Raw genomic sequence first — 112,165 nt, 5'->3', positions numbered from 1 at the left:
GATCTTGCCGGGACAGGGCCATATGGTGCAGATGGAGGCGGCGGAGCGGGTCAACCACTTAATTGGCACTTTCCTGAAATAGCGCCCGCAGTCAGGCGTGACGCTTCAGGGTCTCGCTGGGCAACTCCTTGAACAGGGCGCGGTAGCTGTTGGAGAACCTTCCCAGGTGCCAGAACGACCAATTCATCGCCACTTCAGCGACGGTGGTCTCACGGGTCTGCAACAACTCCCGCCGCGCCCCATTCAACCGGCGCAGCCGCAACCACTGCGCCGGGCTCATCCCGGTGTAGGTCTTGAACCCCTGTTGCAACTGACGCAATGGCACGCCGGCAATCCGCGCCAGTTCCAACACGTTGACGATCTCATCCGGAGCATCCGCCGCCCATTCGCCGATGCGCGCCATCAGTCGCCGTTCTTCGCTGCGCCGCTGCAACGAGTGGCGGTCCAGGCATACGCAGGCGTTGTCGAGGATGAACAGGCAGTCTTCCAGCAATTGCTGGGTGAGGGCATCGCGGCTGGCGGGGTCGATTGCTGTGGACAGGCGGGTGAGGGTGCCACTCAGCCAACGGCTGAACAGTCCATTCTGCTGGCAGGTCAGCGGCGCCATGAACAGGCCTTCAAGTTTCGCCACATCCAGCCCATGGCGTTGCACGAATTGCGGCCCGAACACCACCGCCACTTCACGGTAGTTTTCCGGGGTGATCCAGGTGTTGTGGCTTTCACCGTTCAGCAGGTACAGCGCGTTGTCACTGCCGTCGAAACAGAAGGCCAGCGAGCCTGGCGGTGCGTTGAAATGCTGCTCCACGCGGGTGTTCATGCACTCTTCGTACACCTGCACACCTTGCAGGTCCAGGTAGCGGATTCGCCCGGCGAAATGCCCTGGGGACATCTGCTGGTACTGCTGCACCCAACCGGGTGTCGCACTGCATTGAGCAGCCACATCACCGGTGGTGAAGGCCTGTACGCGCAAAGCTGTTGCCTGTGTCATGGGTAACCTGGGCGCACTCTATTGGTGCGTTGTGGTTCGTGCAAAGTGGATAGATGCCGCAGGGGCGGCGGCATCAAGATAGACCTCAATGCGCCAGGAGTACAAGCCGGCGCATGCACCCAACCCATGACGAGGTCCTTATGAACGCCCCCTTCGATCAGCTGTCCGCCTGGCTGAAAGAACACAAGATTACCGAAGTCGAATGCGTGATCAGTGATTTGACTGGCATCGCACGCGGCAAGATTGCGCCCACCAACAAGTTCCTGCATGAGCGAGGCATGCGCCTGCCGGAAAGTGTGTTGCTGCAAACGGTAACCGGGGACTTTGTCGACGACGATGTCTACTACGACCTGCTCGACCCGGCTGACATCGACATGATCTGCCGTCCGGTGTCCCACGCCACCTATGTGGTGCCGTGGGCCATCGAGCCTACCGCGATCGTCATCCACGACACCTTCGACAAACAGGGCAACCCCATCGAACTGTCGCCGCGCAACGTGCTGAAGAAAGTCCTGCAGCTCTACACCGACCAGGGTTGGCAGCCGATCGTCGCGCCGGAAATGGAGTTCTACCTGACCCAGCGCTGCGAAGACCCGGACCTGCCGCTGAAAACCCCGATTGGCCGCTCCGGTCGCGCCGAGACCGGTCGCCAGTCGTTTTCCATCGACGCCGCCAACGAATTCGACCCACTGTTCGAAGACGTCTACGACTGGTGCGAAGCCCAGGGCCTGGACCTCGACACGCTGATCCACGAAGACGGCCCGGCGCAGATGGAAATCAACTTCCGCCACGGCGACGCCCTCGACCTGGCCGACCAAATCACCGTGTTCAAGCGCACCCTGCGCGAGGCCGCGCTCAAGCACAACGTGGCCGCCACGTTCATGGCCAAGCCGGTGGCCGACGAGCCTGGCAGCGCCATGCACCTGCACCAGAGCGTGGTCGACATCGCCACCGGCAAACCGGTGTTCGTCGATGCCGACGGCAAGATGAGCCAGCTTTTCCTGCACCACATCGGCGGCTTGCAGAAGTACATCCCCAAGCTGTTGCCGATGTTTGCGCCCAACGTGAACTCGTTCCGCCGCTTCCTGCCGGACACCTCGGCGCCGGTCAATGTCGAATGGGGCGAAGAAAACCGCACCGTTGGCCTGCGTGTGCCCACCTCCAGTCCCGACGCCATGCGCGTGGAAAACCGCTTGCCCGGCGCCGATGCCAATCCCTACCTGGCGATAGCGGCTAGTCTGCTGTGTGGCTACCTCGGGATGATCGAACAGATCGAGCCCAGCGCGCCGGTGGAGGGCCGCGCCTACGAGCGCCGTAACCTGCGCCTGCCGTTCACCCTCGAAGATGCGCTGGCACGCATGGAGGATTGCGCCACGGTCAAGCAGTACCTGGGCGACAAGTTCGTGCGCGGCTACGTCGCGGTCAAGCGCGCCGAGCACGAGAATTTCAAACGGGTGATCAGTTCCTGGGAGCGCGAGTTCCTGCTGTTGAGCGTCTAAAAAAACCAAAAAAGGGGTGTCGATATGCGTCTTGTGAAACAGCTTTTTCCGCTGGCCCTGGTGGCTGCGTTCAGCAGCGCCAGCCAGGCGGCGCCGACGGTCAGCGTCTACAACTGGACCGACTATATCGGTGAGACCACCCTGGCCGACTTCCAGGCCAAGACTGGGATCAAGCCGATCTACGACGTGTTCGACTCCAACGAAACCCTGGAGGGCAAGTTGCTGGCGGGACGCACCGGCTATGACGTGGTGGTGCCGTCCAACCACTTCCTGGCGCGCCAGGTGAAGGCCGGTGCGTTCCTCAAGCTGGACCGCGCGCAACTGCCCAACTTCAAGAACCTCGACCCCAAGTTGCTAAAGCTGTTGGAAAAGAATGACCCAGGCAACGCGCACTCGGTGCCGTACCTGTGGGGTACCAATGGCATCGGCTACAACGTCGACAAGGTCAAAGAGGTGCTGGGCATCGACGCTATCGATTCATGGGCGGTGCTGTTCGAGCCCGAGAACATCAAGAAGCTCAACCAGTGCGGCGTGGCTTTCCTCGATTCGGCGGACGAGCTGTTCCCGGCGATCCTCAATTACATGGGCAAGGACCCGCGCAGCGAGAATCCCGAGGACTACAAGCAGGCCGAGGCCAAGCTGCTGACGCTGCGGCCGTACATCACCTATTTCCATTCTTCCAAGTACATTTCGGACCTGGCCAACGGTAATATCTGCGTGGCCTTCGGTTATTCCGGCGACGTGTTCCAGGCGGCCAACCGTGCCAAGGAAGCCAAGAATGGTGTGAAGATCGCCTATTCGATTCCCAAGGAAGGCTCCAACCTGTGGTTCGACCTGCTGGCGATTCCCGCCGACGCGAGTCACCCGAAAGAAGCCCACGCGTTCATCAACTACCTGCTCGACCCTCAAGTGATCGCCAAGGTCAGCGCCTCGGTGGGGTATGCCAACGCCAACCCGGCGGCCAAGGCGTTCATGGACCCGGAACTGGTGAATAATCCTGAGGTGTACCCGTCCCAGGACGTGCTCGACAAACTCTATATTTCCACCACGCCGACCCCGGCAACCATGCGCCTGATGACCCGCGCCTGGAGCAAAGTGAAGACCAACAAATGATTCAGTCGACTGACCACGCCCGGTCCTACTACCGGGCTACGGCCAACGCTTTGACGGAGCGACCCGCATTGGGCACTGACCTGACCGCCGACGTGTGCGTGATCGGCGGCGGTTTCACCGGCGTTAACACCGCCATCGAACTGGCCCAGCGCGGGCTCTCGGTGGTCCTGCTGGAAGCCCGCCGTATTGGCTGGGGTGCCAGCGGGCGCAACGGCGGGCAGTTGATTCGCGGTATCGGCCATGACGTGTCGGGATTCGGCAAGTACGTGGGCGAGGAGGGCGTGCGTTACCTGGAGCGCGCCGGCATCGACTCGGTGGCCTTGGTGGGCGAGCGTATCCGAACGCACCGCATCGACTGCGACTTGCGCTGGGGCTTTTGCGAATTGGCCAACACCCCGGCGCAATTCGCGGCGTTCAAGGGCGAGCAGGCGCACCTGGCGGCGCTGGGTTACGCCCACGAAACGCGTCTGGTGGGGCCGCAGGATATACAGCAAGTAGTCGGCTCGCCGGTGTATGCCGGCGGCCTGGTGGACATGGGCTCCGGGCATCTTCACCCGTTGAATCTGGTTTTGGGTGAGGCTCGGTTGGCCGAATCCCTCGGGGTCCGGATTTTCGAGCACACCGAAGTACTCGAACTGATCCACGGCGACACGGTGCACGTGCGCTGCGCCGGCGGCACGGTGCGCGCCGCTAGCCTGGTGCTGGCGTGCAATGCGCATCTGGAGGAGCTGGAACCGCGCCTGAGTGGCAAGGTACTCCCGGCCGGCAGCTACATCATCGCCACCGAGCCGTTATCGGCGGATCTGGCCAACCAACTGATCCCGCAGAACCTGGCGCTGTGCGACCAGAAGGTCGGCCTGGATTATTACCGGTTGTCCGCAGACCGGCGCCTGTTGTTCGGCGGCGCCTGCCATTACTCCGGCCGCGACCCGGCGGACATCGCCGCTTACATGCAGCCGAAAATGCTCAAGGTGTTCCCGCAGCTCGCCAATACGGCCATCGAGTTCCAGTGGGGCGGCAAGATCGGCATTACCGCCAATCGCTTCCCGCAGGTCGGTCGCTTGAAGCAGTACCCCAACGTGTTTTACGCCCAGGGGTATTCCGGACATGGGCTGAACGTGACGCATTGGTGCGCGAGGCTGTTGGCCGAGGCTATCCAGGCCGGTCACAGCACCGGGCTGGATATTTTCAGCCAGGTACCGCACATGACGTTTCCCGGTGGCAAGGCGCTGCGGTCGCCGCTGCTGGCGTTGGGGATGCTGTGGTATCGCCTGCGGGAATTGATTTAACTGACGCCCCCCACCTGTGGAGCTCCATCAATGCTCAGATTCGGTGAGCACCTTGCGAAAGGTTTCTACCAGCGGCCGCAGGTTGACGCGGTGCCACGCCGCCCACAGCGGGGTGGTGTAGTTCAACCACGGCAGTTCACGCAACACCACGCCGGGCGGGGCATTGCGGCTCAGGCCCTTTTGCACCATGGCCACGCCCAGGCCCGAAGCGACCAGGCCCAGCGCGGTAAACGGCTCCCCGGCTTCCATGGGGATCTGCGGGGTGAAACCGGCGCGGATGCAGGCGGCGACGAAGTCGTCGGCGGGGTTGGCGCCGGGTTTGCGCTGCACGCCGATCCACTCCTGGTCCGCCAGGTGCTCGGGCAACAACTCGCTCTGACGGGCCAATGGATGATGCTCGGGCAAGGCCAGCAGCATGGGGTCATCCAGCACTTGCCGCGCGATAAGGTCCGGGTCGTCGGCGGCGGGTGGTTCGCCGACCAGGGCAATGTCCAGGCTGCGCTGGCGCAGGCCTTCGAGTTGTTCCGGCGACGGCAGGTTATACAGCTTGATATGCACGGTAGGCCGGTCGTCGCGCAACACGCGCAAGGCATTGGGCAGTACCCCGGCATGCATGGCGTTCTCGATATAGCCGATGCACAGGCCGCCTTCCTCACCTCGGCCCAGGCGCCTGCCCAAGGATTCCAGGCGGTTGGCGTGGGTCAGCAAGGCCTTGGTCTCGGCGAGGAAGGTCTGGCCGTCACGGGTCAGGCGGATGCGTTGCTGACTGCGTTCGAACAGGGTCAGTCCCAGGCGCTCTTCCAGCTGGGCTATCTGTCGGCTCAGCGGTGACTGGGAGATGTGCAAGCGCTCGGCAGCACGGCCGACGTGCTCTTCCTCGGCGACGACTTCGAAGTAGCGCAATTGGCGCAGGTCGATCATGTTAGACCTCTAGGGACTCAAGTTGGTCGCAGTATGTCTTGGACGGTCCGATCTGCGCAATCTAGGATCTGCTCAACGGTCACAGCGACCCCTGAACCCATTGAGGATCTACCATGAGCTTGAAAGACAAACTCCCAGGCCAGCTCGGCTTCGGCACCGCGCCGCTGGGCAACATGTTCCGCGCTATTCCAGAAGACGAAGCCCAGGCCACTGTCGAGGCTGCCTGGAATGCCGGCGTGCGCTACTTCGACACCGCGCCGTTCTACGGCTCGGGCCTCTCGGAAATCCGCCTGGGCCACGCCCTGTCGCAGTACAACCGCGATGATTTCGTGCTCAGCACCAAGGTCGGCCGGGTGATCCTCGACGAAATAGAAGACAGCGCCCGCGACCTCGGCGAAAAAAGCGGCGTGTTCGAACACGGCCGCCCGAACAAGATGCTCAACGACTACAGCGCCGACGCCACCCTGCGCTCCATCGAAGACAGCCTGACCCGCCTGAACACTGATCGCCTGGACATCGTGTGGATTCACGACATCGCCCAGGACTTCTATGGCGACCAATGGCTGGAGTACTTCAACCAGGCCCGCACCGGTGCCTTCAAAGTGCTGACCCGCCTGCGTGAAGAGGGCGTGATCAAGGCCTGGGGCCTGGGCGTAAACCGCGTCGAGCCGTGCGAACTGACCCTGGACCTGACCGAAGCGCAGCCCGACGGCTTTTTGCTGGCCGGCCGCTACACACTGTTGGACCATGATCGTGCCCTGCAGCGCCTGATGGACGCGGCCCTGGCGCAGAACGTCGAGATCGTCGTCGGTGGCCCCTACAGCTCCGGCATCCTCGCGGGCGGCGCGCACTTCGAGTACCAGCAAGCCAGCCCGGCAATCATCCGCAAGGTCGAGCAAATCAGGGCGATTGCCCAGGCGTTTGGCGTCAGCGTGAAAGCGGCGGCGCTGCAATTCTCCCTGGCCCACCCGGCCGTGGCGGCAGTGATTCCAGGCGCCAGTCGTCCGGGGCGGATTGCCGAAGACGTTGCGGCGTTGTCAGAGACTATTCCGGCAGCCTTCTGGCAGTCCCTGCGCGAGGCCCGATTGATTTCGGACCGTGCACCACTGCCGCTTTAACTTCAGGAGTTCAACCGATGAAAATTGATGTGAGCGGTAAAGTAGCCATCGTCAGCGGGAGCACGGCCGGCATTGGCCTGGGCATCAGCCAGGCGCTTGCAGCATCCGGCGCCACCGTGGTGGTGATCGGGCGTGAAGCGGGCAAGGTGGATGACGCCTTGGCGAGCATCCGCCAGGCCGTCCCCGGCGCGGACCTGCGCGGGCTGGTGGCAGACCTCGGCACGGCCGAAGGTGCAGAAAAACTGTTCGCCGCCGAACCGCGCGCCGACATCCTGGTCAACAACCTGGGTATCTTCAACGATGTGGATTTCTTCGAGGCCCCGGACAGCGAATGGGCACGCTTCTATGAAGTCAACGTGATCTCCGGTGTGCGCCTGGCGCGGCATTACGTGCCGGGCATGGTCGGGCAGGGCTGAGGGCGAGTGATCTTCCTGTCGTCGGAGTCCGGCGTGGCTACCCCGGCGGACATGATCAACTACGGCGTGACCAAGAGCGCCAACCTGGCGGTGTCGCATGGTTTGGCCAAGCGCCTGGCGGGTACCGGCGTGACGGTTAACGCGGTTTTGCCTGGCCCGACCTTTACCGACGGCCTGGAGCAGATGCTCAAGGACGCCACCGCAAAATCCGGGCGCAGTGCGCGGGACGAGGCGGATGTGTTTGTGCGAAACGCACGGCCAACCTCGATCATCCAGCGCGCAGCAAATGTGGATGAAGTCGCCAACCTGGTGGCGTACATTGCTTCACCCCTGTCTTCTGCCACCACCGGTGCCGCGTTGCGGGTCGACGGCGGTGTGGTCGACAGCATGGCCATCTGAATGGTTTTCTATTTTCTGGAGTAATTAACGTGGCAACAGCGTCTTCTGTGATTGAAATCCCTGTATCGGCCGATCAGGTCTGGCAATTGATCGGCGGCTTCAACAGCCTGCCGGACTGGTTGCCGTTTATCGTCAAAAGCGAGGCCCTTGATGGCGGTCGCGTGCGTCATCTGCAAACCGCCGATGGCGGGGTGGTGGTGGAGCGTTTGCAGAGCTTTGATAACGTCGGCCGTACTTACAGCTACACCATTGAACAGTCGCCATTTCCGGTGAGTGCATACCTGGCAACGGTGCAGGTCGAGGCGTTGGGTGAAGCGTCGGCGAAAGTGACCTGGTCCGGTGTGTTCACGCCGGCGGCAGGCACCACGGATGCGGCGGCGGAAGAGTTGTTTGCGGGTGTTTACAGCGGTGGGCTGGAGGCGTTGCGGGCCAATTTCCCAGGCTGACCCGCGTCCCCTGTAGGAGCCGGCAAGCCGGCTCCTACAGGGTGTTGTGATGCATGCGTTATTCGGGCATGAGTTGTTGGCGGCACTCCAGAACCAGGCGTGCACCGCCTCGCTCACTCGTACCCACTTCGAGCCTGAACCCATGCAGGTTGATGATCGCCGCCACAATCGACAAGCCCAATCCAAAGCCGCCTTGCTGGTCGCTCTCATCCACGCGATAGAAGCGCTGGAACACCGCGTCACGTTCTGCTGCGGGTATGCCGGGGCCGGAGTCGTGCACTTCAAGGCGCGTGCTGCCGGCGTCGTTGACCCCACGCAGAATCACCTCGCCGCCCGGTGGGGAGAACTTGATCGAGTTGCTCAGCAGGTTGGCGAGGGCTTCGAACAGCAATGCGCGGTCGCCGGTGATCCATGGCAGGGACTCTGGCGTTTCGAGCCGCAATTGCAGTTCGCCTTCTTCGGCCAGGGGCAGGTAGAAGTCGTGCAACTCGCGCAACAGTGGCAGCGGATCCATGACCAAAAAGCCTGAGCGACGCTGGTGGTCTTCCAGTTCGGAGATACGCAACAGCCCTCGAAAGCGCGCCATCAGGGTGTCGGTTTCGGCAATCGCGTCATCCAGTTTCACCGCGTAGTCCGACTCCGCCTCGGCCTCCTGCTTGATGCGGTACAGCTGCGCACGCAGGCGCGTGAGCGGGGTGCGCAGGTCGTGGGCGATGTTGTCGCACACGCCCTTGACCTCGTTCATCAGCTTCTCGATGCGATCAAGCATGGCGTTGACGATGGCCGCGAGCATGTCCAGTTCGTCGCGCCGATTCGACAGCGGCAGACGGTGGGTCAGGTCGCCGGCGACGATGGCTTCGGCGCTGGCCTGGATCCCGCGAATCCGCCGCAACGGGCGACGACGCAACAAATGCCAGCCCGCAGCGCCAGGGATAATCGTCAGGGAAAGCGCCCACAGCAGGGCATGCCAGATGATACGGGTCACGCCGAACAGCGAGCCGTTGGCGCGTACCAGTACCAGCCAGCGGCCGTCATCGGTATGGGTGGCGACGGCGTCGCAGCTGTCCTTGGGCAACTTGGGGTCGTCGGAGTCGACGCAGTTGGTCAGGGCGTGGATCTTGCCGTCCAGGGGCAAGTCGGGCGGCACCGCGCGGATCGGTCCATTGAGAGGGCGGAACTGCTCATCGAACAAGCCGTAGGCGTCCACGCCCTTCATGTCGAAGGTCATGCTGGTGGTCAGGGCTTCCACCAGTTCCTCGCCGTCAAAGCGCTGGAACAGGTGCTGGCGCTGCATCAGCGAATGGCGCGACAGGTCGCCCAGATAGCCCGACACCTCGTAGTACAGCACCCCCATGAGGATGCAGCTCCAGGCCACGAACAACGAACTGTACAGCGCCAGCAAGCGGCTGCTGGAAGAGCGCCAGCCCTTAGAGGGGTTCAGCAATGACATAACCGGAACCTCGTACCGTGCGGATCAGCGGCGTGAGGCCCGGTGGGTCGATCTTCTTGCGCAGACGGCCGATGTGCACGTCGATCAAGTTGGTGCCGGGGTCGAAGTGATAGCCCCAGACTTCCTCGAAAATCATCATCCGCGACAGGATCTGCCCAGTGTTGCGCATCAGGAACTCCAGCAACTTGTATTCGGTGGGCAACAGGCTCAGGGGCTGATCGGCACGACTGGCTTCACGGCTGATCAGGTTCAGCTCCAGGTCGGCCACGCGCAGGGCGGTTTCGAATTCCTGGACGGTGCTTTTGCGCCGCAGCAGCACTTCAACGCGAGCGGCCATTTCATCCGAGGCGAACGGTTTGGTGAGGTAGTCATCACCGCCGGCACGCAGGCCGCGCACACGTTCGTCCACATCGGAGAGGGCGCTGATCATCAGGATCGGCGTCGACACACCGATAGTGCGCAGCGTGGTGACGATGGCCAGGCCATCGAGTTCCGGCAGCATGCGGTCGAGGGTGATCAGGTCGTAGTCGCCACTCACGGCGCGGACCAGGCCTTCGCGGCCGTTGTCTACCCAATCTACATCCAGTCCATGGCTACTCAGCTCGGCGACGATCTCGCGGGCCGTTACGGCGTCATCCTCGATAGTCAAAATACGGGTCATGGTATTACCTGGTGATCGATTCACACGGGAAGACCGCAATCGCCAGCAAGCCGGCGCCTACGGAAGTGCGGGCATTTTGCCAAGAAATCGCTGAACGCTTCCTAAATAAAACTTCATATTGGCAAAACTGACACATCTTTCATGACCGGCTAACGGGAATGCATAACGCCCGCCCGCAACGGCCCTTTCTTGCAAGTTGCATGGTTCGAGTAAGTTCAATTTACTTAACTCCATGATTTGTAACGCTTTTAAATTTTTTGCTGCCTGGCATGGTGCCTGCACTGTCCCTTTTGAGACTTGTAACACTATTTTTCTGCCTTGGAGCACAACAACAATGATCACATCCTCATCCACGCTGCAAGAATCGAGCACGCTCTCCGGGGTTTCCTGGGGGGCGATTTTTGCCGGGGCGGCCGCTGCGGCCGCATTGTCCCTGATCCTCGTGCTGCTGGGCTTCGGCCTGGGCTTTTCGGCGGTGTCGCCGTGGGCTGACAGTGGCATCAGCGCCAAGGGGCTTGGCATTTCCACGATTGTCTGGCTGGCGTTTACCCAGATCGTCGCATCCGGGCTGGGCGGCTATATTGCCGGTCGGTTGCGGGTGAAATGGGCGAATATGCACGGCGATGAGGTGTACTTCCGCGACACGGCCCATGGGTTCCTGGCCTGGGCTGTGGCCACGTTGATTACTGCAGTACTGGTGGTCGGTTCGGTGAGCAGTGTCGTCAGCGGCGGCGTGAAAGCCGGTGCCAGTGTTGCAGCCGGCGCGGCCAGCGGCATTACGCAAGCCGCCGGCAGTGCCGCCAAAGGTGTCAATGGCGGCGACTTCGACTACTACGTCGACAGCCTGTTCCGCGACGACCGCCCGGTAGCCGTCAGCGATGACGCCGCCCACGGCGTGGTTGCCCGCATCTTCACCCGCACCCTGAGCAATGACGGCCAATTGGCCGCTGAAGACCGTGCCTACCTGGCCCAGTTGATCAGCCAGCGCACCAACCTCAGCCAGGCGGATGCCGAAGCGCGTATCGACAAGGTCTATGGCGATGCCCGCAAAGCAGTGGAAGACGCCAAGCTCAAAGCCAAACAAGCCGCTGACACCGCCGCCAAGGTCGCTGCCTACACGTCGCTGTGGACCTTTGTTGCTCTGTTGATCGGCGCGTTCTTCGCCAGTTTCGCAGCCACCTTTGGCGGTCGCCGTCGCGATGCCGTGGTGTATGTGGAAACCGAACACTTCGTCCGTTAATTCATTCAAGGCCCGTTCTTTCAAGGAGAGCATCATGCGTTCACTACTGCTTTGGTTCCTCGGTGTGCCTATTCCTGTGATCATCCTGATCGCGATCTTCATGCACTGATTACCGTTTCATCCAAGCCGCGCCTGAGTAACAGGCGCGGCTTTTTGCTGCAAGGCCAGCCAGCTGGTCACCAGTAACACACTCGCGACCGATGTCATGATCACCAATGGCGCAGAGGTGCCATCGGACAACAACCCGGTCGCCCAACTGCTCACCGCCGTCAGCAACATCTGGGTGAAAAAGAACAGCCCGGATGCCGTTCCCGCGATTGCGCCATAAGGCTGCAGCACCGACAGCTGACAGGCCGGAATCGTCATACCCACCGATACCATGATCAGTACCATTGGCAACACAATCGCCAGCCATTCCCCTGGCAGTGCCGTTGTGGCCAGTGCAAGAGTGACGCTGCCCAGCAGATTCAGGCCTATCCCCACGGCGATCAAGCGGTCCGGGTCAAAGCGCCTGACCAGGCGCCGGAACAGGTTCGCGCCCAGCATGTAGCCGCTGATCGTGGCGGCGAACACCAGGGCATACGCCGTGGCGGACAGATGGAAGCCGCGTTGCAGCAGCGCCGATGACTCACTGATAAACGGAAAGTAGGTGCTGTACACGCAACCGATGGCCAAGGCGTAACGCAGAAAATAACGATCGCGCAGCAACTGGCCGTAGAGGCGCAGCAGTCCCTGCGGCGGGGCGGCGGCGACTTCCGGCGGGCGGGTTTCGGGCAGGCGGCGATACACCACCCCGCACAGCACAGCTCCGATCCCCCCCAGCAGCACGAACAGCCCGCGCCAGTTGATGAACGGCAGCATCAGGCTGCCCAGTACCGGCGCGGCCATGGGTGAGATGGCCATGGCCATGGAGATCAGGCCGAGCAGGCGTGCCTGTTCGTCGCGGTCGAAGTAGTCACGCACCATCACGCGGCCGATCACGGTGGTGCAGCAGCCGCCCAAGGCCTGGAACAGGCGCGCGATGATCAACACGGCGAGGTTGTCCGCCAGGGCGCACGCTGCCGTGGCGAGGACATACAGGAACAACCCGACCAGCAATACCGGACGGCGGCCGAAGCGGTCGGTGAGTGGCCCACTGACCAGCAGCGAAATCGCCGAGCCGAGGGCGTACAGCGTGAGGGTCAGTTGCAACTGGCTGTCGCTGGTGTGGAAATAGTCAGCCATGGCGGGTAGGGCCGGCAGGTGCATGTCCAGGGTGACGCGTGGCAAGGCGATGAGCGCGGTCAGCAGCATCAGCCAGAACCCAGTGGAGAGGGCGCGTTGAGTCATGGGGCGTCTCGAAGCAAGGAGTAGAGCCCGGACTCTAGCTGTATTGTGGTTTAATCCTGAGGACCACTTATGCCTTGTTTGATAGGACCACTATGAGCCGAGGAAAAACCGCATCCGTGCTCGACCTGCCGCGTCCCGACACGCTGGGCGCGGGCAAGCAGCAGGGCGCCTACGAAGCCTTGCGCGGGGCGATCCTCAACCGGCAATTGCCGGCGGGCAGCCGCTTGCCCTCCACGCGCAGCCTGGCCGAGCGCTGGTGGGTGTCACGTGGCACGCTGGAAGCCGTGTTCGACCGCCTGCACAGCGAAGGCTACGTAAAACGCGTCGCCGGGTCTGGCACGCGGGTGTGTGCGGTAATCCCGGAGCAGTTCATCGCCGCGCCGTTGGCCAAGGACATACCTCGTCGCCCTGCGGAGCCTGATCCGCCGGATGTCGGTGTGCAGAGCCATGTGCCCTTTGTCGCACGCCGCCCGGATGCCAGTCTGTTTGACCTGAAGACCTGGGCCCGCTGCATCTCCCGTGGGTTGCTGGCAGCAGGGCCGGGCGTGCTGGAAGCATCGCACCCGGCCGGCCTGCCTGAATTGCGCGCACAGATCGCCGACTACCTGCGCAGCTATCGCGGCCTGCACTGCGAGGCCGATGAAGTGATCGTCACCACCGGCATCCGTCATGCCCTCGACTTGATTGCGCGCAGTGTGCTCAAGACGGGCGAGACGGCCTGTGTCGAAGACCCCGGCTACCTGCCGGCGCGGCGTCTGTTCGCCCTGGCAGGCGCCAATGTGCAGGGTATTCCCGTCACTGCCGAGGGCCTCGACACTGGCCAACTCCCTGAGAGGGCGCGCTTGGCCTATGTCACACCGGCGCACCAGGCGCCGCTGGGCATGACCCTGTCGGTATCCCGTCGCCTGGCGTTGCTGGACTGGGCCGCTCGCGCCGACGCCTGGGTGGTCGAAGACGATTACGACAGCGAGTACAACTACAACACCGCGCCGCTGGCGGCGCTCAAATCCCTGGACTCGGCCGACCGCGTGATCTATTGCGGCAGCTTCAACAAGAACCTGTTCCCCGGCTTGCGCGTAGGCTTCATGGTGGTGCCCAAGGTGTTGCGCCGCGGACTGTTGCGCACCTTGCAACTCACCGGGCATTCGGTGGGGGCCACTGATCAATTGGGGCTGGTGGAGTTCTTGCGCAGCGGCGCCTTCGTACGTCATTTGCGTGCCTCGCGCCAGGCGTACCAGGCCCGACGCGATACGTTGCTGGAGTGCCTGGGCGGGCATTGCGCGGTCAGCGGCCAGCAGGCCGGATTGCATTTTGTGATGTGGCTGCCGGCGGGTGTCGAAGAGGTCGATTTCTGCAACCGCGCTGCTGAAGCAGGCTTGACGCTGCAGCCGCTTGGCAAGTTCTGTCACGGGGTGACCTTGCCGCCGGCGGTGATCATTGGCTACACCGCGCTAACCCTGGCGCAGATCCGCTACCACGGCCGCGCGTTGGCGCAGTTGTGGTAGGCGTCGTCAGTCGTCGAACCCGACTTGCTCGTGAATCTCATCCACCTTCAACTCCAACCGGTACGCCACCGCAATAAACAACGCCTGGCACAGGCACAGGGTGGCGCTCAACGAGCGGAAGGCAAACGACGAACCTTCATTCACCAACAGCACCGCGTTCGCCCGCTTGGCCAGGGGCGACAGGTTGCTGTCGGTGATGATCAGGGTCTTGGCCTGATGATGCTGGGCGATGCGCAGGCAATGCTGCGTCTCTTTGCCGTAGGGCGTGAAGCTGATGGCGATCACCAGGTCATTGGCGCGCACGCTGCGCATCTGTTCGCGGTAGCTGCCGCCCAGGCCTGAGATCAGATGGATGCGTTTGTTGGTGTGCTGCAGGTTGTAGACCAGGTAGTCCGCCACCGCGAAGGAGCGGCGCACGCCGACCACGTAGATATTGTCGGCATTCACCACCAGGTCCACGGCTTTGTCGAAAGCGACATCATCCAACTCCAGCCCCAGGCGCTCGATGCCGGACAGGGTCGCGTTGACGCACTCGCGCGCCAGGTCGCCGCCGCTGGCTTTCTGCGACTTGTTGGCGATCATGCTGCGGATGCGCTGCTGATAGTTCTGCACCGGCGTGGTCTTGTGGGTGTAGGCCTCGCGGAACAGCGCCTGCATCTCACTGAACCCACTGAACCCGAAGCGCTGCGAGAAGCGCACGATGGCCGACGGGTGCACTTCGCACTCGCGGGCGATGTCGCTGATGCGGTCGACCATGATCCGGTCGCTCTGCTGGCTCATGTAGCTGGCGATACGCTTGAGTTGGCGCGGCAGGCTCTCGTATTCGTCGGTGATAAGTTGCAACAGGCGCTCTGCATTGATCGGAGGGCTGGCGATGATGTCTTCCAGGGTGGTCTCGGGATCGGTGCGGGACATGGGTAATCCTTCTGGCGTTTTTGTCTGTTGCGCTGATGGGTAGCGCAAGTCTACAGGGTAGGCGCAAAAAAATACCTTGGCATCACGGCCGGCGTGTCCTGCTGAAACGATGCACTGTGGTGGAAGCGCCCCTGTACGAGCTTAATGGAAAAAATATTCCAATGAAAAAATATCTGGAATAAATATTGATTGGCGTCGCCGGACGTTCTAGTCTGCTCCCACCAAGAGCGTTTGCCGTCGCCACGTCGGTACAACGCAGGCTGATAAAAATAACAGGAGCCAGCATGGGCCAGACTCGTTTTGCCAGTGGGCGTCAATTGGATCTGATTTGCCTCGGGCGCCTGGGCGTCGACCTTTATGCGCAGCAAGTGGGTGCGCGGCTTGAGGACGTGTCCAGCTTTGCCAAGTACCTCGGCGGTTCCTCCGCCAACATCGCGTTCGGCACCGCCAGGCTGGGCCTCAGGTCGGCGATGTTGAGCCGGGTCGGCGATGACCATATGGGGCGCTTCCTGGTGGAGTCCCTGGCCCGCGAAGGCTGTGATGTCAGCGGCATCAAGGTCGATCCGGAACGCCTCACCGCGCTGGTCCTGCTTGGTCTCAAGGACCGCGAAACCTTTCCCCTGGTGTTCTACCGCGAAAACTGCGCCGACATGGCCCTGCGCGCCGAAGACATCAGCGAAGCCTTTATCGCCTCCAGCAAGGCGTTGTTGATCACCGGCACGCATTTCTCCACCGACGGCGTGTACAAGGCCAGCATCCAGGCGCTGGATTACGCGGCCAAGCACAACGTCCAGCGCGTGCTGGATATCGACTACCGCCCGGTGCTGTGGGGCCTGGCGGGCAAGGCCGATGGTGAAACCCGTTTTGTCGCCGACCAGAATGTCAGCCAGCATGTACAGAAGATCCTGCCGCGCTTTGATCTGATCGTCGGCACTGAAGAAGAATTCCTCATCGCGGGGGGCAGTGAAGACTTGCTCACTGCGCTGCGCAAGGTGCGCGAACTGACCCCGGCGACCCTGGTGGTCAAGCTCGGCCCGCAGGGTTGCACAGTGATCCACGGCGCCATCCCCGCACGTCTTGAAGACGGCGCCATCTACCCCGGTGTGCGTGTGGAAGTGCTCAATGTGCTCGGTGCCGGCGATGCGTTCATGTCGGGCTTCCTTAGCGGCTGGATCAACGATGCGAGTGACGAGCGTTGCAGCCAGTTGGCCAATGCCTGTGGCGGCCTGGTCGTCTCACGCCACGCCTGCGCCCCGGCCATGCCCACGCCGGCGGAGCTGGAATACCTGTTCAACAGCCCGGTACCGATTACCCGACCGGACCAGGACCTGACCCTGCAACGTCTGCACCGTGTGACGGTGCCGCGCAAGGCCTGGAAACAACTGTTCGTGTTTGCCTTCGATCATCGCTGGCAGCTGGTGGACCTGGCGCAGAAAGGCGGCCAGGACCTGGCGCGCATCAGTGACGCCAAGCAACTGTTCATCCAGGCCATCGAACGCGTGGAGAAAAAACTCGCAGAGCAAGGCGTCGAGGCCGACGTCGGCCTGCTCGCTGACCAGCGCTTCGGCCAGGATGCGCTCAACGCCGCCAGCGGTCGCGGCTGGTGGATTGCGCGTCCGGTGGAAGTGCAGAACTCGCGTCCCCTGGCGTTCGAACACGGACGCTCGGTGGGCAGCAACCTGATTGCCTGGCCCCAGGAGCAGATCATCAAGTGCCTGGTGCAATTCCATCCCGACGACGAGCCGCTGCTGCGCCTGGAACAGGAAGCGCAACTCAAGGCGGTGTACGAAGCGTCGATTGTCAGCGGCCATGAACTGCTGCTGGAAGTCATCCCGCCCAAGGATCACCCGTCGACTTACCCCGACGTGCTCTACCGCAGTCTCAAGCGTCTGTACAACCTGGGTATCTACCCGGCGTGGTGGAAGATCGAGGCGCAGTCGGCCGAGGACTGGAAGAAGCTCGACGAACTGATCCAGGAGCGCGACCCGTACTGCCGTGGCGTGGTGCTGCTGGGCCTGAATGCGTCGGCCGAGTTTCTCGCCGACGGCTTCCAGCAGGCCAGCCAGAGCACGACCTGCCGAGGGTTTGCCGTTGGCCGCACGATCTTCCAGGAGCCGAGCCGGGCGTGGATGGCGGGGGAGATTGATGATGAAGTTTTGATTCAGCAAGTCCAGGCCACCTTTGAACAACTCATAAACGCCTGGCGCAGTGCCCGAAATTAAACACGGTCAAATGTGGGAGCGGGCTTGCTCGCGAACGCGGTGGGTCAGTTAAAGAATTGCGATCTGATAGACCGCATTCGCGAGCAAGCCCGCTCCCACATAACGCAAATCTCACCAGGCTCAAGTCAGATAAAAACAAAAGGTGCAGCCATGCCCGCAATCCGAATTGGCATCAACCCGATCTCCTGGAGCAACGATGACCTCCCCGCCCTGGGCGGCGAAACGCCTCTGAGCACCGCCCTGAGCGAAGGCAAGGACATCGGCTACGAAGGCTTCGAACTCAACGGTAAATTCCCCAAGGACGCCAAGGGCGTCGGCGATGTGTTGCGCCCTTATGACCTGGCGCTGGTCTCCGGCTGGTACTCCAGCCGCCTGGCCCGGCGCTCGGTGGCTGAAGAAATCGAGGCCATCGTCGGGCATGTCGAGTTGCTGAAACGCAATGGCGCTACGGTGCTGGTGTACGGCGAGGTGGCCGATTCAATCCAGGGCTCGCGCATCCGCCTGATCGAACGCCCGCGCTTTCACAGCGAACAAGCCTGGCAGGACTACGCCGACAAACTCACCGAACTGGCGCGTTTCACCCTGTCCCAAGGCGTGCGCCTGGCGTACCACCACCATATGGGCGCTTATGTTGAATCTCCGGAAGACATTGACCAACTGATGCGCCGTACCGGCCCGGAAGTCGGCCTGCTGTTCGATTCGGGCCACTGCTACATGGGCGGCGGCGAGCCCATTGAGGTGCTGCGCAAACACATCGACCGCGTCTGCCACGTGCATTTCAAGGACGTGCGCAAGGCGGTGGTGCAACTGGCGCGCAACCAGATGTGGAGCTTCCCCGACTGCATCGTCAACGGCACCTTCACCGTGCCCGGCGATGGCGATATCGACTTCGCCGAATTGCTCGATGTGCTGCTGGCCGCCCAATACGAAGGTTGGCTGGTGGTGGAAGCCGAACAGGACCCGGCGGTCGCACCCAGCTATATCTATGCAAAAAAAGGCTATGACACCTTGCGTGCGCTTCTCAACGAGAGGACTTGAGTGATGAGTTTGTTGGTCAAAAGCAGCAAACGCGGCCAGACCATGGTCGCCCTGGAAGCCGGACGCCTGGAGTATGTGGGCTTTTGCGCGTACCGCCTGAGCCTGGGGGAAACCCTGCCGGTCAGTGCCGGTGATAAAGAACTGTGCCTGGTGCTGCTCAGCGGCCGGGTGAACATCGAAGGCGAAGGCTTCAACTGGCAGAACCTGGGCGATCGACAATCGGTGTTTGAAGACAAATCCCCGTTCGCCGCCTACCTGCCGCCGGGCACTGATGCCCTGGTCACCGCGTTGAGCGACGTACAGATTGCCGTATGCGCCGCACCGGGCACCGTGGGCTACGAGCCGCGTCTGATCCGCCCGGAAAATTGCAAGCGCAGCGTACGCGGCAAGGGCGCCAACACCCGCTACGTCTGCGACATCCTGCCCGACAGCGAGCCGGCCCATTCCCTGCTGGTGGTGGAAGTACGTACGCCGTCCGGGCATTCGTCGAGTTACCCGCCGCACAAGCACGACACCGATGACCTGCCGCACCAGAGCTTCCTGGAAGAAACCTACTACCACCAGATCAACCCGCCCCAGGGCTTCGTGTTCCAGCGCGTTTACACCGACGACCGCAGCATCGACCAGGCCATGGCCGTGGAAAACAGCGACCTGGTGGTGGTGCCCAAGGGGTATCACCCGGTTAGCGTGCCCTATGGCTACGAGTCTTATTACCTGAACGTGATGGCCGGCCCCAAGCGCGCCTGGCATTTCCATAACGACCCGCAGCACAGTTGGCTGCTGGACCTTTAATCAGCGGTTTGGACGGAGAACAACAAGAATGAAGTCGCCTCTACGTTTCGCCCTTAACCGTATGGTCGCGCCCAACCTGTCCCTGCCGGATTTCATCCAACTGGCCGTGGCCTTGAAATGCGATGCCATCGAGATTCGCAACGACCTCAAGGATCGTCAGATCGAATACGGCACCCCGGCCAGCCGCGTGCGTGAATTGTGTGCGGCCCAGGGCATCACGGTGCTGTCGATCAACGCGCTGTACCCCTTCGATGTGTGGAATGACGAGCGCCGCGCCCAGGCGATAGCGCTCGCCACGTATGCTCGCGAATGCGGTGCGCAGGGCTTGGTGATGTGTCCGTTCAATGAACCCGGCGACACCCGCAACGAAGCCCAGCGTGCCGCCGGTTTGCGCACTGCGTTGAGCGAGCTGGCGCCGATCCTGCGCGAGTACGGGATTCTCGGGTTTATCGAGCCCCTGGGCTTCGAAGAATGCGCCATGCGCCGTAAGCGCGTGGCGGTGAACGCGATCCAGTCCATCGGCGGCCTGGATGTGTTTCGCCTGGTGCACGACACCTTCCATCATCACCTGGCCGGCGAACATGAGTTTTTTCCGGAGTTGACCGGGCTGGTGCATATCTCCGGTGTGGAAGATGCCGAGGCGCCGCTCCAATCGATTCGCGACGGTCACCGGGTGCTGGTGGGCGAGGGCGATATCCTCGGCAACGCCGCGCAGATCGACACCTTGCTCAGCAGCGGTTACAGCGGCTACCTGTCGTTCGAACCGTTTGCGACAAGCGTGCACGAGCTGGCGGATATCCAGCAAGCGTTGGGCGCGAGCATTGCCCATCTGAACAAATCCCGGAACTGACAGCGGATAACTTGTGGGAGCGGGCGAGCTCGCGAAGGCGGTGTGTCAGTCACCGGATTGACTTACTGACCCATCGCTTTCGCGAGCAAGCCCGCTCCCACATGGGATCACTGTTGATCGACAGATTTGCATTCATACAAGGTGCGAACATGACCACAACAAGATTGACCATGGCCCAGGCCCTGGTGAAGTTCCTGGATAACCAATACATCGAAGTCGACGGCGTACAAAGCAAGTTCGTCGCCGGCGTGTTCACCATTTTCGGCCACGGCAATGTGCTGGGCCTGGGCCAGGCCCTTGAACAGGACGCCGGCGACCTGGTGGTGCACCAGGGCCGCAACGAGCAGGGCATGGCGCATGCCGCGATTGGTTTCGCCAAGCAGCACCTGCGCCGCAAGATCTACGCCTGCACCGCCTCCGTCGGCCCGGGTGCTGCGAATATGCTTACCGCGGCGGCGACCGCCACCGCCAACCGTATCCCGTTGCTGTTGCTGCCCGGCGATGTCTACGCCAGCCGCCAGCCCGACCCGGTGTTGCAGCAGATCGAGCAGTTCCACGACTTGAGCATCAGCACCAACGATGCGTTCCGTTCCGTCAGCAAGTACTGGGACCGCATCAACCGGCCTGAGCAGCTGATGACGGCGGCGATTCACGCCATGCGCGTGCTCACCGATCCTGCCGAAACCGGCGCGGTGACCCTGGCGCTGCCCCAGGATGTGCAGGGCGAGGCTTGGGATTACCCGGACTACTTCCTGCAAAAACGTGTGCACCGTATCGACCGCCGCCCGGCTACCGCCGCGATGATCGGCGATGCGTTGGCGGCGTTCCGGGGCAAGCGCAAGCCGCTGATCATCTGCGGTGGCGGCGTGAAGTACTCCGGCGCCAATGCCGCGCTGCAAGCCTTTGCCGAACGGTTTGATATTCCTTTCGCGGAAACCCAGGCGGGCAAGAGCGCCGTGGTTTCCAGTCATCCGCTGAACGTCGGCGGGATTGGTGAAACCGGCTGCCTGGCGGCGAATCTGCTGGCGCCCGAAGCGGACCTGATCATTGGTATCGGCACGCGCTACACCGACTTCACCACCTCGTCAAAATCGCTGTTCAAGCATGCCGAGGTGAAGTTTCTCAACCTCAATATCAGCCCCTGCGATGCCCTGAAACTCGACGGCGTACAGGTGTTGGCCGACGCGCACGTCGCCCTCAAAGCGCTGGCCGATGCCCTGGGCGATTACCGTTCCGGCTGGGGCGGGCAGATCGCTGAGGCCAAGGCGCAGTTGGAGGCTGAAGTGGACCGCGTGCATCAGGTGGAGTATGCCGGCGACGGTTTCGTGCCTGAGGTCGACGACCACTTGGACCGCGCGGTGCTGCGTGAATTTATCGAGCTGACCGGCTCGTGTCTGACCCAAAGCCGCGTGCTGGGTGTATTGAATGAGGCCCTGGCCGACGACGCGATCATCGTCGCCGCCGCCGGCAGCCTGCCCGGCGATTTGCAGCGTGCCTGGCGCAGCAAGGGCGTCAACACCTACCACGTCGAGTACGGCTATTCGTGCATGGGGTACGAGATCAACGCGGCCCTGGGCGTGAAACTCGCGGAGCCGACCAAAGAGGTCTACGCCTTGGTCGGCGATGGGTCCTACATGATGCTGCACTCGGAACTGGCGACCTCGATCCAGGAGCGGCGCAAGATCAACGTGGTGCTGCTCGACAATATGGCGTTCGGCTGCATCAACAACCTGCAGATCGGCAACGGTATGGACAGCTTCGGCACCGAATTCCGCTACCGCAACCCCGAGAGCGGCAAGCTTGACGGTGGCCTTGTACCGGTGGATTTCGCCATGAGCGCAGCGGCCTATGGCTGCAAGACCTACAAGGTCAGCAGCGTGGAACAGCTCGAAGCGGCACTGGCCGATGCACGTAAGCAGACGGTTTCCACGCTGATCGATATCAAGGTGCTGCCCAAGACCATGATCCACGGCTACCTGTCGTGGTGGCGGGTGGGCGTGGCGCAGGTCTCCACCAGCGAACGCACGAATGCCGCCGCGAAAAAACTCAATGAACACCTGGCGAAGGCCCGGCAGTACTAATAACAAGAGGAGTGTTTGTATGTCTTTGAAACTGGGTGTGATCGGTACAGGCGCTATCGGCCGGGACCATATCCGTCGCTGCAGTCAGACCTTGCTCAACAGCCAAGTGGTGGCGGTGACTGACATCAACCTGGAGCAAGCCGCCAAGGTGGTGGCTGACTTGAACATCAGCGCCGAGGTGTACGCCGACGGCCATGCGCTGATCCATTCACCCGAGGTCGAAGCGGTCCTCGTCACCTCCTGGGGCCCGAGCCACGAAGAATTCGTGCTGGCCGCCATCGCCGCCGGCAAACCGGTGTTCTGCGAAAAACCCTTGGCGGTCACCGCCGAAGGCTGCCGCAAGATCGTCGATGCCGAAGTAGCTTTCGGCAAACGCCTGGTGCAGGTCGGCTTCATGCGCCCTTACGATGAAGGCTATCGCGCCCTCAAAGCCGTGATCGACAGCGGCCAGATCGGCGAGCCGCTGATGCTGCACTGCGCGCATCGCAACCCGACGGTGGGCGAGAACTACAAGACCGACATGGCGATCACCGACACCCTGATCCACGAACTGGATGTGCTGCGGTGGTTGCTCAACGATGACTACGTCTCGGTGCAAGTGGTGTTTCCGCGCAAATCCAGCAAGGCGCTCGCCCATCTGCGCGACCCGCAGATCGTGCTGTTGGAGACCGCCAAAGGCACGCGCATTGATGTGGAAGTGTTCGTGAACTGCCAGTACGGCTATGACATCCAGTGCGAAGTGGTGGGGGAGACCGGCATCGCCAAGCTGCCGGAGCCGTCCCAGGTGCAACTGCGCAGCGGCGCGAAGCTGTCCAACGCAATCCTGATGGATTGGAAAGATCGGTTTATCGGCGCATACGACGTGGAGTTGCAGGCGTTCATCGACAGCGTGCGTGCGGGACAGGTCGGTGGACCGTCGGCGTGGGATGGCTTTGCGGCGGCGGTGGCGGCGGATGCGTGTATTGAGGCGCAGAACAGTGAGCAGATTGTGAAAGTGAGCTTGCCGGACCGCCCACACTTCTACGGCTGACCGCGATCCCACAGATGGAAAGCAGTCAGTGTGGGAGCGGGCTTGCTCGCGAATGCGATGTGTCAGTTAAAGAATGTGTATCTGACACACCGCATTCGCGAGCAAGCCCGCTCCCACATTTTGATTGGGTTTCCCCTTCATTAAGGAGTCTATGCATGCGCATCGGTCTAGTCGGCTACGGCCACGGAGGGCGCTTTTTTCATGCGCCGCTGATTGCAACCCTGCCAGGTGCGACGTTTGTCGGCGTGGTGACTCGCTCACCTGAACGCCGCCAGCAACTGGCAACCGACCACCCCAGTGTCAGAGCTTTTGACAACATCGGCCAGATCGTTGAAGTCGGCGTCGACGCTCTGGTCGTCTCCACCACCCTCAAAGGCCGCCCAGCCCTGGTGCTGGAAGCCATCGAACACGGCGTTGCCGTCGTCAGCGACAAACCCTTCGCCGCCAACGCTGAACAGGCCCAGGCGCTGATCACCGCCGCCGAGCGCCAGGGCACGCTGCTCAGCGTGTACCAGAACCGACGCTGGGACTCGGACTACCTGACCCTGCGCAAGCTCATTGATGCCGGCGCCCTGGGCAAGATCACCCGCTTTGAATCCCGTGTGGAGCGCTACAGCCCGCAAGCCGTGGGCAACGCCAGCGGTGGCGGCTGGCTGCGCGACCTGGGCAGCCATTTGGTCGACCAGGCGTCGCAACTGTTTGGCCCGGTTGATCGTGTATTCGCCCAACTGCACTACACCGTCGAACACCCCACGGTAGATCACGGCTTCTTTGTCTCGCTGACCCATGCCAACGGCGTGATCTCCCACCTGTGGGGCAGCGCGTTGCAAAACAGCCAGGCGCCGCGCTTTCGGGTCAGTGGCAGCGCAGGCTGTTACACCGTCGAAGGCCTCGACGGCCAGGAAGAAGCCTTGATGGCCGGCAAGTCGCCGAAAACCGAAGGCGAGCATTGGGGCGCCGAAGAGCATCGACGTTGGGGATGGTTCGAACAAGGCCCGGAGCGCGAGCGGGTACCGTCGGAGAAGGGCTGCTGGACGCAGTTCTATCGACAGTTGCAACTGGCCGTACACGGGCAGGGACCGCTGCCGGTGGATGCCTATGACGCTCTGGAAACCACCCGTATATTGGACGCCGCACGCCTGAGCGCCGAGCGCCAGCAGGTGGTTTCAACAAAAATAGAATAAAATTCTAAAACAGGTTGATATGGAAATTATTTTCCAATAAAGTCTTTTCCAGGTTGCATAAAGTACGTTCGGCTTGATCCGCGCGACTCAACAAAAACAAGATCAAAACAACCAGGTACCGTCAGATGAAAATCTTCAACGCTGTACTGCGAGTTTTACGCCCCGCTCTTGCGCCACGCGGTCTGCCCCGCGCCCGGCCGTTCTACTTCTCCTTCCTTAATGTGCTGTGCGTCGAAAACAAAGGTGCGCTGGTGTGCTGTATTCCGGGTGCCCCCGTCGTCCGGCTGCCTGCAGAGCTCTGATAAACGCAACGTCCAAAAAACCAACAAGAAAGTGGAGACAGACCGTTCATGAAGACCCCGATCCGTTTTACCGCGCTGGCCCTGTCCATGCTGCTCGCCAGCGGTGTTGCCTCTGCCGCCGATCTGAAGATAGGCGTGAGCATGTCCGCCTTTGATGACACCTTTCTCACCTACCTGCGCGAAGACATGGACAAGCAAGCCAAGTCCTATCCCAAGGGTGATGGCGTGCAATTGCAGTTCGAAGACGCCCGTGCCGACGTGGTCAAGCAACTGAGCCAGGTCGAGAACTTTATCAGCCAGAAAGTCGACGCGATCATCGTCAACCCGGTGGATACCGCGTCGACGGCCAATATCATCAAGGCCGCCACCGCTGCGAAAATTCCGCTGGTGTTCGTCAACCGTCGTCCTGACAGCCCAACATTGGCCCCCGGTGTTGCGGCGGTGACGTCCGATGACGTCGAGGCCGGGAAGCTGCAGATGCAGTACATCGCCGAAAAGCTCGGCGGCAAAGGCAATATCGTGATTCTGCTGGGTGACCTGGCGAACAACTCCACCACCAACCGTACCAAAGGTGTGAAGGAGGTCCTGACCAAGTACCCAGGCATCAAGATCGAGCAGGAACAGACCGGTATCTGGCTGCGTGACAGGGGCATGACCCTGGTCAACGACTGGCTGACCCAGGGCCGTGACTTCCAGGCGGTGCTGTCGAACAACGATGAGATGGCGATCGGTGCCGCCATGGCCCTGAAATCGGCGGGCAAGAAAGGCGTGTTGATCGCCGGTGTCGACGGCACGCCGGATGGCCTGAATGCGATCACCAAGGGTGACATGACGGTGTCGGCCTTCCAGGATGCAAAGGGCCAGGCCGACAAGTCGGTGGAGACGGCGCGCAAGATGGCCAAGAACGAGCCTATCGAGCAGAACGTGGTGATCCCGTTCCAACTGATCACCCCGGACAACGTCAAAGACTTCAAGTAGCCCCTGGATAACAACAATAAGCCGGCAGGGCGGTTTCGGTCGCCCTGCAGATGGAGTACCTCCTTATGCTCGCTCAAGCGACTGTCTCGCAGCCTCCCAGTCTTCAGCCTCAGACGCTGGAAGAACCCTACCTGCTGGAAATCGTCAACATCAGCAAAGGCTTTCCCGGCGTCGTGGCCCTGGCCGACGTGCAACTGCGGGTGCGCCCTGGCACCGTGCTGGCGCTGATGGGCGAGAACGGTGCGGGCAAGTCGACGTTGATGAAAATCATCGCCGGCATCTACCAGCCCGACGCCGGGGAAATCCGCCTGCGTGGCAAGCCGATCGTGTTTGAAACGCCCCTGGCGGCCCAGAAGGCCGGGATCGCGATGATCCACCAGGAACTCAACCTGATGCCGCACATGAGCATCGCCGAGAATATCTGGATCGGCCGCGAGCAGCTCAACAGCCTGCACATGGTCAACCACCGCGAAATGCACCGCTGCACCGCCGAACTGCTGGCGCGCCTGCGTATCAACCTGGACCCCGAGGAACAGGTGGGCAACCTGAGCATCGCCGAGCGGCAGATGGTCGAGATTGCCAAGGCCGTGTCCTACGACTCCGACATCCTGATCATGGATGAACCGACATCGGCCATTACCGAGAAGGAAGTGGCCCACCTGTTTTCGATCATTGCCGACCTCAAGTCCCAGGGCAAAGGCATCGTTTACATCACCCATAAAATGAACGAAGTGTTCGCCATCGCCGATGAAGTGGCGGTGTTCCGTGACGGGCACTACATCGGCCTGCAACGCGCCGACAGCATGAACAGCGACAGTCTGATTTCGATGATGGTCGGTCGTGAGCTGAGCCAGTTGTTCCCGCTACGCGAGACGCCCATCGGCGACCTGTTGCTGACGGTGCGCGACCTGACGCTGGACGGCGTATTCAAGGATGTGTCGTTCGACCTGCACGCCGGTGAAATCCTCGGTATTGCCGGCTTGATGGGCTCGGGCCGTACCAATGTGGCGGAAACCATTTTTGGTATCACCCCCAGCAGCAGCGGCCAGATCACCCTGGATGGCAAGGCGGTGCGCATTAGCGACCCGCACATGGCCATCGAGAAAGGCTTTGCGCTGTTGACCGAGGACCGCAAGCTCAGCGGCCTGTTCCCCTGCCTGTCGGTGCTGGAAAACATGGAAATGGCGGTATTGCCGCACTACACCGGCAACGGCTTTATCCAGCAGAAAGCCCTGCGTGCGCTGTGCGAAGACATGTGCAAGAAGCTGCGGGTGAAAACCCCGTCCCTTGAGCAGTGCATCGACACCTTGTCCGGCGGCAACCAGCAGAAGGCTTTGCTGGCGCGCTGGCTGATGACCAACCCGCGTCTGCTGATCCTCGATGAACCCACCCGTGGCATCGACGTGGGCGCCAAGGCCGAGATCTACCGATTGATCGCTTTCCTCGCCAGCGAAGGCATGGCCGTGATCATGATTTCCTCCGAATTGCCCGAAGTGCTGGGCATGAGCGATCGGGTCATGGTGATGCACGAAGGCGAGTTGATGGGCACCTTGGACCGCAGCGAAGCGACCCAGGAAAAAGTCATGCAGTTGGCCTCCGGGATGACGGCAGTCCACTGACGTACAGAATAAGAAGGTGAAGGGCTATGAACGCAATAACAGATAACAAACCCGCGACGGTACCCACCAAGAGTCGTCGACGCCTGCCCACCGAGCTGAGCATCTTCCTGGTGCTGATCGGCATCGGCCTGGTCTTCGAGCTGTTCGGCTGGATCGTGCGTGACCAGAGCTTCCTGATGAACTCCCAGCGCCTGGTGCTGATGATCCTGCAAGTGTCGATCATCGGCCTGCTGGCGATCGGCGTGACTCAAGTCATCATCACCACGGGTATTGATCTGTCCTCCGGCTCGGTGTTGGCGCTGTCGGCGATGATCGCGGCGAGTTTGGCACAGACTTCCGACTTTTCCCGTGCGGTGTTCCCGAGCCTGACCGACTTGCCGGTGTGGATCCCCGTAGCGATGGGGCTGGGTGTGGGACTGCTGGCGGGTGCGATCAACGGCAGCATCATCGCCGTCACCGGTATTCCGCCGTTCATTGCCACCCTCGGCATGATGGTCTCGGCCCGTGGCCTGGCGCGTTACTACACTGAAGGCCAGCCGGTGAGCATGCTTTCGGACTCGTACACGGCCATCGGCCATGGCGCGATGCCGGTGATCATCTTCCTGGTGGTGGCGGTGATCTTCCATATTGCGCTGCGTTACACCAAGTACGGCAAGTACACCTATGCGATTGGCGGCAACATGCAGGCCGCGCGTACCTCGGGGATCAACGTCAAGCGCCACCTGATCATCGTGTACAGCATCGCCGGTCTCCTGGCTGGTCTGGCGGGTGTGGTGGCCTCGGCACGTGCCGCGACCGGCCAGGCCGGCATGGGCATGTCTTATGAGCTGGATGCGATTGCTGCGGCAGTGATCGGCGGTACCAGCCTGGCGGGCGGGGTAGGGCGCATCACCGGCACCGTGATTGGCGCGCTGATCCTTGGGGTGATGGCCAGCGGGTTTACCTTTGTCGGCGTGGACGCGTACATCCAGGACATCATCAAGGGCCTGATCATTGTGGTGGCGGTGGTGATCGACCAATACCGCAACAAGCGCAAACTCAAACGCTGACTGAATTTCCTGTCTGACGCGAGACAAGGTGTGGGAGCGGGCTTGCTCGCGAATGCGGTGTATCAGTACCGGATGTGCTGACTGATACTCAGCATTCGCGAGCAAACCCGCTCCCACATGGGATCCCCCGTCGGTCAGTTCTAACCGTTTGTCTTCTATATAGCTCCACAACACTGAATTTCTTGCTATAAACGCACTCCGATGACCATTCGCCGAGCCCGTCCTGGTGCTTTTGGGGGTTATCTCGGAAAAATTGCCTGTCTTTTCAGTTGCTGCGCCCTCAAGTCGGCCTTAGACTGCCGCCCCTCGTAAATTGAGTGCCGGGTGGCGCTTGAAATGGATGGCGCCCTTCCGAGACCTGCAAAGGTCGGCCGGAACGCTCCCTTATTCGCCTTAATGCACGTATTTTTTATAGAGAAATCAATGACAAAGGAAAAGTTGCTGGCCATGCCGGCGGATGACTACATGAATGCCGAACAGCACGCTTTTTTCGAGAAGTTGCTGCAAGACATGAAAGTGGAACACCACGAGCGCATTGAACAGAACCGTATCGCCATTGAAAGCCTGGACACCCCGGCCGACCCGGCCGACGCCGCTTCCGTTGAAGAAGAGCGTACCTGGCTGGTCAACGCCATCGACCGCGACCAGCGCATGCTGCCGCAACTTGAGCGCGCACTGGAGCGTATCAAGGAAGATTCCTTCGGCTGGTGCGATGACAGCGGCGAGCCTATCGGCCTCAAGCGCCTGCTGATCAGCCCGACCACCAAGTACTGCATCGAAGCGCAAGAGCGCCACGAGCAGATCGACAAGCATCAGCGCCAAGCCTGATGCGGTGAAGCGGGGGGCCGTCCTGCGGCTCCCCGGGAAAGACCCGTTACACCCCGTCTATTGATCTGCTGCAAGCTACCCCACTAAAGGCCCATGGATAATGGCCCGATAGTGGCGTTTAATGCAGCGACAATAATGACAAACAGTGGGGTAACGAAGATGGCTGGAGACGGATCTCTGATGGGCGCAGCAGTGTCACCGCAAGCGGTGGCGCGCGGGCTGCCCGGCTGGCTGACGCCACTGTTGCAGAGCGCCGCCCTGGTGTTGGTCCTGCTTGGCTTGGCGCTCGCCAGCCTGCCGCTCTACCTTTGCCTGCCACTGGCCCTGCTGGTGATCTGGCTGCCTCGCCTGAAAAGTCGCGCGCCTGCCAGCGCGCCTTCTGAGGTCGGCGATGGGATGGGCGAGTTGACTCGCGACCTGTCCTACACCACCAGCCATAACGCCCTGTCCGCAGCCGCGGTAGCCTATTCGGTCAAGCAACTGGCGGCTCGCCTGCAGTCGCAATTGGGCGCGGCCAAGCAGATTGTCAGCAGTGCCGAAGTAATGATCGGCACCGAAAAGCTCACCTCTCAACTCAGCCGCGACGCGCTGGGTGCCGCCAGCCAGGCCCATCAACGCAGCACTGAAGGCCGCGAAGTGCTGACCCAATCGATCACCCGCATGCATCAGCTCAGCCAGCGTGCCAACGCCAGTCGTGAGCTGATCGAAGCCTTGAGCCTGCGCAGCGAGGAAATCCAGCGGGTGACCCTGGTGATCCAGTCCATCGCCAGCCAGACCAACCTTTTGGCGCTTAACGCCGCGATCGAAGCGGCGCGGGCCGGTGAGCATGGGCGTGGGTTTGCGGTCGTCGCGGATGAGGTGCGCGGGTTGGCAGGGCGTACGGCTACGGCCACCGATGAAGTCGGCGTGATGGTCGCGGATATCCAGCAACGCACCGTCCAGGTGGTGGAGCAGATTCGTCAGCTCTCGACCGACTTGCAGACTGGCGTTGAACAGGTAGAGCACGCCGGCGAGCAGCTGCAAAACATCGCCAGGTTGTCCGCAGATGTGGAAGGCCAGGTGAATGAGATCGCCCAGGGCACTGACACCAATCGCACCCAGCTCGACAGCTTGTTCCATGCTGTTGAGCAGATGCGCAGCGACCTGGCCGTCAGCGACCAGCAAACCCGTCAGTTGGCCGATGCCGCCGTGCAGATGGAAGGGCAGGCCGAAACCATCAGCGAGCGTCTGGCGGAAGTAGGGCTGGATGATTATCACCAGCGCATCTATGACCTGGCCCGTGAAGGCGCCAGCCAGATTGCCGCGCAGTTCGAAGCCGATGTGCAGCAGAACCGCATCAGCCTGGATGATCTGTTTGACCGCAGCTACACGCTGATTGCCAATACCAGCCCGAGCAAATACCACACCCGGTTCGACGGCTACACCGACCAGGTGTTGCCGGCGATCCAGGAAGCGCTGTTGCCACGGCATGAAGGCTTGGTCTTCGCCATTGCCTGCACGCCGCAGGGCTATGTGCCGACGCACAACAAGGCGTTTTCCCATGCGCTGACCGGCGATGTTCAGGTGGATGCCGTGCAGAACCGCACCAAGCGCAAATTCGAAGACCGCACCGGGATCCGTTGTGGAAGCCACCAGCAGGCAGTCTTGCTGCAAACCTATACCCGCGATACCGGAGAGCTGATGCACGACCTGTCGGTGCCGATCATGGTCAAGGGTCGGCATTGGGGCGGCTTGCGGCTGGGCTATAAGCCCGAAGAGATGAAAGGCGGGCGCTAAGGATTATTGCTGTTTATGCAATGGAGCTATTCCGGGGATAGCTTTTTCCAACGCGAGGAAAACCGTAGCATGGCCAACATTGTTAGCCAGCTAACTAATGCTGCGGAGAAGCTCCATGCAAAACAAAGTCGATGTCGCCGTGATGATTGGCAGTGGCGTACCCCAAACCCTGCGTGCGCTGGGCCAGAAGGCTTGCTGGGTGGTGTTGCTCAACGGTGAGCAGCGCGGCACCGCCTTCGCCAGTCGTGATGAAGCTGAAGAGTGCAGGGCCGCCTGGCAGGCGCTGTTGCGCCTGGAGCAGTCGGACAGCCTGCATTGATTCGGCTTACTGTGATTGATGCAGGCGTTGATTCAGTTCATCCACGGGAATCGCCCATTCAGCGTCGTCGCGCAGCTCTTCCTTTAGAAAGGCAGCTTGCTGATCGGACCAGAACGGTGCATCGATCAGTTTCACGTCCTCAGGCAAAGGGTGCGCGACGATAAAGGCGTCGATGGCTTCCGGGGTTGAGTCCAGGCCCAATTGTTCAAACAGGGTTTCCAGGGTAGGGATTGGCGCGTCCATTTCGTTCTCCATGCAGGGTGGTCGTTATGCATGGGAGGGTTGTGGTGCAGCAGAGTTCTATCGGATTATCAGGAATTGAGTGCCCCGGAATCCACGGCGGCCTTCAGGGCCTTGGCGGATTCTTTTGCGGCGGTGGCCGCCGCGTCGACGGTTTTGAACCAACGGTCTTTTTCCACCTGGTGGGTGGTGACGGTGGTCAGCGGTGGCTTGGCCCGCATGATGATCACTGCTTGGAACTCTCCGTCTACTTCCCTCGCGTCGCCATGGATGAAAAATTCGCCGATATCAAATTCCGTCACGTAGAGCCTTCCCTTGGAGATAACTGCACTGGAGAAACCTGGGCCCGCAGGGCACAAACTTCAGTGGACGGGCCAGTATGGCAGTTGTTGCGGGTCGGCGGCGCAGTTAAGTTATCGGGCGGACGAAACGACCGCTCCATGAGGTGCTTGCAACTGGGCTTCAAGTTTCTTGGCCAGTTCGCAGGCCTTGACATGGCCGCTGCGAAAGCCTTTTATTCGGCCGCTGAGCACTTCACGGATGTGGAAGAAGTTTTTGCCGGCAGGTACGACTTGGAAAAGAACCGAATCCGAGTACCCCTCGAAGCCGCCCAAGCAGTAGTATTGAGCCTCGCCCTGAGATGATGGACGGGTGTGCGAAGACATTGCATTGTAGGTTGATCGTTGCATGGCCTGCTCCTTTCGATCGATCCGGTTGACTTGATTGCAACGTTTTGGGTGGTTTTGATCGGTGCTGCTGTTTTAGTATTGTCGTCGGCGATCTGCGCCCGGTTCCATGACAGCGTGTTTATTTGTGTTTGCTTGTCGGAAAACTGCATTTTTAATTGGGTTATTCTCTGAAGTTGGTCGGCCCGTATTCTCGGGCCGTTGAACCTGTGATCTCCTGTGGTGCCTGATGACCTTGCACAAGGTCCATCGCGTACGTCCGTACTAGTCTTGCGGCGCGACAGTGGGTTCTTCTTCAGTTTTTTAAAGAATGAGTGATGGGATCGTGCCGTAATGGCCGTTTTTTTGTGCTGCCCGCTCTGGCGGGCGGCGCTCTTTTTGATGTGGGGGCGTTTCCTTGGCAGTCAGTAATCTGGATATGCACGCGTTGTTCGTGCTGGGTGATTTGCGCGCAAAGTTGGTCAAGCAGTTTCAATCCCGTTTCGTTTACATCACAGAGCAGACGCCGGAAGGTATCTACATCGCCGAGATCGATACCGAGGCAGCGATGGTCGTGGATGACAAGCCGCGTCTGGAGCTCAAAGTGGGCGATCACTTCCGCGCAGCGGTATTGCCCAGCCGTGAAGGTGGCAAGTTCGAACTGAAGTTCCGCGACATCAAGTTGACCGTCTACGGCCTGGGCGACTACGCCTTTGTGTCGTCGGCCGAAGGCCATGGCATCGTGTTCAAGGAAGGCCACAGCGTGATGCTGGTGTTTGCCGCCAACGAGCAGCTGCAAGAAGGCCTGACCAAGACCCTCAAAGCCGTGACCGGCAAAGCCGCCAAATGGCGCAAGGGTGAACTGGTGACGTTCAAGGCCAGCGAATAAGCATAAAATTCCGCGAACACCCGCTATCTCCCGGAACCTCTACTACAGTTGAGTTGACTTAACTATTCAGAGGCTTCGCGCTTACGTAGCAAAGCCGTCCGCTGTCTGCTGCGATATCGCGAGGTGCAAGGGCATGAAAGGATTGAAAACACTGTTGGCGGCCTCCCTGACGACGCTGGGGCTGTCAGTGGCGGCATTGCCGGTGTCGGCCGCCGAGGCCCCGGTGCATTTTGCCGACCTGAACTGGGAAAGCGGCAGCCTGATCACCGAAGTGCTGCGGGTGATCGTCGAGAAAGGATACGACCTGCCCACCGATACATTGCCGGGTACCACCATCACCCTGGAAACCGCCCTGGCGAAGAACGACATCCAAGTGATCGGTGAAGAATGGGCGGGCCGCAGCCCGGTGTGGGTCAAGGCCGAAGCCGAAGGCAAAGTGGTCGGCCTGGGCGATACGGTCAAAGGCGCAACCGAAGGCTGGTGGGTCCCGGAATACGTGGTCAAGGGCGACCCTGCCAAGGGCATCAAGCCCCTCGCGCCGGAGCTCAAGAGCGTGAAGGACTTGGCGCGCTACAAGGATGTGTTCAAGGACCCGGAATCTCCAGGCAAGGGGCGCTTTCTCAACAGCCCCATCGGCTGGACCTCGGAAGTGGTCAACAAACAGAAGCTCAAGGCCTACGGTTTGGACGACAGCTATGTGAACTTCCGCAGCGGCTCGGGCGCGGCACTGGACGCCGAGATCGCCTCATCGATCCGCCGGGGCAAGCCCGTGTTGTTTTACTACTGGTCGCCGACGCCGCTGATGGGGCGCTACAAGTTGATCCAGTTGGAAGAGCCGCCGTTTGATGCCGAGGCGTGGAAGACCCTGACGGATGCGGATAACCCGAATCCAAAACCTACGCGGTCGTTGGCCTCCAAGCTGAGCATCGGCGTCTCGACGCCGTTCCAGAAGGAACACCCGCAGATTGCCCAGTTCTTCGAGAAGGTCGAGTTTCCGATTGAGCCGCTGAACAAAGCCTTGGCGACCATGAGTGAAAATCACACGGCGCCACGGGAAGTGGCCCAGATGTTTCTGAAGGAACATCCGCAGGTGTGGAAGGCTTGGTTGACAGAAGATGTGGCACAGAAGGTTGAAGCCAGCCTGAAATAACACTGCGCATGTACTGTAGGAGCCCGGCTTGCCGGCGATGGCGTTCTATCGGACGCCATCGTCGGCAAGCCGGGCTCCTGCGTTCAAGTGTTTAGAACCTGGTTTGTACTGCCAGCTCGAATGTCCTTGGCGCACCAAGGTAGTAAGCCGGCGACACATGGGCAAACTCGGCATACACCTCATTCGTCAAATTGCGTACCCGGCCCGTCACCGAGGTGTGCGAGTCCACTTTATAGCGCAGGAACGTGCCGAACAGCGTGTAGGCCGGCACCGTCTGGGTGTTGGCATTATCTGCATACACCTCGGCCACATAACGCGCATCCACGCCCCCTTGCCAATCTTCGGCAAAATCATAGGTCAGCCACAGGTTGCCCACGCGCTTGGGCACGTTGGTTGGCGTATTGCCTTTGCGCGAGACCACCGCGCCACTGGCGATTTTCTCGTTGAAATCGTCGTACTCGGCGTCGACCCACGCGAAGTTACCCTCCGCCAGCAACCTTGGCGTGATGCGTAACGAACTGGCCAACTCGATGCCTTTGGATGACTGCGCGCCGACCGGAATACTGTTGGTCGGGTCCTGCGGGTCGGTCACGGCAAAATCCTTACGCTCGATCTTGTAAGCGGCCACGGTGGCCGAGCCTCGGCCGTTCAGGTAGTCGAATTTGCTGCCCACTTCCCACTGTTTGCCCGTCGAGACATCAAACACCTGCGTGGTGGTGTTCGGCTGCTCGGCGGCCGTGCTGTATTGCACATACACGTTGGCCGATGGGATGAACTGGTAAGTCAGGCCGACGCGACCGGTCACCGGTTCCCAGCTGCGCTTGAAGTGGCGGGGATTGGTGGCGGTGATCGCACGGTGGTTGGTGACATCCAGGTCGATAGCGTCGTAACGCAGGCCGGTGAGCAGCGAGAGTTTATCCGTGAGCCCCAGCCGGTTCTCCACGAATAACGCCTGGGTGGTGACCTCGTTGGTCTTGTCCTTGCCGAACTTCTCACGGGTTCGCGGGATGTCGTAGAAGTGCCCGGGGTTGTAGTTGTTCGGGTCCACGCTGCTGTTGCCCGGCACATTCAGCGGGGTGTTGGTGGTGCTATTGACCTTGTACTCGAAACCACCGGACCAGGTGGTCGACAGGCCGAAAAGGCTGTTGTCGTGGCGCAGCTCGAACTGGTTGCCGTTCTGTTCGCCCTGATGGCGCACTTGATAGGCCGTCGAACGGTTCACCGCACTGTTGTCGGCGTTGTACTGGTAGGTTTCCAGGTTGCGGTAGTCGCGCTGGCTGTCCAAGTGGTAGAGGGTGTTTTTCAGGGTGGTGCTGTCGTTGACGCGGTAGTCGATGATCGAACGCGCCCAGATCGTGCGCTGCTCATAGCGACCGTCGGAAACGTTGTAGTTGTTGAAACGGTTGTGTTTGTCGATCTTCAGCTCGCCCACTTTGGGGTTGAGCACCGGTGTGCTCCAGTAAGGGCTGTCTTCATGCTCATCCTGGTATTCCAGCGCCAGGGTATGCGACAGGTTGGGCGTGAGGTCACTGAGCAGGGAGAACGCCAGGCTCCAGGCCTCGCGTTGGTCGCGGTCGATGTAGCTATGATTAGTGTTGCGGCTCACGTCCAGGCGCGCGTAGTGCTGCACATCGGCGCCGGGTTCGGTCAGGGCGTGATTGACGCCAAACGCCATGCCGGCGGTGTCATAGCTGCCATAGGTGAGCTGGCCTTCGGCCGCCTGCTCTTCGCGGGTGGCCAGTTTGGTCACGTAGTTGAGCGAACCGCCCACGGAACCGGCACCGTTGATCAAGGAGGAGGGGCCGCCTACCAGCTCTACCCGGTCGTAGATCCACGCATCCACTGGCCGGGCCAGGCCGGTCGCGACATTGATTCCGTTGAACATCTGGGTGATCTGGCTGCTGGTAAAGCCGCGGTAGGAGACAAAACCGCCAAATCCTGGCGGGGCGCTGGCATTCACGCCAGGCAAGGTGTTGGCTGCGTCGCGGAAGGTCTTGGCGCCGTGGCGTTCGATGTCATTGCGGTTGGCGATAGCCACCGACGCCGGGGTTTCGCGCACACTCAAGCCCAAGCGCGAGGCCATGCCACTGGATTGGTCCAAGGCCAGGCCAGGCTCGGCGGTTTGTTCGCCATCAATGGTGGTCGGGGCCAACTCAAGGGCCCAGGCACAGACAGGCAGGCAGCCGAACAGGCCCGCCAACAGGGGTAAATGTTTCATGGTTGAATCCTGAAAAACTTGGCTTGAAAACAACGCACAGCCGCCCGTACATCCTTGCGGAAACGGTGGTCAGTGCAGATTGGAAAGCGAAGGGATCAGGCGAAAGCAGGCGGTGCGCGCGGATTAGCCGCAGGCCAGGTGAAGCGGGCAGGGATGTCAGCAGACAGGACAATGGCCGGCGGTGGTGCATGGGGCTGTGGCAACACCGCCACATTCAGGCTGGAACTCAGCGCCGGGCCCATGCCTCCGGTGGAACACAGCGGGCAACCAAAGGCCTTGGACAGCGTCGGCAGGTTCTCTTCAGTCGAGTTGGACGGCTTGGGCGCCTGAGTACGCGGGTCCACCGTACAAAACTGACCGCCGATGCCATTGAGCTGCATCCCGACCATCTGCCCGTGACCGATACTGCAGGCGAACACATTGAACAGGACGCAGCAATAGAGCATCCAGGCAATGAGCGAGCGGTCGGCACGGGCGATTTTCATGGGGCGGCACTTTACCATCAGCCGCCGACGAAATGCCTGCAAAAAATCTCAGGACGACTATCCTGTTTCGCACCTTTTCAGGGAGAGCCAGCCATGAGCTTCGTTGTCGCACGATGGATTGTCGGGGTGTTTACCTGCATCAGCATGGTCCACCTGTACTGGGCCGCCGGCGGCAAACTCGGCAGCCTCGCCGCCATCCCCCAACTGCCCGGCGAATTCGCCAGCGGCCCAAAACCGGCCTTCAAACCCTCGGCGCTGGGGACGTTCCTGGTGGCGATGGGGCTGGTGGCCATTGCGCTGCTGGTGTGCCTGCGGGCCGGATTGTACTTCTCGGCGGTGTCCCATGGGGCGTTGCAGTGGGGCATCAGCGCAATTGCGGTGGTGATGTTCGCCAGGGCGATTGGGGATTCGGAGTTGGTGGGGTTTTTCAAGAAGGTCGGTGGGTCGCGGTTTGCGAGGTTGGATACGTATTTTTATTCGCCGTTGTGTTTGGTGTTGGGGGCAGGGTTGTTGGTGGTGGCGTGGGGGTGAAGGGCTGATTGCTCGTCAGGATGGGCAGTCCTTATTAAAGGTTGAATGAAGTACAAGTTGGACATCGAATCGGGCATTTTCTTGGCTTTTCCTCGTTTCAGGTACGCGCCGAATTCATGCGCCACGTACTCTTTTCGGTATGTTTTTTTTGCGGTAGCTCACAGGCGTCAATATATAATCGCCAAAGGTCAAATTCGTCGACCTTATCGCCAGGGCTTTAATCAAAGTTGATACATAGGTGCAGACAGGCAAACCCAACAACGAATGCCATGCAATTCGTAGGTCACGTCATTGGCGACAGCGCCTCGCCGCGAAATGTTCTTGGGGCACCATAACCCACGCATTTTTTTGGTTTCGAACGATCGCTTGAGGCATTCCGTTGCTTTCCCTACTTGCCCAGACATTCCGATATAAGAGTTTCTAGTGTGTAGATTTGGATTGTGCGAGACCTTCCAGTCTTAGGCATTGTCTTCATTTGGAGCAGTGAGCATCTAACTAAAGATCGCTAGGGTATGTTCTGACTCATTGTTTCTACCATTAGGTCATGTTTGGTTTTTGTTAAGCAGTGATTTTCGTATTGATTTTTTAAAGTCTTCAATTGTCCCGTCGTCAAGGTGGCTCATTTTTTTGCAAACCTTTTAGTTAACGTAATCAGCATTTTTTTGTTTCCTTCAAAATGTAAAACGGGGACCATTTTCTTTAGGAAGAGCGGTTAATACATTCAGAAAGGGCTGACTGAACACGGGGAAAAACCACTAAAAACCAACCCAAAGGCTACACAAAAAAGCGACAAAACTGATTGCAGCGCGGCAGAGCAAATAAAAATCGCTCTCATCCTTGCCCGATTTTCCGACCTGGCCGTCATGGTTAATAGAACCTCCCTTACGCAGGATTTCCCATGTCGCGCCTTGCTCGTCCCTTGCACCCACTGGCCTTGTCAGTGGCGATGGCTTTTGCCGCCGTGCCGTTGCTGACCGTCCAGTCCACCCATGCCGAAGAGAGCAGCAGCGCTGTGGGCCGCTTCTCGATTCCAGCCGGTGATTTGAGCCAGGCACTCAATAGCCTGGCCGAGCAGGCGGGCCTGGTGCTGGCGTTTGATGCAAGCCTGACGCGTGGCAAACGCAGCCAGGGGCTAAGTGGGCAATACGACACCGACGTGGCGCTGACCCAATTGCTTTCCGGCAGCGGCTTGCAAGCCTTGAAGCTCTCCGCCGACCGCTACCGCCTGGAATCCATCCCGGATAACGGCGGGGCCATGGAGCTGCAGGCCACCACCATCAGCGGCGCGTACCAGGCTGAGAGCCCGACCGGGCCGGTGTCCGGTTATGTGGCCACGCGCAGTTTGTCGGGCACCAAGACCGACACCGCGTTGATCGAAACGCCGCAGTCGATCTCCATCGTCACCAAAGACCAGATGCGCGCGCAAAACGCCGAGAGCCTCAACCAGATCCTGCGCTATAGCGCTGCCGTTATCCCGGAGACCCGTGGCGCCACCGCATCGCGCCTGGACCAGTTGACCATCCGGGGGTTCTCGCCGGCGACCTACCTCGACGGCCTGCGCATGCCCTCAAGCCGTGATGCCTTGCCGCAGAAAGACGCCTTTGACCTGGAGCGCGTGGAAGTGCTGCGCGGCCCGGCGTCGGTGCTGTACGGGCAGGGTACGCCGAGCGGCGTGATCAACATGGTCAGCAAGCGTCCTTTGGATACGCCGTTTCATGAAGTGGGTGTGGAGTACGGCACCTTCAACAAGAAGCGTACGACCTTCGACTTGAGTGGCCCAATGGACGACCAGGGCGTGTACTCCTACCGCGTGGCCGGGCTTTTCGACGACGCCGATGGTCAGGTCGAGCACACTGAGACGCGCCGACAGTCACTGTCCAGCGCCCTCACCTGGCGCCCGGACGACGCAACCTCGTTGACCCTGCTCGGGCATTTCCAGAAGGATCCCAAAGGTGCGTCCTACGGCTCGGTGCCGGCCTGGGGGTCGGTGCTGCACAGCCCGACCGGGCGCAGTATCGATGTGGATTTCTACGACGGTGAAAAAAACTTCGAGAAAAGTGACCGCGAGTACTACAGCATCGGCTGGGCGTTCGAGCATCACTTCGATGACGTGTGGACCGTGCGCCAGAATGCGCGTTACCTGCGCAGCGAAGGCCAGTACCGCAGCCTCTACAGCAACTACCTGATGGCGGATTACCGCACCATCCGCCGCTCGACCATCGCCAGCGATGTCGACCTGGATGCCTATACCCTCGACAACCAGGTGCAGGCCAAATTCGACACCGGCCCGTTGCAGCACACCCTGCTGATGGGGCTCGATTACCAGAACACCAGCACCGACACCCTGTCCGGTTCTGGTGTATACACAGCGGGCCCGACCCTGGATATTTTCAATCCGGTCTATGGCGCGGCCGTGCCGGTGCCGGCCTACACCACCGACGGCACCTCGCGCAGCGAGCAGACCGGCGTGTACCTGCAAGAACAGATGAAGTGGGACAAATGGGTATTGCTGCTGGGCGGTCGCTACGACTGGGCCAGTACCGATAACAGCACCCAGACCCTCAGCAGCGGGGCAAAGAGCAAATCCTCTCTGGACAGCAAAGCCTTCACCGGTCGCATCGGCCTGGTCTACCTCTTCGACAATGGCCTGGCACCGTATGCCAGCTACGCGGAGTCGTTCAACCCGCAGTCAGGTACCGGCTACGGCGGTTCGGTGTTCAAGCCGACCGAAGGCAAGCAGTATGAAATCGGCATCAAGTACCAACCACCAGGCAGCAACAGCTTTATCACTGCGGCGATCTTCGACCTACGCCAGACCAATGTGCTGACCACCGACCCAGACCCGACTCACCTGTGCGGCACCGGACGCTGCCAGAGCCAGGACGGCGAAGTGCAATCCCGAGGCTTTGAACTGGAGGGCAAAGCCAGCCTCAACGACAACCTGGACATCACCGCGGCCTATGCTTATCTGGATAACCGCATCAGCAAGTCCAACAACACCGTGCGGTATGCACCCATCAGCGACATCGGCGTAGGCCCGGCCATCGCCGCCGAAGGCACCACCACCTACGGCGTGCCGCGTCACACTGCCTCGGCGTGGGCTGACTACACCGTCCACGATGGCAAACTCAAGGGCTTCGGCGTCGGTGCGGGGGCGCGGTATGTCGGCTCGTCCTGGGGGGATACCGCCAACACCCTGAAGGTCCCGGGCTACACCCTGTTCGATGCGGCGGTGCACTACGACATTCCGAACATCGCCCGCCTGAAGGACAACCTGCGCCTGGCGCTCAATGCCACCAACCTGGCGAATAAAGAGTATGTCGCGTCCTGCTACTCCTATTCGTGGTGCTGGTATGGTTCGCAGCGCACCGTGCAGGCGAGCGCGACCTACCAATGGTGAAGTGAGGGCTGTTCAACGGCCTGGCTGCCCGCTGCGGCAGCTAGCTGAAACATTGCGCAATAAGGCAATTTAATGGCCCCTTTGTAACAAAATCCTCGCCAGAATCGCTTTTATTTTCAGGTGGTTAGGTGAGGATGCAAATGCGCACTGTTGGATTCATGCTGATCGCCTGTTCCCTGGCCGGCGGCGCGGCTGCCGTGCAGGCTCGGGAGCTGCGCGAGGGGGACAAGTACATGTGCAGCTGGGGCGCCGGCACCGCCGCCAGGGCCCAGGAGCTCAAGCTGTCGGGCGTGTCGCTTTACGCGGCGCGGCAGAAGATCCAGACCATGAAATTCAACAAATCCTGGATGCGCATGATGGCCATGGGCATCACCGAACAAACCTACGACAGCCGTTCACGGCTTAAGCCCGAAGCGATTCGGCAGGGCTTCTACCAGGATTGCGTGCGCTACAAAGTCGCACGCAAATGACGGCTTAATGTGACAGCGGCGAGCTGGCATCAGGGCGAGGCCCTGTAGGCCGTTTTACAAATCCACGACATTCACTGCGTTTCTATTTGCCTACAATTGCGTCCTCTATTAGGGAGGCCAGTATGCAAACGCTAATCCGCGTAGCGACGCAGGACGATGTCGACACGGTCTTCACCATTCGCACCTCGGTGGTGCAAAACCATTTGAGTACCGAGCAAATGGCCGATCTGGGTATCACGCCGCAGGTGCTGGCCGACAGCATCCGCGCGGCGCCCTGCGTCTGGATCGCCGAGGTGGATGGTCAGCCCGCCGCCTTTGCCATGGTCGACCTGGCCGAAGGCGAGGTGTTCGCAATGTTCGTGCACCCGACTTACGAGAATCTGGGCCTGGGCCGTCAACTGATGGCGGTGGCCGAGGCTGCGTTATTTGAACGCCACGACCGCTTGTTCCTGATCACCGACGGCCGCGACGGCATCCGTGCCAACGGGTTTTATCAGCGGTTAGGCTGGAGCGTGGTCGGCCCAGTGGACGGCGATGATGTGCGTTATGAGAAGAGCAGGGCGCAGTAACGTCATGAACGCACCAGAGCCGGCATCGTCCAACAGCTTTCGCTACTTTGTGCTCGGCGTGCTCTGCGCCGCGGTGTTGCTGGGAATCTATTTTGTGCGGCTCAACGCCGAGGTTGACCGCGAAAGGGAAGCGGCCAATGAACGCTTGGCACTGTGCCGGCAAGTGCAAAGTGTGGGGCGTTCGGTAATGCCAGGCAGCCCCGAACCGCAGGAAGTTTGCAAGTCGTTGAATGGCACGCCGTGATAATCGAATAGCCCTTTTTTATAAGTGGAAATAGGGTGGGTAGTTGCACCAAAAAGTGGCACTTATAGACCTCGCTACCTTAAAAAATGTGTGGTTATTGAATGACTTACAGCGTTTTTAATCCGACGAAAGGATTAAAATAATCTTGTTGCGGCTTTTTACAATCGTTACTATAGTCGGGCGTTCACCTCCCACGGTTTATGCATTTTTAAATCCCAAGTTTCCATCAGCTACTTGGGATTTTTTTTGCCTGCAATTTGACCTTCGCGTCAGACTTCACTGTCAGCGAACTCCGCGCGCATCCGCCCATTGCGTTTGGCCTGGTACAACAACTTGTCGACCTCTTCGACAAATCCCAGCATCGGGCTGTCGGGTTTCACGATGCACGTGCCGACGCCCAGACTCAGGGTCAGCAGGTTCGACACCGCCGAAAAACCATGCTCGATCTGCTGCTGGCGAATCAGGTGCAAGCAACGCTGCGCCACCTGCCGGGCGGATTGCGCATCGGTTTCCGGCAGCAGCCACACAAACTCTTCACCACCGATACGCGCAATGAAATCCCGTGGCCGGTTAGCCGCCTGGGACAGGGTATGTGCAACCTGGCGCAGGCATTCGTCGCCTTTGATATGGCCGTAGTGGTCGTTGTACTGCTTGAAAAAATCGATATCCAGAATGATTAACGACAGCGGTAGCTGGCTGCGCTGGGCGCTGGTCCATTCGCGCTCCAACACGGTGTCGAACATGCGCCGATTGCCAATGCCGGTCAGGCCGTCCTGGTAGGAATATTCTTCCAGTTGTTTTTGCAGGCGCAGCAGGTGCTCTTCGGTCTTCTTGCGTTCGCTGATATCGAACATGAACCCGATCAGCGCTTCGACTTCGCCGTCCTTGCGCACCACGTGCACCACATCGCGAATCCACACGTAGTCGCCATTCACCGTCAGCGCGCGATAATCCGCCTCGTGGTCCACGCCTGCGCGGGATTGCGACACACAGAAATTCACCACGTATTCACGATCATCCGGGTGCATGCGCTCGACCCAGTCGTCCACGCTGACCCAACTCTGCGGGGGCCAGCCCAGCAGGGTTTCGATCTGCGGGCCGATATAGTTGAAGGTCATGGTCTGCCAATCGATGCGCCAGGGAATGGCCTTGGTCGACTCCAGCAAGGTCTTGTACACATCGCTGTCGGGCTGGCTCGGCGGGTCGATGCTCATGGTGGTTTTGCTCAAAGTGATGGCCAAAGGCCAACAGCGTCTTGTGATCGACGCGCCGAGTCAAGCGCTCGCCGGAGCAGCAGACGAGAGGTCGAAAAGACGGGTTTTCTGGCGTCAGTGATTCGGCGTTTTCAGGGCGAAATGAGGCCCGGCTAACACTTTTGCATGGATGCTTTCATGCCCTGCAGAACCTCATCTACGCTGTCTCTATCTCAATGACCGGGTGAGGCCCGGGGGATGGGGACTTGTCATGATTTCATTCGTTGAATTCAACCGCATCATGGCTTCGGGTTTCCTGCCGCTGGCGTGCGATTGCACCTTGAACAGCGACGGCTCGTTGCGCATCAGCATCTTCGAGCCAGTGTCGGGCCGGGTTGATTTGCTGCTGACCGGCGTGTCCCCTGACGGTTTGGACAGCATCCGTTCCATCTCAAACCTGATTGGTGAGTTGCGCACCGAGATCAAGGCCGGGCGCCGTGGTTTTGCGGCGGTTGGCTAGCCGTTGACGCTGTGGGTCGGCGTATCGAGTGCGCCGTAATAGCGCCAGCAGCAATGGCGGTGTTCCGGCACGATCACGCAGCCGCTGAGGCTGACGATCAGCAATGCGGCAATCAGCAGGTAAAGTCGGCGGGACATGGTGTTTCCTCTTCGGTTGATCAGCGTTAATCCTTCAACGTCGCCATCTGCGTAAATCCGTCGCGAAGCTTTCAAACATTTCATCAAGCCCCTTCATCCCCTGGGCAATACTGCCTGCGTAAATAATCCGCGCGTCCTGCGACGGATTTTTCGACTTGCCCCGTTCAACCCATCAGCAACCGGCACTTTCGCTCGTTGCATGAAGGAGTTGCCATGAGACCCCTGGCCACAGTGCGCTTTGCCTTGCTTGCTCCGCTGACACTCGCCGCGTTTGTCAGCACCTCGGTGTTTGCCCAGACCGAAATCATCATCCGCCAGGCGCCGCCACCGGAGCGTGTGGAAATGGTTCCCGTGGAGCGACCGGGCTACGCCTGGGACCGTGGCCATTGGCGCTGGGAAGGGCGCGGCTATGGCTGGGTGCCAGGCCACTGGCAGCCGGTGATGCGCAATGCGCGTTGGGCGCCCGGCCATTGGGAGGCCCACGGTCCGAACTGGTACTGGCGCGAAGGGCATTGGATCCGCTGACCGAGAATTGCCCGATTGAAAGACTCTGATCCGGACGTTGAACTGCTCGTACGTATCGGCAACAACGACCCTGCGGCCGTCAACGAAATGGTGACGCGCAAACTGCCGCGTCTGCTGGCGCTCGCCAGCCGGATCCTGGGGGATGCCGACGAAGCCAAGGACGTGGCCCAGGAAAGCTTCCTGCGCATCTGGCGCCAGGCGGCGAGTTGGCGCAGTGGCGAGGCGCGTTTCGACACCTGGCTGCATCGGGTGGCGCTCAACCTGTGCCATGACCGATTGCGTCGGCGCAAGCAACGTCCTTTGTCCGAGGAGGAGGTGCTGGAGCTGGCGGACAGCGCAGCGCCTCTGGATGAGCAATTGGAAAGCGCCGACCGCAGCGCACGCATGGCCGCCGCCTTGGCCGCTTTGCCCGAGCGCCAGCGCGAGGCGATTGTGTTGCAGTACTACCAGGAGCTGTCGAACATCGACGCCGCGGCCCTGATGAACATCAGCGTCGAGGCACTGGAGAGCCTGCTGTCGCGGGCCCGACGCCAGTTGCGCAGCCAACTTGCCGATACATCCGGGCTTGCCCGCCCAGGAAGGGGAACATCATGACACCTGAACGATTTGCTTATCTGGCCGACGCCTATGGGGCCGACCTACAGCGTTGGCCTGTGGCTGAACGCGGCGCCGCCCAGGAGCTGCTCGACAGCGCTAACGCCAGTGCCCGTGAAGCGTTGAATCAGGCCGGTTGGCTCGACGCCGAACTGGACAGCCATCAACTGGCCTTGACCGACCCGGCGCTGGCTCGGCAGATCCGTCAGTCGGTGCCGCGTCGCGCGTCGTTCTGGTCGCGCTACGCCGGTTGGTTGTCACCGGCAGGGCTGGTGGGCGCCGGCATTGCGGGTGTTGTCACCGGCATGCTGGTGGCGTCCATGAGCGTGCCATTGCCATGGGTGTCCGCCGAGGTGTTGCCCAGTGTGTTTGACCAGGGCGATGCGCAAGTCATCTTTACCGTCAACGCCGAGGAAGCCGAGCAATGAGCGCCCAATCCCTGAAACCGTGGCTGCTGGTCTCGGTATTGCTCAATGTGTTCTTGATCGGCGGGCTGGCTGGTGGTCTTTACCACTGGATAGCCAGCACCCAACCTGCCGAAGTGGTGGTCAACCAGCATGGGTTGCGTCAGGCCATGGTCAAGTTATCGCCGGAGCGGCGCAGGGAATTGCGCCAACTGTTGCGTCATAACACCGCCGATAGCCAGCCGCTGATCATGGCCGGGCGTGCGGCGCGCCTGGGGGTAATCAAGCAGATGGAAGCGCCGACGCTGGATCGGGGAGCGTTGACGACCGAACTGGCCCAGGCCCGCGAAGCCGACATGGCGCTTCGTGCATTGGTGGATAGCACGCTGGCGCAGTTTGCCAGCATCTTGGCGCAGGACGAGCGGCAAAAGCTGGTGGAGGCGTTGTACCAGCGTGGGCAGGGGAGGCCCAAAGGCAAGCTCAACGCGCCAACAATGGAATCAAAGTAGCAGGCAAAAAAATCCCGCCTGGAGAGGCGGGATCGGGCTTCAGGCGTGCCCGTGCATCACGCCGGGAACAGCTCGCTCAGTTTCATGGCCAGCATCATGTCGCCTTCGGTGCGCAGCTTGCCGCCCATGAAGGCCTGCATGCCGTCGGTCTCGCCGCTGACGATACCTTTCATGGTTTCAGCGTCCATCACCAGGGTGACCTGGGCGTCTGGGTTTTCGCCTTCCAGCAATTCGCAGGTGTTGTTTTTCACCACCAGCGAGAAGTTCTGGGTGTCGTCGATACGGAAACCGAACACCAGGTCCAGGCCGTCAGCGGCGGCTGGGTTGAATTTGGCTTTCATTGCTTCTACAGCTTTGGCTACGTCAGTCATGGTTTCGATCCTTTAGGGTAGAGTCCAGTGACCTTGGGGTCACGGTTGGCCGCAGTTCATCGGAACGTGATGAGCTGCGGCGCCTTCAACAGTTGCAAGTGGGTATGACTGTTGAAGGAAGCCAGTGCCACCTCGCGACCGCGGAATTTCAGCTGGTTGAGCGAGGTGTTAACAATTTGCCAGTTCAGTTCGAAGGCCTGGGCGGCAGGCATTCGGGTAATCAGGTGGAGCAGGGCGGTGATGGTGCCGCCGGAGGTGAACACGGCGATCTTCTGCGCGTTGTCCGCCGCCTCGAGCATCCGTTGCAGGCCTCCCTGCACACGCTCCACGAAACCCAGCCAGCTTTCCAGCCCCGGTGGGTCATAGGTGCCGGCCAGCCAGCGCTCGATGATCAGGGCGAAGATACGCTGGAACTCGCTGCGGTTCTGCGCGGCATTGCGCAGAATTTCCAGGGCTTCAGGTTCGGTGGTCAGCAGGTCGGGGAGCAGGGCGCGGATGATTGCGTCGGCGTCGAATTCGTTGAAGGCGCTGTCGATTTCCAGCGCCGGCACCGGCAGGCCCAGGGCGCTGTACTGATCGAAGGCGGCGGTGGCGGTGTGCTGCTGGCGACGCAGATCGCCGGCCACACAGCGGTCGAACACCAGGCCCATGTCGGCCAAGTGGCGGCCGAGCACTTGTGCCTGTTCCACGCCGACGGGCGACAGGACGTCATAGTCGTCTGCACCGAAGGAGGCCTGGCCATGTCGAATCAGATAGATGCTGCCCACGTCCGTTTTCCCGGTACGTTGAAAGTCTGGCGAGGTTATGAGGATGCCTGCGAGCTGTCAATGAAAAAACATACGCTTGTTTTAAAAGCTCGTTGGAGGGCGCCTGGTGGCGGTTTGAGCACTGGCTCCCGGCAAGCCCCGTCGGTATGCTTGGGCAATCCGCGCCTGGCGCACCGCACCTGTAAGGAGAACTATGGATTTTCTGGCCGAATACGCGAGCTTTCTGGCGAAGACCGTGACCCTGGTGGTCGCTATTCTGGTGGTACTGATCAGTTTCGCGGCCCTGCGCAGCAAAGGGCGTCGCAAATCCGCCGGCCAGTTGCAGGTCAGCAAGCTCAATGACTTCTACAAGGGCCTGCGCGAGCGCCTGGAATCGACCCTGCTCGACAAGGACCAGCTCAAGGCCCTGCGTAAATCCGAAGGCAAGGCCGAAAAGAAGAAGGGCAAGCAGAAAGCCGAGGCCAAGCCACGGGTGTTTGTGCTGGATTTTGATGGCGACATCAAGGCCTCCGCCACTGAAAGCCTGCGCCATGAAATCACGGCCTTGCTGAGCCTGGCCACGCCGAAGGATGAAGTGGTGCTGCGCCTGGAAAGCGGCGGTGGCATGGTCCACAGCTACGGCCTGGCCTCATCGCAGCTGGCGCGTATCCGCCAGGCAGGGGTGCCCTTGACCGTGTGCATCGACAAGGTCGCAGCCAGCGGCGGCTACATGATGGCGTGCATTGGCGAGAAAATCATCAGTGCGCCGTTTGCCATCCTCGGCTCCATTGGCGTCGTGGCGCAGTTGCCCAACGTCAACCGCCTGCTGAAGAAGCACGACATCGACTTCGAAGTGCTGACCGCCGGTGAGTACAAGCGCACCCTCACGGTGTTTGGCGAAAACACTGAAAAGGGCCGCGAGAAGTTCCAGGAAGACCTGGACATCACTCACCAACTGTTCAAGAACTTCGTCTCGCGCTACCGCCCGCAGTTGGCGATTGATGACGTGGCGACCGGAGAAGTGTGGCTGGGTGTTGCAGCGCTCGACAAGCAATTGGTCGACGAACTGCAGACCAGCGACGAATACCTGGCCACCAAGGCCAAGACCGCCGAGGTGTTCCACCTGCATTATGCCGAGCGCAAGAGCTTGCAGGAGCGAGTTGGGCTGGCGGCCAGTGGCTCAGTGGACCGGGTGTTGCTGACCTGGTGGAGCCGGTTGACCCAGCAGCGCTTCTGGTAACCCGACCTCCAGAACGTAGACGACCCCCCCCCCTGTGGGAGCGGGCTTGCCCGCGAATGCGATGTCTCAGTCAGTGCATCTGTTCCTGACACACCGCATTCGCGAGCAAGCCCGCTCCCACATTCAGTTCGGTGCCCGCAGGGGGAGTTGTTGTGGGGCTGAAGGTATCGGGTTACGCATCAACATCCCCACCACCAGCGCCCCCAGCAACCCGAATACGCCCGCCACCCACAACACCGCGCTGAACCCACCCACGAACGCCTGTCGCGCCAGCGGCTGCACCAGTGCGCGTGCCGACTCCGGCAACAAACCCATCGCTGCCGACATATCCCCGGCGACTACGCGTGAAGCAATGCCGTTAACCTGAGCCTGCCATTGTGCGCCGATGCTTGCGCTCAACAACTGCTCGCTATGACGGCTCAATAACGCCCCGTACACGCCGATCGCCAACATGATCGCGCTGAAGCGCATGGTGGTGCTCATGCCCGACGCCATACCGGCACGGTCTCGCGGCACACAGACCATGATGTTTTTCTGCGTGTCGCCATTGAGCAGACCTGCCCCGGCGCCTGTAACTGCAATCGCCAAGGCAAAAGGCAGGTAACCTCCCACGTTTACCGCCCAGGCACTCAAGAGGTTGCCACTGCCCACCAGTGTCAGGCCACCAGCCATCATCGTAGCGGGTGTCAATCGCCCCGCCAGGCGTGCGCCAATGCGTGGGCAGATCAACAGGGTCAGCGCAAACGGCAACATGCCCAGGCCCGAGTCAATCGCGGAGAACCCCAGGCCGTTCTGCAGGTAGAACGGCAACAAGGTCATCATCACTTGGGCGCAACCGGCGTAGGCAAACATCCCCAGCAAGGCTCCGATAAAGCGCGGGTGGCGGAACAGTTGCAGGTCGACCATGGGCCGCTGTTGCACACGCTCGACGAGGACAAATACACCCAGTAATGCCGCGCCGCCGATGAGCCGGGCGTAGGTCAACGGGTTGTCCCAGCCAATGCGATTGGCTTCGATCAGGCCCCACATCAGGCACAACAGGCTGGCGCTGAAGGCCAGGCTGCCCCAGGGGTCGAGCCGTGCCGACTGGGTATCGCGGGATTCCGGGATTGCACGCAGTACCAGCGCCATCAAGGCCAGGCCCACTGGCAGGTTCAGATAGAAAATCCAGCGCCAGCCCAGGTACTCGGTGATCAAGCCGCCCAGGGTCGGTGCGGCGGTCATGGCCACGCCCATGCAGGCGCCCCAGAAGGCCCAGGCTTTGGCCCGTTCCACATCGTCGTGGAAGGTGTGGCCGATGGTGGCGAGTGCCGAGGTCAACAGCAGGGCTGCGCCGACGCCTTTGATCGCGCGAGCGATGTCCAGAAACAACGCGTTGGGCGCGGCACCGCAGCCGAGGGACGCCAGGATAAAGATGCTCAGCCCCCAGACCAGGGTTTTCTTGCGGCCGAAGCGATCGGCGATGCTGCCGGCGGGTAACAACAGTGCGGCAAAGGCCAGCATGTAGGCGCTGACGACCCATTCGATGTCGGCAAAATTTGCTCCCAGATCACGGGCGATGCTGGGCAGTGTGACGGCGACGATGTTCGTGTCGAGCACGATCAGCGAACAGACGCCGGACGCCGTCAATAAGGTGAGGCGCGGACTGACTCGGCTCATGATTGAATTACCTTGCAGGCAATGCGGAAAAGACAGTTGACGGACATTGCAAAGGCTCTCTAGTGTTCACGTGCCGTTAGCTTAATCTCGGCCGGCGACGTCTTTGTTAGCCGCCGTGAAGCACTTCATTACCTTTGAGCTAATCCTGTTATGGACATCCGTCATTTTCGCTACTTCCTGGCTGTAGCCCGCCAGCGCAACTTCACCCGGGCCGCCGAGCAGTTGGGCATTGCGCCACCGACGTTGAGCCGCCAGATCCAGGACATGGAAACGACGCTGGGTACGCGCTTGTTCGTCCGCCAGCAGCGCGAGGTCAGCTTGACCGAAGCCGGCGCCGCCTTGCTGATCGAAGCCGAAGCTACCGTGCGCCAGTTCGAGTTCGCCCAGCGCAATGCCCAGCGCGCTGGGCGTGGCGAGATCGGTCATATCCAATTGGGCTACGTGGCGTCGGCGGTGTATTCGGGGCTGTTGCAGCGGCAAATGCAGGCGTTCGTCCAGGCGTTTCCGGATGTGAGCGTGAATGTGCGCGAATGTGCGATGGCGACGTTGCCTGGCGCGGTGGCGGACGGGCGTGTCGATATTGGTTATATCCGCTCGCCCATGACCCTGCCTGAGGGTGTCGAGGCGGTGCGTCTGGACAGTGAGGGGTTTGTATTGGCGCTGCCGCAGGACTCGTGGCTGCTGGGCCTCAAGGCCATCGGTTGCGAGCACCTGCAAAACGAGACATTTATCTTGCCGGAGCAAATCAGTGGCACTTTGCAGGTGGCCGCGCAAGGCGGCTACGCGCCGCGCCTGGGGCCGCAACCCGGTGGATTGGTGGCGGTGGTGGCGCTGGTGTCACTCGGGCAGGGTGTGGCGGTGGTGCCGGCGTCAATGGTGGGGCATGTGAGTTTGCCTGGCGTGGTGTACCGCAGCATTCAGGGCAGTGACGCGTCGTCGTGGCTGTCGCTGATTCACCGGCGCTTCGAGCAAGCGCCGGCGGTGGCGCGGTATCTCCAGCAGATCAAGCAGACAGTCGCGGCTGTACCGAGTCGGCCAGGCGCGTAAGGATCAGGCAACACGACACGGCGCCGGCATCCAACACGCCAAGGGAGCGTTCGCCCAGGCGACTGGCGCGGCCGATCTTTGCCACCAGGTCCTTGGTCGAGTCGCGGCCCTGTGATGCGGCGGCTTTCATTGCGTCCAGTGCTTCGCTGAAGGAGGCCCCCGTGGCGTGTGCCTGCTCAAAGGCTTCGACCGCCGGTATCAAGGTGTCCATCAGGCACTTGTCGCCCACCCCCGCTTCGGTAATGTCCTGCAACGAGGTCAACCCGCCGCGCAGCAAATGAGCAAAAGTCGCGGCGTCGATGTCGTCGCTGTTGCGCACTTCATCGGCCATGCCGATAAACAGGCTGCCATACAGCGGGCCCATGGAACCGCCGATGCCCTCCATCAGGCTGAGGGTCAGCTCGTCGAGTGCTTCGGCCAGGGTCAGTTGGCGTCCTTCGAGGGTGCGCCCGCAATGGGCGAAGCCCTTGGCCATGTTGATGCCGTGGTCGCCATCGCCGATGGCGCCGTCGATTTCACTGAGGTATTCACGGTTGGCGACGATCACGCTGACCAGGTCGCTGACGATGGCGCCGCCGTCGCGGGTGGAAAAATACTGGCTCATGGTTCACTCCGCCTGGGTCATGCCGATGGAGCGGCAGGGTTGATCGATCAGGGTTGTAAGCTCGGCGTCGAGGCCGAGCAGGGTCAGGGTTACGCCCATCATTTCCAGGGACGTGAAGTAATTGCCCACATAGCAACGGTGAATCTTCAAACCTTTGGCCGTGAGCTGTTTTTCGACCTCGGCGTAGAAAATATACAGCTCCATGACCGGCGTGGCGCCCAGGCCCGAGACCAGCACCACCACGCTGTCGTCCTGGCTGAAGTCGCGGTCGGCAAGGATCGGCGCGAGCATGCGTTCGGCCATGGCGGCGGCCGGTTCGATCGGGATTACGTCGATGCCCGGTTCGCCATGATGGCCTATGCCGAGTTCCATCTGGCCGTCGGGAATCTGGAAGTTCGGCTTGCCCACTGCCGCAATGGTGCACGGCGTGAGGCCGATACCAATCGAGCGGCAGTGGTCGACGGTCTTCTGCGCGACCCGGATCACGCCGTCCAGGTCGTAATGCTGGGCGGCAGCGGCGCCACCGATCTTCCACATGAAGATTTCCCCGGCCACGCCACGGCGCTTGGCAATCTCGGCTTTGGGCGCGGACGCCACGTCATCGTTGGCGACCACGGTGCGGATACGCATGTCTTTGCTGGCGGCCATTTTCATTGCCAGCTTCACGTTCATGTTGTCGCCAGCGTAGTTACCGTAAAGGCAAGCCACACCTGCGCCATGGTCGGCTGCGCGAAACGCGTCGAAAAAACTCTTGGCAGTGGGCGAGGAGAAGATCTCGCCGACGGCCACCGCATCCACCAGTCCCGGGCCGACATAGCCGAGAAAGGCCGGTTCATGGCCCGACCCGCCCCCGGTGACAATGCCGACGCGGCCAGGCCCAGAAGGCTTGGCCTTGACGATGACGCGTGGGTTGGTCTCGTACTGGCGCAGTTCGGGGTGCGCGACCAGAATGCCGCGCAGCATGTCCTCGACCACCTGGTCCGGATCGTTGATGACTCGATTCATAACGCGGGTTCCTGTTCTTGTTGTTAACGGTAGGCGCAGAAGCGGTGGGTGCGCGGTCAGGGTTGCAGCACCACCTTCAGCGACTTATCGCCGCGCTCCATGACAGCGAACGCTTCCTTGAAATCCGCCAGCGCAAATGTGTGTGTCACGACGTCGCGCATGTCGATCTTGCGGTTGCCGATGAAATCGATGGCGCGCGGGTACATGTACGGTCCCAGGTGCGAGCCCAGCACGTCCAACTCCTTGCGGTCGCCAATGATCGACCAGTCCACGGTGGCCTCGTCATTGAACACGCTGAATTCGACGAAGCGGCCCAGCTTGCGCAGCATGGCCAGGCCCTGGTTCACCGCCTTGTGGTGCCCGGTGGCCTCGATGTAGATATCACACCCGTAGCCGTCGGTGATCTCGCGGATTTTCGCCAGCACGTCCTCCTCGGCCGGGTTCCAGACCTCGTCGGCGCCCATGCGCAGGGCGAGGGCGGCGCGCTCCGGCTTCATGTCCAGGACAATGAGCTTTTTCGGGTTGCGCATGCGCACCGCGCCGATGATCCCGAGGCCTAGCGTGCCAGCGCCGGCGACCACCACCACGTCGTCGAAATCCACATTGGCGCGTTCCGCGGCGTGCAGTGAGCATGCCAGTGGTTCGATCAGGATTGCTTCGTCCGGGGCGATAGAGTCCGGCACTTTGTGAATGATGCCTTCCTTGGTGAAGATCATGTACTGGGCCATGGCGCCCTGCACATTGTTCTGGAAGCCATACAGGTCGTGCTTCTGGCACATCCAGTATTGACCGTGGTTGCAGAAGCGGCAGCCCCAGCACGGCACGATTTGTTCGGAAATCACCCGGTCACCGACCTTCACCCCTCGTTTCTCTGCGCCTGGGCCCAAGGCAACCACGCGGCAGACGAATTCATGGCCGGGGATCATGGGCGGTTTCACGTAGCGGGGTTGTTCGGCGTCACCCCAGAACGACGGGGCGCCGCGATAGGTCTTGATGTCGCCCATGCAGATGCCGCACAACTCGACTTTGGTGAGGATTTCATCGGGGCCCGGCACGGGCACGTCGACGGTTTCCAGGCGGTAATCTTCCGGGCCATGGCAAACCACGGCCTGCATGGTTTTCGGGATGACCGGGGACAGGTGTTCAGGTGTGCGTTCGGTGACGGTGGACATGACAAAACCTCACGACAAGAAGATGAATTACTGAATGCTGTAGCCGCCGTCGATCACCATGTTGGCGCCGGTGATCATCTGTGCGGCATCGCTGAGCAAGTACAGCGCCAGCCCGGCGATTTCTTCCGGCTGGGCAAAGCGGCCCGCCGGGATCTGCAATTTGGCCTTTTCACCCACTTCGCCGGCCCAGGCTTTCTTGCCCAGGGCTGTCTCGACGATGGTCGGGGAGATGGCATTGACGTTGATCTGTGGGGCCCACTCCATGGCCAGTACCTTGGTCATGCCGACAATGGCGGCCTTGCTTGCGCAGTAGGCGACATGCCGGTCCAGGCCAATCACGGCGGCCTGGGAAGCGAGGTTGACAATGCGCCCGCTGCCTTGGGCGAGCATGTGCCGGGCGCAGGCCTGGGCCACGAAGAAGCTGGCCTTGAGGTTGATGTCCAGGGTGGTGTCCCAGGCGCTTTCGCTGACATCGACGGCCTTGTCCAGCAGCACCACGCCGGCGCTGTTGATCAAGTAATCCAGGCGTTGGAAGTGTGCGAAAACCGTATCGATGGTGTGTTGTATCTGGCCGATCTGACCGAGGTCGACGGCAATGCCCAGATGCCCGGCGCCCAGGCCGGCGGCTACCTCGACCACCGCGGGGTCACGGTCCAGCAGGGCCACGCGCGCGCCGCGTTCCACCAGCAGGCTGGCGCAGGCCAGGCCGATCCCGGCGGCGCCACCGGTAATCACCGCGCAACGGCCAGTCAGGTCGAAGGCTTGGTTCCAGAATCCAGACATGAATAACTCCATTTTCGAAAACGGTGGCGGTCCGATATGGGGGGCGGTGGCGCCCCCACATTTGGCACGCATTTACAGGTCAAAACCGTTATTTGCCGCCGCTGACTTGTTTGTACAGTGCATCGGCGTTGGCATTGGTGACCGGCACCCACGGCAGGATGTAGTTCTTGGCCGTGCCGTCACCCCATTTCACCTCCTTGGCATAGCGCTCCCAGATCACCGACTGCGGCTTGTAGTCCTTGCCGGCCAGTGCGCGCAGCGCCACGTCCAGCGCGCCCTGGGACTGTGCCTGGGCGTCTTGCAGGAAGGTGGTGACTTCGTCTTTTTTCGCCGCCTGGATCGCGTCGGGCATCCCATCGATCGAGGTGACGGGCACATCCTTGGAGGTCAGCCCGTGGGACTTCAGGGCCTGTACGGCGCCGAGGGCCATGTCATCGTTCTGCGCGATCACGCCGTTGATCCCTTTGGGGTGGGCGTTCAGCCAGTCTTCGGTCAGTGCCAGGGCCTGGGCGCGGTCCCAGTTGGCGGTCTTTTTCTCGATGATCTTGATGTCTGGGTGTTTGCCCAGCACTTCCAGTTCGCCTTTTTCCCGGTCGATCTGCGCCGACTGGCCAATCGGCCCCTGGATGATCACCACGTTGCCTTTGCCATTGAGCTTGTCGACCATGGCCTGGGCCTGCAGGCGGCCGCCCTCGACATCATCGTTACCCACATACGGCACGGAGGCATCGGCTACTTTCGTATTGGAGGCGATGACCACCACGTCGTTGCTCATGGCCGCCTTGACGGTGCCGACGCCGGCCTTGGTGTCGATCGGTACGAACAGGATGGCGTCGTAGCGTTGGGTCACCATGTTTTCGATCTGGTTGTTCTGGGTGAGGGCGTCGTAGTTGCCGTCGAACACGGTCAACTGCACGGTGCCGTCCTTGACCGCCGGGTGTTCCTTGAGCTCGCGGACCCAGTTCTGCATGAACTGGCCCTTGAGGCCGTAGACGGCTGCGCCGACCTTGTAGGTCTTGCCATCGGCGGCCATGGCGATACTGCAGGCGAGCAGGGAGAGGGCCGCTGTGGCGGCCAGGGTGGTACCAAGTTTCATGAGTAGAACTCCGGTTATTGTTGTAGGTCGTTCTCTAGCGTTTTTTCTTGCGCCACACGTCGATCAGTACTGCGAACACGATGATCAGGCCCTTGGCGACCTGTTGGTAATAAGAGGACACGCCGAGCAGGTTCAGCCCGTTGTTGATCACCCCGATCAACAGTGCGCCGAACAGCGTGCCGACAATGCTGCCGGTGCCGCCCGACAAGCTGGTGCCGCCGATCACCACGGCGGCAATCGCGTCCAGCTCATAGGAAACCCCGGCCTGGGGCAGGGCAGAGGTGGTACGGGCCGATAGCACCACGCCAGCCAGTCCGGCGAGCAGGCCCGAGACCACGTACACCGAAAACATCACCTTGCGCACGCCGATGCCTGAGGTGCGTGCGCTCTTTTCATTGCCGCCCACCGCGTACACATAGCGGCCGTAAGTCGTGTAACGCAGCACCATCCAGAAGATCAGTGCGACCACGGCAAAGATGATGATCGGCACGCCGATCGGGCCGATCTTGCCGATGCCCAGCGCCAGGTAGGCGTCGGGCAGGTCGGTGATCGGGCTGCCATCGTTGAGGATGAAGGTCATGCCGCGCGCAATGCTGAGCATGCCCAGGGTGGCCACGAACGGCGGGATCGATAGGTTCGCGACCATGAAGCCGTTCACCACGCCGAGCATCGCGCCTGCAAACATCCCGGCACTGACCGCTGCCAGCAGGCCATAACCCTGGGTCGCGACCATGGCGCTGCACAACCCGGCAAAGGCCAGGATCGAACCCACCGACAGGTCGATGCCCTTGGTCAGGATCACATAGGTCATGCCTACCGCGAGGATGCCGTTGATGGAGGTCTGGCGCAGGATGTCCATCCAGTTGCGCCAGGTCATGAAGTACTCGCTGGAGAACGCCATCACCACGCACAGCAGGATAAACACCAGCGGCAGGCCGAAACGGTCGAGGGACAGACGCAGGCGATTGCGCGGCGCGGCAGTAACGGGGGCTGTGATGGTTTTGGCATTCATGAGGCAAGTCTCAACAAGGCTTCCTGGGAAAGGGCGGTGTCGGTGCTGATGGTCACCAGCCGGCCGCCCTTGAATACGGCGATGCGATCGCTCAGGTGCAGCAGCTCCGGGGCTTCCGAAGACACCACAATGGCGGCGCCACCGCCGCGTACGAATTGGTCGAGCAGGTGGTAGATCTCCTGCTTGGCGCCTTCATCGATGCCGCGGGTCGGTTCGTCGCACAGCAGGCAGACCGGCTCGGTGGACAGGCATTTGGCGAGTACCACTTTCTGCTGGTTGCCGCCGCTCATGGACGCCACCGGTAATTCCAGGGACGTGGTCTTGATCTGCAGGCGCTTGACCATGTCCTCGGCCAGCTGGGTTTCCTTGCGCGCATTGATCAGCGACCAACTCGACAGGCGCTTGTAGGCCGACAGGGCAATGTTGGAAAGAATGCTGCCGGTGAGCACCAGGCCGCTGTCCTTGCGGTCTTCGGTGACCAGAGACATGCCGGCATTGATGGTCGCCTTAGGCAGTCCGATCGGCATGGGTTTGCCTTGCAAGGTGACGCTGCCGGAGTCCGCGACCGTGAGGCCGTAGATGCAGTTGAGAAACTCGCTGCGCCCCGAGCCCATCAAGCCATAGATGCCGAGGATTTCGCCTTGGCGCAGTTGCAGGCTGATGTCGTGGAACTCCCCGGCGCGGCTCAGGTTGTCGACTTGCAGGCAGGTGTTGGCAGCGCATTCGCGGCCGACCTTGTGGTCGATGCGGGTCAGTTCCTGGCCGACGATGCCGCGTACCAGATGGTCGCGATCAATGTCCGCCATGCGCCCGCTTTCAACAAAGGCGCCGTCGCGGAAGATGCTGTAGTCGTCGGCGATCTGCGCCAGTTCGCTCAGGCGGTGCGACACATAGACGATGCCGGCGCCCTGGGCAGTCAGGCGGCGGATGGCCTTGAACAGGGTTTGCGCCTCGTGTTCGCCGATGGCCGAAGTGGGTTCGTCCATGATCATCACCTGGCAGTCATGGCTGAAGGCCTTGGCGATTTCCACCAGTTGGATCTGCGCGACGCTCAAGCGGTGCATCGGGCTGGTGGCATCGACGTCGAACTCAAGGCTGTCGAGCAATTCGCGGGTGCGGCGGTTAAGGGCCTTATTGTCGACGATGCAACCGGCGCGGCGTGGTTCGCGCCCCAGCCAGATGTTCTCGGCGACTGTCATGTAGGGGATAGGTTCCAGTTCCTGGGTGATCATCGCGATCCCCGCTGCCAGCGCTTCACTCGGGCGGTTGAACTGCACCGGCGCGCCGTTGAGCAGAATGCTGCCGGCGTCACGCTGGGTGATGCCCATCAGGATGCTCAGAAATGTCGATTTGCCCGCGCCATTGCCGCCGCACAGGGCGTGGACGCTGCCGGCCCGCAGAGAGAGGCGCCCGTCACGCAAGGCAGGGACCCCGGCGTAAGCCTTGGCGACGTGTTCAGCCTGGAGCAGTAATGGCCTGGCCATTGGCGTGTCCTCGTGCTGTGAATTCTTATTAGGTCGCACAGTCATGTTTCGCTGTGAGCATATGTGTATCAAATGAAATTCTGATCAGTCAATCTCTTTCATGTAAAAGCCATAATTCTGATCTTGTGCGTGAATAACGCCTATTTAGGCGCCATTGACTGGCGAGTCAGTTAAATCATGCTTGACAGTGAGGGGTGGTTGATCGCGAAATGTGTGAGCATAATTTCACTGACTGATCATATGATCGGTCATAAACACGATCACAGCAGTGGAGCCAGACGCCATGAACACACCTTTCCCGGTGGCTATCGGATGCGATGAAGCGGGTTTTGAGCTTAAAGAGCTGTTGAAGCGCCATATCGAGGCGCTGGGTTACCCGGTGACCGACTTCGGCACCCATTCCACCGCGCCCGTGCTTTACCCGGACATCGCCCTGGCCGTGGCCAACGCGATCAATGCCGGGCAGCAGCGGCTGGGTGTGTTGGTGTGTGGCACCGGGATTGGCATGGCCATTTCCGCCAACAAGGTGTTGGGCATTCGCGCGGCCCAGGCCCACGACACCTATTCGGCGGAGCGGGCGCGCAAGAGCAACGATGCGCAAATCCTGTCCATCGGTGCGCGGGTGATCGGTGCGGAGCTGGCCAAAAGCATCGTCAAATCGTTTCTGGAGTCGGAGTTTGAGTCGGCGCGTTCCGGCGCCAAGGTCGAGCGTATCAATGCGATCGAGCGCGATGGGCATCAGTAGTGGACTAAACGGGGCAAGAGTCGGGAGAATGCGCCTTTGACGCCGAAACGGAAGCCCGTCCCCATGAGTGACAGTACCCAGCGCATTGCCAGCGATATCGATCAGATGACCGAAGTGGCGATGCTCTATTACCTCGAGAACGTCACTCAGGAAGCCATCGCCAAGCGCTTCGATCTGTCGCGGGCAAAGGTCAGCCGCCTGCTTAAGCGTGCGCGCGATGAAGGGATTGTCGAGGTGCGCGTGCTGCAGCATCCGGCGATGAACAATGAGCTGGAGCGCGCGTTGGTGGAGCGCTTCAAGCTGGATCGCGCATTGATCGCCGTCGACCACAGTGAGCCTGACACCCAGCGCTCGGCCGTCGCCAGCCTGGTGGCCAACTACCTGAACAAGACGTTGAGCGATGGCATGATTGTCGCGGTGGGCATGGGGCGCAACGTCGGGGCCGTGGCCGACAACGTGTTCTTGCCGGTGACACGCAATTGCACATTTGTCTGCGCCATCGGTGGTTCGCTCAAGGCCGGCGAATACATGAACCCCGACCATATCTGTCGGCGCCTGGCGCTGCGCTTCGGGGGGGAGAGTGAAAGCTTGTATGCTCCGGCCCTGGTGGCGAACCCGGAATTGCGCGGGGTGCTGATCAATAACGACACCGTGCGCTCCACGCTGGATCGGGCGCGGCGTGCGGATATTGCGTTGATCGGTATTGGCGACATGAGCGAAAACAGCAATATGGTGCGCATGGGGTGGTTTTCACCGCAGGAAATCGCCCAGGCGCGTTTGTCCGGCACTGTCGGCGACATGATGGGGTATGACTTTATCGACATTCACGGCCAGCCTGCGGTCAACGCCATACAGGGCAGGGTGATTGGGTTGACGGTGCCGGAGTTGTTTCGCATCCCGGATGTGGTGGCGATTGCCAGCGAGAACACCAAGGCGGCGGCGACCCTGGGGGCGTTGCGGTCGGGGGTGATCAATACGCTGGCCACGACGGTGACCAATGCGCACACCATTCTGGCGTTGGACGACGCTACCCGAAAATCCTGACGCCTGCAGGGGGGTACAGATTTAGTAATAGTTTCGCGCTGTAGGAAATTTGTGTTTCAGATGTAGGATTCAAGTCCTTTTGCTATGTCAGGACTTGCATGAACACCCTCTCGGAGCCCCCCAGTCGTCTTTCCCCAAGACTTACGCTGCCGCTGTTCCCTCTGAAGCACCCCGTATTCCGACTGCTAACCTTGTACCGGTCCACTGACCGCGCCTTGCCGTGCCCGGCATTCTGAAAATCGATGACTGAAGAGACTCAATAAATGGAATGGTTAGCGGATCCAACGGCCTGGCTCGGCCTGTTGACCTTGATTGTGCTGGAACTGGTGCTGGGCATCGACAACCTGGTGTTTATCGCGATCCTGGCGGACAAGTTGCCACCGGAGCAGCGTGACCGCGCGCGGTTGATCGGCTTGTCCCTGGCGCTGCTGATGCGTCTGGGCCTGTTGGCGAGTATTTCCTGGCTAGTGACCTTGACCCAGCCGTTGTTCGAGGTGTTCGACAAGAGCTTCTCGGGCCGTGACCTGATCATGCTGTTTGGTGGTGTGTTCCTGCTGTTCAAGGCCACCATGGAATTGCACGAGCGCCTGGAAGGCCATGTGGCCCAGCGTACCGGCAATGTCGCCTACGCGATGTTCTGGCCGATCGTGGCGCAGATCGTGGTGCTGGATGCGGTGTTCTCCCTGGATGCGGTGATTACCGCCGTGGGCATGGTGGATGAATTGGCGGTGATGATGATCGCGGTGATCGTGTCCATCGGCCTCATGATCGTGGCAAGCAAGCCGCTGACCCGCTTCGTCAATGCGCACCCGACAGTGATCATGCTGTGCCTGGGCTTCCTGATGATGATCGGTTTCGCCCTGACCGCCGAAGGCCTGGGTTTCCATATTCCAAAGGGCTACCTGTACGCGGCGATTGGTTTCTCGATCCTGATCGAAGTGTTCAACCAGATCGCCCGTTCACGTCGCAAGAAATCGGCCCAAGGCGTGTTGCCGGTGCGTGAGCGCACGGCCCATGCCGTGATGCGCTTGTTGGGTGGTCGCAGCCTGGCCGTGGAAGAAGTGGGTGAAGAGGTCGCTGACCTGTTGGGCGAGCCGGATGCCGCGCAAGGTCCGCTATTTGACCGACGTGAGCGCGTGATGATCAGCGGTGTGCTGCAGCTGGCCGAACGCCCGATCCGCACGTTGATGACCCCGCGGGCCAAGGTCGACTGCATCGATCTGGCGGACGATCCTGACAGTATTCGCTTGAAGCTGATGCATTCGTCCTACTCACGGCTGCCATTGATCCGCAACGGCGCCGTCGATGAGCCGCTGGGCTTCGTGCACAAGAAGGAATTGCTCAAGGAATACCTGGCCGGCAACGAGCCGAACCTGGAGCACCTGGCACGCCGGGCGATCAATTTGCTGGAGAGCTTTTCGATCCTCAATGCCCTGGAGCAAATGCGCCAGGAGTCGACCCATATCGCGTTCGTGATCAACGAGTTCGGTGATTTCATGGGGGTGTTGAGCATGACCGATATCCTGGAGTCCATCGCGGGTGAGTTGCCGGACGCCAGCGAAATCGAGGGCCCGGATATCGTCGAAGAGGGCGATGGCTTCCGCGCCAATGGCGCCTTGAACCTTAACCTGGTTCGCCAGCGCACCGGCTTCAGGGCGACTGCGACCGAGAACTACCAGACATTGGCCGGCCTGGTCATGAGCCTGCTCGACCGCCTTCCGGTAGTGGGCGATAGCCTGGAACATGAGGGCTGGCGCCTGACGGTCGCGGCGGTGGAGGAGCGGCGGGTGACGCAAGTTTGCCTGACGCCTTTGCCTAAGGCGTAACGGCGGGTAGTTGGGTGTACTGCTTGAAGGCACTTTTCAGCGCTTGCTCGCCAAGGCCGGGAAGGGCTTCGAGCAGTCTCTGGTTGTGGTAGACCAGCAGCATCGGGATGCGGTCGACACTTGGGTGTCGTGGGGTGTCGAGGCAATCAAGGATCAAGATTTTGACGTGGTCCTTGTAGTGTTCGCTGATGCGCATGAAGCGTGGCAGTGCGTCACTGCACGCCGTGCAGTCATGTGACATAAACACCACAAAAACGGGCTGCGCCGTCTCCAGTTCGCGCTCAAACGCAGCCTTGTCCGCAATCACGGCATTCACATAGTTCATCGACATTCCCCTCCAGGCTTGGCTCACGCTAAGGCGGGAAGGTGTTCGGGTCTACTGTCAACCTTCACAGGTCGCCGTTACGCTCCACCCGTTCACGCGCCTTGCGTGCCTGGCTCGCACATTTCTTGTATTCCAGATTGTCTCGTGAGGCCTTTGCCTGGCGGTAGCCATGGTGGTTCTGACTGGTGTAGTTGGTGCTCAAGGCGTCATTGAGCTTGCGTAGTTCCGCTTTGCATTCGCGACGGTCGTTGTTGGCCGAGGCACTGCCGGCCGTCAGGAAAGCGAGCAAAACCAGAGTGAGACGGAGCTTCATCAGGGCGGGGTCCTTGTCGGCAGAGATGCGCCAAGGCTAGTCCAGTGTGGGGATTTTTCCAGGCTGCATGCGCACTGCAACGGTGCGCGGCAAAGTCGTTGTGGCGCACTCGATTGAGGCCTGTCACCGGCATTTGGGGCCTTGGGTAGCAACGTGATTCCAGATGCTGGCGTAACGCCTTGCTGCTCATGAATAGTCATCTGACTGATTTATAACAAATTTATATGCATCATATTTTTCTGTTACCGCGTGTGGCACACTTTCTGCTGTCTATTCCGTTGTTACATACTAAGTTCCGGTATAGCGGAATACACAACTCCTGGAGTGCTTGTCATGCATCACCGACCTTCCGTGTTTAAAGCGTGTGTTTTTCTCTTCGCCGCATCGGCTTCCCTCGCCAGCATCGTGCAGGCGGCGGACAGCAAGCTCGATGATGTGCTCAAGCGTGGGCACTTGATCGTGGGTACAGGCAGTACCAATGCGCCGTGGCACTTCCAGGGAGCGGATGGCAAGTTGCAGGGGTTTGATATCGACATCGGCCGTATCGTGGCCAAGGGCTTGTTCAACGATCCGAGCAAGGTCGAGTTCGTGGTGCAGTCGTCTGACGCCCGGATTCCCAACCTGCTGACCGACAAGGTCGACATGAGTTGCCAGTTCATTACCGTTACCGCCAGCCGTGCCCAGCAGGTCGCCTTCACCCTGCCGTACTACCGCGAAGGCGTGGGCCTGCTGCTGCCGAACAACAGCAAGTACAAAGAGATTGAAGACCTGCAGGCCGCCGGCGACGGCGTCACCGTGGCTGTGCTGCAAAACGTCTACGCCGAAGAGTTGGTGCACCAGGCGCTGCCCAAGGCCAAGGTCGACCAGTACGACAGCGTCGACCTGATGTACCAGGCTGTGAACTCCGGTCGCGCCGATGCCGCCGCTACCGACCAGTCCTCGGTCAAGTACCTGATGGTGCAGAACCCAGGCCGCTATCGCAGCCCGGCCTACGCCTGGAGCCCGCAGACCTATGCGTGCGCCGTCAAGCGTGGCGACCAGGACTGGCTGAACTTCGTCAACACCGCGCTGCATGAAGCCATGACCGGTGTGGAGTTCCCGACCTACAAGGCCTCGTTCAAGCAATGGTTCGGTGTAGACCTGCCGGAACCCGCGATCGGCTTCCCGGTTGAGTTCAAGTAAATCGAAAACCTGGGGCGCCGCTGACGGCGCCTCAATCAGGTACTGCTGACCATGAACTATCAGTTGAACTTTGCCGCCGTATGGCGCGACTTCCCCAGCTTGCTGGCGGGGCTCGGCCTGGGCCTTGAGCTGGCGCTGCTGTCGATTGCCATCGGCTGTGTGATCGGCCTGATGATGGCGTTTGCCATGCTGTCCAAGCACCGTGCGTTGCGCGTCTTCGCCTCGGTGTATGTGACGGTGGTGCGCAATACGCCGATTCTCGTGCTGATCCTGTTGATCTACTTTGCGTTGCCCAGCCTCGGGATTCGTCTGGATAAGATCCCTTCGTTCATCATCACCCTATCGTTGTACGCCGGTGCCTACCTGACCGAAGTCTTCCGCGCCGGGCTGTTGAACATTCCCAAAGGGTTGCGGGAAGCCGGGCTGGCCATCGGTCTAGGGGAGTGGCGTATCCGCGCCTACATCACCGTGCCGGTGATGCTGCGCAACGTGCTGCCTGCGCTGTCGAACAACTTCATTTCGCTGTTCAAAGACACTTCGCTCGCCGCCGCCATCGCCGTGCCGGAGCTGACCTACTACGCCCGCAAGATCAACGTCGAAAGCTACCGGGTGATTGAAACCTGGCTGGTCACGACCGCGCTCTACGTGGCTGCCTGTTACCTCATTGCCATGCTGCTCCGTTACCTGGAACAGCGTCTGGCGATCCGTCGTTAAGCGAGGTTTCCATGTACGAATCCCCCAGCTGGCTACATGAGTTGTGGATCGCCCGGGAGACCCTCTGGGCGGGCTTTCAAGCCAGCGTTTATGTGTCCGCGTTGGCGATTATCTTTGGCACCCTGATCGGCATCGTCGCCGGGTTGATCCTGACCTACGGCAAGTTCTGGATGCGTGCGCCGTTTCGGCTGTATGTCGACTTGATCCGTGGTACGCCGGTGTTTGTACTGGTGCTGGCGTGTTTCTACATGCTGCCGGCGCTCGGTTGGCAGATCACCGCGTTCCAGGCCGGTGCAGTCGGGTTGACGTTGTTCTGCGGCTCCCACGTCTCGGAGATCGTGCGCGGTGCGCTGCAAGCCATTCCCCGTGGGCAACTGGAAGCGGGCAAGGCGATCGGCCTGACGTTTTACCAGTCCCTGGGCTACGTGTTGCTGCCCCAGGCGCTGCGCCAGATCTTGCCGACCTGGGTCAACTCTTCCACGGAAATCGTCAAGGCTTCGACCCTGCTGTCGGTGATCGGCGTGGCCGAGTTGCTGCTCAGTACCCAGCAAGTGATCGCGCGCACCTTCATGACCCTGGAGTTCTACCTGTTCGCAGGCTTTATGTTCTTTGTCATCAACTACGCCATCGAGTTATTCGGGCGCTACATTGAAAAGCGGGTGGCCTTGCCATGAACCAACCTCACACCAACCAACCGCTGCTGAACATCCGTGGCCTGCGTAAGCAATATGGCCAGGTGGAAGTGCTCAAGGGCGTCGACCTGTCCATGCAGCGCGGCAACGTGGTGACCTTGATCGGCTCCAGCGGCTCGGGCAAGACCACGCTGTTGCGTTGCGTCAACCTGCTGGAAGAGTTCCAGGGCGGGCAGATCACGCTGGATGGCGAGTCCATCGGCTACAGCGAAATCGCCGGCAAGCGCGTGCGCCACCCTGAGCGGGTGATTGCCCAGCACCGTGCGATGACTGGCATGGCGTTCCAGCAATTCAACCTGTTTCCGCATCTGACTGCGCTGCAGAACGTCACCCTGGGCTTACTGAAAGTTAAGAAAATGCCTAAGGACGAGGCGGTGGCTTTGGCAGAAAAATGGCTGGACCGCGTAGGACTTCTAGAGCGTCGTAACCACTTCCCGGGTCAATTGTCCGGCGGCCAGCAGCAGCGTGTAGCGATTGCCCGCGCCATTGCCATGAACCCCAGCCTGATGCTGTTCGACGAAGTCACCTCGGCCCTCGACCCGGAACTGGTGGGCGAAGTACTCAGTGTGATCAAAGGCCTGGCGGAAGAGGGCATGACCATGTTGCTGGTCACCCACGAAATGCGCTTTGCCTATGAAGTCTCGGACAAGATCGTTTTTATGAACCAGGGCCGCATTGAAGAGCAGGGCACCTCGAAGGACATCTTCGAACGCCCGCAATCGCCGCGTCTGGCGGAATTTCTCAAGAACATTCGTTTTTAATCAGGAGCATATAGTTATGAGCATCACTCGTTACGGTGCCGGCAGCACAGCCGGCGGTGGCCAACCTCGTCCTTTCGCCCGCGCGGTGGAAGCAGACGGTTGGTTGTACGTCTCAGGCCAAGTGCCTGCGGTGGACGGCGAAATCATCACCGGCGGCATCATCGAACAAACCCGCCAGACCATGCGTAACGTGGTGGCGATCCTCGAAGAAGCCGGCTACGAGCTCAAAGACGTCGTGCGCGTCGGCGTGTGGCTGGAAGACCCGCGGGACTTCTGGAGCTTCAACAAGGTGTTCGGCGAGTACTTCACCCCGGAACACGCCCCGGCGCGGGCCTGTGTGCAGGCGAACATGATGGTCGACTGCAAGGTGGAGATCGATTGCGTGGCGTACAAGAAAAAAGGCTAAATGCCTGGATCCTGACGTCGCTACAAATCCAATGTGGGAGCGGGCGGGCTCGCGAATGCGGTGTATCAGTAAATGCATCTGTCGCTGAGCCACCGCATTCGCGAGCAAGCCCGCTCCCACAGGGGGTATGTGTTGATAGCAACATTCTGACCGGACCGAAACCGCCATGACCGAAGACACCATCAAACGCCGCGCCAAAGGCCTGGACCGTGCATTCGATATCCTCGATTTCCTCAAGGAAATCGGCCAGCCCCTGCGCCCGAATGATATTGCCAGCGGCATCGGCAGTCCCAAGTCCACCGTGTACGAATTGGTCGCGTCCCTGCTTGAACGGCGCATTCTGGAAACGGTGGGCAAGGACGGTCACGTCTACCTCGGCCGTCAGCTGTATTTCCTCGGCCAGGCGCACTTGCGCCATTTCGACCTGACCCGCGAGGCGGACCATGCCCTGCAGGAGATCGTCAGCCAGACCCACGAAACCGCGCAGATGTGCCTGCTCAACGGGCGCAAATACACGGTGGCGCTGATGCGCGAGGGCGAGCGGCATTTTCGTATCTCCTCGGACATCGGCGAAAACGCACCGATTCCGTGGACCGCGTCCGGGCGCCTGTTGCTGGGGCACTTGAGCGACCAGCAGATCATCGACCTGATCGATCACGACGACTTCATCCTGCCGGACGGCCAGCGCCTGCCGCTGGATACGTTCCTGGCGCAAATCCGTCAGGCCACCCTCGATGGCTTCTTTTCCTTCGACAGCGTGGCCGACACCTTTACCCACTGCTTTGCCGCCCCGGTGCGGGATGCGCAAGGCGTCAGCATTGCGACCTTGTGCATCGTCGCTCCACGGGCCGATGCCATCAAACACTACAACGACTATCGCCGGGTGTTGATCGACAGCGCCAACAATCTGGCCCGGCGTATCAACGAATAGGAGTTTTCCATGTCTGCCATCAATGCCGTTGAAAAGGGCGCCGCCGCCGTCGGGGCCTACCTGGTCCGTGACGTCAGCCTGCCTGCCCTGGTGCTGCACCGTGACGCCCTGGAGCACAACATCCGCTGGATGCAGGACTTTGTCAGCAACAGCGGTGCCGAGCTGGCACCCCATGGCAAGACCAGCATGATGCCGGCGTTGTTCCAGCGTCAGATCGAGGCGGGTGCCTGGGGTATCACCCTGGCCAACGCGGTGCAGACCCGCGCCGCCTATGCCGGTGGCGTGCGCCGTGTGCTGATGGCCAACCAACTGGTGGGCGCGCCGAACATGGCGCTGATCGCCGACCTGCTGGCCGACAAGGATTTCGACTTCCATTGCATGGTTGATCACCCGGATAACGTCGCCGACCTGGGCCTGTTCTTCGCCGCCCGTGGCCTGCGCCTGAACGTGATGATCGAATACGGTGTGGTCGGTGGCCGTTGCGGGTGCCGCACCGAGCAGGAAGTGCGCGACCTGGCCAGGGCGATCAAGGCGCAGCCGGCCCTGGCCCTCACCGGTATCGAAGGGTACGAAGGCGTGATCCACGGCGAGCACGCCATCAGCGGCATCCGCGACTTTGCCGCCAGCCTGGTGCGCCTGGCGGTGGACCTGCAGAACAACGGCTCTTTCGACCTGCCCAAGCCCATCGTCACCGCGTCGGGCTCGGCCTGGTACGACCTGATTGCCGAGTCGTTTGAGCAGCAGAACGCCGCCGGCCGCTTCCTCAGCGTATTGCGCCCCGGCAGCTACGTGGCCCATGACCACGGTATCTATAAAGAAGCGCAATGCTGTGTGCTCGACCGTCGCAGCGACCTCAACGAAGGCCTGCGCCCAGCCCTGGAAGTCTGGGCCCATGTGCAATCGTTGCCGGAGCCAGGTTTCGCCGTGATCGCCCTGGGCAAGCGCGACGTGGCCTACGACGCCGGTCTACCGGTGCCGCTCAAACGCTACAAGGCCGGTATTCTTCCAGCTGAAGGCGATGATGTGACTGCGTGCAAAGTCACTGCCGTGATGGACCAGCACGCGTTCATGACCGTGGCGCCAGGGGTTGAGCTGCGCATTGGCGACATCATTTCGTTCGGCACTTCCCACCCTTGCCTCACGTTCGATAAGTGGCAGGTCGGCTGCCTGGTGGATGAGCAATTGCAGGTGATCGAATCCCTGGAAACCCGATTCTGAGTGTAACGCCATGACCCGTTTGTCTCCGCGCATCGCCCTCATCGGCGAATGCATGATCGAACTGCAACACCGCGCTGACGGCAGCCTGCACCAGAGTTTCGGTGGCGACACCTTGAACACGGCGGTGTACCTGCGCCGTGAGCTGGGTGAAACCGGCAGCGTGGATTACGTCACCGCCCTGGGCGATGACAGCTTCAGTGATGCCATGTGCAAGCAATGGAAAGATGAGGGCCTGGGCCTGGGCAGGGTCCAGCGCCTGCCCGGACGCCTGCCGGGTTTGTACTGCATCCAGACCGACGCCAATGGCGAGCGCAAATTCCTTTACTGGCGCAACGAAGCCGCCGTGCGCGACTGCTTCACTACGCCTGCCGCCGAACCGATCCTGGCCGCTTTGCCGGACTACGACGTGGTGTATTTCAGCGGCATTACCCTGGCGGTATTGGGTGATATCGGCCGCGAGCGCTTGCTGCAAACTCTGGTGGAGACCCGTCGTCGAGGGGGCAAGGTGGTGTTTGACAACAACTATCGGCCGCGTCTCTGGGCCGGTATTGACGCGGCGCGCACTGCGTATCACCGCGTATTGGCCGAGGTGGATATCGCCTTGCTGACCGAGGACGACGAACGCGCGCTGTTTGGTTATGCCGACAGTGAGCAGGTGTTCGCGGCTTATCCTGGCATTGACGAGGTGGTGCTCAAGCGTGGGGCAGATGACTGTCTGATCCGCTGGGCGGGGGAGCGCTTTGCGGTGCCGGCGGTGAAGGTCGAAAAGGTTGTCGATACGACGGCGGCGGGGGATTCATTCAGCGCGGCGTACTTGGCCAGTCGGCTCAAGGGCAGCTCGCCGGAGCAGGCTGCATTGGCCGGGCATCGGTTGGCAAGCCGGGTCATCCAGGTGCCTGGCGCACTCATTCCTCGCGTGTAAACCAAACCCGTGTGGTGAGCGGGCTTGCCTCGCGCTGGGCAAGCCTGCTCACCACAAAAAGCCGGTTTGACACCCGATTCATCAGTCGCGGTAGAACACCTGCACCAAGTGATAGCCGAACTTGCTCTTGATCGGTCCGTGAACCACCTTCACCGGCTTCTTGAAGATCACCGCATCAATCGCCCCCACCATCTGCCCGGGTCGCACTTCACCCAGGTCGCCGCCACGCTTGCCGGATGGGCAGGTGGAGTACTTCTTGGCCAGCACATCGAACGCTTCGCCCTTGGCTATGCGCTGCTTGAGTTGTTCGGCTTCTTCACTGGTTTTCACCAGAATGTGACGGGCTTGGGCTTTCATTGATCTCTACCAGGTGTGCGACGGCGCGCGATTATGCCTGAACTCATTCTTCGACGCTGATCATGCTGCGGATTTTCGTGGCCAGCAGGTCGATGGAAAACGGTTTGGCCACCATGTCCATGCCGTCCTCCAGGAACCCCTGGCGTTCGGCGGCTTTCTCGGCGTAACCCGTCATGAACAACACGCGCAAGCCAGGGCGATACTGGCGGGCGATCTCTGCCAGTTGCCTGCCGTTCATGCCCGGCAGGCCTACATCGGTCACCAGCAAGTCGACACGTAAATCCGACTCCAGCAGCGGCAACGCCGTCCGGGCATCCGCCGCCTGATGTGCGGTGTAGCCCAGCTCGTCGAGCACATTGACCACCAGCATGCGTACCGCGGGGTCGTCCTCGACCACCACCACCGCTTCACCCGCCAGGGCCACCGGCGCTTCACTCAAGTGCGGCGGCAGGCTGCTTTCCAGCGCGGTGCCGTACAGGCGAGGCAGGTACAGGCGCACGCACGTGCCCTGGCCCGGCTCGCTCTGGATCGTCACATGACCGCCGGACTGCTGGGCAAACCCGTAGATCATCGACAAACCCAGGCCGGTGCCTTGGCCAATGGGCTTGGTGGTGAAGAACGGGTCGAACGCCTTGGCAAGGATTTTCGGCGCCATGCCGGTGCCGTTGTCGCACACGCCGAGCATCACGTAGTCGCCGGCCTTGACCGGTTCGAGGGTGGTGATGTCGGTGCCATCCAGGTAGCTGTTGGCGGTTTCAATCAGCAGTTCGCCGCCATCGGGCATGGCGTCGCGGGCGTTGATCACTAGGTTGAGCAGGGCGTTTTCCAGTTGGCTGGCATCGGTGTTTACCGGCCAGATGTCGTGGCCCAGTTTCACCTTGAGCGTGATGTGCGCGCCTTTGGTGCGGCGGAACAAGTCCTCCAGGGAGGCGACCAATTGGTTCGGATCCAGCGGGCGCCGGTCCAGCGACTGACGGCGGGAGAACGCCAGCAAGCGGTGGGTGAGGGCGGCCGCGCGATGAGCGGAGGATACGGCGGCATCGGTAAAACGGCCGATTTCGTCACTGCGCCCGGCAGCGATATAGCGCTGCATCAGGTCCAGGCTGCCGATGATGCCGGTGAGCATGTTGTTGAAGTCATGGGCGATGCCGCCGGTGAGCTGGCCCACGGCTTCCATCTTTTGCGCATGGCGCAGGGCGTCTTCGGCGCGCTCGCGTTCGAACATCTCGTTCTGCAGGCGCTGGTTGGCTTCGGCCAGGGCCTGGGTGCGCTGGGCCACGCGCTCTTCAAGGTTTTCGTTGAGGTGGCGCAAGGCTTCTTCGGTGAGTTTGCGTTCGGTCTCATCGATCACAAAGATGTAGAAACCGTTCACCGAGCCGTCATTGCTGAAACGCGGCAGGTACTTCATCAAGGCGTGGCGGGGGCGGCCGTCGCGGTGGGGGGTGATGGTCATGAAGCTGCAGGCCTTGCCCTTGAGCGCGGCGGCGATCTTGTCTTCACGACCGGCATACACCTCGTCGCCGAGCACTTCACGGATGGTCTTGCCGTATAGCTCCTGGGGCGTCATGCCGTACCACTCCAGGTACGCGCTGTTGTTCAGGCGGAAACGCTGTTCATGGTCGACATACCCGATCAGCACCGGCATGGCGTTGATGATCAACTGCAGCTCGGTCTGGCTCTGGCGCAGGGCTTGCTCGGTGTGTTTGCGCTCGGTGAGGTCCAGTGCGGCCCCGAGGAAGCGCGCCGGACGGCCTTGATGATCTTTGTAGCAACGGCCACGGGCAAACACCCAGCGTACCTGGCCGTCCGCTAGCAACAGGCGGTATTCCTCGGCGTATTCGGTGCCGAAAGTGATGCAGTGCTTGATGCTGCCCGCCACCATGCCGCGGTCTTCCGGGTGCACGCCGTGCAGGTAGTCGCTGATCGGCAACAGGCGCGCATCGCTGGGGTCGACGCCGTGCAGGTAGGCAAAGTGCGCGTCGGCGATAAAGCGGTCTTCGCCGATGTCCCAGTCCCAGGTGCCCACCGCGTCGGTCGCCGCCAGGGCGAGCTGCAGGCGTTGTTCGGTGTTGTGCTGGGCCTTGCGGCGTTCGTTGGTTTCGATGGCGGTGACCAGGATGCCGGCCACGCGGGTGCTTTCATCGCGGATAGGGCTGTAGGTCAGGTCCAGCCAGATTTCCATGTCGCGATTGTTGCGCTGCAGCACGAAGCGCTGCTCGCTGAAGGTGCGTACCTGGCCACTCAGCACGGCGTCGTAGACCGGTGCGGTAAAGCTTTCCAGCTCCGGCCATGTCTGGTGCGCGGGCTGGCCCATGGCGGCGGGGTGTTTGTTGCCGGCCAACTGGGCAAAGCCGTCGTTGTAGAGTTGCGTGAGTTGGTCGCCCCACAGCAGGAGCATGGGCATTGGCGAGTGGACAACGATGTCCACGGCGGTGCGCAGGCTTTGCGGCCAATCGTTGGCCTCACCGAGCGGGCTTTGTGCCCAGTCCAGCCGCGCAATCAATGCGGCGGCTTCGCTGACGGTGGATGTTCCCTTCATGTTAAAGCCCTGAGCGTAACGCTTTGAAAAATGACAAGACCCATTATCCCGTGACTCGGGAACGGGTGACTACCCCCGAAAATAGCATGCATTCGGGGGTTATTTTCAAATGAGTACGACAGCGCTGAAACCTTTCATCCTTGAGCGAGTTCAGGGCGGTCGCGAAACTGCTCCAGAGCCTGCGGATTGGCCAACGCGTCGGTGTTCTTCACCGGCTCGCCGTGCACCACATTGCGCACCGCCAATTCAACGATCTTGCCGCTGATGGTGCGGGGGATGTCGGTGACAGCGAGGATCTTGGCCGGTACATGGCGGGGCGTAGTGTTGGCGCGGATCACCTGGCGGATCTGCTGCTCCAGGGTTTCGTCGAGTTCGACACCCTCGTTGAGGCGCACGAACAGCACCACGCGCACGTCCTCCTGCCAGCGTTGGCCGATGGCCAGGCTTTCCTGCACCTGGGGGATTTTTTCCACCTGGCGGTAGATCTCGGCCGTGCCGATCCGCACGCCGCCGGGGTTGAGCACGGCGTCGGAGCGCCCGTGAATCAGCAGGCTGCCGTTGGGGCGCTGTTCGGCGTAGTCGCCCTGGGCCCAGACACCGGGAAACTGGCTGAAATACGAAGCGCGCAGTTTCTTGCACTCCGGGTCGTTCCACAGGCCAATAGGCATGGCCGGGAAATGCCGGGTGCACACCAGTTCGCCTTTCTCGCCGATCAGCGGCCGGCCCTGGTCATCCCACACTTCGATGGCCATCGCCAGGCTCTTGCACTGCATTTCGCCGCGCCGCACCGGCAGCACCGGGTTGCCGATCACAAAGCAGGAGACGATGTCGGTGCCACCGGACATGGACGACAGGCACAGCTGCGCCTTGATCTCGCGGTACACGTAGTCGTAGCTCTGGGGCGACAGCGGCGAGCCGGTGGAAATCAATCCTTTGAGGCTACCCAGGTCGTGGCTCAGGCGCGGTTGCAAGCCGGCTTTTTCCAATGTGGCGAGAAACTTGGGGCTGGTGCCGAATACGCTGATCTTTTCTGCGTCAATCAGATCGATCAGCCGTTCCGGCCCAGGGTGAAACGGCGAGCCGTCATACAACACCGCCGTGGCGCCGATGGCCAAGACCGACACCAGCCAGTTCCACATCATCCAGCCGCAGGTGGTGTAGTAGAACAGGCAGTCGTCGCGAGACAGGTCGGCATGCAGGCCGTGTTCCTTGAGGTGAGTGAGCAGTACGCCGCCAGTACCGTGGATGATGCACTTGGGCACGCCGGTGGTGCCGCTGGAATAGAGGATGTACAGCGGATGATCGAACGGCACCGCGACGAATTGGGGTTCGCCGCCGGGTTGGTAGAAGTCTTGCCACAGCGCGACGCCAGCGTGGGTCTGATAGTCCGAAACCCGGGCCTGGGGCCGCGCGTACGGCACGATGATCAGTTGCTCCAGGGACGGCAGCCGTTCGAGGATTTCATTGAGCTTGGCGCTTTGGTCGATGTCTTTGCCGGCATAACGATAACCGGCGCAGGTGATCAACACCTTGGGTTCGATCTGGCCGAAACGGTCGATCACGCCCTGGGTGCCGAAGTCCGGCGATGAGCACGACCAGATCGCGCCGAGGCTGGTGGTGGCGAGCATGCCCACCAGGGTTTGCCAGGTGTTGGGCATGCACGCGGCGACGCGGTCACCCTGGACAACCCCGGCGGCGCGCAGGCTGTGTTGCAGGCCGGCGACGTGGGCGGCCAGTTCGGCGTAGGTCAATTGCTCGCGCTGGCCGTCTTCGCTGAGGGCGACCACGGCGGGGTGGTCGTCGCGGCGGCGCAACAGGTGCTCGGCAAAGTTCAGGGTGGCGCCGGGAAACCATTGTGCACTGGGCATCTCGGCGTCCTCGATCAGCACCGCCGTCGGCGGGCTGCGAAATTGCACGTCGAAATAGTCCACGATCGCCCGCCAGAAATCCGGACGCCGGTCGATGCTCCACTGGTGCAGCGCCGGGTAATCGCTGAGCTGCACGCTATAGCGTTCGTTGATGTAGCGCCGGAACTGGTCCATCCGCGTGTGGGCGATGCGTTCGGGGGAGGGTTGCCAGAGGATGTCGGACATCAGCGAGGTCTCTTGTTCTTATCTAGGTCTTCCACACAATACAGTTCAAATGTGGGAGGGGGCTTGCCCCCTCCCACATTTTGAACTCCAGTGTCTCGTGTTACTGGGCCAGCCAGCCGCCATCGATGTTCCAGGCGGCGCCGCGCACCTGGCTGCCGGCTTCGCTGCATAAAAACAACACCAACTCACCCAGCTGCGGCGGCGTCACAAATTCCAGCGACGGCTGCTTCTCCGCCAGCAAGTCATGCTGAGCCTGCTGCGGGTCTACGCCGTTGGCGGCGCGATCATCAATCTGCTTCTGCACCAGTGGCGTCAGTACCCAGCCGGGGCAGATGGCGTTACAGGTGACATTGCTGGTGGCCGTTTCCAGGCCCACCACTTTGGTCAGGCCGATCACGCCATGTTTGGCCGCGACGTACGCCGCCTTGCCCACCGAGCCGACTTGCCCATGCACAGACGCGATATTGACGATACGCCCCCAGCCCTTGGCCTTCATCCCCGGCAAGCTCAAGCGCGTGCTGTGGAACACCGAAGACAGGTTGATCGCAATGATCGAGTCCCAGCGTTCGACAGGGAAGTCTTCGACCGCCGCCACATGCTGAATGCCGGCGTTGTTGACCAGGATGTCCACGCCACCGAATTCACGCTTGGCGTAGGCGATCATGTCGGCGATCTGCGCCGGGTCGCTGACATCGGCCGGGTGGTGGCCGACCTTGCCGCCGAACGCCTGCACCTGGGCGATCACTGCGCTGGCGTCGCCGAAGCCGTTGAGGATCAGGTTGGCGCCGGCCTTGGCCAGGCTCAAGGCGATGCCCAGGCCGATACCGCTGGTGGAGCCGGTGACCAGGGCGGTCTTGCCGTTCAATGTCGTCATGAAAACCTCACACAATGCCGGTGGCGTAGAAAGTGCCGATCACCACGAACACCGCGAGGGTCTTGATGATCGTGATACCGAAAATATCCTTGTAGGCTTCGCGGTGCGTCAGGCCGGTGACCGCGAGCAGCGTGATCACCGCGCCGTTGTGGGGCAGGGTGTCCATGCCGCCGCTGGCCATGGCCGCGACGCGGTGCAGGACTTCAAGGGGGATATTGGCCGCATGGGCCGCCGAAATGAAGCTCTCGGACATGGCCGCCAGAGCGATGCTCATGCCGCCCGACGCAGAGCCAGTGATACCGGCCAGCAGGGTCACGGTAATCGCTTCGTTGACCAGCGGGTTGGGGATGCCTTTGAGCCAGTCCGCCAGTACCAGAAAGCCCGGCAGCGAAGCGATCACCGCACCAAAGCCGTATTCCGACGCCGTGTTCATCGCTGCCAGCAACGCGCCGCTGACCGCACTTTTACTGCCTTCGGCGAGCTTGCTCTTGATCGCCGAGAAACCGAACACCAGCACCACGATAATCCCCACCAGCAATGCCGCCTGCACCGCCCAGATCGCGGTGAGCTTGGCGATTTCGGTGGTCACCGGCGTGGTCATGCCCGGCAGGGAGAGGCTGTGGGTCTTGCCGTACCACTGCGGAATCCAGTGAGTGAACAACAGGTTCATCACGCCCACCAGGATCAGCGGTGACAGCGCGAGCCAGGGGTTGGGCAGCGCCAGGTTGTCGGCGGTTTCCGGTTCGTTGCGCAGTTCGGTGCCGTAACCTTCACCGGCGCGCTGGGCCTTGTTGCGTTGGCGTGCCAGGTAGAGCATGCCGGCGCAGAACACGAAGATCGTGCCAATCAAGCCCAGCCATGGCGCGGCCCAGGCGGTGGTGTTGAAGAAGGTGCTGGGGATGATGTTCTGGATCTGCGGCGTGCCGGGCAGGGCGTCCATGGTGAACGAAAACGCGCCGAGGGCGATGGTCGCCGGGATCAGACGTTTCGGGATATTGCTCTGGCGAAACATCTCTGCCGCGAACGGGTACACCGCAAACACCACCACGAACAGCGACACACCGCCATAGGTGAGCAGTGCGCAGACCAGCACGATCACTAGCATCGCCTGGCGCGTGCCGAGCAAGCGGATCGCCGCCGCCACGATCGAACGTGAGAAGCCCGACAGCTCGATCAGCTTGCCGAACACCGCGCCGAGCAGGAATACCGGGAAATACAGTTTGATAAAGCCGACCATCTTCTCCATGAACACCCCGGTAAAGGCGGGTGCGACGGCGGACGGATCGGTCAGCAGGACAGCGCCGAGGGCGGCGATGGGGGCAAACAGGATAACGCTATAGCCACGGTAGGCAGCCAGCATCAGCAACGCGAGCGCTGCCAGGGCAATGATCACACTCATGGTGTGTCTCCATCGGATTGTTATTTTTGTGGGGTGAAACTGTGGGAAGGGTTATAGCGAGATGCGTGCCAATTAACTAACTGTTTGAAATATAAGGATAAATTATAGCGATTGGATTGGCGTTATCAGATTTGTCCCGTATTCGAGACTCATAAAGATCAAATGTGGGAGCGGGCTTGCTCGCGAATGCGGCGTATCAGCAACGAATTAGGCGGCTGGCACACCGTATTCGCGAGCAAGCCCGCGCCCACATTGGACTGTCTTCATATTTGGAATGAAGTCTCTCTATTGAGACTGAGTGAGGTCCAGCGCCACCATTTTCTTGTACAGCGTCGAGCGCCCGAGCCCTAATCGATTGGCCGCCTCTATCACATTCCCCTCACACGCCCGCAACGCCGCGCCAATCACCTGCCGATCAAACCGCTCCCGCGCCGCGCTGAAACTCTCCCCCTCGACCGCCGCCACCGCGCTGGCACGTTCCACCGGCGTAAAGGTGCCAATCGCCGCCCGAATCTCCCTGGCATCCAACACCAGGTCATCACTCAGCAACGCCGCCCGCTCCAGCACATTGCGCAGCTCACGGATATTCCCCGGCCACGCATGCTGTGCCAGCAGCGCCAGTGCCTCACGGTCCAGCTCATGCTGGCTGCGCAGTTCCTCAAGAATCGCCTCGCTCAACGCCGGGATATCCTCCAGGCGCTCACGCAGCGGCGGCACCTGGATCGGCAGCACGTTCAGCCGGTAATACAGGTCCGCGCGGAATTCGCCACGTTTGATCGCCGCTTCCAGGTCCATGGACGTGGCCGCGATCACCCGTACATCGCTGTGCAGCATCTCGTTGGAGCCCACCGGCTCGAATTCCTTTTCCTGCAACACCCGCAACAATTTGCTTTGCAGCGGCAGGGGCATGTCGCCGATCTCATCGAGGAACAGCGTGCCACCCTGGGCAATCTGGAATTTACCCGGACGGCCCTTGCGGTCGGCGCCGGTAAACGCACCCGGCGCGGTGCCGAAGAACTCGGCCTCCAGCAGATCAGCGGGAATCGCCGCGCTGTTGATGCTGACAAAGGCCTTGTGCGCACGGCTTGAGGCGCCGTGAATCGCCTGGGCCAGCAACTCTTTGCCGGTGCCGGTCTCCCCCAGCAGCAATACCGGCGACTCGGCGCTGGCGCTGCGTCGCGCCCGGCGTTTGACTTCGAGGCTGGCGGCGCTCGTGCCGATAAAGTGCGCGAAGTTGTATTTGCTCTGGCGTGAGCGCAGCAGCGAGCGTGTGGAGGCCAGTTCCTGCTGCATGCTCAGGTAGCGCTCGATCAGCGGCGACAGGTTGCGCAGTTCATCAAACAGGGCAAAGCCGATCGCCCCGATCACCGCGCCGGCCTCGTTGTGGATCGGCAAGCGCATCACCACCAGCGGGCCTTTGGGTGTGTCCTGGATGTCCAGCAGGATCGGCTGGTCATTGCGCACCACCTGGCGCAACAGGCTGTTGGAAATCACCTGCTCGCACGGCTGGCCGATGGCTTCGTCGGCGCTCTTGAGGCCGAAACGCTTGGCGTAGCGCTCGTTCATCCACACGATGTTGGCGTCGCGGTCGACGATCACCGTGCCTTCGCTGGACTGCTCGATGATCTCGAACAGCGACTGGATGGCCAGGCCACGAACCTGCTGGTAGTCCTTGAGGTTGTCGGTGATGTTCATATTTATGCCGTCACACAAGTGGGGGAGCGCTTACAAGGGGATATGCGCCGCTGCCAGCAGCTCTTTGGTGTAAGGGTGTTGTGGTGCATCGAACACCGCATGACTGGCGCCGCGCTCCACCACCTGGCCGTCCTTGATCACGATCATATCGTGAGCCATGGCGCGCACCACCGCCAGGTCATGGCTGATAAACAGGTAGGTCAGGCCGTACTTGTCTTGCAGCTCACGCAGCAACGCCACCACTTGTTTCTGTACGGTACGGTCAAGGGCCGACGTGGGTTCATCCAGCAGCATCAGCGCCGGCTTGAGCACCAGGGCGCGGGCGATGGCGATGCGTTGGCGCTGGCCGCCGGAAAACTCATGGGGGTAACGGTGACGGCTGGCGGGGTCGAGGCCCACATCCTTGAGCACCTGGATCACCTGCGCATCGCGGTCGGCCAGGCTGCACGGCGCGTGCACCTCCAGGCCTTCGCTGATGATTTGTTCTACGGTCATGCGTGGGCTGAGGCTGCCGTAAGGGTCCTGGAACACCACCTGCATCTGCTTGCGCCATGGGCGCATCTGCTGGTTATTCAGCGGGTCGAGGGCTTCACCCTGGAAGCGGATGCTACCGGTGGAGTCCAGCAGCCTCAGAATCGCCTGGCCCAGGGTGGACTTGCCCGAGCCGGACTCGCCGACAATCCCCAGGGTCTTGCCGCGCTGCACGCTGAGGCTGATGCCGTCCACTGCACGCAGGTAGGTCTTGCGGCGGAACAACCCACCGCCAAGGCGGAATTGTACGGTCAAGTCGTCCACCTGTAACACCGTCTCGCGTTCGTCGCTGCACAGCGCATCCGCGTCCGGTTCCGCATCCAGCAGCAGACGGCTGTAGGGGTGTTGCGGCGCATTGAACAGGGTCCGGCAGTCAGCCTGCTCGACAATCTCGCCAGCCCGCATCACGCACACGCGCTGGGCAATGCTGCGCACCAGATTGAGGTCGTGGCTGATCAGCAGCAGCGACATGCCCAGGCGCTTTTGCAGGGACTTGAGCAGCAGCAGGATCTTGCGCTGCACCGTTACATCCAGCGCGGTGGTGGGTTCGTCAGCGATCAGCAGTTCCGGCTCGCAGGCCAGGGCCATGGCGATCATCACCCGCTGGCGTTGCCCGCCGGACAGTTGATGGGGATAGGCCTTGAGCCGCTCCTGGGGCTTCTGGATGCCCACCAGGTCGAGCAATTCCAGGATGCGGGCCTGGGCAGCCTTGCCACCGAGGCCCTTGTGCAGCAACAGGGTTTCGCCGATCTGCTTTTCGATGCTGTGCAAAGGGTTCAGGGAGGTCATCGGCTCCTGGAAGATCATCGCAATACGGTTGCCGCGCAGCTTCTGCAGGGTCGCCGCCGACGCGCCGATCAGTTCCTGGCCACGGTACTGGATGGAACCGGTGGTTTCAGTGCCGGCTTCGGGGAGTAATTGCAGGATCGAGTGGGCGGTTACCGACTTGCCCGAGCCCGACTCGCCTACCAGCGCCAGGCATTCGCCGGGGCGTACGTCCAGGCTCAGGTTGCGCACCACGGTCTGGCCGCTGAAGGCGACGCTGAGGTCGCGAATTTCGATCAGGTTCATAGGTGGTCACTCATGAGCGGGGGTCGAAGGCATCACGCAATGCCTCGCCGATAAACACCAGCAGCGACAGGATCAGCGCCAGTGTGAAGAACGCCGTCAGGCCCAGCCAGGGCGCTTGCAGGTTCTGCTTGCCCTGGGCGATCAACTCGCCCAGCGAGGCGCTGCCTGCGGGCATGCCGAAACCGAGGAAATCCAGGGCGCTCAGGGTTGAAATTGCGCCGGTCAGGATAAACGGCAAGTAGCTCAAGGTGGCGGTCATGGCGTTGGGCAGGATGTGCCGGCGAATGATCTTGCCGTCACCCAGGCCCAAGGCCCGAGCAGCCTTGACGTATTCAAGGTTGCGCCCACGCAGGAACTCTGCGCGCACCACGTCCACCAGGGCCAGCCAGGAAAACAGCGCCATGATCCCCAGCAGCCACCAGAAGTTCGGCTCGACAAAGCCGGACAGGATGATCAACAGGTACAGCACCGGCAACCCGGACCACACTTCCAGCACGCGCTGGCCGATCAGGTCCACCCAGCCGCCGTAATAGCCCTGCAAAGCCCCGGCCGCGATGCCGATGGCGGCGCTTATGGCCGTGAGCGCCAAGGCAAACAGGATCGACACCCGTGCGCCAAAGATCACCCGCGCCAATACATCCCGCGACTGGTCATCGGTGCCCAGCCAGTTCACCGCCGATGGCGGGCTGGGGGCAGGGCGGGTCAGCTCGTAGTTGGGCGTGTCGTCGCTGAACGGAATCGGAGGGAACAGCATCCAGCCGCCGTCCTGCTCAATCAGCTTTTTCACATAGTCACTGCGGTAGTCGGCCTGAAATGGCAACTGGCCGCCGAACGCCTGCTCGGTGTAACGCTTGAATACCGGGAAATACAGTTCGTTCTTGAAACTCAGCACCAAGGGCTTGTCGTTGGCGATCAACTCACCGCCCAGTGTCAGGATAAACAGGCCGATGAACAGCCACAGCGACCACCAGCCGCGACGGTTCTTCTTGAAGCGCTCGAAACGTCGGCGCGCCACGGGAGACAGGTTAAGCATCAGGCGTTCCTCGCGGCAAAGTCGATACGCGGGTCCACCAGGGTGTAGCAGAGGTCACCGATGAGTTTTATCAAGAGGCCGAACAAGGTGAAGATGAACAGCGAGCCAAATACCACCGGGTAATCGCGGGAGACGGCGGCTTCGTAGCTCATGCGGCCCAGGCCATCCAGGGAGAAGATCACCTCGATCAGCAGGGAACCGGCGAAGAATACGGCGATAAACGCCTGGGGAATTCCCGAGATGACCAGCAACATGGCATTGCGGAACACGTGTCCATACAACACACGCCTTTCGCTCAAGCCCTTGGCGCGGGCGGTCACCACGTACTGGCGCGTGATTTCATTCAAGAATGAGTTCTTGGTGAGGATGGTCAGGGTGGCAAACCCGCCGATGACCAGCGAGGTGACTGGCAATACCAGGTGCCAGAAATAATCGGCAATCTTGCCCACGGTGCTCAGCTCTTCGAAGTTTTCCGACACCAGCCCGCGCACCGGGAACCAGTTCAGCGACGTGCCGCCAGCAAAGACCACGATCAGGAACATCGCGAACAGGAACGCCGGCATGGCATAGCCGATGACAATCGCGGTGCTGCTCCACACATCGAAGCTGCTGCCATGGCGCACGGCCTTGCGAATCCCCAGGGGGATCGACACCAGGTAGGTGATCAGCGTGGCCCACAGGCCGAGCGAGAGGGTGACCGGCATTTTTTCCAGAATGAGGTCGATCACCGTCTTGCCGCGAAAGAAGCTGTTACCAAAGTCCAGCTGGGCGTAGCTCTTGAGCATCAGCCACAAACGCTCCGGTGCCGGCTTGTCGAAGCCGTATTGTTTTTCGATGTCTGCGATCAACTTAGGGTCCAGGCCGCGGCTGGCGCGGGAGCCGCCGCTGATGCCTTCGCCGGACGATCCGCCGACGGCACCGCCGCCAATGCCTTGCAAGTGGGCAATGGCTTGTTCTACCGGGCCGCCCGGAGCTGCCTGGACGATCACGAAATTCACCAGCAGGATGATCACCAGCGTCGGGATGATCAGCAGCAGGCGCCGCACGATATAGGCAAACATCAGCGCGCACCTCCGCGTTTTTTCAGCTCAGCGTTCATTTGCTCGTTGGTCAGGGGCGTGGGGCTGATTTCCCACCAGGTTTCCAGGGCTTCATCGTTTTTCGCCTCGATGGCCGGGCGGCCGAAGCGGTTCCACCAGGCGGCAGAGGTGCCGGGCGGATAGTAGTTGGGGATCCACAGGTAATTCCATTGCAGTACCCGGTCCAGTGCGTGGGCGTAGGTGAGCATCTGCGCCTGGGTGTCGGCCTTGACCAGGCCCTTGATCAGGCTGTCGACGGCCGGGTCCTTGAGCACCATGTAGTTATTGGCGCCGGGGTCAAAGGCGGCGGCCGAGCCGAAGTAGTTGTAGAGTTCCATGCCCGGCGAGGTGGTGACCGGGAAGCCGGTGACGATCATGTCGTAGTCCCGTGCCATCACCCGGTTCACATATTGGGAGGCGTCGATACGGCGGATATTCAGGGTGATACCGATCTGCGCGAGGTTGCGTTTGTACGGCAGCAACAGGCGTTCGAGGCCAGATTGGGCATTAAGGAAGGTAAACTCCAGCGGCTCGCCCTCGGCGTTAACCAGCTTGTCGCCGTGCGGTTTCCAGCCGGCCTCTTCCAACAACGCCAAGGCTTGCAGCTGTTTGTCGCGGATCATGCCGCTGCCGTCGGTCACCGGTGCCTTGAACACCTGGGTGAACACCTCGTCGGGCACCTGGCCGCGCAAGGGTTCAAGAATCGCCAGTTCCTCTTGGGTCGGCGGCTGGGTGGCTGCCAGCGGGCTATTGGAGAAGAAGCTTTGCTGGCGGATGTACATATTGCGCATCATCTGCCGGTTGGCCCATTCGAAGTCCCACAGCATTGCGAGGGCCTGGCGCACGCGGCGGTCCTTGAAGACTGGTTTTTGCACGTTGAACACATAACCCTGGGCCGGTTGCGGCATCTCCTTGGCCAAGTGCGCGCGTTGCAGGCGGCCATCATCCAGGGCCGGGCCGTTGTAGCCGATGGAGTAACCGGTGGCAGAAAATTCGCGGTTGAAATCGTAGGCACCGCCGCGCAATACCTGGCGGGCCACCTCGGTGTCGCCGAAGTACTCCAGGCTCAGGTGATCGAAGTTGTACAGGCCACGGCTGACGGGCAGGTCCTTGCCCCACCAGTTCGGGTCGCGGGTGAAGGTAATGGTGCTGCCGGAGTCGATCTTGCTGACCTTGTAAGGGCCGCTGCCCAGTGGGGCTTCATAGCCGCCGCCGTTGGCAAAGTCGCGGGTCTTCCACCAGTGCTCTGGGAACACCGGCAGGGTGGCGATATCCAGGGGCAGGGTGCGGTTTTCATTGCTGGAGAAGTCGAAACGCACTTGGCGCTCGCCCTCGACCTCGACGTGCTTGACGTCGGCGAACAGGGTGCGAAAGCGCAGACTGCCCTGGGTCATCAGCAGGTCGAAGCTGTAGCGTACGTCTTCGGCGGTGATTGGCTTGCCGTCGGCGAAACGTGCCTTGGGGTTGAGGAAAAACTGCAGCGACAGGCCGTCATCGGCGCGCTCCATCTTTTCGGCAACCAGGCCGTAGACGGTGTAGGGCTCGTCCAGGGAGCGCTGGGCCAGGGGCGCATACAGCCAGCCGTCGACCTGTGAAACCCCGATGCCTTTGTCGATATACGGCAGCACGTGGTCGAAGCGCCCGATCTCGATGGCCGAACGGCGCAGGCTGCCGCCCTTGGGGGCATTCGGGTTGGCATAGTCGAAATGGGTAAAGCCGGCGGCGTACTTGGCCGGTTCACCGTAAACGGTCAGGTACGGTTGGGGCGCCGCGATCACGACGCTGCTGGCCAGCAGCAGGGCCAGTGTCGAACTAAAAATGTAGGAAAAAGCCAATCGCATTGTCAGCCTTGAATGCCGTGTGAAGTAGAAAAGGGATTTGTACGCTAACGGCATCAGCGTCGCCAGTCATCACATGCACAACGGCCCACCAAAAGGCGGGCCGTCGTTTAGACCATCAGCACAGACAGGATCAGTCCTGGCGGCTGGTGACTTCCAGCAGGTGGTAGCCGAACTGGGTTTTCACCGGGCCTTGCACGGTGTTGACCGGGGCGCTGAACACGACGGTATCGAATTCCTTGACCATCTGGCCTGGGCCGAACGAACCCAGGTTGCCGCCGTCGCGGCTGGATGGGCAGCTGGAGTTGGCTTTGGCGATTTCTGCGAAATCGGCGCCGCCTTCGATTTGGGCCTTGAGTTCGTTGCACTTGTCTTCAGTGGAAACGAGGATGTGACGGGCGGTTGCTTTGGCCATGGGGAGTAACTCCTTGAATGAAAAGGGTGAGCCTACCGGATTCAGGCGGTTATTTCTTGGCAAAGTTCCGTTGGAGTGGTGGTGTACATATCCGTTACCGAAAAAACGGATTGGTACACGATCAAACCAAAAACGCCGCCTCCAACAACTGCCGCGTATACCCATGCTGCGGCGCAGCAAAGATCTCGGCCGCATCCCCCTGTTCCACTACCTGCCCATGCTTTACCACCATCAACTGATGGCTCAGCGCCTTGACCACCGCCAAATCATGGCTGATAAACAGATAGGTCAAGTTGTACTTGGCCTGCAAACTGCGCAACAACTCCACCACCTGCCGCTGCACCGTGCGATCCAGCGCCGACGTCGGCTCATCCAGCAGGATCAGGCGCGGCTTGAGCACCAACGCCCGGGCAATGGCAATGCGCTGACGCTGGCCACCGGAGAACTCATGGGGATACCGATGGCGCGACTCCGGATCCAACCCCACTTCCTTGAGTGCCGCAATAATCGCCACCTCTTGCTCGGCCGGCGTACCCATCTTGTGGATGCGCAACCCTTCACCGACGATCTCACTGACACACATCCGCGGGCTCAGGCTGCCGAACGGGTCCTGGAACACCACTTGCATTTCCCGGCGCAGCGGGCGCACCTGCTGCTGGCTGAGTGTATCCAGTTGCTGGCCTTCAAAACGAATGCCGCCCTTGCTCGCGATCAACCGCAGAATCGCCAGGCCCAGGGTGGATTTGCCCGAGCCGCTTTCGCCGACAATGCCCAGGGTCTGCCCCTGGGGCAGGCTGAAGTTGATGCCGTCCACCGCCTTGACGTAATCGACGGTGTTGCGCAAAAAGCCCTTCTTGATCGGGAACCAGACTTTCAGGTTATCCACCTCCAGCAGTGGAGGGCCGATTGCATTGCTCGCAGGTCCGCCGCTGGGCTCAGCCGCAAGCAGCTCCTGGGTGTACGGATGCTGGGGCGACTGGAACAGCGTTTCACAATCGGCCTGCTCGACGATGCAACCCTTTTGCATCACGCACACGCGGTGGGCGATGCGCCGCACCAGGTTCAAGTCGTGGCTGATCAGCAACAGCGCCATGCCCAGGCGCGCCTGCAGTTCCTTGAGCAATTCGAGGATCTTCAACTGCACCGTCACATCCAGCGCCGTGGTCGGCTCATCGGCGATCAGCAGCTCCGGTTCATTGGCCAGGGCCATGGCGATCATCACCCGCTGGCGCTGGCCGCCGGACAGCTCATGGGGCAGGGCCTTGAGGCGTTTGTGCGGTTCGGGAATGCCCACCAGGTCCAGCAACTCCAGGGTGCGCTGGGTGGCGACTTTACCTTGCAGCCCCTTGTGCAGGCCGAGCACCTCGTTGATCTGCTTCTCGATGGAATGCAGCGGGTTCAACGAGGTCATCGGCTCCTGGAAGATCATCGCGATACGGTTGCCGCGAATATGGCGGATGGTTTTTTCTTTCAGCGTGAGCAAGTCCTGCCCGGCATAGTTGATGGTGCCGGAGGGGTGCCGCGCAAGCGGGTAGGGCAGCAGGCGCAGGATCGAATGGGCGGTCACCGATTTGCCCGAGCCGCTTTCGCCCACCAGAGCGATTGTCTCGCCACGCTTGATGTCGAAGCTGACGTTGTTCACCACGCGGTGGTGATGGTCGCCCGTGACGAACTCGACGGAGAGGTCGCGGATTTCGATCAGATTGTCCTGATTCATCTCATTTCCTCGGGTCGAAGGCATCGCGAGCGGACTCGCCGATAAACACCAGCAAACTCAACATGATCGCCAGCACGGCAAAGGCACTCATGCCCAGCCACGGCGCTTGCAGGTTGGATTTGCCCTGGGCCACCAGTTCACCCAACGACGGCGAACCGGCCGGCAAGCCGAAGCCGAGGAAGTCCAGGGCGGTGAGGGTGCCGATGGCGCCGGTGAGAATGAACGGCATAAAGGTCATGGTCGACACCATCGCATTGGGCAGGATGTGCCGGAACATGATCGCGCCGTTCTGCATGCCCAACGCCCTGGCGGCGCGCACGTATTCCAGGTTGCGCCCGCGCAGGAACTCGGCGCGCACCACGTCCACCAGGCTCATCCACGAGAACAGCAACATGATGCCGAGCAGCCACCAGAAGTTGGGTTGCACAAAACTCGCAAGGATGATCAGCAGGTACAGCACCGGCAATCCGGACCAGATCTCCAGGAAGCGCTGCCCGGCCAGGTCGACCCAACCGCCATAGAAACCCTGCAGGGCCCCGGCGATCACGCCGATGATCGAACTGAGTACCGTGAGGGTCAGGGCAAACAGTACCGACACGCGGAAGCCGTAGATGACCCGCGCCAGCACGTCGCGGCCCTGGTCATCGGTGCCCAGCCAGTTCACGGAAGAGGGCGGCGCCGGCGCGGGCACCTTGAGGTCGTAGTTGATGCTCTGGTAACTGAACGGAATCGGCGCCCACAAGGTCCAGGCGTCCTTGGCCTTGAGCAGTTCCTGGATATACGGGCTCTTGTAGTTGGCCTCCAGCGGGAATTCACCGCCAAAGGTGGTCTCCGGGTAGCGCTTGAGCGCCGGGAAATACCAGCCGCCGTCGTAGTGCACGGCCAGCGGCTTGTCGTTGGCGATCAGCTCGGCGCCCAGGCTCAGCACGAACAGGCTCAGGAACAGCCACAGCGACCACCAGCCACGCTTATTGGCCTTGAATCGCTCGAACCGGCGGCGATTGAGGGGGGATAGATTCATCTCAATGCTCCCGGCTGGCAAAGTCGATACGCGGATCGACCAGGGTGTAGGTGAGGTCGCCGATCAGTTTCACGATCAGCCCCAGCAGGGTGAAGATAAACAGCGTGCCGAACACCACCGGGTAGTCGCGGTTGATCGCCGCTTCAAAACTCATCAAGCCCAGGCCGTCCAGAGAGAAGATCACCTCCACCAGCAGGGACCCCGTGAAGAAAATCCCGATGAAGGCCGAAGGGAAACCGGCGATCACCAGCAACATTGCGTTGCGGAATATATGGCCGTACAGCACACGGTGATTGGTCAGGCCCTTGGCTTTGGCTGTAACCACGTACTGCTTGTTGATCTCGTCGAGAAAGCTGTTCTTGGTCAGCAGCGTCATGGTGGCGAAGTTGCCGATCACCAGGGCCGTGATGGGCAGCGCCAGGTGCCAGAAGTAATCGAGGATCTTGCCGCCCCAGCTCAGTTCGTCGAAGTTGTTCGACGTGAGCCCGCGCAAGGGGAACCAGTCCAGGTAACTGCCGCCGGCAAACACCACGATCAGCAAAATCGCAAACAGGAAGGCCGGGATCGCGTAGCCGACAATGATTGCCGAACTGGTCCACACATCGAAATGGCTGCCGTGCCGCGTGGCCTTGGCGATCCCCAGGGGAATCGACACCAGGTACATGATCAGCGTGCTCCATAGCCCGAGGGAGATGGACACCGGCATCTTTTCCTTGATCAGGTCGATGACCTTGGCGTCACGGAAGAAACTGTCGCCAAAATCCAGCTGGGCGTAGTTCTTGACCATGATCCACAGACGTTCCGGCGCCGATTTGTCGAAGCCGTACATCTTTTCGATTTCCTTGATCAGCGCCGGGTCAAGGCCCTGGGCGCCACGGTAGCTGCTGGAACCGGCCACCGACACTTCGGCACCGCCGCCGGCAATGCGGCTGGTGGCACCCTCGAAACCTTCAAGCTTGGCGATCATCTGTTCTACCGGCCCGCCGGGGGCGGCCTGAATGATGACGAAGTTGATCAGCAGGATCCCGAACAGCGTGGGGATGATCAGTAACAGGCGGCGAAAGATATAGGCCAGCATTTAATCGCCTCCGCTCGCCGGATCGGCACTTGTTTCCAGGGTAACCGCAGGTTTTACGTCGGGTTTGGCCCACCAGGTGGCGGTGCCGACGTCGTAGCGCGGCGGGACTTTGGGATGGCCCAAGTGATCCCAGTACGCCACGCGGAAGGTCTTGATATGCCAGTTTGGGATCACGTAGTAGCCGAACTGCAACGCACGGTCCAGGGCCTTGGCGTGTGCCACCAGGCTCTTGCGCGAATCGGCGTCGATCAGCTCTTCCACCAGTTGGTCGATGGCCGGGTCCTTGAGGCCCATGTAGTTACGGCTGCCGGGCTTGTCGGCGCTGGAGGACTTCCAGAACTCGCGCTGTTCGTTCCCCGGCGAGGTGGACTGCGGGAAGCTGCCCACCAGCATATCGAAGTCCCGCGAGCGAATTCGGTTGATGAACTGTGAGACGTCCACCCGACGGATCACCAGGTCGATACCCAAGTCGGCCAGGTTGCGCTTGAACGGCAGCAGGATGCGTTCGAACTCGGTCTGGGCCAGCAAGAACTCGATGGTTACCGGTTTTCCGCTGGTGTCGACCATCTTGTCGTCGACGATGCGCCAACCGGCTTCCTGCAACAGTTGGTAGGCCTCGCGCTGCTGGGTGCGGATCATGCCGCTGCCGTCGGTCTTGGAAGGTTCGAAGGCCTGGGTGAAGACTTCAGGCGGGATCTTGCCGCGCAGCGGTTCGAGGATCGCCAGTTCATCCGGGCCGGGCAGGCCGGTGGCCGCCATCTCGGAGTTCTCGAAATAGCTGCGGGTGCGGGTATAGGCGCCGTTGAACAGCTGCTTGTTGCTCCATTCGAAATCCAGTAACAGGCTGATGGCCTTGCGCACGCGCACGTCCTGGAACATCGGCTTGCGCATGTTGAACACGAAGCCCTGCATGCCCGTGGGGTTGCCGTTGGGGATTTCTTCCTTGATCAGGCGCCCCTGTGCAACCGCCGGGATGTTGTAGGCGTTGGCCCAATTCTTGGCGCTGAACTCCAGCCAGTAGTCGAACTGCCCGGCCTTGAGGGCTTCGAGGGACACGGTGCTGTCGCGGTAGTAGTCAGTGATGCGGTTGTCGAAATTGTAGAAGCCTTGGGTGATCGGCAGATCCTTGGCCCAGTAATCCTTGACCCGCTCGTAGCGAATCATGCGCCCGGCCTTGACCTCGGCGACCTTGTACGGCCCGCTGCCCAGCGGCACTTCGAGGTTGCCCTTGGCAAAATCACGGGTGGCCCACCAATGCTTGGGCAATACCGGCAGTTGCCCGAGGATCAGCGGTAATTCGCGGTTATTGGTGCGTTTGAACTTGAACAGCACCTTCAGCGGGTCTTCGGCGACCACTTCGTCGACGTCGGCGTAGTAAGTGCGATAGATCGGCGAGCCTTCCTTGATCAGTTCCTGGAAGGTAAACACCACGTCTTCGGCGCGGATCGGGTGGCCATCGTGAAAGCGTGCTTCGGGGCGCAAATAGAAGCGTACCCAGCTGTTGTCCGGGGCTTTTTCGATCTTGCCGGCGACCAGGCCGTATTCGGTGATGGGCTCGTCCAGGCTTTGCATAGCCAGGGTGTCGTAAATCAGGCCGAGGTTGTCGGCTGGCACGCCCTTGCTGATGTAGGGGTTGAGGCTGTCGAAGCCGCCCATGGCGGACTCGCGGAAGGTGCCGCCCTTGGGCGCGTCCGGATTCACATAGTCGAAGTGCTTGAAGTCGGCGGGGTATTTTGGGGGTTCGTTGTAGAGCGTCAACGCATGTTGCGGGGCGGCTTGGGCCGCGGTGCACAGCAGCAGGCCGCCGAGCAGTGCAGTACGCAAATACATCATTGGGCTTTCTCCGAAGCTTTCAGCCACCACGCGCTCAGGCCCAGGCTATAGGGCGGCGTGGTGACAAAGGCGAACCGGTTGCGGTACGCCAAGCGATGATAGTTGAGGTACCAGTTGGGAATACTGTAATGCTGCCACAGCAGCACCCGGTCCAGGGCACGGCCGGCGGCCAGTTGCTCTTCGCGGGTCTTGGCGGCCAGCAGTTGTTCCAGCAGGTGATCGACAATCGGGTTGGCGATGCCTGCGTAGTTCTTGCTGCCCTTGATCGCCGCCTGGCTTGAGTGGAAGTACTGCCACTGCTCAAGGCCCGGGCTCAAGGTCTGGTTGAGGGTGATCAGGATCATGTCGAAGTCGAATTGATCCAGGCGCTGCTTGTACTGGGCGCGATCGACGGTGCGCAGGCGCGCGTCGATGCCGATGCTGATCAGGTTTTCGACATAGGGCTGCAGGATGCGCTCCAGGTTCGGATTGACCAGCAGTATTTCGAATCGCAGCGGCTGACCGTCCTTGTTGAGCAGGCGTTGGCCGGAGAGTTTCCAGCCGGCGTCGCCGAGCAGGGCCAGGGCGCGGCGCATGGTTTCGCGGGGGATGCCACGGCCGTCGGTCTGGGGCAGGCTGAACGGCTGGGTAAACAGGCTGGCCGGCAATTGATCGCGGTACGGCGAGAGCATCAGCCATTCATGCCCGGTTGGAACGCCGGTGGCCGAGAATTCGCTGTTGGGGTAGTAGCTCAAGGTGCGTTTGTAGGCGCTGCTGAACAGGGTGCGGTTGGTCCATTCGAAGTCGAACATCAGCCCCAGGGCTTCGCGCACCTTGGCCTGGCTGAAGATCGGTCGCCGGCTGTTCATGAACAGACCCTGGCTCTGGGTCGGAATCTGGTGCGCGATCTGCGCCTTGATCACGTCGCCCCGATTAACCGCCGGGAAGTTGTAGCCATTGGCCCAGTTCTTGGCCTGGTGCTCAATGTAGATATCGAACTCACCGGCCTTGAACGCTTCGAAGGCCACGTCGCTGTCGCGGTAGAACTCCACTTCGACCTTGTCATAGTTATAGAAACCCCGATTGACCGGCAGGTCCTTGCCCCAGTAGTTCTTCACCCGTTCGAACACCAGTTGCCGGCCAGGCGTGACCTTGCTGATGCGGTACGGCCCGCTGCCCAGCGGCGGTTCGAAAGTCGTCGCCTTGAAGTCGCGGTTTTTCCAATAGTGCTGGGGCAGGACAGGCAATTCGCCCAGGCGCAGGATCAGCAGCGGGTTGCCGGCGCGCTTGAACACAAAGCGAATGCGATGCCGGTTGAGGATATCCACCCGTGCCACCTCCTGCAGGTTGGTACGGTATTGCGGGTGGCCTTCGGTCAGCAGGGTGCGATAGGAAAACGCCACGTCATAGGCGGTGATCGGCTTGCCATCGTGGAAGCGCGCTTCCGGGCGCAGGTTGAACACCACCCAACTGCGGTCCTCGCTGTACTCCACCGACTGTGCGATCAGCCCGTAACTGGAGGTCGGCTCGTCGCCGGAGGGCGCGTACAGGCCGGTGCCGACCATCAACGGTTCGTTCAGCTCATTGACGCCGTATTGCAGGAAATTGGGGGTGGAAACCGGGCTTGAGCCCTTGAAAGTGTAGGGGTTGAGGGTGTCGAAAGTGCCAAAGGCCATGACCCGCAATGTCCCGCCTTTCGGCGCTGCAGGGTTTACCCAATCGAAGTGGGTGAATTTGGCCGGGTACTTGAGCACGCCGAACTGCGTATAACCGTGGCTCTCGGTAATCGCCGCGTTCGCACCAAAGCTCAAGGCCAGACTTATTAGTAGAAGGAGGGGACGCTTCAAGTCAGAGATCCGATCCGGGCGGCTTGGGCTTTATGATCGGTACAGTAACAGCTTGTTCCGGTTGGAAAAAGCCGGTCGGATGATGGAGCGCCCATGTGGGAGCGGGCTTGCTCGCGAAGACGGAGTGTCAGTCACCGAATATGTCGAATGACACACTGCCTTCGCGAGCAAGCCCGCTCCCACATTTGCTCCCCGGTGCTGTTGGGAGGGCTTATCTTGGTCCGGAAACCACCAGCATCTGCCCCGGCTTCAACGCCTGGCCAGTACGTGGGTTCCAACGCTTGAGATGTTGCATCTCAACGTTGAAGCGCTTGGCGACGATGTACAGCGAGTCGCCTTTCTTGACCTTGTATTGCACCGGCTTCTTGCTGTCGGCCTTGGCCACCCGCTTGCGCGTGTCCTGCATCACCAGGGTCTGGCCGACCTTGAGGGCCTGGCCGTTGAGCTTGTTCCAGCGCTGCAGGTCATGCACATCGACCTTGTTGGCCTTGGCAATCAGCGTCAGGTTGTCGCCACTGCGTACCTTGTAGTTGCGGGTACGGCCGGCAACGCGTGCCGTCTCGACTTCGTCGAACACCTGCTTTTTCGGGCGCATCGCCAGCAATTCTTCAGGCTTCATCGTCGAAAGGGTGCTGGTGAGCAGTTGTGCCTTGGAACTCGGCACCAGCAGATGCTGCGGGCCATCCAGGGTGGTGCGTTGTTTCAGCGCGGGATTGAGCTGGAACAGTTCGTCTTCGTCGATCTCGGCCAGCGCGGCAACCCGTGACAGGTCCATGCTTTGCTTGACTTCAACCACCTCGAAGTACGGCGTGTTGGCAATCGGGTTCAGGTTGACGCCATAGGCCTCGGGCGCCAGCACCACCTGGGACAGCGCCAGGAATTTGGGCACGTAGTCCTTGGTTTCCTGGGGCAGGGGCAGGTTCCAGTAGTCGGTCGGCAGGCCGAGCTTTTCGTTGCGCTCGATCGCCCGGCTCACCGTGCCTTCACCCGCGTTGTAGGCAGCCAGGGCCAGCAGCCAGTCACCGTTGAACATGTCGTGCAGGCGGGTCAGGTAGTCAAGGGCGGCTGTGGTGGAGGCGGTGATGTCGCGGCGGCCATCGTAGGCACGGGTCTGGCGCAGATTGAAGTAGCGCCCGGTGGAGGGGATGAACTGCCATAGACCGACCGCATCGCTGCGCGAATAGGCCATCGGGTTGTAGGCGCTTTCAATCACTGGCAGCAGTGCCAGTTCCAGGGGCATGTTGCGCTCTTCAAGGCGTTCGACGATGTAATGAATGTAAAGGCTGCCGCGTTCGCCGGCGTTCTCAAGGAAGGAAGGGTTGCTGGCGAACCACAGGCGCTGTTGTTCGATACGCGGGTTGACGCCTACACCGTCCTGCAGTTGAAAGCCCCGTCGCATACGCTCCCAAACATCCTGGGGCACTTCGGGAGCCGGCTTGTCCGAAAGCCAGATGACGGGTTTCTGTTTGATCTTGGCAGTAAGGTTTGGCTTGGGTTGCACGGTGGATTGTGCGGTGAAATTGCTTGATTGGCAGCCCGCCAGCGTGGCGGACACAGCCACCGCCACAGCTTGAGCCAGGCGGGTCAATGCGTCTGAATGGTTGGATTTACGAATAGATGACGACATTGGCTGGAAGTAAGTTCCGGGCAAAAATGTCGGGCGATTCTAGAAACCCGTTTGGTTCCGGTCAACCATTCAGAAATTACGTATCAGATTGCTTCCTATTAGAACTTATCTTTCCAAGCCCTCAGGCTAGCAAATACCTCGGCCCCAGAGCGGTTGTCGCGTCCACTCCGTTCGTCCGCTTTTTGTTTAACGGATGTTTCAGAGGTGCGCAGAAAGGGGTTGGTGCGCTTTTCCAGGGCCAGGTTGGAAGGCAGCGTGATCTCGCCACGTTCCCGTAATTGGCGGACGATTTCCACCCGTTGGGCGATATCGGCGTTGTCCGGTTCCACGGCCTGGGCAAACTTGAGATTACTCTGCGTGTATTCGTGGGTGCAGTACACCAAGGTGTCAGCGGGCAGGGCGGCCAAACGTTCAAGTGAAGTGTGCATCTGTGCTGGCGTGCCTTCGAACAGGCGCCCGCAACCGGCGGCGAACAGGGTGTCGCCACAGAACAGCACGCCCAGGTGATAAAAGGCGATATGCCCCAGGGTGTGGCCCGGCACTGTATAAATGTCAAAATCCCAGCCGAGCACGCTGATGCGATCGTTATCGTTCAGGGCTACGTCCCGCGCAGGGATCTTTTCGTTGGCCGGGCCGTAGACCTTGGCGTCAGTCACCCGTTTGAGGTGTTCGACGCCGCCGACATGGTCATGGTGGTGGTGAGTGATCAGGATGTCGCTCAGGGCCCACTCAGGGTTCTGCTTTAGCCAAGCCAGCACCGGCGCGGCATCGCCGGGGTCGACCACGGCGCAGCGCTGGGTACTCGGGTCTTGTAACAACCAGATGTAGTTATCGGTGAAGGCGGGCAGGGCACTGATCTGTATCATTCTTCGATTCGCCAAGCTGAACACATTGGTGCATCTTAGAACGTCTAGGCGAGTTGGAGAATGCAATGACTGATAAAGCGTTCGCCCAGGCCGATCCTGAGTGGCTGGCCCTGATCGGCGCAGCCCGCGAATGGCTGTCCGGTCCGATCGGGCAATTTTTGCTGGACGAGGAACGGCGCATGCTCGAAGACGAGCTGGGCCGGTTCTTTGGTGGCTACCTGGTGCATTACGGTCCTTCGGCCGAAACGCCGCCGTGCGCCCCCCAAGTGCAGCGCAATGTGCGCCTGGGCGCGCCGTTGCCAGGGGTAGAGATCGTCTGCGAGGAACAGGCCTGGCCCTTGAGCGAGCACGCCGCCGACGTGGTGGTGTTGCAGCATGGCCTGGATTTCTGCCTGTCGCCCCACGGTTTGCTGCGCGAAGCGGCGAGCAGCGTACGCCCTGGTGGCCATTTGCTTATTGTCGGGATCAACCCTTGGAGCAGTTGGGGCTTGCGCCATGTATTCGCCCACGACGCCTTGCGCCAGGCGCGCTGTATCTCGCCGCAGCGGGTAGGAGACTGGCTGAACCTGCTGGGCTTCGCGCTGGAGAAACGCCGCTTCGGGTGCTATCGTCCGCCGCTTGCGTCGACCAAGTGGCAAGCCCGCCTGGCCGGCTGGGAACGCCGCGCAGGTGCGTGGCAATTGTCGGGTGGCGGCTTCTATCTGCTGGTGGCGCGCAAGATCGTGGTTGGGTTGCGGCCGGTGCAACCGGTACGCCGCGAGCCGATGGGCAAGCTGGTGCCGATGCCGATGGCCAAGGTCAACCGCAAGCAAAGCGATGCATGACCCTCTTTTTGAATGAATACCGAGCAACCGATGACCGATAGCGTAGAAATCTTCACCGATGGCGCCTGCAAGGGCAACCCGGGCCCTGGCGGCTGGGGCGCGTTGCTGGTGTGCAAGGGCGTAGAGAAAGAGTTGTGGGGCGGCGAGCCTAATACCACCAACAACCGTATGGAACTGATGGGCGCCATTCGCGGCCTGGAAGAACTCAAGCGCCGCTGCAACGTGCTGCTGGTGACCGACTCGCAATACGTGATGAAGGGCATCAACGAGTGGATGGTCAACTGGAAGAAACGCGGCTGGAAGACGGCGGCCAAGGAACCGGTAAAAAATGCCGACCTGTGGCAACTCCTCGACGAGCAATGCAATCGCCATGACATCACCTGGAAGTGGGTGCGTGGTCACATCGGCCATCCTGGCAACGAGCGCGCCGACCAATTGGCCAACCGTGGCGTGGACGAAGTGCGCGGCTACAAGCAGAGCTGATGCCGACTCACGTGTTAATATCGCGCCCCTTGAATCACACCACACCGTTGAGAGCTGAACCCTGATGGCCATCCGATCTGTTGTACTCGATACCGAAACCACCGGCATGCCGGTGACCGACGGCCACCGGATCATTGAAATCGGCTGTGTCGAATTGATGGGTCGGCGCCTCACCGGGCGTCACTTCCACGTCTACCTGCAACCGGACCGCGACAGTGACGAAGGCGCGATCGGCGTCCACGGTATCACTGACGAATTCCTCAAGGGCAAGCCGCGTTTCGCTGAAGTCGCCGATGAGTTCTTCGAATTCATCAACGGCGCCCAGCTGATCATCCATAACGCGGCGTTTGACGTCGGCTTCATCAACAACGAATTTGCCCTGATGGGGCAGACCGATCGCGCAGACATTTCCCAGCACTGCTCGATCCTCGACACCTTGATGATGGCCCGTGAGCGTCACCCCGGCCAGCGCAACAGCCTCGATGCCTTGTGCAAACGTTATGGCGTCGATAACTCGGGCCGTGAACTCCACGGCGCCTTGCTCGACTCCGAGATTCTTGCCGACGTCTACCTGACCATGACCGGCGGGCAGACCAGCCTGTCCCTGGCCGGTAACGCCTCTGACGGCAGCGGCTCGGCGGAGGGTTCGGGTAATCGCCCTTCGGAAATCCGCCGCTTGCCGGCCGACCGCAAGCCAACCACGATCATCCGCGCCAGTGAGCAGGATCTGGCCGAGCATGCGGCGCGGTTGGAAGCGATTGCCAAATCGGCGGGTGCGCCGGCGTTGTGGTCGACCCTGACCCAACAATGAGTCAAACCCCGTAGGAGCCGGCGAGCCGGCTTCTACTGTGGCTTACCGCGCTTTAAAAATCTTCATTCGCGTCATCGCCCCCAAGCTTCTACCCTTGAGTGCATAGCCCTCAGGACTACAAGCACTCATGTACAAAGACCTGAAGTTTCCTGTCCTTATCGTGCACCGTGACATCAAGGCCGACACCGTTGCCGGTGACCGGGTCCGAGGTATCGCCCGAGAGCTGGAACAAGAGGGCTTCAGTATTTTTTCCGCCGTGGATTACGCCGAGGGGCGACTGGTGGCTTCCACCCATCACGGTTTGGCGTGCATGCTGATCGCCGCCGAGGGCGCTGGCGAGAATACCCATCTGCTGCAAAACATGGTCGAGCTGATCCGCCTGGCGCGGCTGCGGGCACCCAACTTGCCAATCTTTGCCCTGGGCGAGCAAGTTACCCTGGAAAACGCGCCCGCCGACGCCATGAGCGAGCTCAACCAACTGCGCGGCATTCTCTACCTGTTCGAAGACACCGTGCCGTTCCTTGCGCGGCAAGTCGCGCGCGCGGCCCGCACTTATTTGGATGGCCTGTTGCCGCCGTTCTTCAAGGCGCTGGTGCAGCACACCGCCGACTCCAACTATTCCTGGCACACCCCCGGTCATGGCGGTGGCGTGGCCTACCGCAAGAGCCCGGTGGGGCAGGCGTTTCATCAGTTCTTCGGGGAAAACACCCTGCGCTCGGACCTGTCTGTGTCAGTGCCCGAACTGGGCTCGCTGCTGGACCACACCGGGCCTCTGGCTGAAGCCGAGGCCCGCGCTGCGCGCAACTTTGGCGCCGACCACACCTTTTTCGTCATCAACGGCACGTCCACCGCCAACAAGATCGTCTGGCATTCCATGGTCGGGCGCGATGACCTGGTGCTGGTGGACCGCAATTGCCATAAGTCCGTGCTGCACTCGATCATCATGACCGGCGCCATCCCGTTGTACCTGTGCCCCGAACGCAACGAGCTGGGGATTATCGGTCCGATTCCCTTGAGCGAGTTCAGCCCCGAATCCATCCGCGCCAAGATCGACGCCAGCCCGCTCACCCGTGGCCGCCCGCCGAAAGTGAAGCTGGCGGTGGTGACCAACTCCACCTACGATGGCTTGTGCTACAACGCTGAGCTGATCAAGCAGCAACTGGGCAATAGCGTCGAGGTGCTGCATTTTGATGAGGCCTGGTACGCCTACGCCGCGTTTCATGAGTTTTTCGCCGGGCGCTACGGCATGGGCACCTCGCGCACTCCGGACAGCCCACTGGTATTCACCACCCACTCGACCCACAAGCTGCTGGCGGCTTTCAGCCAGGCCTCGATGATCCATGTGCAAGATGGCGGCGCCCGCCAGTTGGACCGTGACCGTTTCAACGAAGCCTTCATGATGCATATCTCCACCTCGCCGCAATACAGCATCATTGCTTCGCTGGATGTGGCGTCGGCGATGATGGAAGGTCCGGCCGGGCGTTCGCTGTTGCAGGAAATGTTCGACGAGGCGTTGAGTTTTCGCCGCGCGTTGGCCAACTTGCGCCAGCACATTGCTGAAGAGGACTGGTGGTTTTCGATCTGGCAGCCGCCGTCGGTAGCCGGAATCGACCGCGTCGTCACCGCAGATTGGCTATTGCACCCTCAAGATGACTGGCATGGCTTTGGCGACGTGGCCGAAGACTATGTGCTACTGGACCCGATCAAGGTGACACTGGTGATGCCCGGCCTCACTGCGGGAGGTGCCCTCAGCGATTGCGGGATTCCCGCAGCGGTTGTCAGCAAATTCCTCTGGGAGCGGGGCCTGGTGGTGGAAAAAACCGGGCTGTATTCTTTCCTTGTACTGTTTTCCATGGGCATCACCAAGGGCAAATGGAGTACCTTGCTCACCGAGTTGCTGGAATTCAAGCGCAGCTACGACGCCAATGTCAGCCTGGCCAGTTGCCTGCCCTCGGTTTTTGCCCAAGGCCCGACGCGCTATCAAGGCCTGGGCCTGCGCGACCTGTGCGACCAATTGCACAGCTGTTACCGCAGCAACGCCACCGCGAAACACCTCAAACGGATGTACACCGTTCTGCCGGAAATCGCGATGAAACCCGCCGACGCCTACGACCAGTTGGTCAGGGGTGAAGTGGAAGCGGTTTCCATCGACGCCTTGCCAGGGCGCATCGCAGCCGTGATGCTGGTGCCTTATCCGCCGGGCATTCCGTTGATCATGCCGGGCGAGCGCTTTACCGAGTCGACGCGCTCGATCATCGACTACCTGGCTTTTGCCCGGACATTCGATAGCAGTTTCCCCGGTTTTGTCGCCGATGTTCATGGGTTGCAACACGAAGATGACGGCAGTGGTCGTTGTTACACCGTTGATTGCATCAAGGGTTAAGGATGTTTATGCAAGCTGTAATGAACCCGAAGTATCCAGGGCTCAGTGTACGCGTCGCCGACGAAGGTTTTGATGCCTACGTGTGGGGTAATGATTTCAGCTTTGAGGTCAGCGCCTACGGTGAGCCACAGATGGGCAAGCGAGTCGATCAATGGCCCGTGGAGCGAATATTGCCGTACCGCAAGTGTTATGGCATCGACCCTGAAGAGTTCGCCAGTTTCCGCGATGCGCCCGACAGCGCAATCTTCATGGCCTACCTGGATGATCGCCCGGTGGGACATATCGTGGTCAGCACCAATTGGAATGGTTTTGCCCATGTCGACGAGCTGGCAGTGGCCTTGCCCGCGCGACGCCACGGGGTAGCCAAGGCGTTGTTGGATGTGGCGCAGTTCTGGAGCCGCAAGAAAAACCTGCCGGGCATGATGCTGGAAACCCAGAACAACAACCTCGGCGCCTGCCGATTGTATGAGCGTTGCGGTTACGTGATGGGTGGGGTCGACCACCTGCGCTATCGAGGCATTGACCCGCAAACCCGCGAAGTGGCGATATTCTGGTATCGGTTGTTCAAGGTGTAGGGGGGAGGGGTTTTGTGTCGCTGGCGAGCAGGCCCTCGGCCTTTTGCGTGACGATCTCCAGCAGCGCATTCAGCGCCGGGGTGGTCACGCCGTCCTTGAGGGTGAGCGCGTACAGGCTGATCAGGATCGGCGGCGACACCGGGCACGCATCCAGCCCAGCCTCCCGTGCGCCGAACGCGGTGAAGGGGTCGACCACTGCCAGGCCTTCTCCGGCTTCCACCAGGCTGCGCATCATCTGATAGGTCTGTACGCGCGTCTGCACCACCGGCTGCGGGCGCAGGGCTTGCAGCTTGGCGTCCAACAGGCGGCTGAGCGGGTCCTGGCCTTCCAGGCCGATCATCGATTGTCCTGCCAGCTCCTGTAGCGCGATGTATTTCTGTTTGGGCTTGAGCCAGCCATGGGGGGCGAGCAACTGCAGTTTGCCCTGAGCCAGTACGGTGCTGTGAATCTGCGGGTGTTCCGGGTCATGCAAGCTCAAGCCCACATCGGCTTCGTGCAGCAGCAGGCTCCTGACGATCTCTCGGGTCGTCTGGCTCGACAGGTTGCACGGAGTGTCCTGGAAACGCCGGCGCAGTAGCGCAATGCTGTGCGGCAACAGCTGATTGGCCAGGGGCGGCGTACAGAGGGCGCGCAGGGTCGGGGCGTGAGGGTGTTTCAAGCGGCTGGCCAGTCGTTGCACCGGTTCCAGCGCTTCATAGACATGGGCGATTTCGGCTTGCAGCTCGAGGGTTTCCCGGGTGGCCTGCAAGCGTCCACGCACACTGGCGAACAGCATGAAACCAAGCTGCTGCTCGGCGTCCTTGAGCGCCGCGTCTACATCGCCCACGGAAAGTTGCAACCACTCGGCGGCCGTGCCGAGGTGTCCGGTCTGCAAGATGGCCTGAATCACTTCGATATGACGTAAACGCATCGCCGGAGTCTATGTGCAGCGGGCTGCGTATTCAATAGAATGGCTGCGCTGATCATCAACGACCACAGCCGGCTACCGGCATTAACAACAAGAACAGGTCTGGTCTCATATGCCTTTACCCTCGATATTCCTCGGGGTAACGGCCAAGCAACTGCTGGTCCTGGTGACCGTCGGCTGCGTGGCTGCTTATCTCTTCGACACTCAACGCGAAATCCCGCCGGAAAACCTGGCACTTGAAGCCTTTATTCGCTCCCAGGAACAGGTGGTCGAGCAAGTGGGCTCGGTGCTGGGCGTGGAGTTGGTCAGGCAGGTGGTCGCGCATCCGGGCTACAACTCGGCAGGCTACCAGCGTTCGATGTATGCCGTCGAAGGCGAGCGGGGGCAGTTGATGGTGACGCTTAAGCAGGTGCAGGGAGAGCAGGGTATCGAGGTCACGGAGATCCGTCGTCCGTGATCACCCCAGCCCAGTCAATGCCTTGAATGGCCAGGACTGAGCAGGTGAATAGGCGAGGTCTTATGACGCGAGGGTGGTTTGCGATTCGCGCACAAGAATGGTACCTGATTGGATCAACTTGAATTCGTCGCCTTCCAGTTTCTCTACACGGTCGCCAATGGCCAGCTTGTAGGTGGTGGTAGGTGCCGAGCCAGCCAGGTCGCCTTGCGCCGGGTTGGATTCCTGGAACTCATGCACCGAATACACGCGTCCTTCTGCGTCTCTGGCATGAAACTGTCCGACTAATACTGCTGCCATCTGTTTAGAACCTCTGGAGATAAACACTCTATTTGCGGTTCTGTAGACCGTCACGGAGCGGGGTAGTTTACTTACGGAATAAAAATACTATTCGCTGATATTTTCAGACTCTTCCTACGGGTCGTAATGCCGGGCAAACGCCCGCAGGAATATCAAAACCTTCTGGTGAACACGCCGCGAAGACTTTATAACTACAAGCTCCTTTAGTCAGACGTCGGGAAACCCCAATGAGCAAGGTCTACACCGTAGCCGTCGTGGTCGGTAGCTTGAGAAAAGACTCGATCAACCGTAAGGTCGCGCTGGCACTGGCCGAACTGGCCCCTGCCAACCTGCAGTTGAACATTGTGGAAATTGGCGATTTGCCGCTCTACAACGAAGATATTGACGGTGCGACACCGCCGGCAGCCTACAGTACTTTCCGCAAACAGGTGAGCTCATCCGACGCGGTGTTGTTCGTGACCCCGGAATACAACCGCTCCGTGCCCGCCCCGCTGAAGAATGCCATCGACGTCGGTTCTCGACCTTATGGGCAGAGCGCATGGAGTGGTAAGCCGGGCGCGGTCATCAGCGTATCGCCAGGTGCGATTGGTGGATTTGGCGCCAACCATCACCTGCGTCAGTCCCTGGTATTCCTCGATGTGCCCTGCATGCAGCAGCCGGAGGCCTATCTGGGCGGCGCGGGCAGCGTGTTTGACGAGGCGGGCAAGGTGTCGGAAAAGACCAAGCCGTTCCTGCAGGCATTTATTGATGCCTACAGCAAGTGGGTGGCAAAACAGCACGCTTGATTGCTATGGACCCGGCGATGACCGCCGGGTCTTTTTCGCGCGTTGTCAGGCCAGCTGATCTGCCAGCAATAACGCCAACGCGGTCCGCTACGGCGCTTCCCTGTGTTAGCGCAACCAGTTGGTGCGCGCCAGTTCGATCACTTCATCGCCACGGCCACTCATCACCGCCTTGAGCATATACAGGCTGAAACCCTTGGCCTGTTCCAACTTGATGGTCGGCGGCATCACCAACTCCTGGGTCGCCGTGACCACGTCCACCAGCACTGGGCCGTCGTGGGCGAGGGCGCGGCGCAGGGCCGGTTCCAGGTCTTCGGACTGCTCCACGCGAATGCCCAGGATGCCCATGGCGTTGGACATGGCCGCGAAGTCCGGGTTTTTCAGCTCGGTGCCGGCATCCAGGTAGCCCGCAGCCTTCATTTCCATCGCGACAAACCCCAGGGACGAGTTATCGAACACGATGACTTTCACCGGCAGTTTCAACTGTGCCAACGAGATGAAATCCCCCATTAACATGGCGAAACCGCCGTCACCCGACATCGAAATCACCTGGCGATCCGGGAAGGCTGCCTGGGCCCCGATGGCCTGGGGCATGGCATTGGCCATCGAACCGTGGTTAAACGAACCGATCAAACGGCGCTTGCCATTCATCTTCAAATAGCGCGCAGCCCACACGGTGGGCGAGCCGACATCGGCGGTGAAGATCGCATCGTCATCTGCCAATTCACTGAGCAAGCGTGCGACGTATTGTGGGTGAATCGGCCGATTGGCTTTCGACGGCTGAGCCAAGTCGTCCAGCCCCTGGCGGGCTTTCTCATAATGTTTCAAGGAGGTTTCAAGGAAGCTGCGATCAGTCTTGCGCGTCAAGCGCGGCAGCAGGGCGCCGATGGTTTCGCTGACATCCGCGGCAATGCCCAGGTCCAGCGTGGCGCGACGGCCGAGGGCCTGGGGGTTGCGGTCGATCTGGATGATCTTCGCGTCGGTTGGGTAGAACTGGCGGTAGGGGAAGTCGGTGCCGAGCATGATCAAGGTATCGCAGTCGAGCATGGCGTGATAGCCGGAGCTGAAGCCAATCAGGCCGGTCATGCCCACGTCGAACGGGTTGTCCCATTCCACATGTTCTTTGCCGCGCAGGGCGTGTACCACGGGAGCGCCGAGAGCGTCAGCCAGGGCCACCACCTGATCGTGGGCGCCGGCACAACCGCTGCCACAGAGCAGGGTGGTTTTCTGGCTGCTTTCCAGGATTTCGATGAGGCGTTGCAGGTCCTGATCCGCAGGCAGCGTGCGTGGCGCATGCAAGGCTGGCCATGGCTTGAGCTTGTCTTCCACTTCCAGCAGCGACACATCGCCTGGAATCACCACGACCGCGACGCCGCGATTGAGGATCGCCGAACGCATGGCGCGGTGCAGCACGTGGGGCATCTGCTCGGGGTTGGTGACCAGTTCGATGAAGTGGCTGCACTCCTTGAACAATTCCTGGGGATGGGTTTCCTGGAAGTAGTTCAGGCCGATCTCCGACGATGGGATCTGCGCGGCAATCGCGAGCACCGGCACATGGTTGCGATGGCAGTCGAACAGGCCATTGATCAAGTGCAGGTTGCCCGGCCCGCAACTGCCGGCGCACACCGTCAATTCGCCCGTGGCCGCCGCTTCGGCGCCTGCGGCAAAGGCCGCCACTTCTTCGTGGCGCACATGCATCCACTCGATGCTGTCCATGGTACGCAGGGCGTCGGTGAGGCCATTGAGGCTGTCGCCGGTCAGGCCCCAGATGCGCTTGATGCCCGCCTGTTCAAGGGTGGTCGCCAATTGCTGGGCCAGGTTGATTTTCGCCATGAAGAACTCCAATCGTCAGTGAGGTTAAAAACTGCTGATCAATAGGGGACAGTTCGATCACGGCGGATGTTCAGCCTTTAATGTGAAGATTGCGTCATGGCCGCCCGGTATTGCCGGGTACGCCGCGCAAGAAACCACTGGTCACGCACCAACGCCATACACGGCGCGACGTTGGCCTTGGGCAAATGGCCGCGGCTGAGCCGGCGCATCTGATAGCGCACGACGGCGAGGATGGCCAGTGACGCCAGGGGCTTGCGCTTCCAGTCGATGGGCTTGAGTTGCGGGTTGGGGTCGCGGCCTTCGCGCCAGTGTTGGATCAATTGCGGCTCCAGCGTCAATGCTGTGGCGATCCCGGCCATGGCGACGCCACTGTCCAGTACCTGTTGCACGATGGGCAGGCGACGGATACCGCCGGTGACCAGCAGCGGCATCGTGGCGATCGTCGCCAGTTGACTGGCGAATTCCAGGAAATACGCCTCACGCGCCAGGGTGCGACCGTCACGCGCTTCGCCTTGCATGGCCGGTGCCTCGTAGCTGCCGCCGGATAACTCCAGCAGGTCGATGGGCAGCGGGTTGAGCATTTCGACCACGGCGCGTGCGTCGGCTTCTGCAAAGCCACCCCGCTGGAAATCGGCGGAGTTGAGTTTGACGGATACACAAAACGCCGGGCTGACATTGGCGCGCACTGCCCGGATTACGTCCAGCAACAGGCGCGCACGGTTCTCCAGGGAGCCGCCCCAGCGGTCGGTGCGCTGGTTGCTCAACGGCGACAAGAACTGGCTGAGCAAGTAGCCGTGGGCACCGTGGATCTGCACGCCGGTAAACCCGGCTTTTTCGGCCAGGCGTGCGCTGGTGGCGAAGCGCTGGATCACGTCCTGGATGTCGTCCTCGGTCATGGCCTTGGGTGTGGCAAACATTTTCGAGAAACCGCCGAGGTCGAGCGCGACGGCGGACGGTGCAAGGGCTTGCTGGCGCAGGTTGGCTGGCGTCTGGCGCCCTGGGTGGCTGAGTTGTACCCAGAAGTGCACGCCGTTGCTGCGGGCGACGTCGGCCCATTCGCGAAAGCTCGCCAGATGCTGCTCATCTTCGAGGGCCACGCCACCGGGGCCGGTCATGGCCCGGCGGTCGACCATCACGTTGCCGGTGATCAACACGCCTGGCTTGCCGTCCGCCCAGGCCTTGTACAGTTGCTTCAACTCACGGGACGGCGCCTGATTGCCATCGGCCATATTTTCTTCCATCGCTGCCTTGGCGATACGATTGGGGAGGACCTGGCCATTGGGCAGTTGCAGGGCTTCAAAGGGTGACATGGGTTGACTCCTGAGTGGGGGAAGCCTCAGGCTAAGCTTAAAGTTAACTTTAATGTCAAGCAGGTGCCGTGATGAATATTGGGGAGCTGGCAAAGCAGAGTGGGCTGGCGGCGTCGCGGATCCGCTTTTATGAGGCCGAGGGCCTGATCAGCCAGGTCGGACGCCAGTCCAATGGGTACCGGCGTTATGCGCCGGAGGCCCTGCAAACCTTGCAGCTGATCCAGAGCGCGCAACAGGCAGGCTTTACCCTGCAGGAGCTCAAGGCGCTGATGCCTGCGCCGGGCGAGCACAAGCGCGAAGAGTTGATCGAGGCGCTGGAGCGCAAGGTCACGCAGATCGAAGCCATGCAGGCGCAACTGGCCCATAGCAAGGCGCAACTGCTGGGGGTGATCGAAGCGGTACGGGCGCAGCCGGAAGGGGTGCCGTGCAGCGTAGGGCAGAAGCAGGTATTAGGATTGATCAGCGAGAACCTGTAGGAGCGAGCTTGCTCGCGAAGACCTCACAGACAACACGTTCATCCAGGATTCACGCGTTATCGTTGACGATCTTCGCGGGCAAGCCCGCTCCTACGGTTTATTGGCGACGACGAAACAACGGCAGCGGTTCATCCGTTGCCGCCTGGTACGTCACCGAAAAGTCCTTGAGGCTTTCCAGGGCTTCGTACGGGTCTTTGTCGGCGCGCAGGGCGAACGCATCGAACCCGCAACGGCGCAGGTAGAACAACTGGTCGCGCAGCACGTCGCCAATCGCACGCAGCTCGCCTTTGTAGCCGTAACGGTCACGCAACAAGCGGGCGTTGGAGTAGTTGCGGCCGTCGGTGAACGCCGGGAAGTTCAGCGCGATGACCTGGAAGTGCTCCACGTCTTCGCCGATTTCTTCGGCTTCTTCATCGGCGTCCAGCCACACACCCAGGCCGCCGTCGCGGGCCTTGAGGGCGTGGCCGTGTTCGCGCCACAGCGCCAACGGCACGATCAGGTCGTCGCAGTTGGAGATGCCGTCAAAGCTCGCGTCCTTGGGCAGCAGGTGCCAGGTTTCGTCGAGGACTTCGTTGTTCTTAATGATTCGCTGCATAGACGCGCTCCTTGAACAGGTCGATGCCGATGCGCTGGTAGGTGTCGATGAAACGTTCATCTTCGGTGCGCTGTTCGATGTACACGTCGATCAGCTTGCCGATCACCTCAGGCATGGCTTCCTGGGCGAAGGACGGGCCGAGGATCTTGCCCAGGCTCGCATCGCGGCTGGCGCTGCCACCCAGGGACACTTGGTAGAATTCTTCGCCTTTCTTGTCCACGCCCAGGATGCCGATGTGGCCGACGTGGTGGTGACCACAGGCGTTCATGCAACCGGAGATGTTCAGGTCCAGCTCGCCGATGTCGAACAGGTAGTCCAGGTCGTCGAAACGGCGCTGGATCGATTCGGCAATCGGGATCGACTTGGCGTTGGCCAGCGAGCAGAAGTCGCCGCCCGGGCAGCAGATGATATCGGTCAACAGGCCGATGTTCGGCGTGGCAAAACCGCCTTCGCGCAGTTCGCCCCACAGGGTGAACAGCTGGCTCTGCTCAACGTCCGCGAGAATGATGTTCTGCTCGTGGGAGGTGCGCAGTTGGCCGAAGCTGTAGCGCTCGGCCAGGTCGGCGACGGCGTCCAGCTGTTTGTCGGTGATATCGCCTGGGGCAACGCCGGTCGGTTTCAGCGACAGGGTCACTGCCACATAGCCTGGCTTCTTGTGCGCCAGGGTGTTGCGGGTGCGCCAACGGGCGAAACCGGGGTGTTCTTTGTCCAGTGCTGAGAGCTCGGCGTCCTGATTGCTCAACGCCTTGTACTCAGGGTCGACGAAGTGTTTGGCCACGCGGTGCACTTCGGCTTCGGTCAGGGTGGTCTGGCCGCCGCGCAGGTATTCCATCTCAGCGTCGACTTTCTGAGCGAAGACCTCAGGGGTCAGCGCCTTGACCAGGATCTTGATCCGGGCCTTGTACTTGTTGTCACGACGGCCATAGCGGTTGTAGACCCGCAGGATCGCGTCGAGGTAGCTCAACAGGTCCTGCCATGGCAGGAATTCGTTGATGAACGCACCGACCACCGGAGTACGGCCGAGGCCGCCACCAACCAGTACGCGGAAGCCCAACTCGCCGGCCTCGTTGTGCACCGGCTCTAGGCCGATGTCGTGCACTTCGATGGCTGCACGGTCCGAGGTCGAGCCATTGATGGCGATCTTGAACTTGCGCGGCAGGTAGGCGAATTCTGGGTGGAAGGTGGTCCATTGACGGACGATTTCACACCAGGGGCGTGGGTCGATCAGTTCGTCAGCGGCCACGCCGGCGAATTGGTCGGTGGTCACGTTGCGCAGGCAGTTACCGCTGGTCTGAATGGCGTGCATCTGCACGGTAGCCAGTTCAGCCAGGATGTCCGGCACATCTTCCAGCGCCGGCCAGTTGAACTGTACGTTCTGGCGGGTACTGATGTGGGCGTAGCCTTTGTCGAAGTCGCGGGCAATCTTGGCCATCATGCGCGTCTGACGCGACGTCAGTTGGCCATAGGGCACGGCCACCCGCAGCATCGGCGCAAAGCGCTGAACATAAAGGCCATTTTGCAGGCGCAGAGGGCGGAACTCTTCTTCGCTCAGTTCACCTGCTAGGTAGCGTCGGGTCTGATCACGGAACTGCTTGACGCGGTCCTCGATGATGCGCTGATCGTATTCGTCGTATACGTACATATAGGTCCTGTTCTCGGCAAATCTGCGCGCACGGCCGCGCACTCCCAACGGAGCCGGGGCAAGATACCAGTTTGCGTTTATGCGCAAAAGTGATGTTTGAGTATATGCAAATAACCAAATCGACTAATGAGAACCGTTATCGCCATACCCACATTTGTCATGCGGGCAATCGTCAACTTTACTGTGAGCGTGTTTGAACGTAATCACCTATAAAACCGACAAGAGGCGATGCGATGAGTAACCCGACAAAAGCCCGTAAACCCGACAGTACCGTAGATGCCTGGGCCATTCTGTTCCTGATCATTCTGGTGGTGGGAACTGCCGTGTTTTGGGTAAGCCACCAGTAAACAGCCTCGATTGACTGTCGCAATGCCATTATCATGACGGTCAAATATCCGGGGCTGAACATCAATGTCGAAGGTGCTGATTGCGTGCGTGTGGTTGCTGGGATCGGCGTACGGGGCGATGGCCCATGCCACGTCGGTGGTGTTTCTCAACCCTGGCATGTCGACGGAAACCTTCTGGGTCAGCTACGCGCAGTTCATGCAGGCCGGAGCCAAGGACCTCGGCCTGCATTTGCGTGTGCGCTATTCCGAGCGTGACACCCGCAACACCCTGAATCAGGCGCGCGAGGCACTGCAAGGCAGCGAGCGGCCGGATTACCTGGTGTTGGTGAACGAGCAATACGTTGCCCCGCAGATCCTGCGCATGGCCCAGGGGAGCGGGGTCAAGCTGCTGATTGTGAATAACGCGCTGACCGCCGATCAGGTGCAATTGCTGAACGCCCGCAACGACGCCGACGTGATGGGCAGCATGGTCGCCAACGACGAGCAGGCCGGTTATTTGATGCTGACCGACTTGCTGCGCCAGCACGGCCCTGCAAAGCCTGGCGAATCCATCGACCTGCTGGCATTCTCCGGCACCAAGACGACCCCGGCCGCGCAGCTGCGCGAAAAGGGCCTGCGCCGTGCCCTGGCTGAGCACCCTGAAGTGCGCCTGCGCCAGTTGGTCTCCGGCGAATGGAGCCGCCAGCGCGCGTTCGAGCAAGCGGTGCTGTTGTTCAAGCGCTACCCGCAGACCGCGCTGGTGTGGTCGGCCAACGACGAAATGGCGCTTGGCGCCATGCAGGCGCTACAGGACAGTGGGCGGGTGCCGGGTCAGGAGGTGTTGTTCAGTGCGGTGAACAGTTCGCCGCAGATTTTGCAGGCACGGCTGGATGGACGGCTGAGTACACTGGTCGCCGGGCATTTCACCCTGGGCGGGTGGGCGATGGTGTTGATCCATGATGATGCCAAGGGCGTGCCAATCGACGCCCATGGCGGGCGCGACCGCCAGGAAGCGCTGTTCCAGTTGATAGACGCCACCCAGGCACAACGGTTGTTGGCGCCAGCGGCGCCAGTGGATTTCCGTGCACTGTCTGCCGTCGGCAAGCCGGCGTCCTACCGTTACCCCTTCAGCCTGCAACTGCTGCTGCGCTAGACGCCGGCCAACAGCAGCACCAGCTTGACGATACCGAACAACGTCAGGGCAAACACCACCGTGAACAGAATGCCCAACGCTACAAAGTGGCTGGGCCTGCCGTGGGTAAAGTCGCGAGCGCGGTTCTTGCCGCTTTGCACGCCAAACGCGGCCGCGATCACGCTGTGCAGCATCTGCCAGAAGGTAGGGGGCTTGTTGTTGATTGGATCGTCCATACATCCCTCGACACCAGGTGTGTGAGGGATAGCATAGACAATCCAGCCGGGCTTAGTTGTCGTGGGCTTAGTTGTCGTAGCCCAGGTTCGGCGCCAGCCAACGTTCGGTCACACTCAGGTCCTGGCCTTTGCGCGCGGTGTAGCTCGCCACCTGGTCCTTGTCGACCTTACCCACGGCAAAGTACTGCGCCTGCGGGTGGGCGAAGTACCAGCCGCTGACGGCCGCCGCCGGGAACATCGCGTAATGCTCGGTGAGGAACACGCCGCTACGACCTGCATGCATTTCGCGGGCCTCGGGGTCGAGCAGTTGAAACAACTGGGCTTTCTCGGTGTGATCCGGGCACGCGGGGTAACCGGGGGCAGGGCGGATGCCGCTGTATTGCTCTTTGATCAGCGCCTCGTTGTCCAATTGCTCATCCTTGGCGTAGCCCCAGTGCTCTTTACGCACCTGCTGGTGCAGCCATTCAGCGCAGGCTTCGGCCAGGCGGTCGGCCAGGGCCTTGACCATGATCGAGTTGTAGTCGTCGCCCGCGTCCTGGTAGGCCTTGGCGACTTCTTCGGCACCGATACCGGCGGTGGTGATAAAACCACCGATGTAGTCAGTCACACCGCTGTCCTTGGGCGCTACGAAGTCGGCCAGGGAGAAGTTTGGCTTGCCATCGGTCTTGATGATCTGCTGGCGCAGGTGGTGCAGTTTTGCGATCGGCTGGCCGTCGTCGCCGTAGACTTCCAGGTCGTCGTCCTGCACCTGGTTGGTCGGCCAGAAACCGAACACCGCACGGGCGCTGATGAGTTTTTCGTCGATCAATTTCTTGAGCATTTCCTGGGCATCGGCGTACAGCGCGGTGGCCGCTTCACCGACGACTTCGTCAGTAAGAATGCGTGGGAATTTGCCCGCCAGGTCCCAGGAAATGAAGAACGGTGTCCAGTCGATGTACTCGGCCAGCACCTTGAGGTCGATATTGTCCAGCACCTTGGCGCCGGTAAAGGTCGGCACCACCGGGCTGTAGGTGCTCCAGTCGAACTGTGGCTTTTTGGCGATGGCGGCGGGATAGCTCAGGCGCTCGGTGCGGGCGCTGCGGTTCGAGGTGCGCTCGCGCACTTCCACGTACTCCTCGCGAGTGCGCTCCACGAAGCCGGCTTTCAGTTCCTTGGACAGCAACTGCGTCGCCACGCCCACGGCGCGGGAGGCGTCAGTGACGTACACCACGGCATCGTTACTGTACTTGGGCTCGATCTTTACCGCCGTGTGCGCCTTGGAGGTGGTGGCGCCACCGATCATCAGCGGCAGGTGGAAGTCCTGGCGCTGCATCTCGCGAGCCACATGGACCATCTCGTCCAGGGACGGGGTGATCAGGCCGGACAGCCCGATAATGTCGCACTTCTGTTCCTTGGCCACCTGCAGGATCTTCTCTGCCGGCACCATTACGCCCAGGTCGACGATGTCATAGCCGTTGCAGCCGAGCACCACGCCGACAATGTTTTTGCCGATGTCGTGCACGTCGCCTTTTACGGTTGCCATCAGGATCTTGCCCTTGGCTTCCGGCTTGTCGCCTTTTTCGAGTTCGATGAACGGGATCAAGTGCGCTACCGCCTGTTTCATCACGCGGGCAGATTTCACCACCTGGGGCAGGAACATCTTACCAGCGCCAAACAGGTCGCCGACGATGTTCATGCCGGACATCAGCGGGCCTTCGATCACTTCGATCGGGCGCTCGAACGACAGCCGCGATTCCTCGGTGTCTTCCACGATGTGCGTAGTGATGCCTTTGACCAGCGCGTGTTCCAGGCGCTTGTTCACGTCCCAGCCACGCCATTCTTCGGTCTCGGCTTCCTTGACGCTGCCGTCGCCCTTGTACTTGTCGGCGATGGCGAGCAGGGCGTCGGTGCCGTCCGGCGTGCGGTTGAGCACCACGTCTTCCACGGCATCACGCAGCTCGGCCGGGATCTGGTCGTAGATCTCCAGCTGGCCGGCGTTGACGATGCCCATGGTCAGCCCATTGCGGATCGCATACAGCAGGAACACCGAATGGATTGCCTCACGCACCGGGTTGTTGCCACGGAACGAGAACGACACGTTGGACACGCCGCCGGAGGTCAGTGCATACGGCAGCTCGTCACGGATGTAGGCGCAGGCGTTGATAAAGTCGACGGCGTAGTTGTTGTGCTCTTCGATACCGGTGGCGACCGCAAAGATGTTCGGGTCGAAGATGATGTCTTCCGGTGGGAAGCCGACTTCATTCACCAGGATGTCGTAGGAGCGTTTGCAGATCTCTTTCTTGCGCGCTTCGGTGTCGGCCTGGCCGGCTTCATCGAACGCCATCACCACCACCGCAGCGCCATAGCGCTTGCACAGCTTGGCGTGGTGGATGAACTGCTCCACGCCTTCCTTCATGCTGATGGAGTTGACGATGCCCTTGCCCTGGATGCACTTGAGGCCGGCCTCGATCACGTCCCACTTGGAGGAGTCGATCATGATCGGCACGCGGGAGATGTCCGGCTCGCCGGCGATCAGATTGAGGAAGGTCACCATGGCCTTCTTCGAATCCAACATGCCCTCGTCCATGTTGATGTCGATCACCTGGGCGCCGGCTTCCACCTGCTGCAGCGCGACTTCCAGGGCTTCGGTGTAGTTGTCTTCACGGATCAGGCGGGCGAACTTGGCCGAGCCGGTGATGTTGGTGCGCTCGCCGACGTTGACGAACAACGAGCTGCGATCGATGGTGAACGGCTCCAGGCCTGACAGGCGGCAAGCCTTCGGAATATCCGGGATCTGGCGCGGCGCGTAACCGGCCACGGCCTTGGC

General features: G+C 61.0%; 108 protein-coding genes and 1 pseudogene (2 of these 109 cut by a window edge). 57 read left to right on the top strand and 52 right to left on the bottom strand.

The window, feature by feature from the left end; genetic code table 11:
* Window positions 1-82 carry the 3' portion of an acetoin dehydrogenase dihydrolipoyllysine-residue acetyltransferase subunit gene (locus BMZ57_RS15130; protein WP_038453166.1) on the top strand. Its footprint begins 1,013 nt before the window's first position, so only the last 82 of its 1,095 coding nucleotides appear in the window; the start codon falls outside the window, past its left edge; its stop codon occupies window positions 80-82.
* 9 nt (window positions 83-91) lie between these two features.
* On the opposite strand, the gene BMZ57_RS15125 is transcribed toward BMZ57_RS15130, so the two are convergent.
* Window positions 92-988, bottom strand: a complete 897-nt coding sequence (locus BMZ57_RS15125) for a helix-turn-helix domain-containing protein (protein WP_031290720.1) — start codon at window positions 986-988, stop codon at window positions 92-94.
* Between the two features lie 140 nt (window positions 989-1,128).
* On the opposite strand from BMZ57_RS15125, the gene BMZ57_RS15120 reads away from it, so the two are divergent.
* Genes BMZ57_RS15120 through BMZ57_RS15110 form a run of 3 tightly spaced genes read left to right on the top strand, consistent with a single transcriptional unit; the run spans window position 1,129 to window position 4,889 of the window.
* Window positions 1,129-2,487 carry a glutamine synthetase family protein gene (locus tag BMZ57_RS15120; RefSeq protein WP_010211038.1) on the top strand — a complete coding sequence of 453 codons (1,359 nt, stop codon included), beginning with the start codon at window positions 1,129-1,131 and terminating at the stop codon, window positions 2,485-2,487.
* Window positions 2,488-2,511: 24 nt separating this feature from the next.
* Entirely contained in the window at window positions 2,512-3,600 is a 1,089-nt protein-coding gene (locus BMZ57_RS15115; RefSeq protein ID WP_010211037.1) for a polyamine ABC transporter substrate-binding protein, read from the top strand.
* Complete coding sequence (locus BMZ57_RS15110) at window positions 3,597-4,889, top strand: NAD(P)/FAD-dependent oxidoreductase (protein ID WP_010211036.1); 1,293 nt, start codon at window positions 3,597-3,599, stop codon at window positions 4,887-4,889. Before BMZ57_RS15115 ends, BMZ57_RS15110 begins: the two co-directional genes overlap by 4 nt.
* Window positions 4,890-4,916: 27 nt before the next feature.
* Here BMZ57_RS15110 and BMZ57_RS15105 read toward each other — a convergent pair whose 3' ends face one another.
* Entirely contained in the window at window positions 4,917-5,810 is an 894-nt protein-coding gene (locus BMZ57_RS15105; protein WP_044287030.1) for a LysR substrate-binding domain-containing protein, read from the bottom strand.
* A gap of 113 nt (window positions 5,811-5,923) precedes the next feature.
* On the opposite strand from BMZ57_RS15105, the gene BMZ57_RS15100 reads away from it, so the two are divergent.
* From BMZ57_RS15100 to BMZ57_RS15090, 3 genes and pseudogenes are all read left to right on the top strand, one after another.
* Window positions 5,924-6,928, top strand: a complete 1,005-nt coding sequence (locus tag BMZ57_RS15100; RefSeq protein ID WP_042572053.1) for an aldo/keto reductase — start codon at window positions 5,924-5,926, stop codon at window positions 6,926-6,928.
* Between the two features lie 17 nt (window positions 6,929-6,945).
* Window positions 6,946-7,743, top strand: a pseudogene (locus tag BMZ57_RS15095) (SDR family NAD(P)-dependent oxidoreductase).
* A 29-nt stretch (window positions 7,744-7,772) separates the two neighbouring features.
* Window positions 7,773-8,189, top strand: coding sequence for an SRPBCC family protein (locus BMZ57_RS15090; protein ID WP_029529162.1), 417 nt, complete (start codon window positions 7,773-7,775; stop codon window positions 8,187-8,189).
* Window positions 8,190-8,247: 58 nt separating this feature from the next.
* Here the strand turns inward: BMZ57_RS15090 and BMZ57_RS15085 are convergent, their stop codons facing one another.
* From BMZ57_RS15085 to BMZ57_RS29205, 3 genes are read right to left on the bottom strand one after another with little or no spacing between them, the layout of a single operon-like run.
* A complete protein-coding gene (locus BMZ57_RS15085; RefSeq protein ID WP_010211031.1) occupies window positions 8,248-9,639 on the bottom strand; it encodes a sensor histidine kinase in 1,392 nt (463 codons plus the stop codon).
* On the bottom strand, window positions 9,617-10,300 hold the full coding sequence (locus BMZ57_RS15080) for a response regulator transcription factor (protein WP_010211030.1): 684 nt from the start codon (window positions 10,298-10,300) through the stop codon (window positions 9,617-9,619). The genes BMZ57_RS15085 and BMZ57_RS15080 overlap by 23 nt, the downstream gene beginning before the upstream one ends.
* Before the next feature lie 57 nt (window positions 10,301-10,357).
* Window positions 10,358-10,642 carry a hypothetical protein gene (locus BMZ57_RS29205; RefSeq protein ID WP_139136449.1) on the bottom strand — a complete coding sequence of 95 codons (285 nt, stop codon included), beginning with the start codon at window positions 10,640-10,642 and terminating at the stop codon, window positions 10,358-10,360.
* On the opposite strand from BMZ57_RS29205, the gene BMZ57_RS15075 reads away from it, so the two are divergent.
* On the top strand, window positions 10,635-11,540 hold the full coding sequence (locus tag BMZ57_RS15075) for a hypothetical protein (RefSeq protein ID WP_010211029.1): 906 nt from the start codon (window positions 10,635-10,637) through the stop codon (window positions 11,538-11,540). The two genes, BMZ57_RS29205 and BMZ57_RS15075, sit on opposite strands and share 8 nt — an antisense overlap.
* A gap of 117 nt (window positions 11,541-11,657) precedes the next feature.
* Here BMZ57_RS15075 and BMZ57_RS15070 read toward each other — a convergent pair whose 3' ends face one another.
* Window positions 11,658-12,869 carry a multidrug effflux MFS transporter gene (locus BMZ57_RS15070; protein ID WP_010211028.1) on the bottom strand — a complete coding sequence of 404 codons (1,212 nt, stop codon included), beginning with the start codon at window positions 12,867-12,869 and terminating at the stop codon, window positions 11,658-11,660.
* Between the two features lie 92 nt (window positions 12,870-12,961).
* Between BMZ57_RS15070 and pdxR the strand changes: the two genes are divergently transcribed.
* Window positions 12,962-14,374 (top strand): MocR-like pyridoxine biosynthesis transcription factor PdxR, encoded by a 1,413-nt coding sequence (gene pdxR, locus BMZ57_RS15065; RefSeq protein WP_069672666.1) that lies wholly within the window; start codon window positions 12,962-12,964, stop codon window positions 14,372-14,374.
* 6 nt (window positions 14,375-14,380) lie between these two features.
* On the opposite strand, the gene BMZ57_RS15060 is transcribed toward pdxR, so the two are convergent.
* On the bottom strand, window positions 14,381-15,289 hold the full coding sequence (locus tag BMZ57_RS15060; RefSeq protein ID WP_069672665.1) for a MurR/RpiR family transcriptional regulator: 909 nt from the start codon (window positions 15,287-15,289) through the stop codon (window positions 14,381-14,383).
* A 284-nt stretch (window positions 15,290-15,573) separates the two neighbouring features.
* On the opposite strand from BMZ57_RS15060, the gene BMZ57_RS15055 reads away from it, so the two are divergent.
* From BMZ57_RS15055 to BMZ57_RS14995, 14 genes are all read left to right on the top strand, one after another.
* Window positions 15,574-17,511 (top strand): bifunctional 5-dehydro-2-deoxygluconokinase/5-dehydro-2-deoxyphosphogluconate aldolase, encoded by a 1,938-nt coding sequence (locus BMZ57_RS15055; RefSeq protein WP_021491725.1) that lies wholly within the window; start codon window positions 15,574-15,576, stop codon window positions 17,509-17,511.
* A 150-nt stretch (window positions 17,512-17,661) separates the two neighbouring features.
* The gene (gene iolE / locus BMZ57_RS15050) at window positions 17,662-18,549 is read left to right on the top strand and encodes a myo-inosose-2 dehydratase (protein ID WP_042572056.1); all 888 of its coding nucleotides are present in this window, start codon (window positions 17,662-17,664) and stop codon (window positions 18,547-18,549) included.
* A gap of 3 nt (window positions 18,550-18,552) precedes the next feature.
* A complete protein-coding gene (iolB, locus tag BMZ57_RS15045; protein ID WP_010211023.1) occupies window positions 18,553-19,341 on the top strand; it encodes a 5-deoxy-glucuronate isomerase in 789 nt (262 codons plus the stop codon).
* A 28-nt stretch (window positions 19,342-19,369) separates the two neighbouring features.
* The gene (locus BMZ57_RS15040) at window positions 19,370-20,191 is read left to right on the top strand and encodes a TIM barrel protein (protein ID WP_021491723.1); all 822 of its coding nucleotides are present in this window, start codon (window positions 19,370-19,372) and stop codon (window positions 20,189-20,191) included.
* A gap of 149 nt (window positions 20,192-20,340) precedes the next feature.
* On the top strand, window positions 20,341-22,272 hold the full coding sequence (iolD, locus tag BMZ57_RS15035; protein WP_021491722.1) for a 3D-(3,5/4)-trihydroxycyclohexane-1,2-dione acylhydrolase (decyclizing): 1,932 nt from the start codon (window positions 20,341-20,343) through the stop codon (window positions 22,270-22,272).
* 19 nt (window positions 22,273-22,291) lie between these two features.
* Complete coding sequence (gene iolG / locus BMZ57_RS15030) at window positions 22,292-23,302, top strand: bifunctional inositol 2-dehydrogenase/D-chiro-inositol 1-dehydrogenase (protein ID WP_021491721.1); 1,011 nt, start codon at window positions 22,292-22,294, stop codon at window positions 23,300-23,302.
* Window positions 23,303-23,457: 155 nt separating this feature from the next.
* A complete protein-coding gene (locus BMZ57_RS15025; protein WP_021491720.1) occupies window positions 23,458-24,486 on the top strand; it encodes a Gfo/Idh/MocA family protein in 1,029 nt (342 codons plus the stop codon).
* Between the two features lie 125 nt (window positions 24,487-24,611).
* Entirely contained in the window at window positions 24,612-24,788 is a 177-nt protein-coding gene (locus BMZ57_RS29525; protein ID WP_167337367.1) for a hypothetical protein, read from the top strand.
* A 48-nt stretch (window positions 24,789-24,836) separates the two neighbouring features.
* On the top strand, window positions 24,837-25,766 hold the full coding sequence (locus BMZ57_RS15020; RefSeq protein ID WP_042572060.1) for a sugar ABC transporter substrate-binding protein: 930 nt from the start codon (window positions 24,837-24,839) through the stop codon (window positions 25,764-25,766).
* A gap of 65 nt (window positions 25,767-25,831) precedes the next feature.
* Window positions 25,832-27,385: a sugar ABC transporter ATP-binding protein gene (locus BMZ57_RS15015; protein ID WP_010211017.1), complete on the top strand. Its 1,554-nt coding sequence runs from the start codon at window positions 25,832-25,834 to the stop codon at window positions 27,383-27,385.
* 26 nt (window positions 27,386-27,411) lie between these two features.
* Window positions 27,412-28,434: an ABC transporter permease gene (locus tag BMZ57_RS15010; RefSeq protein WP_010211015.1), complete on the top strand. Its 1,023-nt coding sequence runs from the start codon at window positions 27,412-27,414 to the stop codon at window positions 28,432-28,434.
* 423 nt (window positions 28,435-28,857) lie between these two features.
* Window positions 28,858-29,262, top strand: coding sequence for a TraR/DksA family transcriptional regulator (locus BMZ57_RS15005; protein WP_003191666.1), 405 nt, complete (start codon window positions 28,858-28,860; stop codon window positions 29,260-29,262).
* 93 nt (window positions 29,263-29,355) lie between these two features.
* On the top strand, window positions 29,356-31,038 hold the full coding sequence (locus BMZ57_RS15000) for a methyl-accepting chemotaxis protein (RefSeq protein WP_370737432.1): 1,683 nt from the start codon (window positions 29,356-29,358) through the stop codon (window positions 31,036-31,038).
* Between the two features lie 115 nt (window positions 31,039-31,153).
* Window positions 31,154-31,357 carry a hypothetical protein gene (locus BMZ57_RS14995; RefSeq protein ID WP_010211013.1) on the top strand — a complete coding sequence of 68 codons (204 nt, stop codon included), beginning with the start codon at window positions 31,154-31,156 and terminating at the stop codon, window positions 31,355-31,357.
* A gap of 6 nt (window positions 31,358-31,363) precedes the next feature.
* On the opposite strand, the gene BMZ57_RS14990 is transcribed toward BMZ57_RS14995, so the two are convergent.
* The 3 genes from BMZ57_RS14990 to BMZ57_RS14980 form a co-directional block, all read right to left on the bottom strand.
* On the bottom strand, window positions 31,364-31,600 hold the full coding sequence (locus BMZ57_RS14990; protein ID WP_010211012.1) for a DUF2789 domain-containing protein: 237 nt from the start codon (window positions 31,598-31,600) through the stop codon (window positions 31,364-31,366).
* 68 nt (window positions 31,601-31,668) lie between these two features.
* Entirely contained in the window at window positions 31,669-31,899 is a 231-nt protein-coding gene (locus BMZ57_RS14985; RefSeq protein ID WP_010211011.1) for a hypothetical protein, read from the bottom strand.
* Between the two features lie 111 nt (window positions 31,900-32,010).
* Window positions 32,011-32,286 carry a hypothetical protein gene (locus tag BMZ57_RS14980; RefSeq protein ID WP_021491717.1) on the bottom strand — a complete coding sequence of 92 codons (276 nt, stop codon included), beginning with the start codon at window positions 32,284-32,286 and terminating at the stop codon, window positions 32,011-32,013.
* A gap of 415 nt (window positions 32,287-32,701) precedes the next feature.
* On the opposite strand from BMZ57_RS14980, the gene BMZ57_RS14975 reads away from it, so the two are divergent.
* Window positions 32,702-33,151, top strand: coding sequence for a hypothetical protein (locus tag BMZ57_RS14975; RefSeq protein ID WP_010211009.1), 450 nt, complete (start codon window positions 32,702-32,704; stop codon window positions 33,149-33,151).
* Window positions 33,152-33,284: 133 nt separating this feature from the next.
* A complete protein-coding gene (locus tag BMZ57_RS14970) occupies window positions 33,285-34,301 on the top strand; it encodes an ABC transporter substrate-binding protein (RefSeq protein WP_010211008.1) in 1,017 nt (338 codons plus the stop codon).
* A 91-nt stretch (window positions 34,302-34,392) separates the two neighbouring features.
* Here the strand turns inward: BMZ57_RS14970 and BMZ57_RS14965 are convergent, their stop codons facing one another.
* Window positions 34,393-36,519, bottom strand: coding sequence for a TonB-dependent receptor (locus BMZ57_RS14965; protein ID WP_069672664.1), 2,127 nt, complete (start codon window positions 36,517-36,519; stop codon window positions 34,393-34,395).
* Window positions 36,520-36,614: 95 nt separating this feature from the next.
* Window positions 36,615-37,004: a DUF2946 domain-containing protein gene (locus tag BMZ57_RS14960; RefSeq protein WP_010211005.1), complete on the bottom strand. Its 390-nt coding sequence runs from the start codon at window positions 37,002-37,004 to the stop codon at window positions 36,615-36,617.
* A gap of 93 nt (window positions 37,005-37,097) precedes the next feature.
* On the opposite strand from BMZ57_RS14960, the gene BMZ57_RS14955 reads away from it, so the two are divergent.
* The 5 genes from BMZ57_RS14955 (at window position 37,098) to BMZ57_RS14935 (ending at window position 42,218) form a co-directional block, all read left to right on the top strand.
* Window positions 37,098-37,535, top strand: coding sequence for a DUF3995 domain-containing protein (locus BMZ57_RS14955; protein WP_010211004.1), 438 nt, complete (start codon window positions 37,098-37,100; stop codon window positions 37,533-37,535).
* A gap of 898 nt (window positions 37,536-38,433) precedes the next feature.
* Window positions 38,434-40,935, top strand: coding sequence for a TonB-dependent siderophore receptor (locus tag BMZ57_RS14950; RefSeq protein ID WP_047543098.1), 2,502 nt, complete (start codon window positions 38,434-38,436; stop codon window positions 40,933-40,935).
* A gap of 140 nt (window positions 40,936-41,075) precedes the next feature.
* On the top strand, window positions 41,076-41,405 hold the full coding sequence (locus tag BMZ57_RS14945; protein ID WP_010211002.1) for a hypothetical protein: 330 nt from the start codon (window positions 41,076-41,078) through the stop codon (window positions 41,403-41,405).
* A 122-nt stretch (window positions 41,406-41,527) separates the two neighbouring features.
* Window positions 41,528-41,974 carry a GNAT family N-acetyltransferase gene (locus tag BMZ57_RS14940; RefSeq protein WP_021491712.1) on the top strand — a complete coding sequence of 149 codons (447 nt, stop codon included), beginning with the start codon at window positions 41,528-41,530 and terminating at the stop codon, window positions 41,972-41,974.
* Window positions 41,975-41,978: 4 nt separating this feature from the next.
* Window positions 41,979-42,218, top strand: a complete 240-nt coding sequence (locus BMZ57_RS14935; RefSeq protein ID WP_010211000.1) for a hypothetical protein — start codon at window positions 41,979-41,981, stop codon at window positions 42,216-42,218.
* Between the two features lie 269 nt (window positions 42,219-42,487).
* On the opposite strand, the gene BMZ57_RS14930 is transcribed toward BMZ57_RS14935, so the two are convergent.
* Window positions 42,488-43,432 carry a GGDEF domain-containing protein gene (locus BMZ57_RS14930; RefSeq protein WP_021491711.1) on the bottom strand — a complete coding sequence of 315 codons (945 nt, stop codon included), beginning with the start codon at window positions 43,430-43,432 and terminating at the stop codon, window positions 42,488-42,490.
* A gap of 250 nt (window positions 43,433-43,682) precedes the next feature.
* Between BMZ57_RS14930 and BMZ57_RS14925 the strand changes: the two genes are divergently transcribed.
* Window positions 43,683-43,931, top strand: a complete 249-nt coding sequence (locus BMZ57_RS14925; RefSeq protein WP_010210998.1) for a DUF1652 domain-containing protein — start codon at window positions 43,683-43,685, stop codon at window positions 43,929-43,931.
* Here the strand turns inward: BMZ57_RS14925 and BMZ57_RS29520 are convergent.
* Entirely contained in the window at window positions 43,928-44,068 is a 141-nt protein-coding gene (locus tag BMZ57_RS29520) for a hypothetical protein (protein ID WP_010210997.1), read from the bottom strand. The genes BMZ57_RS14925 and BMZ57_RS29520 overlap by 4 nt on opposite strands.
* Window positions 44,069-44,281: 213 nt before the next feature.
* On the opposite strand from BMZ57_RS29520, the gene BMZ57_RS14920 reads away from it, so the two are divergent.
* Genes BMZ57_RS14920 through BMZ57_RS14905 form a run of 4 tightly spaced genes read left to right on the top strand, consistent with a single transcriptional unit; the run spans window position 44,282 to window position 46,100 of the window.
* Window positions 44,282-44,593, top strand: coding sequence for a YXWGXW repeat-containing protein (locus tag BMZ57_RS14920; protein ID WP_021491709.1), 312 nt, complete (start codon window positions 44,282-44,284; stop codon window positions 44,591-44,593).
* 15 nt (window positions 44,594-44,608) lie between these two features.
* Window positions 44,609-45,187, top strand: coding sequence for an RNA polymerase sigma factor (locus tag BMZ57_RS14915; RefSeq protein WP_010210995.1), 579 nt, complete (start codon window positions 44,609-44,611; stop codon window positions 45,185-45,187).
* Entirely contained in the window at window positions 45,184-45,615 is a 432-nt protein-coding gene (locus BMZ57_RS14910) for a hypothetical protein (RefSeq protein WP_010210994.1), read from the top strand. The genes BMZ57_RS14915 and BMZ57_RS14910 overlap by 4 nt, the downstream gene beginning before the upstream one ends.
* Window positions 45,612-46,100, top strand: coding sequence for a periplasmic heavy metal sensor (locus BMZ57_RS14905; protein WP_021491708.1), 489 nt, complete (start codon window positions 45,612-45,614; stop codon window positions 46,098-46,100). The genes BMZ57_RS14910 and BMZ57_RS14905 overlap by 4 nt, the downstream gene beginning before the upstream one ends.
* 56 nt (window positions 46,101-46,156) lie before the next feature.
* On the opposite strand, the gene BMZ57_RS14900 is transcribed toward BMZ57_RS14905, so the two are convergent.
* Both BMZ57_RS14900 and BMZ57_RS14895 read right to left on the bottom strand, forming a co-directional pair.
* Window positions 46,157-46,471, bottom strand: a complete 315-nt coding sequence (locus BMZ57_RS14900; protein ID WP_010210990.1) for an SCP2 sterol-binding domain-containing protein — start codon at window positions 46,469-46,471, stop codon at window positions 46,157-46,159.
* Window positions 46,472-46,527: 56 nt separating this feature from the next.
* On the bottom strand, window positions 46,528-47,238 hold the full coding sequence (locus tag BMZ57_RS14895; protein WP_010210989.1) for a histidine phosphatase family protein: 711 nt from the start codon (window positions 47,236-47,238) through the stop codon (window positions 46,528-46,530).
* Window positions 47,239-47,431: 193 nt separating this feature from the next.
* Between BMZ57_RS14895 and sohB the strand changes: the two genes are divergently transcribed.
* The gene (sohB, locus tag BMZ57_RS14890) at window positions 47,432-48,457 is read left to right on the top strand and encodes a protease SohB (protein WP_010210988.1); all 1,026 of its coding nucleotides are present in this window, start codon (window positions 47,432-47,434) and stop codon (window positions 48,455-48,457) included.
* Between the two features lie 123 nt (window positions 48,458-48,580).
* Here sohB and BMZ57_RS14885 read toward each other — a convergent pair whose 3' ends face one another.
* Window positions 48,581-50,116: an MFS transporter gene (locus BMZ57_RS14885; RefSeq protein ID WP_044287037.1), complete on the bottom strand. Its 1,536-nt coding sequence runs from the start codon at window positions 50,114-50,116 to the stop codon at window positions 48,581-48,583.
* A 150-nt stretch (window positions 50,117-50,266) separates the two neighbouring features.
* Between BMZ57_RS14885 and BMZ57_RS14880 the strand changes: the two genes are divergently transcribed.
* Window positions 50,267-51,163 (top strand): LysR family transcriptional regulator, encoded by an 897-nt coding sequence (locus BMZ57_RS14880; protein ID WP_044287038.1) that lies wholly within the window; start codon window positions 50,267-50,269, stop codon window positions 51,161-51,163.
* Here the strand turns inward: BMZ57_RS14880 and dhaL are convergent.
* From dhaL to BMZ57_RS14845, 7 genes are all read right to left on the bottom strand, one after another.
* Window positions 51,120-51,767 carry a dihydroxyacetone kinase subunit DhaL gene (dhaL, locus tag BMZ57_RS14875; RefSeq protein ID WP_010210985.1) on the bottom strand — a complete coding sequence of 216 codons (648 nt, stop codon included), beginning with the start codon at window positions 51,765-51,767 and terminating at the stop codon, window positions 51,120-51,122. The two genes, BMZ57_RS14880 and dhaL, sit on opposite strands and share 44 nt — an antisense overlap.
* 3 nt (window positions 51,768-51,770) lie before the next feature.
* Window positions 51,771-52,772, bottom strand: a complete 1,002-nt coding sequence (locus BMZ57_RS14870; protein WP_069672663.1) for a dihydroxyacetone kinase subunit DhaK — start codon at window positions 52,770-52,772, stop codon at window positions 51,771-51,773.
* A gap of 56 nt (window positions 52,773-52,828) precedes the next feature.
* On the bottom strand, window positions 52,829-53,944 hold the full coding sequence (locus tag BMZ57_RS14865; RefSeq protein ID WP_042571596.1) for an MDR/zinc-dependent alcohol dehydrogenase-like family protein: 1,116 nt from the start codon (window positions 53,942-53,944) through the stop codon (window positions 52,829-52,831).
* 27 nt (window positions 53,945-53,971) lie between these two features.
* Entirely contained in the window at window positions 53,972-54,727 is a 756-nt protein-coding gene (locus BMZ57_RS14860; RefSeq protein ID WP_069672662.1) for an SDR family oxidoreductase, read from the bottom strand.
* 88 nt (window positions 54,728-54,815) lie between these two features.
* Complete coding sequence (locus tag BMZ57_RS14855) at window positions 54,816-55,823, bottom strand: substrate-binding domain-containing protein (RefSeq protein WP_010210978.1); 1,008 nt, start codon at window positions 55,821-55,823, stop codon at window positions 54,816-54,818.
* A 34-nt stretch (window positions 55,824-55,857) separates the two neighbouring features.
* Window positions 55,858-56,835: an ABC transporter permease gene (locus BMZ57_RS14850; protein ID WP_010210977.1), complete on the bottom strand. Its 978-nt coding sequence runs from the start codon at window positions 56,833-56,835 to the stop codon at window positions 55,858-55,860.
* Window positions 56,832-58,319 (bottom strand): sugar ABC transporter ATP-binding protein, encoded by a 1,488-nt coding sequence (locus BMZ57_RS14845; RefSeq protein ID WP_010210976.1) that lies wholly within the window; start codon window positions 58,317-58,319, stop codon window positions 56,832-56,834. The genes BMZ57_RS14850 and BMZ57_RS14845 overlap by 4 nt, the downstream gene beginning before the upstream one ends.
* A gap of 283 nt (window positions 58,320-58,602) precedes the next feature.
* Between BMZ57_RS14845 and rpiB the strand changes: the two genes are divergently transcribed.
* From rpiB to BMZ57_RS14830, 3 genes are all read left to right on the top strand, one after another.
* Complete coding sequence (rpiB, locus tag BMZ57_RS14840; RefSeq protein WP_010210973.1) at window positions 58,603-59,064, top strand: ribose 5-phosphate isomerase B; 462 nt, start codon at window positions 58,603-58,605, stop codon at window positions 59,062-59,064.
* A 63-nt stretch (window positions 59,065-59,127) separates the two neighbouring features.
* Window positions 59,128-60,108, top strand: a complete 981-nt coding sequence (locus tag BMZ57_RS14835) for a sugar-binding transcriptional regulator (protein WP_010210972.1) — start codon at window positions 59,128-59,130, stop codon at window positions 60,106-60,108.
* A gap of 263 nt (window positions 60,109-60,371) precedes the next feature.
* Window positions 60,372-61,934, top strand: a complete 1,563-nt coding sequence (locus BMZ57_RS14830) for a TerC family protein (protein ID WP_045792241.1) — start codon at window positions 60,372-60,374, stop codon at window positions 61,932-61,934.
* Here the strand turns inward: BMZ57_RS14830 and BMZ57_RS14825 are convergent.
* Entirely contained in the window at window positions 61,924-62,265 is a 342-nt protein-coding gene (locus BMZ57_RS14825) for a thioredoxin family protein (RefSeq protein WP_021491704.1), read from the bottom strand. The two genes, BMZ57_RS14830 and BMZ57_RS14825, sit on opposite strands and share 11 nt — an antisense overlap.
* Before the next feature lie 58 nt (window positions 62,266-62,323).
* The gene (locus BMZ57_RS14820) at window positions 62,324-62,572 is read right to left on the bottom strand and encodes a hypothetical protein (protein ID WP_010210966.1); all 249 of its coding nucleotides are present in this window, start codon (window positions 62,570-62,572) and stop codon (window positions 62,324-62,326) included.
* A 333-nt stretch (window positions 62,573-62,905) separates the two neighbouring features.
* Between BMZ57_RS14820 and BMZ57_RS14815 the strand changes: the two genes are divergently transcribed.
* The 8 genes from BMZ57_RS14815 to BMZ57_RS14780 all read left to right on the top strand — a co-directional run bounded on the left by BMZ57_RS14815 (window position 62,906) and on the right by BMZ57_RS14780 (window position 69,398).
* The gene (locus BMZ57_RS14815) at window positions 62,906-63,754 is read left to right on the top strand and encodes a transporter substrate-binding protein (RefSeq protein ID WP_010210965.1); all 849 of its coding nucleotides are present in this window, start codon (window positions 62,906-62,908) and stop codon (window positions 63,752-63,754) included.
* Window positions 63,755-63,805: 51 nt separating this feature from the next.
* Window positions 63,806-64,468: an amino acid ABC transporter permease gene (locus tag BMZ57_RS14810; protein WP_010210962.1), complete on the top strand. Its 663-nt coding sequence runs from the start codon at window positions 63,806-63,808 to the stop codon at window positions 64,466-64,468.
* 11 nt (window positions 64,469-64,479) lie between these two features.
* A complete protein-coding gene (locus tag BMZ57_RS14805; protein ID WP_010210961.1) occupies window positions 64,480-65,142 on the top strand; it encodes an amino acid ABC transporter permease in 663 nt (220 codons plus the stop codon).
* Entirely contained in the window at window positions 65,139-65,921 is a 783-nt protein-coding gene (locus BMZ57_RS14800; protein ID WP_010210959.1) for an amino acid ABC transporter ATP-binding protein, read from the top strand. Before BMZ57_RS14805 ends, BMZ57_RS14800 begins: the two co-directional genes overlap by 4 nt.
* A gap of 16 nt (window positions 65,922-65,937) precedes the next feature.
* Window positions 65,938-66,327: a RidA family protein gene (locus BMZ57_RS14795; protein ID WP_010210958.1), complete on the top strand. Its 390-nt coding sequence runs from the start codon at window positions 65,938-65,940 to the stop codon at window positions 66,325-66,327.
* 166 nt (window positions 66,328-66,493) lie between these two features.
* Window positions 66,494-67,258, top strand: a complete 765-nt coding sequence (locus BMZ57_RS14790) for an IclR family transcriptional regulator (protein ID WP_010210956.1) — start codon at window positions 66,494-66,496, stop codon at window positions 67,256-67,258.
* A 9-nt stretch (window positions 67,259-67,267) separates the two neighbouring features.
* Complete coding sequence (locus BMZ57_RS14785; protein ID WP_021491703.1) at window positions 67,268-68,476, top strand: amino acid deaminase; 1,209 nt, start codon at window positions 67,268-67,270, stop codon at window positions 68,474-68,476.
* Between the two features lie 10 nt (window positions 68,477-68,486).
* Window positions 68,487-69,398, top strand: a complete 912-nt coding sequence (locus BMZ57_RS14780; protein WP_021491702.1) for a sugar kinase — start codon at window positions 68,487-68,489, stop codon at window positions 69,396-69,398.
* An 81-nt stretch (window positions 69,399-69,479) separates the two neighbouring features.
* On the opposite strand, the gene BMZ57_RS14775 is transcribed toward BMZ57_RS14780, so the two are convergent.
* From BMZ57_RS14775 to gloB, 18 genes are all read right to left on the bottom strand, one after another.
* Window positions 69,480-69,755, bottom strand: a complete 276-nt coding sequence (locus tag BMZ57_RS14775) for a peptidylprolyl isomerase (RefSeq protein WP_003174397.1) — start codon at window positions 69,753-69,755, stop codon at window positions 69,480-69,482.
* Between the two features lie 43 nt (window positions 69,756-69,798).
* Window positions 69,799-72,294, bottom strand: coding sequence for a PAS domain-containing hybrid sensor histidine kinase/response regulator (locus BMZ57_RS14770; RefSeq protein WP_010210950.1), 2,496 nt, complete (start codon window positions 72,292-72,294; stop codon window positions 69,799-69,801).
* A gap of 134 nt (window positions 72,295-72,428) precedes the next feature.
* On the bottom strand, window positions 72,429-74,387 hold the full coding sequence (locus BMZ57_RS14765) for an acetoacetate--CoA ligase (RefSeq protein ID WP_069672661.1): 1,959 nt from the start codon (window positions 74,385-74,387) through the stop codon (window positions 72,429-72,431).
* A 100-nt stretch (window positions 74,388-74,487) separates the two neighbouring features.
* The gene (locus BMZ57_RS14760; protein ID WP_069672660.1) at window positions 74,488-75,261 is read right to left on the bottom strand and encodes a 3-hydroxybutyrate dehydrogenase; all 774 of its coding nucleotides are present in this window, start codon (window positions 75,259-75,261) and stop codon (window positions 74,488-74,490) included.
* A gap of 7 nt (window positions 75,262-75,268) precedes the next feature.
* Entirely contained in the window at window positions 75,269-76,660 is a 1,392-nt protein-coding gene (locus BMZ57_RS14755) for a GntP family permease (RefSeq protein WP_010210946.1), read from the bottom strand.
* 285 nt (window positions 76,661-76,945) lie between these two features.
* Entirely contained in the window at window positions 76,946-78,355 is a 1,410-nt protein-coding gene (locus BMZ57_RS14750; RefSeq protein WP_010210945.1) for a sigma-54 interaction domain-containing protein, read from the bottom strand.
* Between the two features lie 30 nt (window positions 78,356-78,385).
* Window positions 78,386-79,957, bottom strand: coding sequence for an ABC transporter ATP-binding protein (locus BMZ57_RS14745; protein WP_069672659.1), 1,572 nt, complete (start codon window positions 79,955-79,957; stop codon window positions 78,386-78,388).
* Between the two features lie 10 nt (window positions 79,958-79,967).
* Window positions 79,968-80,990 carry an ABC transporter permease gene (locus BMZ57_RS14740; protein WP_042571592.1) on the bottom strand — a complete coding sequence of 341 codons (1,023 nt, stop codon included), beginning with the start codon at window positions 80,988-80,990 and terminating at the stop codon, window positions 79,968-79,970.
* Window positions 80,990-82,051 (bottom strand): microcin C ABC transporter permease YejB, encoded by a 1,062-nt coding sequence (locus BMZ57_RS14735; protein ID WP_010210941.1) that lies wholly within the window; start codon window positions 82,049-82,051, stop codon window positions 80,990-80,992. The genes BMZ57_RS14740 and BMZ57_RS14735 overlap by 1 nt, the downstream gene beginning before the upstream one ends.
* Window positions 82,051-83,910, bottom strand: coding sequence for an extracellular solute-binding protein (locus BMZ57_RS14730; protein WP_069672658.1), 1,860 nt, complete (start codon window positions 83,908-83,910; stop codon window positions 82,051-82,053). The genes BMZ57_RS14735 and BMZ57_RS14730 overlap by 1 nt, the downstream gene beginning before the upstream one ends.
* Window positions 83,911-84,040: 130 nt before the next feature.
* The gene (locus tag BMZ57_RS14725; protein WP_010210937.1) at window positions 84,041-84,322 is read right to left on the bottom strand and encodes a peptidylprolyl isomerase; all 282 of its coding nucleotides are present in this window, start codon (window positions 84,320-84,322) and stop codon (window positions 84,041-84,043) included.
* A 121-nt stretch (window positions 84,323-84,443) separates the two neighbouring features.
* Window positions 84,444-86,039, bottom strand: a complete 1,596-nt coding sequence (locus tag BMZ57_RS14720; protein WP_042571590.1) for an ABC transporter ATP-binding protein — start codon at window positions 86,037-86,039, stop codon at window positions 84,444-84,446.
* A gap of 1 nt (window position 86,040) precedes the next feature.
* Complete coding sequence (locus tag BMZ57_RS14715) at window positions 86,041-87,060, bottom strand: ABC transporter permease (protein WP_010210931.1); 1,020 nt, start codon at window positions 87,058-87,060, stop codon at window positions 86,041-86,043.
* 1 nt (window position 87,061) lies between these two features.
* Entirely contained in the window at window positions 87,062-88,138 is a 1,077-nt protein-coding gene (locus tag BMZ57_RS14710) for a microcin C ABC transporter permease YejB (RefSeq protein ID WP_010210929.1), read from the bottom strand.
* Window positions 88,139-89,971 carry an extracellular solute-binding protein gene (locus tag BMZ57_RS14705; protein ID WP_069672657.1) on the bottom strand — a complete coding sequence of 611 codons (1,833 nt, stop codon included), beginning with the start codon at window positions 89,969-89,971 and terminating at the stop codon, window positions 88,139-88,141. It abuts the gene before it with no gap.
* A complete protein-coding gene (locus tag BMZ57_RS14700) occupies window positions 89,968-91,797 on the bottom strand; it encodes an extracellular solute-binding protein (RefSeq protein ID WP_010210926.1) in 1,830 nt (609 codons plus the stop codon). The genes BMZ57_RS14705 and BMZ57_RS14700 overlap by 4 nt, the downstream gene beginning before the upstream one ends.
* A 211-nt stretch (window positions 91,798-92,008) precedes the next feature.
* A complete protein-coding gene (locus BMZ57_RS14695) occupies window positions 92,009-93,424 on the bottom strand; it encodes a lytic transglycosylase domain-containing protein (protein WP_010210924.1) in 1,416 nt (471 codons plus the stop codon).
* A 98-nt stretch (window positions 93,425-93,522) separates the two neighbouring features.
* The gene (gloB, locus tag BMZ57_RS14690; protein ID WP_021491694.1) at window positions 93,523-94,290 is read right to left on the bottom strand and encodes a hydroxyacylglutathione hydrolase; all 768 of its coding nucleotides are present in this window, start codon (window positions 94,288-94,290) and stop codon (window positions 93,523-93,525) included.
* Between the two features lie 65 nt (window positions 94,291-94,355).
* Here gloB and BMZ57_RS14685 point away from each other — a divergent pair, with 65 nt between their 5' ends.
* From BMZ57_RS14685 to BMZ57_RS14665, 5 genes are all read left to right on the top strand, one after another.
* On the top strand, window positions 94,356-95,114 hold the full coding sequence (locus BMZ57_RS14685; protein ID WP_010210918.1) for a methyltransferase domain-containing protein: 759 nt from the start codon (window positions 94,356-94,358) through the stop codon (window positions 95,112-95,114).
* Window positions 95,115-95,144: 30 nt separating this feature from the next.
* Window positions 95,145-95,597 carry a ribonuclease HI gene (rnhA, locus tag BMZ57_RS14680; RefSeq protein ID WP_047543226.1) on the top strand — a complete coding sequence of 151 codons (453 nt, stop codon included), beginning with the start codon at window positions 95,145-95,147 and terminating at the stop codon, window positions 95,595-95,597.
* A gap of 70 nt (window positions 95,598-95,667) precedes the next feature.
* Window positions 95,668-96,408: a DNA polymerase III subunit epsilon gene (dnaQ, locus tag BMZ57_RS14675; protein ID WP_167337377.1), complete on the top strand. Its 741-nt coding sequence runs from the start codon at window positions 95,668-95,670 to the stop codon at window positions 96,406-96,408.
* A gap of 127 nt (window positions 96,409-96,535) precedes the next feature.
* The gene (locus tag BMZ57_RS14670; RefSeq protein ID WP_010210911.1) at window positions 96,536-98,791 is read left to right on the top strand and encodes an Orn/Lys/Arg family decarboxylase; all 2,256 of its coding nucleotides are present in this window, start codon (window positions 96,536-96,538) and stop codon (window positions 98,789-98,791) included.
* A gap of 8 nt (window positions 98,792-98,799) precedes the next feature.
* Window positions 98,800-99,366, top strand: coding sequence for a GNAT family N-acetyltransferase (locus BMZ57_RS14665; RefSeq protein ID WP_031290712.1), 567 nt, complete (start codon window positions 98,800-98,802; stop codon window positions 99,364-99,366).
* On the opposite strand, the gene BMZ57_RS14660 is transcribed toward BMZ57_RS14665, so the two are convergent.
* A complete protein-coding gene (locus BMZ57_RS14660) occupies window positions 99,356-100,276 on the bottom strand; it encodes a LysR substrate-binding domain-containing protein (RefSeq protein WP_042571586.1) in 921 nt (306 codons plus the stop codon). The two genes, BMZ57_RS14665 and BMZ57_RS14660, sit on opposite strands and share 11 nt — an antisense overlap.
* 109 nt (window positions 100,277-100,385) lie before the next feature.
* Between BMZ57_RS14660 and BMZ57_RS14655 the strand changes: the two genes are divergently transcribed.
* Window positions 100,386-100,730, top strand: coding sequence for a hypothetical protein (locus BMZ57_RS14655; protein WP_045792236.1), 345 nt, complete (start codon window positions 100,386-100,388; stop codon window positions 100,728-100,730).
* A gap of 60 nt (window positions 100,731-100,790) precedes the next feature.
* Here BMZ57_RS14655 and BMZ57_RS14650 read toward each other — a convergent pair whose 3' ends face one another.
* Window positions 100,791-101,027, bottom strand: a complete 237-nt coding sequence (locus tag BMZ57_RS14650) for a hypothetical protein (RefSeq protein WP_016979714.1) — start codon at window positions 101,025-101,027, stop codon at window positions 100,791-100,793.
* A 227-nt stretch (window positions 101,028-101,254) separates the two neighbouring features.
* On the opposite strand from BMZ57_RS14650, the gene BMZ57_RS14645 reads away from it, so the two are divergent.
* Window positions 101,255-101,812 carry an NADPH-dependent FMN reductase gene (locus BMZ57_RS14645; protein WP_021491692.1) on the top strand — a complete coding sequence of 186 codons (558 nt, stop codon included), beginning with the start codon at window positions 101,255-101,257 and terminating at the stop codon, window positions 101,810-101,812.
* Between the two features lie 105 nt (window positions 101,813-101,917).
* On the opposite strand, the gene poxB is transcribed toward BMZ57_RS14645, so the two are convergent.
* Window positions 101,918-103,642: a ubiquinone-dependent pyruvate dehydrogenase gene (poxB, locus tag BMZ57_RS14640; RefSeq protein WP_021491691.1), complete on the bottom strand. Its 1,725-nt coding sequence runs from the start codon at window positions 103,640-103,642 to the stop codon at window positions 101,918-101,920.
* A gap of 77 nt (window positions 103,643-103,719) precedes the next feature.
* Window positions 103,720-104,952, bottom strand: coding sequence for an NADH:flavin oxidoreductase/NADH oxidase family protein (locus tag BMZ57_RS14635; protein WP_010210900.1), 1,233 nt, complete (start codon window positions 104,950-104,952; stop codon window positions 103,720-103,722).
* A gap of 71 nt (window positions 104,953-105,023) precedes the next feature.
* On the opposite strand from BMZ57_RS14635, the gene BMZ57_RS14630 reads away from it, so the two are divergent.
* A complete protein-coding gene (locus tag BMZ57_RS14630) occupies window positions 105,024-105,428 on the top strand; it encodes a MerR family transcriptional regulator (RefSeq protein WP_010210899.1) in 405 nt (134 codons plus the stop codon).
* A gap of 97 nt (window positions 105,429-105,525) precedes the next feature.
* On the opposite strand, the gene BMZ57_RS14625 is transcribed toward BMZ57_RS14630, so the two are convergent.
* Together BMZ57_RS14625 and BMZ57_RS14620 are read right to left on the bottom strand one after the other, a co-directional pair.
* The gene (locus BMZ57_RS14625) at window positions 105,526-106,023 is read right to left on the bottom strand and encodes a DUF934 domain-containing protein (protein WP_010210898.1); all 498 of its coding nucleotides are present in this window, start codon (window positions 106,021-106,023) and stop codon (window positions 105,526-105,528) included.
* On the bottom strand, window positions 106,007-107,665 hold the full coding sequence (locus BMZ57_RS14620) for a nitrite/sulfite reductase (protein WP_010210897.1): 1,659 nt from the start codon (window positions 107,663-107,665) through the stop codon (window positions 106,007-106,009). Before BMZ57_RS14620 ends, BMZ57_RS14625 begins: the two co-directional genes overlap by 17 nt.
* Before the next feature lie 411 nt (window positions 107,666-108,076).
* Between BMZ57_RS14620 and BMZ57_RS14615 the strand changes: the two genes are divergently transcribed.
* Window positions 108,077-109,144 (top strand): ABC transporter substrate-binding protein, encoded by a 1,068-nt coding sequence (locus BMZ57_RS14615; protein ID WP_021491690.1) that lies wholly within the window; start codon window positions 108,077-108,079, stop codon window positions 109,142-109,144.
* Here the strand turns inward: BMZ57_RS14615 and BMZ57_RS14610 are convergent.
* Together BMZ57_RS14610 and metH are read right to left on the bottom strand one after the other, a co-directional pair.
* The gene (locus tag BMZ57_RS14610; protein ID WP_010210891.1) at window positions 109,141-109,359 is read right to left on the bottom strand and encodes a DUF2970 domain-containing protein; all 219 of its coding nucleotides are present in this window, start codon (window positions 109,357-109,359) and stop codon (window positions 109,141-109,143) included. The genes BMZ57_RS14615 and BMZ57_RS14610 overlap by 4 nt on opposite strands.
* Before the next feature lie 67 nt (window positions 109,360-109,426).
* Window positions 109,427-112,165, bottom strand: the 3' portion of a protein-coding gene (metH, locus tag BMZ57_RS14605; RefSeq protein WP_021491689.1) for a methionine synthase. The gene runs 972 nt beyond the window's last position; the window shows 2,739 of its 3,711 coding nt (coding positions 973-3,711); its start codon lies beyond the right edge, outside the window — the gene reads right to left on this strand; the stop codon is at window positions 109,427-109,429.

The sequence above is a fragment of the Pseudomonas simiae genome, assembly GCF_900111895.1.
GTDB lineage: Bacteria > Pseudomonadota > Gammaproteobacteria > Pseudomonadales > Pseudomonadaceae > Aquipseudomonas > Aquipseudomonas simiae.
This window is presented reverse-complemented; position numbering and strand designations above follow the sequence as displayed.

Bases quoted from the DNA above. Each gene is read 5' to 3' on its own strand.
- BMZ57_RS14660 (WP_042571586.1), bottom strand. From the start codon at position 100,276: ATGCGTTTACGTCATATCGAAGTGATTCAGGCCATCTTGCAGACCGGA.
- BMZ57_RS15125 (WP_031290720.1), bottom strand. From the start codon at position 988: ATGACACAGGCAACAGCTTTGCGCGTACAGGCCTTCACCACCGGTGAT.
- BMZ57_RS14740 (WP_042571592.1), bottom strand. From the start codon at position 80,990: ATGCTTAACCTGTCTCCCGTGGCGCGCCGACGTTTCGAGCGCTTCAAG.
- BMZ57_RS14790 (WP_010210956.1), top strand. From the start codon at position 66,494: ATGACCGAAGACACCATCAAACGCCGCGCCAAAGGCCTGGACCGTGCA.
- BMZ57_RS14720 (WP_042571590.1), bottom strand. From the start codon at position 86,039: ATGAATCAGGACAATCTGATCGAAATCCGCGACCTCTCCGTCGAGTTC.
- BMZ57_RS15115 (WP_010211037.1), top strand. From the start codon at position 2,512: ATGCGTCTTGTGAAACAGCTTTTTCCGCTGGCCCTGGTGGCTGCGTTC.
- BMZ57_RS14710 (WP_010210929.1), bottom strand. From the start codon at position 88,138: ATGCTGGCCTATATCTTTCGCCGCCTGTTACTGATCATCCCCACGCTG.
- BMZ57_RS14940 (WP_021491712.1), top strand. From the start codon at position 41,528: ATGCAAACGCTAATCCGCGTAGCGACGCAGGACGATGTCGACACGGTC.
- BMZ57_RS14780 (WP_021491702.1), top strand. From the start codon at position 68,487: ATGACCCGTTTGTCTCCGCGCATCGCCCTCATCGGCGAATGCATGATC.
- pdxR (WP_069672666.1), top strand. From the start codon at position 12,962: ATGAGCCGAGGAAAAACCGCATCCGTGCTCGACCTGCCGCGTCCCGAC.
- gloB (WP_021491694.1), bottom strand. From the start codon at position 94,290: ATGATACAGATCAGTGCCCTGCCCGCCTTCACCGATAACTACATCTGG.
- BMZ57_RS15105 (WP_044287030.1), bottom strand. From the start codon at position 5,810: ATGATCGACCTGCGCCAATTGCGCTACTTCGAAGTCGTCGCCGAGGAA.
- BMZ57_RS14885 (WP_044287037.1), bottom strand. From the start codon at position 50,116: ATGAGCCGAGTCAGTCCGCGCCTCACCTTATTGACGGCGTCCGGCGTC.
- BMZ57_RS14655 (WP_045792236.1), top strand. From the start codon at position 100,386: ATGCCTTTACCCTCGATATTCCTCGGGGTAACGGCCAAGCAACTGCTG.
- sohB (WP_010210988.1), top strand. From the start codon at position 47,432: ATGGATTTTCTGGCCGAATACGCGAGCTTTCTGGCGAAGACCGTGACC.
- BMZ57_RS14815 (WP_010210965.1), top strand. From the start codon at position 62,906: ATGCATCACCGACCTTCCGTGTTTAAAGCGTGTGTTTTTCTCTTCGCC.
- BMZ57_RS14795 (WP_010210958.1), top strand. From the start codon at position 65,938: ATGAGCATCACTCGTTACGGTGCCGGCAGCACAGCCGGCGGTGGCCAA.
- rpiB (WP_010210973.1), top strand. From the start codon at position 58,603: ATGAACACACCTTTCCCGGTGGCTATCGGATGCGATGAAGCGGGTTTT.
- iolB (WP_010211023.1), top strand. From the start codon at position 18,553: ATGAGTTTGTTGGTCAAAAGCAGCAAACGCGGCCAGACCATGGTCGCC.
- BMZ57_RS14650 (WP_016979714.1), bottom strand. From the start codon at position 101,027: ATGGCAGCAGTATTAGTCGGACAGTTTCATGCCAGAGACGCAGAAGGA.
- BMZ57_RS14990 (WP_010211012.1), bottom strand. From the start codon at position 31,600: ATGGACGCGCCAATCCCTACCCTGGAAACCCTGTTTGAACAATTGGGC.
- BMZ57_RS15005 (WP_003191666.1), top strand. From the start codon at position 28,858: ATGACAAAGGAAAAGTTGCTGGCCATGCCGGCGGATGACTACATGAAT.
- BMZ57_RS15015 (WP_010211017.1), top strand. From the start codon at position 25,832: ATGCTCGCTCAAGCGACTGTCTCGCAGCCTCCCAGTCTTCAGCCTCAG.
- BMZ57_RS14755 (WP_010210946.1), bottom strand. From the start codon at position 76,660: ATGAGTGTGATCATTGCCCTGGCAGCGCTCGCGTTGCTGATGCTGGCT.
- BMZ57_RS14730 (WP_069672658.1), bottom strand. From the start codon at position 83,910: ATGCGATTGGCTTTTTCCTACATTTTTAGTTCGACACTGGCCCTGCTG.
- BMZ57_RS14610 (WP_010210891.1), bottom strand. From the start codon at position 109,359: ATGGACGATCCAATCAACAACAAGCCCCCTACCTTCTGGCAGATGCTG.
- BMZ57_RS14970 (WP_010211008.1), top strand. From the start codon at position 33,285: ATGAAAGGATTGAAAACACTGTTGGCGGCCTCCCTGACGACGCTGGGG.
- BMZ57_RS15020 (WP_042572060.1), top strand. From the start codon at position 24,837: ATGAAGACCCCGATCCGTTTTACCGCGCTGGCCCTGTCCATGCTGCTC.
- BMZ57_RS14835 (WP_010210972.1), top strand. From the start codon at position 59,128: ATGAGTGACAGTACCCAGCGCATTGCCAGCGATATCGATCAGATGACC.
- iolE (WP_042572056.1), top strand. From the start codon at position 17,662: ATGCCCGCAATCCGAATTGGCATCAACCCGATCTCCTGGAGCAACGAT.
- BMZ57_RS14865 (WP_042571596.1), bottom strand. From the start codon at position 53,944: ATGTCCACCGTCACCGAACGCACACCTGAACACCTGTCCCCGGTCATC.
- BMZ57_RS14880 (WP_044287038.1), top strand. From the start codon at position 50,267: ATGGACATCCGTCATTTTCGCTACTTCCTGGCTGTAGCCCGCCAGCGC.
- BMZ57_RS15075 (WP_010211029.1), top strand. From the start codon at position 10,635: ATGATCACATCCTCATCCACGCTGCAAGAATCGAGCACGCTCTCCGGG.
- poxB (WP_021491691.1), bottom strand. From the start codon at position 103,642: ATGGCGAAAATCAACCTGGCCCAGCAATTGGCGACCACCCTTGAACAG.
- BMZ57_RS14745 (WP_069672659.1), bottom strand. From the start codon at position 79,957: ATGAACCTGATCGAAATTCGCGACCTCAGCGTCGCCTTCAGCGGCCAG.
- rnhA (WP_047543226.1), top strand. From the start codon at position 95,145: ATGACCGATAGCGTAGAAATCTTCACCGATGGCGCCTGCAAGGGCAAC.
- BMZ57_RS14735 (WP_010210941.1), bottom strand. From the start codon at position 82,051: ATGTTTGCCTATATCGTGCGGCGCCTGCTGCTGATCATCCCGACGCTG.
- BMZ57_RS15120 (WP_010211038.1), top strand. From the start codon at position 1,129: ATGAACGCCCCCTTCGATCAGCTGTCCGCCTGGCTGAAAGAACACAAG.
- BMZ57_RS14725 (WP_010210937.1), bottom strand. From the start codon at position 84,322: ATGGCCAAAGCAACCGCCCGTCACATCCTCGTTTCCACTGAAGACAAG.
- BMZ57_RS14955 (WP_010211004.1), top strand. From the start codon at position 37,098: ATGAGCTTCGTTGTCGCACGATGGATTGTCGGGGTGTTTACCTGCATC.
- BMZ57_RS14625 (WP_010210898.1), bottom strand. From the start codon at position 106,023: ATGCAGCGAATCATTAAGAACAACGAAGTCCTCGACGAAACCTGGCAC.
- BMZ57_RS14870 (WP_069672663.1), bottom strand. From the start codon at position 52,772: ATGAATCGAGTCATCAACGATCCGGACCAGGTGGTCGAGGACATGCTG.
- BMZ57_RS14905 (WP_021491708.1), top strand. From the start codon at position 45,612: ATGAGCGCCCAATCCCTGAAACCGTGGCTGCTGGTCTCGGTATTGCTC.
- BMZ57_RS15070 (WP_010211028.1), bottom strand. From the start codon at position 12,869: ATGACTCAACGCGCCCTCTCCACTGGGTTCTGGCTGATGCTGCTGACC.
- BMZ57_RS14975 (WP_010211009.1), top strand. From the start codon at position 32,702: ATGCACGCGTTGTTCGTGCTGGGTGATTTGCGCGCAAAGTTGGTCAAG.
- BMZ57_RS14695 (WP_010210924.1), bottom strand. From the start codon at position 93,424: ATGTCGTCATCTATTCGTAAATCCAACCATTCAGACGCATTGACCCGC.
- BMZ57_RS14960 (WP_010211005.1), bottom strand. From the start codon at position 37,004: ATGAAAATCGCCCGTGCCGACCGCTCGCTCATTGCCTGGATGCTCTAT.
- BMZ57_RS14770 (WP_010210950.1), bottom strand. From the start codon at position 72,294: ATGAAGGGAACATCCACCGTCAGCGAAGCCGCCGCATTGATTGCGCGG.
- BMZ57_RS14800 (WP_010210959.1), top strand. From the start codon at position 65,139: ATGAACCAACCTCACACCAACCAACCGCTGCTGAACATCCGTGGCCTG.
- BMZ57_RS14620 (WP_010210897.1), bottom strand. From the start codon at position 107,665: ATGTACGTATACGACGAATACGATCAGCGCATCATCGAGGACCGCGTC.
- iolD (WP_021491722.1), top strand. From the start codon at position 20,341: ATGACCACAACAAGATTGACCATGGCCCAGGCCCTGGTGAAGTTCCTG.
- BMZ57_RS14630 (WP_010210899.1), top strand. From the start codon at position 105,024: ATGAATATTGGGGAGCTGGCAAAGCAGAGTGGGCTGGCGGCGTCGCGG.
- BMZ57_RS14830 (WP_045792241.1), top strand. From the start codon at position 60,372: ATGGAATGGTTAGCGGATCCAACGGCCTGGCTCGGCCTGTTGACCTTG.
- BMZ57_RS15055 (WP_021491725.1), top strand. From the start codon at position 15,574: ATGGGCCAGACTCGTTTTGCCAGTGGGCGTCAATTGGATCTGATTTGC.
- BMZ57_RS14685 (WP_010210918.1), top strand. From the start codon at position 94,356: ATGACTGATAAAGCGTTCGCCCAGGCCGATCCTGAGTGGCTGGCCCTG.
- BMZ57_RS14910 (WP_010210994.1), top strand. From the start codon at position 45,184: ATGACACCTGAACGATTTGCTTATCTGGCCGACGCCTATGGGGCCGAC.
- BMZ57_RS15080 (WP_010211030.1), bottom strand. From the start codon at position 10,300: ATGACCCGTATTTTGACTATCGAGGATGACGCCGTAACGGCCCGCGAG.
- BMZ57_RS15000 (WP_370737432.1), top strand. From the start codon at position 29,356: ATGGATAATGGCCCGATAGTGGCGTTTAATGCAGCGACAATAATGACA.
- BMZ57_RS14810 (WP_010210962.1), top strand. From the start codon at position 63,806: ATGAACTATCAGTTGAACTTTGCCGCCGTATGGCGCGACTTCCCCAGC.
- BMZ57_RS14670 (WP_010210911.1), top strand. From the start codon at position 96,536: ATGTACAAAGACCTGAAGTTTCCTGTCCTTATCGTGCACCGTGACATC.
- BMZ57_RS14665 (WP_031290712.1), top strand. From the start codon at position 98,800: ATGCAAGCTGTAATGAACCCGAAGTATCCAGGGCTCAGTGTACGCGTC.
- BMZ57_RS14925 (WP_010210998.1), top strand. From the start codon at position 43,683: ATGATTTCATTCGTTGAATTCAACCGCATCATGGCTTCGGGTTTCCTG.
- BMZ57_RS14935 (WP_010211000.1), top strand. From the start codon at position 41,979: ATGAACGCACCAGAGCCGGCATCGTCCAACAGCTTTCGCTACTTTGTG.
- BMZ57_RS14635 (WP_010210900.1), bottom strand. From the start codon at position 104,952: ATGTCACCCTTTGAAGCCCTGCAACTGCCCAATGGCCAGGTCCTCCCC.
- BMZ57_RS14615 (WP_021491690.1), top strand. From the start codon at position 108,077: ATGTCGAAGGTGCTGATTGCGTGCGTGTGGTTGCTGGGATCGGCGTAC.
- BMZ57_RS14900 (WP_010210990.1), bottom strand. From the start codon at position 46,471: ATGACTGACGTAGCCAAAGCTGTAGAAGCAATGAAAGCCAAATTCAAC.
- BMZ57_RS14715 (WP_010210931.1), bottom strand. From the start codon at position 87,060: ATGAATCTATCCCCCCTCAATCGCCGCCGGTTCGAGCGATTCAAGGCC.
- BMZ57_RS14825 (WP_021491704.1), bottom strand. From the start codon at position 62,265: ATGTCGATGAACTATGTGAATGCCGTGATTGCGGACAAGGCTGCGTTT.
- iolG (WP_021491721.1), top strand. From the start codon at position 22,292: ATGTCTTTGAAACTGGGTGTGATCGGTACAGGCGCTATCGGCCGGGAC.
- BMZ57_RS14945 (WP_010211002.1), top strand. From the start codon at position 41,076: ATGCGCACTGTTGGATTCATGCTGATCGCCTGTTCCCTGGCCGGCGGC.
- BMZ57_RS14920 (WP_021491709.1), top strand. From the start codon at position 44,282: ATGAGACCCCTGGCCACAGTGCGCTTTGCCTTGCTTGCTCCGCTGACA.
- BMZ57_RS14785 (WP_021491703.1), top strand. From the start codon at position 67,268: ATGTCTGCCATCAATGCCGTTGAAAAGGGCGCCGCCGCCGTCGGGGCC.
- BMZ57_RS14950 (WP_047543098.1), top strand. From the start codon at position 38,434: ATGTCGCGCCTTGCTCGTCCCTTGCACCCACTGGCCTTGTCAGTGGCG.
- BMZ57_RS14765 (WP_069672661.1), bottom strand. From the start codon at position 74,387: ATGTCCGACATCCTCTGGCAACCCTCCCCCGAACGCATCGCCCACACG.
- BMZ57_RS14805 (WP_010210961.1), top strand. From the start codon at position 64,480: ATGTACGAATCCCCCAGCTGGCTACATGAGTTGTGGATCGCCCGGGAG.
- BMZ57_RS15025 (WP_021491720.1), top strand. From the start codon at position 23,458: ATGCGCATCGGTCTAGTCGGCTACGGCCACGGAGGGCGCTTTTTTCAT.
- dhaL (WP_010210985.1), bottom strand. From the start codon at position 51,767: ATGAGCCAGTATTTTTCCACCCGCGACGGCGGCGCCATCGTCAGCGAC.
- BMZ57_RS14845 (WP_010210976.1), bottom strand. From the start codon at position 58,319: ATGGCCAGGCCATTACTGCTCCAGGCTGAACACGTCGCCAAGGCTTAC.
- BMZ57_RS14850 (WP_010210977.1), bottom strand. From the start codon at position 56,835: ATGAATGCCAAAACCATCACAGCCCCCGTTACTGCCGCGCCGCGCAAT.
- BMZ57_RS15040 (WP_021491723.1), top strand. From the start codon at position 19,370: ATGAAGTCGCCTCTACGTTTCGCCCTTAACCGTATGGTCGCGCCCAAC.
- BMZ57_RS29520 (WP_010210997.1), bottom strand. From the start codon at position 44,068: ATGTCCCGCCGACTTTACCTGCTGATTGCCGCATTGCTGATCGTCAGC.
- BMZ57_RS15110 (WP_010211036.1), top strand. From the start codon at position 3,597: ATGATTCAGTCGACTGACCACGCCCGGTCCTACTACCGGGCTACGGCC.
- BMZ57_RS14750 (WP_010210945.1), bottom strand. From the start codon at position 78,355: ATGAACATCACCGACAACCTCAAGGACTACCAGCAGGTTCGTGGCCTG.
- BMZ57_RS15010 (WP_010211015.1), top strand. From the start codon at position 27,412: ATGAACGCAATAACAGATAACAAACCCGCGACGGTACCCACCAAGAGT.
- BMZ57_RS14760 (WP_069672660.1), bottom strand. From the start codon at position 75,261: ATGACGACATTGAACGGCAAGACCGCCCTGGTCACCGGCTCCACCAGC.
- BMZ57_RS14705 (WP_069672657.1), bottom strand. From the start codon at position 89,971: ATGATGTATTTGCGTACTGCACTGCTCGGCGGCCTGCTGCTGTGCACC.
- BMZ57_RS14930 (WP_021491711.1), bottom strand. From the start codon at position 43,432: ATGAGCATCGACCCGCCGAGCCAGCCCGACAGCGATGTGTACAAGACC.
- BMZ57_RS29525 (WP_167337367.1), top strand. From the start codon at position 24,612: ATGAAAATCTTCAACGCTGTACTGCGAGTTTTACGCCCCGCTCTTGCG.
- BMZ57_RS14775 (WP_003174397.1), bottom strand. From the start codon at position 69,755: ATGAAAGCCCAAGCCCGTCACATTCTGGTGAAAACCAGTGAAGAAGCC.
- BMZ57_RS14820 (WP_010210966.1), bottom strand. From the start codon at position 62,572: ATGAAGCTCCGTCTCACTCTGGTTTTGCTCGCTTTCCTGACGGCCGGC.
- BMZ57_RS14645 (WP_021491692.1), top strand. From the start codon at position 101,255: ATGAGCAAGGTCTACACCGTAGCCGTCGTGGTCGGTAGCTTGAGAAAA.
- BMZ57_RS14860 (WP_069672662.1), bottom strand. From the start codon at position 54,727: ATGTCTGGATTCTGGAACCAAGCCTTCGACCTGACTGGCCGTTGCGCG.
- BMZ57_RS14965 (WP_069672664.1), bottom strand. From the start codon at position 36,519: ATGAAACATTTACCCCTGTTGGCGGGCCTGTTCGGCTGCCTGCCTGTC.
- BMZ57_RS15085 (WP_010211031.1), bottom strand. From the start codon at position 9,639: ATGTCATTGCTGAACCCCTCTAAGGGCTGGCGCTCTTCCAGCAGCCGC.
- BMZ57_RS15060 (WP_069672665.1), bottom strand. From the start codon at position 15,289: ATGTCCCGCACCGATCCCGAGACCACCCTGGAAGACATCATCGCCAGC.
- BMZ57_RS14855 (WP_010210978.1), bottom strand. From the start codon at position 55,823: ATGAAACTTGGTACCACCCTGGCCGCCACAGCGGCCCTCTCCCTGCTC.
- BMZ57_RS14995 (WP_010211013.1), top strand. From the start codon at position 31,154: ATGCAAAACAAAGTCGATGTCGCCGTGATGATTGGCAGTGGCGTACCC.
- BMZ57_RS14980 (WP_021491717.1), bottom strand. From the start codon at position 32,286: ATGCAACGATCAACCTACAATGCAATGTCTTCGCACACCCGTCCATCA.
- BMZ57_RS15100 (WP_042572053.1), top strand. From the start codon at position 5,924: ATGAGCTTGAAAGACAAACTCCCAGGCCAGCTCGGCTTCGGCACCGCG.